This is a genomic window from Idiomarina sp. 29L (genome assembly GCF_004123135.1).
Lineage (GTDB): Bacteria > Pseudomonadota > Gammaproteobacteria > Enterobacterales > Alteromonadaceae > Idiomarina.
Window position 1 is genome coordinate 1 of record NZ_SDJS01000005.1, and the last position, 115,343, is coordinate 115,343.

At 48.7% G+C, this 115,343-nt stretch carries 104 protein-coding genes and 1 pseudogene (1 of these 105 running past the window's edge); 55 read left to right on the forward strand and 50 right to left on the reverse strand.

Going from position 1 to position 115,343, the window contains the following annotated elements; all coding sequences use genetic code 11:
- Nucleotides 1-374 precede the first annotated feature (374 nt).
- Together EST55_RS10710 and EST55_RS10715 are read left to right on the forward strand one after the other, a co-directional pair.
- Nucleotides 375-923, forward strand: coding sequence for a cytochrome b (locus EST55_RS10710; protein WP_129497455.1), 549 nt, complete (start codon nt 375-377; stop codon nt 921-923).
- Between the two features lie 2 nt (nt 924-925).
- Nucleotides 926-1,507: a YceI family protein gene (locus EST55_RS10715; protein ID WP_129497456.1), complete on the forward strand. Its 582-nt coding sequence runs from the start codon at nt 926-928 to the stop codon at nt 1,505-1,507.
- A 16-nt stretch (nt 1,508-1,523) separates the two neighbouring features.
- Here the strand turns inward: EST55_RS10715 and EST55_RS10720 are convergent, their stop codons facing one another.
- From EST55_RS10720 to hemC, 3 genes are read right to left on the reverse strand one after another with little or no spacing between them, the layout of a single operon-like run.
- Nucleotides 1,524-2,687: a heme biosynthesis HemY N-terminal domain-containing protein gene (locus EST55_RS10720; RefSeq protein WP_129497457.1), complete on the reverse strand. Its 1,164-nt coding sequence runs from the start codon at nt 2,685-2,687 to the stop codon at nt 1,524-1,526.
- On the reverse strand, nt 2,684-4,582 hold the full coding sequence (locus EST55_RS10725; protein ID WP_129497458.1) for a uroporphyrinogen-III C-methyltransferase: 1,899 nt from the start codon (nt 4,580-4,582) through the stop codon (nt 2,684-2,686). The genes EST55_RS10720 and EST55_RS10725 overlap by 4 nt, the downstream gene beginning before the upstream one ends.
- Nucleotides 4,560-5,498 (reverse strand): hydroxymethylbilane synthase, encoded by a 939-nt coding sequence (gene hemC, locus EST55_RS10730; RefSeq protein WP_129497459.1) that lies wholly within the window; start codon nt 5,496-5,498, stop codon nt 4,560-4,562. The genes EST55_RS10725 and hemC overlap by 23 nt, the downstream gene beginning before the upstream one ends.
- 138 nt (nt 5,499-5,636) lie before the next feature.
- On the opposite strand from hemC, the gene EST55_RS12375 reads away from it, so the two are divergent.
- The 8 genes from EST55_RS12375 (at nt 5,637) to EST55_RS10765 (ending at nt 12,893) form a co-directional block, all read left to right on the forward strand.
- Nucleotides 5,637-5,735 (forward strand): lipoprotein, encoded by a 99-nt coding sequence (locus EST55_RS12375; protein ID WP_232709868.1) that lies wholly within the window; start codon nt 5,637-5,639, stop codon nt 5,733-5,735.
- Nucleotides 5,732-6,994, forward strand: coding sequence for a diaminopimelate decarboxylase (gene lysA, locus EST55_RS10735; RefSeq protein WP_129497460.1), 1,263 nt, complete (start codon nt 5,732-5,734; stop codon nt 6,992-6,994). Before EST55_RS12375 ends, lysA begins: the two co-directional genes overlap by 4 nt.
- A 2-nt stretch (nt 6,995-6,996) precedes the next feature.
- Entirely contained in the window at nt 6,997-7,824 is an 828-nt protein-coding gene (gene dapF / locus EST55_RS10740) for a diaminopimelate epimerase (protein WP_100691167.1), read from the forward strand.
- On the forward strand, nt 7,821-8,516 hold the full coding sequence (locus tag EST55_RS10745; protein ID WP_053953471.1) for a DUF484 family protein: 696 nt from the start codon (nt 7,821-7,823) through the stop codon (nt 8,514-8,516). The genes dapF and EST55_RS10745 overlap by 4 nt, the downstream gene beginning before the upstream one ends.
- Complete coding sequence (locus tag EST55_RS10750) at nt 8,503-9,399, forward strand: tyrosine recombinase XerC (protein ID WP_129497461.1); 897 nt, start codon at nt 8,503-8,505, stop codon at nt 9,397-9,399. Before EST55_RS10745 ends, EST55_RS10750 begins: the two co-directional genes overlap by 14 nt.
- Nucleotides 9,400-9,420: 21 nt before the next feature.
- Nucleotides 9,421-10,131 carry an HAD-IA family hydrolase gene (locus tag EST55_RS10755; RefSeq protein ID WP_129497462.1) on the forward strand — a complete coding sequence of 237 codons (711 nt, stop codon included), beginning with the start codon at nt 9,421-9,423 and terminating at the stop codon, nt 10,129-10,131.
- A 93-nt stretch (nt 10,132-10,224) separates the two neighbouring features.
- Nucleotides 10,225-12,396, forward strand: a complete 2,172-nt coding sequence (uvrD, locus tag EST55_RS10760; RefSeq protein WP_129497463.1) for a DNA helicase II — start codon at nt 10,225-10,227, stop codon at nt 12,394-12,396.
- Between the two features lie 74 nt (nt 12,397-12,470).
- A complete protein-coding gene (locus EST55_RS10765; protein WP_129497464.1) occupies nt 12,471-12,893 on the forward strand; it encodes an OsmC family protein in 423 nt (140 codons plus the stop codon).
- Here EST55_RS10765 and rarD read toward each other — a convergent pair.
- Nucleotides 12,870-13,802, reverse strand: coding sequence for an EamA family transporter RarD (rarD, locus tag EST55_RS10770; RefSeq protein WP_129497465.1), 933 nt, complete (start codon nt 13,800-13,802; stop codon nt 12,870-12,872). The two genes, EST55_RS10765 and rarD, sit on opposite strands and share 24 nt — an antisense overlap.
- Before the next feature lie 22 nt (nt 13,803-13,824).
- Nucleotides 13,825-14,280 (reverse strand): thioesterase family protein, encoded by a 456-nt coding sequence (locus EST55_RS10775; protein WP_176764954.1) that lies wholly within the window; start codon nt 14,278-14,280, stop codon nt 13,825-13,827.
- Nucleotides 14,281-14,357: 77 nt separating this feature from the next.
- On the opposite strand from EST55_RS10775, the gene recQ reads away from it, so the two are divergent.
- From recQ to EST55_RS10790, 3 genes are read left to right on the forward strand one after another with little or no spacing between them, the layout of a single operon-like run.
- The gene (gene recQ, locus EST55_RS10780; protein ID WP_129497466.1) at nt 14,358-16,211 is read left to right on the forward strand and encodes a DNA helicase RecQ; all 1,854 of its coding nucleotides are present in this window, start codon (nt 14,358-14,360) and stop codon (nt 16,209-16,211) included.
- The gene (locus EST55_RS10785; RefSeq protein ID WP_240665301.1) at nt 16,186-16,476 is read left to right on the forward strand and encodes a DUF3630 family protein; all 291 of its coding nucleotides are present in this window, start codon (nt 16,186-16,188) and stop codon (nt 16,474-16,476) included. Before recQ ends, EST55_RS10785 begins: the two co-directional genes overlap by 26 nt.
- A complete protein-coding gene (locus EST55_RS10790) occupies nt 16,460-19,240 on the forward strand; it encodes an EAL domain-containing protein (protein ID WP_129497467.1) in 2,781 nt (926 codons plus the stop codon). Before EST55_RS10785 ends, EST55_RS10790 begins: the two co-directional genes overlap by 17 nt.
- 41 nt (nt 19,241-19,281) lie before the next feature.
- Here EST55_RS10790 and EST55_RS10795 read toward each other — a convergent pair whose 3' ends face one another.
- Nucleotides 19,282-19,755, reverse strand: coding sequence for an Hsp20 family protein (locus EST55_RS10795; protein ID WP_129497468.1), 474 nt, complete (start codon nt 19,753-19,755; stop codon nt 19,282-19,284).
- A 227-nt stretch (nt 19,756-19,982) separates the two neighbouring features.
- Between EST55_RS10795 and EST55_RS10800 the strand changes: the two genes are divergently transcribed.
- Both EST55_RS10800 and EST55_RS10805 read left to right on the forward strand, forming a co-directional pair.
- Nucleotides 19,983-20,990, forward strand: coding sequence for a hypothetical protein (locus EST55_RS10800; protein ID WP_129497469.1), 1,008 nt, complete (start codon nt 19,983-19,985; stop codon nt 20,988-20,990).
- Nucleotides 20,991-21,001: 11 nt separating this feature from the next.
- Complete coding sequence (locus EST55_RS10805) at nt 21,002-21,826, forward strand: mechanosensitive ion channel domain-containing protein (RefSeq protein WP_100691178.1); 825 nt, start codon at nt 21,002-21,004, stop codon at nt 21,824-21,826.
- A gap of 11 nt (nt 21,827-21,837) precedes the next feature.
- Here EST55_RS10805 and EST55_RS10810 read toward each other — a convergent pair whose 3' ends face one another.
- Nucleotides 21,838-22,908 carry a transporter substrate-binding domain-containing protein gene (locus EST55_RS10810; RefSeq protein WP_129497470.1) on the reverse strand — a complete coding sequence of 357 codons (1,071 nt, stop codon included), beginning with the start codon at nt 22,906-22,908 and terminating at the stop codon, nt 21,838-21,840.
- Nucleotides 22,909-23,026: 118 nt separating this feature from the next.
- Here EST55_RS10810 and EST55_RS10815 point away from each other — a divergent pair, with 118 nt between their 5' ends.
- The gene (locus tag EST55_RS10815; protein WP_240665302.1) at nt 23,027-23,476 is read left to right on the forward strand and encodes a DUF6746 family protein; all 450 of its coding nucleotides are present in this window, start codon (nt 23,027-23,029) and stop codon (nt 23,474-23,476) included.
- A 3-nt stretch (nt 23,477-23,479) separates the two neighbouring features.
- Here the strand turns inward: EST55_RS10815 and EST55_RS10820 are convergent, their stop codons facing one another.
- Both EST55_RS10820 and EST55_RS10825 read right to left on the reverse strand, forming a co-directional pair.
- Nucleotides 23,480-24,586, reverse strand: coding sequence for a beta-eliminating lyase-related protein (locus EST55_RS10820; protein ID WP_129497471.1), 1,107 nt, complete (start codon nt 24,584-24,586; stop codon nt 23,480-23,482).
- Between the two features lie 6 nt (nt 24,587-24,592).
- Complete coding sequence (locus tag EST55_RS10825; protein WP_053953456.1) at nt 24,593-24,844, reverse strand: hypothetical protein; 252 nt, start codon at nt 24,842-24,844, stop codon at nt 24,593-24,595.
- Between the two features lie 95 nt (nt 24,845-24,939).
- On the opposite strand from EST55_RS10825, the gene EST55_RS10830 reads away from it, so the two are divergent.
- Entirely contained in the window at nt 24,940-26,811 is a 1,872-nt protein-coding gene (locus EST55_RS10830) for a DUF885 domain-containing protein (protein WP_129497472.1), read from the forward strand.
- Nucleotide 26,812: 1 nt separating this feature from the next.
- On the opposite strand, the gene EST55_RS10835 is transcribed toward EST55_RS10830, so the two are convergent.
- Both EST55_RS10835 and EST55_RS10840 read right to left on the reverse strand, forming a co-directional pair.
- A complete protein-coding gene (locus EST55_RS10835; protein ID WP_129497473.1) occupies nt 26,813-27,463 on the reverse strand; it encodes a response regulator transcription factor in 651 nt (216 codons plus the stop codon).
- A complete protein-coding gene (locus EST55_RS10840) occupies nt 27,460-28,605 on the reverse strand; it encodes a histidine kinase (protein ID WP_100691183.1) in 1,146 nt (381 codons plus the stop codon). The genes EST55_RS10835 and EST55_RS10840 overlap by 4 nt, the downstream gene beginning before the upstream one ends.
- 124 nt (nt 28,606-28,729) lie before the next feature.
- Here EST55_RS10840 and EST55_RS10845 point away from each other — a divergent pair, with 124 nt between their 5' ends.
- Complete coding sequence (locus EST55_RS10845) at nt 28,730-29,476, forward strand: hypothetical protein (protein ID WP_100691184.1); 747 nt, start codon at nt 28,730-28,732, stop codon at nt 29,474-29,476.
- On the forward strand, nt 29,473-30,339 hold the full coding sequence (locus EST55_RS10850) for a hypothetical protein (protein ID WP_129497474.1): 867 nt from the start codon (nt 29,473-29,475) through the stop codon (nt 30,337-30,339). Before EST55_RS10845 ends, EST55_RS10850 begins: the two co-directional genes overlap by 4 nt.
- Here EST55_RS10850 and EST55_RS10855 read toward each other — a convergent pair.
- Both EST55_RS10855 and EST55_RS10860 read right to left on the reverse strand, forming a co-directional pair.
- Entirely contained in the window at nt 30,336-31,445 is a 1,110-nt protein-coding gene (locus tag EST55_RS10855) for a sensor domain-containing diguanylate cyclase (protein WP_129497475.1), read from the reverse strand. The genes EST55_RS10850 and EST55_RS10855 overlap by 4 nt on opposite strands.
- Nucleotides 31,446-31,529: 84 nt before the next feature.
- Nucleotides 31,530-32,144, reverse strand: a complete 615-nt coding sequence (locus EST55_RS10860) for a LysE family translocator (RefSeq protein WP_129497476.1) — start codon at nt 32,142-32,144, stop codon at nt 31,530-31,532.
- A gap of 108 nt (nt 32,145-32,252) precedes the next feature.
- On the opposite strand from EST55_RS10860, the gene recC reads away from it, so the two are divergent.
- The 5 genes from recC (at nt 32,253) to EST55_RS10885 (ending at nt 45,696) form a co-directional block, all read left to right on the forward strand.
- Nucleotides 32,253-35,708: an exodeoxyribonuclease V subunit gamma gene (gene recC, locus EST55_RS10865; protein ID WP_129497477.1), complete on the forward strand. Its 3,456-nt coding sequence runs from the start codon at nt 32,253-32,255 to the stop codon at nt 35,706-35,708.
- Nucleotides 35,705-39,394, forward strand: coding sequence for an exodeoxyribonuclease V subunit beta (gene recB, locus EST55_RS10870; protein ID WP_129497478.1), 3,690 nt, complete (start codon nt 35,705-35,707; stop codon nt 39,392-39,394). Before recC ends, recB begins: the two co-directional genes overlap by 4 nt.
- Nucleotides 39,391-41,325 (forward strand): exodeoxyribonuclease V subunit alpha, encoded by a 1,935-nt coding sequence (gene recD / locus EST55_RS10875; protein ID WP_129497479.1) that lies wholly within the window; start codon nt 39,391-39,393, stop codon nt 41,323-41,325. The genes recB and recD overlap by 4 nt, the downstream gene beginning before the upstream one ends.
- Nucleotides 41,318-44,476 carry a DUF3427 domain-containing protein gene (locus EST55_RS10880; RefSeq protein ID WP_129497480.1) on the forward strand — a complete coding sequence of 1,053 codons (3,159 nt, stop codon included), beginning with the start codon at nt 41,318-41,320 and terminating at the stop codon, nt 44,474-44,476. The genes recD and EST55_RS10880 overlap by 8 nt, the downstream gene beginning before the upstream one ends.
- Nucleotides 44,477-44,562: 86 nt before the next feature.
- The gene (locus EST55_RS10885; RefSeq protein WP_129497481.1) at nt 44,563-45,696 is read left to right on the forward strand and encodes an alpha/beta hydrolase-fold protein; all 1,134 of its coding nucleotides are present in this window, start codon (nt 44,563-44,565) and stop codon (nt 45,694-45,696) included.
- Nucleotides 45,697-45,718: 22 nt separating this feature from the next.
- On the opposite strand, the gene EST55_RS10890 is transcribed toward EST55_RS10885, so the two are convergent.
- The 3 genes from EST55_RS10890 to EST55_RS10900 form a co-directional block, all read right to left on the reverse strand.
- Nucleotides 45,719-46,042: a HigA family addiction module antitoxin gene (locus tag EST55_RS10890; RefSeq protein ID WP_129497482.1), complete on the reverse strand. Its 324-nt coding sequence runs from the start codon at nt 46,040-46,042 to the stop codon at nt 45,719-45,721.
- 15 nt (nt 46,043-46,057) lie between these two features.
- Nucleotides 46,058-46,351: a type II toxin-antitoxin system RelE/ParE family toxin gene (locus EST55_RS10895; protein ID WP_129497483.1), complete on the reverse strand. Its 294-nt coding sequence runs from the start codon at nt 46,349-46,351 to the stop codon at nt 46,058-46,060.
- Nucleotides 46,352-46,452: 101 nt separating this feature from the next.
- On the reverse strand, nt 46,453-46,848 hold the full coding sequence (locus tag EST55_RS10900) for a hypothetical protein (protein ID WP_129497484.1): 396 nt from the start codon (nt 46,846-46,848) through the stop codon (nt 46,453-46,455).
- A 175-nt stretch (nt 46,849-47,023) separates the two neighbouring features.
- Between EST55_RS10900 and EST55_RS10905 the strand changes: the two genes are divergently transcribed.
- Entirely contained in the window at nt 47,024-48,304 is a 1,281-nt protein-coding gene (locus EST55_RS10905) for an anti-phage deoxyguanosine triphosphatase (protein ID WP_240665303.1), read from the forward strand.
- On the forward strand, nt 48,301-49,008 hold the full coding sequence (locus EST55_RS10910; RefSeq protein WP_129497485.1) for a ZIP family metal transporter: 708 nt from the start codon (nt 48,301-48,303) through the stop codon (nt 49,006-49,008). The genes EST55_RS10905 and EST55_RS10910 overlap by 4 nt, the downstream gene beginning before the upstream one ends.
- A gap of 62 nt (nt 49,009-49,070) precedes the next feature.
- Here the strand turns inward: EST55_RS10910 and EST55_RS10915 are convergent, their stop codons facing one another.
- The 3 genes from EST55_RS10915 to vapB all read right to left on the reverse strand — a co-directional run bounded on the left by EST55_RS10915 (nt 49,071) and on the right by vapB (nt 51,905).
- The gene (locus EST55_RS10915) at nt 49,071-51,023 is read right to left on the reverse strand and encodes a S8 family serine peptidase (protein WP_129497486.1); all 1,953 of its coding nucleotides are present in this window, start codon (nt 51,021-51,023) and stop codon (nt 49,071-49,073) included.
- A 205-nt stretch (nt 51,024-51,228) separates the two neighbouring features.
- The gene (locus EST55_RS10920) at nt 51,229-51,678 is read right to left on the reverse strand and encodes a type II toxin-antitoxin system VapC family toxin (protein ID WP_129497487.1); all 450 of its coding nucleotides are present in this window, start codon (nt 51,676-51,678) and stop codon (nt 51,229-51,231) included.
- Nucleotides 51,675-51,905 carry a type II toxin-antitoxin system VapB family antitoxin gene (gene vapB, locus EST55_RS10925; RefSeq protein ID WP_129497488.1) on the reverse strand — a complete coding sequence of 77 codons (231 nt, stop codon included), beginning with the start codon at nt 51,903-51,905 and terminating at the stop codon, nt 51,675-51,677. The genes EST55_RS10920 and vapB overlap by 4 nt, the downstream gene beginning before the upstream one ends.
- A 140-nt stretch (nt 51,906-52,045) precedes the next feature.
- On the opposite strand from vapB, the gene EST55_RS10930 reads away from it, so the two are divergent.
- Entirely contained in the window at nt 52,046-52,702 is a 657-nt protein-coding gene (locus tag EST55_RS10930) for an epoxyqueuosine reductase QueH (RefSeq protein WP_088767182.1), read from the forward strand.
- A 64-nt stretch (nt 52,703-52,766) separates the two neighbouring features.
- Here EST55_RS10930 and EST55_RS10935 read toward each other — a convergent pair whose 3' ends face one another.
- From EST55_RS10935 to EST55_RS10945, 3 genes are all read right to left on the reverse strand, one after another.
- On the reverse strand, nt 52,767-54,893 hold the full coding sequence (locus tag EST55_RS10935; RefSeq protein WP_129497489.1) for a TonB-dependent siderophore receptor: 2,127 nt from the start codon (nt 54,891-54,893) through the stop codon (nt 52,767-52,769).
- 70 nt (nt 54,894-54,963) lie between these two features.
- On the reverse strand, nt 54,964-55,434 hold the full coding sequence (locus tag EST55_RS10940; RefSeq protein WP_100691218.1) for a hypothetical protein: 471 nt from the start codon (nt 55,432-55,434) through the stop codon (nt 54,964-54,966).
- Nucleotides 55,434-56,579, reverse strand: a complete 1,146-nt coding sequence (locus tag EST55_RS10945) for a PepSY-associated TM helix domain-containing protein (RefSeq protein WP_129497490.1) — start codon at nt 56,577-56,579, stop codon at nt 55,434-55,436. The genes EST55_RS10940 and EST55_RS10945 overlap by 1 nt, the downstream gene beginning before the upstream one ends.
- 147 nt (nt 56,580-56,726) lie before the next feature.
- Here EST55_RS10945 and EST55_RS10950 point away from each other — a divergent pair, with 147 nt between their 5' ends.
- The 5 genes from EST55_RS10950 to EST55_RS10970 all read left to right on the forward strand — a co-directional run bounded on the left by EST55_RS10950 (nt 56,727) and on the right by EST55_RS10970 (nt 60,463).
- Nucleotides 56,727-57,632, forward strand: coding sequence for an arginine deiminase-related protein (locus tag EST55_RS10950; RefSeq protein WP_129497491.1), 906 nt, complete (start codon nt 56,727-56,729; stop codon nt 57,630-57,632).
- A gap of 239 nt (nt 57,633-57,871) precedes the next feature.
- Nucleotides 57,872-58,081, forward strand: a complete 210-nt coding sequence (locus tag EST55_RS10955) for a cold-shock protein (protein ID WP_100691222.1) — start codon at nt 57,872-57,874, stop codon at nt 58,079-58,081.
- A gap of 126 nt (nt 58,082-58,207) precedes the next feature.
- Entirely contained in the window at nt 58,208-59,038 is an 831-nt protein-coding gene (locus EST55_RS10960) for a putative RNA methyltransferase (RefSeq protein WP_129497492.1), read from the forward strand.
- A 48-nt stretch (nt 59,039-59,086) separates the two neighbouring features.
- Nucleotides 59,087-59,326 (forward strand): DUF2442 domain-containing protein, encoded by a 240-nt coding sequence (locus EST55_RS10965; protein WP_129497493.1) that lies wholly within the window; start codon nt 59,087-59,089, stop codon nt 59,324-59,326.
- A 3-nt stretch (nt 59,327-59,329) separates the two neighbouring features.
- A complete protein-coding gene (locus tag EST55_RS10970) occupies nt 59,330-60,463 on the forward strand; it encodes a GNAT family N-acetyltransferase (RefSeq protein WP_129497494.1) in 1,134 nt (377 codons plus the stop codon).
- On the opposite strand, the gene EST55_RS10975 is transcribed toward EST55_RS10970, so the two are convergent.
- Nucleotides 60,460-62,235, reverse strand: a complete 1,776-nt coding sequence (locus tag EST55_RS10975; protein WP_129497495.1) for an SLC13 family permease — start codon at nt 62,233-62,235, stop codon at nt 60,460-60,462. The genes EST55_RS10970 and EST55_RS10975 overlap by 4 nt on opposite strands.
- 169 nt (nt 62,236-62,404) lie before the next feature.
- Here EST55_RS10975 and EST55_RS10980 point away from each other — a divergent pair, with 169 nt between their 5' ends.
- Nucleotides 62,405-63,430, forward strand: a complete 1,026-nt coding sequence (locus EST55_RS10980; RefSeq protein ID WP_129497496.1) for a lyase — start codon at nt 62,405-62,407, stop codon at nt 63,428-63,430.
- On the opposite strand, the gene EST55_RS10985 is transcribed toward EST55_RS10980, so the two are convergent.
- Nucleotides 63,431-64,261 carry a DUF4198 domain-containing protein gene (locus EST55_RS10985; RefSeq protein WP_129497497.1) on the reverse strand — a complete coding sequence of 277 codons (831 nt, stop codon included), beginning with the start codon at nt 64,259-64,261 and terminating at the stop codon, nt 63,431-63,433.
- A 2-nt stretch (nt 64,262-64,263) separates the two neighbouring features.
- A complete protein-coding gene (locus tag EST55_RS10990; protein WP_129497498.1) occupies nt 64,264-65,334 on the reverse strand; it encodes a PepSY-associated TM helix domain-containing protein in 1,071 nt (356 codons plus the stop codon).
- Between the two features lie 175 nt (nt 65,335-65,509).
- On the opposite strand from EST55_RS10990, the gene EST55_RS10995 reads away from it, so the two are divergent.
- Together EST55_RS10995 and EST55_RS11000 are read left to right on the forward strand one after the other, a co-directional pair.
- Entirely contained in the window at nt 65,510-66,292 is a 783-nt protein-coding gene (locus EST55_RS10995; RefSeq protein WP_129497499.1) for a ferredoxin--NADP reductase, read from the forward strand.
- Between the two features lie 14 nt (nt 66,293-66,306).
- Complete coding sequence (locus EST55_RS11000; protein ID WP_129497500.1) at nt 66,307-66,888, forward strand: uracil-DNA glycosylase family protein; 582 nt, start codon at nt 66,307-66,309, stop codon at nt 66,886-66,888.
- Here EST55_RS11000 and EST55_RS11005 read toward each other — a convergent pair whose 3' ends face one another.
- Nucleotides 66,889-67,350 (reverse strand): isoprenylcysteine carboxylmethyltransferase family protein, encoded by a 462-nt coding sequence (locus EST55_RS11005; protein WP_129497501.1) that lies wholly within the window; start codon nt 67,348-67,350, stop codon nt 66,889-66,891.
- A 30-nt stretch (nt 67,351-67,380) separates the two neighbouring features.
- On the opposite strand from EST55_RS11005, the gene EST55_RS11010 reads away from it, so the two are divergent.
- The 3 genes and pseudogenes from EST55_RS11010 to EST55_RS12385 form a co-directional block, all read left to right on the forward strand.
- The gene (locus EST55_RS11010) at nt 67,381-67,920 is read left to right on the forward strand and encodes a DUF1415 domain-containing protein (RefSeq protein WP_129497502.1); all 540 of its coding nucleotides are present in this window, start codon (nt 67,381-67,383) and stop codon (nt 67,918-67,920) included.
- Between the two features lie 60 nt (nt 67,921-67,980).
- Nucleotides 67,981-68,874 (forward strand): PAS domain-containing protein, encoded by an 894-nt coding sequence (locus EST55_RS12380; protein WP_240665304.1) that lies wholly within the window; start codon nt 67,981-67,983, stop codon nt 68,872-68,874.
- 12 nt (nt 68,875-68,886) lie between these two features.
- Nucleotides 68,887-69,369 (forward strand): annotated as a pseudogene (locus tag EST55_RS12385) (GGDEF domain-containing protein); the annotation flags it as partial.
- A gap of 13 nt (nt 69,370-69,382) precedes the next feature.
- Here EST55_RS12385 and EST55_RS11020 read toward each other — a convergent pair.
- Together EST55_RS11020 and EST55_RS11025 are read right to left on the reverse strand one after the other, a co-directional pair.
- The gene (locus tag EST55_RS11020; protein ID WP_129497503.1) at nt 69,383-69,715 is read right to left on the reverse strand and encodes a helix-turn-helix transcriptional regulator; all 333 of its coding nucleotides are present in this window, start codon (nt 69,713-69,715) and stop codon (nt 69,383-69,385) included.
- 3 nt (nt 69,716-69,718) lie between these two features.
- Nucleotides 69,719-70,114, reverse strand: coding sequence for a hypothetical protein (locus tag EST55_RS11025; protein WP_129497504.1), 396 nt, complete (start codon nt 70,112-70,114; stop codon nt 69,719-69,721).
- 222 nt (nt 70,115-70,336) lie between these two features.
- On the opposite strand from EST55_RS11025, the gene EST55_RS11030 reads away from it, so the two are divergent.
- The gene (locus tag EST55_RS11030; protein ID WP_129497505.1) at nt 70,337-70,993 is read left to right on the forward strand and encodes an SDR family oxidoreductase; all 657 of its coding nucleotides are present in this window, start codon (nt 70,337-70,339) and stop codon (nt 70,991-70,993) included.
- Here the strand turns inward: EST55_RS11030 and EST55_RS11035 are convergent.
- A complete protein-coding gene (locus EST55_RS11035) occupies nt 70,967-71,824 on the reverse strand; it encodes a LysR family transcriptional regulator (RefSeq protein ID WP_129497506.1) in 858 nt (285 codons plus the stop codon). The genes EST55_RS11030 and EST55_RS11035 overlap by 27 nt on opposite strands.
- Before the next feature lie 93 nt (nt 71,825-71,917).
- On the opposite strand from EST55_RS11035, the gene EST55_RS11040 reads away from it, so the two are divergent.
- Nucleotides 71,918-73,948 carry a ligand-gated channel protein gene (locus EST55_RS11040; RefSeq protein ID WP_164976540.1) on the forward strand — a complete coding sequence of 677 codons (2,031 nt, stop codon included), beginning with the start codon at nt 71,918-71,920 and terminating at the stop codon, nt 73,946-73,948.
- A 3-nt stretch (nt 73,949-73,951) separates the two neighbouring features.
- Here EST55_RS11040 and EST55_RS11045 read toward each other — a convergent pair whose 3' ends face one another.
- Complete coding sequence (locus EST55_RS11045; protein ID WP_129497508.1) at nt 73,952-74,983, reverse strand: phospholipase A; 1,032 nt, start codon at nt 74,981-74,983, stop codon at nt 73,952-73,954.
- 234 nt (nt 74,984-75,217) lie between these two features.
- Here EST55_RS11045 and EST55_RS11050 point away from each other — a divergent pair, with 234 nt between their 5' ends.
- Nucleotides 75,218-77,836 carry an EAL domain-containing protein gene (locus EST55_RS11050; RefSeq protein ID WP_129497509.1) on the forward strand — a complete coding sequence of 873 codons (2,619 nt, stop codon included), beginning with the start codon at nt 75,218-75,220 and terminating at the stop codon, nt 77,834-77,836.
- A 72-nt stretch (nt 77,837-77,908) separates the two neighbouring features.
- Here EST55_RS11050 and EST55_RS11055 read toward each other — a convergent pair whose 3' ends face one another.
- Together EST55_RS11055 and EST55_RS11060 are read right to left on the reverse strand one after the other, a co-directional pair.
- Nucleotides 77,909-78,220 (reverse strand): hypothetical protein, encoded by a 312-nt coding sequence (locus EST55_RS11055; protein WP_129497510.1) that lies wholly within the window; start codon nt 78,218-78,220, stop codon nt 77,909-77,911.
- The gene (locus tag EST55_RS11060; protein ID WP_129497688.1) at nt 78,217-78,954 is read right to left on the reverse strand and encodes an alpha/beta hydrolase; all 738 of its coding nucleotides are present in this window, start codon (nt 78,952-78,954) and stop codon (nt 78,217-78,219) included. The genes EST55_RS11055 and EST55_RS11060 overlap by 4 nt, the downstream gene beginning before the upstream one ends.
- 425 nt (nt 78,955-79,379) lie before the next feature.
- On the opposite strand from EST55_RS11060, the gene EST55_RS11065 reads away from it, so the two are divergent.
- Both EST55_RS11065 and EST55_RS11070 read left to right on the forward strand, forming a co-directional pair.
- On the forward strand, nt 79,380-79,814 hold the full coding sequence (locus EST55_RS11065; protein ID WP_129497511.1) for a hypothetical protein: 435 nt from the start codon (nt 79,380-79,382) through the stop codon (nt 79,812-79,814).
- 15 nt (nt 79,815-79,829) lie between these two features.
- Nucleotides 79,830-80,717: a hypothetical protein gene (locus EST55_RS11070; protein ID WP_129497512.1), complete on the forward strand. Its 888-nt coding sequence runs from the start codon at nt 79,830-79,832 to the stop codon at nt 80,715-80,717.
- A 560-nt stretch (nt 80,718-81,277) separates the two neighbouring features.
- Here the strand turns inward: EST55_RS11070 and EST55_RS11075 are convergent.
- From EST55_RS11075 to EST55_RS11130, 12 genes are all read right to left on the reverse strand, one after another.
- Complete coding sequence (locus tag EST55_RS11075; protein ID WP_129497513.1) at nt 81,278-82,459, reverse strand: NAD(P)/FAD-dependent oxidoreductase; 1,182 nt, start codon at nt 82,457-82,459, stop codon at nt 81,278-81,280.
- Entirely contained in the window at nt 82,459-82,950 is a 492-nt protein-coding gene (locus tag EST55_RS11080) for a peroxiredoxin (RefSeq protein WP_129497514.1), read from the reverse strand. Before EST55_RS11080 ends, EST55_RS11075 begins: the two co-directional genes overlap by 1 nt.
- A complete protein-coding gene (locus tag EST55_RS11085) occupies nt 82,934-83,725 on the reverse strand; it encodes a class I SAM-dependent methyltransferase (protein ID WP_129497515.1) in 792 nt (263 codons plus the stop codon). The genes EST55_RS11080 and EST55_RS11085 overlap by 17 nt, the downstream gene beginning before the upstream one ends.
- Complete coding sequence (locus EST55_RS11090; protein ID WP_129497516.1) at nt 83,722-84,174, reverse strand: GNAT family N-acetyltransferase; 453 nt, start codon at nt 84,172-84,174, stop codon at nt 83,722-83,724. The genes EST55_RS11085 and EST55_RS11090 overlap by 4 nt, the downstream gene beginning before the upstream one ends.
- The gene (locus tag EST55_RS11095) at nt 84,171-85,043 is read right to left on the reverse strand and encodes a Dam family site-specific DNA-(adenine-N6)-methyltransferase (RefSeq protein ID WP_100691252.1); all 873 of its coding nucleotides are present in this window, start codon (nt 85,041-85,043) and stop codon (nt 84,171-84,173) included. Before EST55_RS11095 ends, EST55_RS11090 begins: the two co-directional genes overlap by 4 nt.
- Nucleotides 85,044-85,112: 69 nt before the next feature.
- Nucleotides 85,113-86,702, reverse strand: a complete 1,590-nt coding sequence (locus EST55_RS11100; RefSeq protein ID WP_129497517.1) for an AAA family ATPase — start codon at nt 86,700-86,702, stop codon at nt 85,113-85,115.
- Between the two features lie 46 nt (nt 86,703-86,748).
- Nucleotides 86,749-87,822 (reverse strand): 3-dehydroquinate synthase, encoded by a 1,074-nt coding sequence (gene aroB, locus EST55_RS11105; RefSeq protein ID WP_129497518.1) that lies wholly within the window; start codon nt 87,820-87,822, stop codon nt 86,749-86,751.
- An 18-nt stretch (nt 87,823-87,840) separates the two neighbouring features.
- Nucleotides 87,841-88,374 (reverse strand): shikimate kinase AroK, encoded by a 534-nt coding sequence (gene aroK, locus EST55_RS11110; RefSeq protein ID WP_088767221.1) that lies wholly within the window; start codon nt 88,372-88,374, stop codon nt 87,841-87,843.
- A gap of 136 nt (nt 88,375-88,510) precedes the next feature.
- Nucleotides 88,511-89,782 carry a type IV pilus secretin PilQ gene (gene pilQ, locus EST55_RS11115; RefSeq protein WP_129497519.1) on the reverse strand — a complete coding sequence of 424 codons (1,272 nt, stop codon included), beginning with the start codon at nt 89,780-89,782 and terminating at the stop codon, nt 88,511-88,513.
- Nucleotides 89,779-90,633, reverse strand: coding sequence for a hypothetical protein (locus EST55_RS11120; RefSeq protein WP_129497520.1), 855 nt, complete (start codon nt 90,631-90,633; stop codon nt 89,779-89,781). Before EST55_RS11120 ends, pilQ begins: the two co-directional genes overlap by 4 nt.
- The gene (locus EST55_RS11125; RefSeq protein ID WP_129497521.1) at nt 90,630-91,148 is read right to left on the reverse strand and encodes a hypothetical protein; all 519 of its coding nucleotides are present in this window, start codon (nt 91,146-91,148) and stop codon (nt 90,630-90,632) included. Before EST55_RS11125 ends, EST55_RS11120 begins: the two co-directional genes overlap by 4 nt.
- Nucleotides 91,136-91,948, reverse strand: a complete 813-nt coding sequence (locus EST55_RS11130; protein ID WP_129497522.1) for a hypothetical protein — start codon at nt 91,946-91,948, stop codon at nt 91,136-91,138. Before EST55_RS11130 ends, EST55_RS11125 begins: the two co-directional genes overlap by 13 nt.
- A 154-nt stretch (nt 91,949-92,102) precedes the next feature.
- Here EST55_RS11130 and EST55_RS11135 point away from each other — a divergent pair, with 154 nt between their 5' ends.
- Nucleotides 92,103-94,553, forward strand: a complete 2,451-nt coding sequence (locus EST55_RS11135; RefSeq protein ID WP_088767226.1) for a PBP1A family penicillin-binding protein — start codon at nt 92,103-92,105, stop codon at nt 94,551-94,553.
- A gap of 25 nt (nt 94,554-94,578) precedes the next feature.
- Here EST55_RS11135 and EST55_RS11140 read toward each other — a convergent pair whose 3' ends face one another.
- Nucleotides 94,579-97,020 (reverse strand): bifunctional aspartate kinase/homoserine dehydrogenase II, encoded by a 2,442-nt coding sequence (locus EST55_RS11140; protein WP_129497523.1) that lies wholly within the window; start codon nt 97,018-97,020, stop codon nt 94,579-94,581.
- A gap of 186 nt (nt 97,021-97,206) precedes the next feature.
- Between EST55_RS11140 and metJ the strand changes: the two genes are divergently transcribed.
- A complete protein-coding gene (gene metJ / locus EST55_RS11145) occupies nt 97,207-97,530 on the forward strand; it encodes a met regulon transcriptional regulator MetJ (protein ID WP_088767228.1) in 324 nt (107 codons plus the stop codon).
- Here the strand turns inward: metJ and EST55_RS11150 are convergent.
- Nucleotides 97,527-98,771 carry a malic enzyme-like NAD(P)-binding protein gene (locus EST55_RS11150; protein WP_129497524.1) on the reverse strand — a complete coding sequence of 415 codons (1,245 nt, stop codon included), beginning with the start codon at nt 98,769-98,771 and terminating at the stop codon, nt 97,527-97,529. The two genes, metJ and EST55_RS11150, sit on opposite strands and share 4 nt — an antisense overlap.
- A gap of 242 nt (nt 98,772-99,013) precedes the next feature.
- The gene (gene rpmE / locus EST55_RS11155) at nt 99,014-99,226 is read right to left on the reverse strand and encodes a 50S ribosomal protein L31 (RefSeq protein WP_088767230.1); all 213 of its coding nucleotides are present in this window, start codon (nt 99,224-99,226) and stop codon (nt 99,014-99,016) included.
- A 167-nt stretch (nt 99,227-99,393) separates the two neighbouring features.
- Here rpmE and priA point away from each other — a divergent pair, with 167 nt between their 5' ends.
- The 5 genes from priA (at nt 99,394) to hslU (ending at nt 106,033) form a co-directional block, all read left to right on the forward strand.
- On the forward strand, nt 99,394-101,604 hold the full coding sequence (priA, locus tag EST55_RS11160) for a primosomal protein N' (protein WP_129497525.1): 2,211 nt from the start codon (nt 99,394-99,396) through the stop codon (nt 101,602-101,604).
- 107 nt (nt 101,605-101,711) lie between these two features.
- Complete coding sequence (gene argS / locus EST55_RS11165) at nt 101,712-103,454, forward strand: arginine--tRNA ligase (protein WP_129497526.1); 1,743 nt, start codon at nt 101,712-101,714, stop codon at nt 103,452-103,454.
- A gap of 6 nt (nt 103,455-103,460) precedes the next feature.
- Complete coding sequence (locus EST55_RS11170; protein WP_129497527.1) at nt 103,461-104,030, forward strand: SPOR domain-containing protein; 570 nt, start codon at nt 103,461-103,463, stop codon at nt 104,028-104,030.
- 91 nt (nt 104,031-104,121) lie between these two features.
- On the forward strand, nt 104,122-104,679 hold the full coding sequence (gene hslV / locus EST55_RS11175) for an ATP-dependent protease subunit HslV (protein ID WP_129497528.1): 558 nt from the start codon (nt 104,122-104,124) through the stop codon (nt 104,677-104,679).
- Between the two features lies 1 nt (nt 104,680).
- Nucleotides 104,681-106,033, forward strand: coding sequence for an ATP-dependent protease ATPase subunit HslU (hslU, locus tag EST55_RS11180; RefSeq protein ID WP_088767235.1), 1,353 nt, complete (start codon nt 104,681-104,683; stop codon nt 106,031-106,033).
- A gap of 15 nt (nt 106,034-106,048) precedes the next feature.
- Here hslU and EST55_RS11185 read toward each other — a convergent pair whose 3' ends face one another.
- On the reverse strand, nt 106,049-108,118 hold the full coding sequence (locus tag EST55_RS11185) for a bifunctional diguanylate cyclase/phosphodiesterase (protein WP_129497529.1): 2,070 nt from the start codon (nt 108,116-108,118) through the stop codon (nt 106,049-106,051).
- A 160-nt stretch (nt 108,119-108,278) separates the two neighbouring features.
- Between EST55_RS11185 and rraA the strand changes: the two genes are divergently transcribed.
- A complete protein-coding gene (gene rraA, locus EST55_RS11190; RefSeq protein WP_100691267.1) occupies nt 108,279-108,764 on the forward strand; it encodes a ribonuclease E activity regulator RraA in 486 nt (161 codons plus the stop codon).
- Complete coding sequence (locus EST55_RS11195) at nt 108,764-109,810, forward strand: formimidoylglutamase (protein ID WP_129497530.1); 1,047 nt, start codon at nt 108,764-108,766, stop codon at nt 109,808-109,810. Before rraA ends, EST55_RS11195 begins: the two co-directional genes overlap by 1 nt.
- Here EST55_RS11195 and hutI read toward each other — a convergent pair.
- Nucleotides 109,761-110,987 (reverse strand): imidazolonepropionase, encoded by a 1,227-nt coding sequence (gene hutI / locus EST55_RS11200; protein WP_129497531.1) that lies wholly within the window; start codon nt 110,985-110,987, stop codon nt 109,761-109,763. The two genes, EST55_RS11195 and hutI, sit on opposite strands and share 50 nt — an antisense overlap.
- A gap of 113 nt (nt 110,988-111,100) precedes the next feature.
- Here hutI and hutC point away from each other — a divergent pair, with 113 nt between their 5' ends.
- The 3 genes from hutC to hutH are packed head-to-tail and all read left to right on the forward strand — an operon-like array spanning nt 111,101 to nt 115,021.
- Nucleotides 111,101-111,802 carry a histidine utilization repressor gene (hutC, locus tag EST55_RS11205; protein ID WP_129497532.1) on the forward strand — a complete coding sequence of 234 codons (702 nt, stop codon included), beginning with the start codon at nt 111,101-111,103 and terminating at the stop codon, nt 111,800-111,802.
- Between the two features lie 3 nt (nt 111,803-111,805).
- Nucleotides 111,806-113,482 (forward strand): urocanate hydratase, encoded by a 1,677-nt coding sequence (hutU, locus tag EST55_RS11210; protein WP_129497533.1) that lies wholly within the window; start codon nt 111,806-111,808, stop codon nt 113,480-113,482.
- A gap of 9 nt (nt 113,483-113,491) precedes the next feature.
- Complete coding sequence (gene hutH / locus EST55_RS11215) at nt 113,492-115,021, forward strand: histidine ammonia-lyase (protein ID WP_129497534.1); 1,530 nt, start codon at nt 113,492-113,494, stop codon at nt 115,019-115,021.
- A 16-nt stretch (nt 115,022-115,037) separates the two neighbouring features.
- Here the strand turns inward: hutH and EST55_RS11220 are convergent, their stop codons facing one another.
- Nucleotides 115,038-115,343, reverse strand: the final stretch of a protein-coding gene (locus EST55_RS11220; protein ID WP_088767243.1) for a bifunctional GNAT family N-acetyltransferase/hotdog fold thioesterase. It continues 597 nt past the right edge of the window; only the last 306 of its 903 coding nucleotides appear in the window; its start codon lies off the right edge, out of view; it ends in the stop codon at nt 115,038-115,040.

Below are 115,343 nucleotides of genomic sequence, written 5' to 3' on the forward strand. Positions count from 1 at the left end.
ATTTCTGGTGGTGGCCTACTGAGAGTAGGGAGAAGCGGGTCCCCGGTAAAGCCAACCATTTGGCTTTATCCCGCTGAACAGGTTGAGCTCTGCGAAACCTTGGCCAGACTTCAAATCGAAGAAGCCCTCAGCTGACGCTGGGGGCTTTTTTTATGCCTGCTCCACTGCCTCTCGATAGCCTGAGGCGACCACCTCAGCTGCAATGCTAAGCCAGCCCAATGGCTTGCTCATGCTAAAAATCTTAACCACCTCAATTAATGTAATAGCATAACGCTACTATATTCTATTAAATCGAAGATCCCATCCCATTTATAATTAATTTCTAAAGTGAAATATTGAACTAAACTGTATGCATATCGATAAGGAAGGTTCTAATGCTTCAAAACTCGCAACAACGATATGGATTAGTAAGTGTCATTATACACTGGCTATCCGCTGTCATAGTGTTTGGTTTGTTTGCCCTGGGTTGGTGGATGCTCACGTTAACCTATTACGATCAATGGTATCGATTAGGTCCCTGGTGGCATAAATCATTTGGTATTTGTTTACTGATTATTACCATTCTCCGAGTGTTATGGGTAATAACCAATACAAAGCCTGCACCACAAGGAACAAAGATTGAAGTCGTCGGTGCAAAAATTGGACACGGACTGCTGTATCTCTTGTTGTTCACCGTGATGATAAGTGGTTATTTGATATCAACGGCTGACGGTAGCTCTATATCGGTTTTTGATCTGTTTTCAGTCCCGGCAACGTTAAGTGATATACCCGGTCAAGAAGACATTGCAGGCGAAGTGCATTGGTATTCGGCATTAGCACTGGTGATTTTAGCGGGTGGTCACGGTTTGGCCGCATTAAAGCACCACTTTATAAATCGAGATACGACTCTGATTCGTATGTTTGGAAAATCAAAGAGGAAATAATTATGAAAAAGACATTACTAGTAGCGGCTATCGCGAGCACCGCTATGTTCAGTACATCCACATTAGCTGAAGACTATAAAATCGATATTGAAGGGCAGCATGCTTTTATCGAGTTTAAGATTAGTCACCTTGGCTATAGCTGGTTATATGGTCGCTTCAACGACTTTGAAGGGAACTTTAGCTATGATGAAAACGCTCCTGAAAATGCGTCAGTGAACGTGACTATAGATACTGCCAGCGTTGATACAAACCACGCTGAGCGTGATAAGCACTTACGTAGCGAAGACTTTTTAAATGTTTCTGAATTCCCTCAGGCAACCTTTAAGAGCACCAAGTACGTGCCTGATGAGAATGATAAAGGCGAAGGTACACTTTATGGTGACTTTACTTTAAATGGCGTTACCAAAGAAATTGCTATTGAAGTTGAGCACGTTGGTGCTGGTGAAGATCCTTGGGGTGGTTTTCGCCGCGGTTTCCACGGCGAAGTTGACTTAACCTTGGCTGACTACAATATCGACTACAACCTTGGCCCAGCCGCTAAAGAAGTCGAACTGGAGCTTTCAATTGAAGGCGTTCGTCAATAAAACACGCCTGTTAAACTTAGTCTGCTAACGCTTGTTTATAAGCGTTAGCAGCTAATTGGCTATCCCCTAGCGCATAGTACGCGTCACCAAGTAAGCGATAAGTCTTAGCACTAGGCTCTATATCTACCAGTTTTTTAAGAGCCCGTTGGGCTAATGAATAATCTTGATTATCCATTGCGATTAAAGCAAACGCATACAAATAATCTTTATCATCCGGATTCTGCTTCAGCTTTTCTTGAACGAATTCAACCAGTTTTGCGTACTTGCCGTTAAATAGCTTCAGTGTATTAACACCTGACGGATGGATGTCTTCCCTTTTAAGACCCTTCAATATCACTTTCGCAGACAGCTCCTGCTCGCCTAAATGCTTTAACGCAGCCGCGTAAGCCAGACGAGTCGTTGCGTCTCCGCGTTGTTTGCTTGAAAGGCTTTGCCACGCGTCTTTTAGTGCATCGTTGCCATTCCGGCCAATCGATACGAAGTAATCTAAATAAACGTCATACTCCAGTCGTTCAAACTCCGCGGGGCTCAACTCGGAGTGCTGTTTTAGTTTAGGGAGCAGGTCTTTAAGGGCTTTATAATTACCCGATGCTTTATAGGTTGTTTTCGCCAGGAAGGCGACATGCGCAGAATTCGGATGTTTATCCAGTAGCTCTTGAACCGCTGTATCGGCACCGTGGGGATCGTTATTCACTTGTTGAGAGACTTTTAAAATGCTCAGTAACGTGTCCGAGCCTTTGGTAAAGCGCCCTGCCTCCTCATGCCAGTACTGCGCCTTTCCAGTGTCTTTCGCTAAACAGGATGCCAAGGCTGCCATTGCCGCTGTTTCTTGTGTCGGTCGCTTTTTATAGGACGATGCAAAGCGTAATGAGGCTTCTTCTGCAGAATCATCTAGCAATAACCGAATACCCTCATCGTAAAGCTGTTTGGCCTTTCTGTCTGAGCGATTCGAAAACCATGCGGCGCCCTTTTGAGTTTTACTGAGCAGCCTGCGCAAAATGGATATGACAACGGTCGCAATTAAAGCAACAGCAACAACGACAACAATAAGCCCGACAACGGTCGCTTCAATAGACCAACCAGCGAACTGAATGAGGACATAACCAGCGTTTCCAGACGCAGTAGGGCCTAATATAGCTCCAATAATCAATAAAACAACGAGCGCAATTAACCACTTCATAGCGCATCCCCTTGTTCAATTGCCCGGCTGATAAAGTCCAGCGACTCCAGGCTCTCGACGGTCGACTGTGTCTTAGGCGTCTTCTCAAGGCTTTCAAGTCGAGTGATCACATCACGGGTTGCCGCACTGTCGCCTTTTACCAGGCTAATGAGTGTCGGTAATTGGCTGATATATCGTTTAAAGAGCTCATCATTACCCTTTAGAGCCGCGTCTTGTGCCAGTGTGAATGTCAGCGAAATACGAGCATTAATTGCGGCTCTGTGTGCTTTGTTTAACAGCGGCTCCGGGTCGGATTCGACAGGCTGAATACGGATAAAGTTATCCAGAAAGTCGTTCCAGTTCAACTCTAAATTGGCTTGCCAATTGTCCCCGGAAGCGGTGTTTTCATTATTATCCGCTTCAATACGGTATTCGTTGTTAATCGTGTCAGGCAAACTGTCCACGCGATCTTGCAAGCCGATTAAGGTCATGACCAAGTCGGTGTTATTGGTTGAAGACAGTGCAGCCACTTTTTCGATGTCCTTGGCCAGTAACTCACGAGTACGAAGTGCTTCGCGGCTGTCCATGCCTGAGAGTTGGTCGTCAGCTAAGCGAAGCAGCTTATTGGCCAATGCATAATCTTCCTGTACCCACAGCAGACGAGCTGCCGTTGCGAGCATTTGTTTTATTTCAAGTAAACGCCAATGAGCAGCGCGGTCGGCCGGGCTCTGACGCACTTCATCACGCAGATTGTCTAAACCAGAGCGGAGCTCTAAGTAGTCTTCGCGCAATTGCTGTGCTGAATGAGATAGTTTATTCAGATCTTGAGAATTAGGCGTCTCCTGTAACTGACGTTCAAAGTTAGAGAGAGATTGCTCCAACTGTTGAAGTCGATTCTCCAGTGGATCCATTTCTTTTGGGGGGTGCTCAGCAAGCTGCTGCTCTGATGAGGCAACTTGATGACTATCGCTCGCTGAGAAAAGACTCGGGAAACGCGTATACCCATAATAGGCGGCAGCGACTATCGCAATCAAAATCATAAGCCATAGCAATCGCTTGAAAAAACGCCGGCTGCTTTTCTTGGCCGTCACGGTTTCGTCTTTCTCTGTCTCTACTGGTGACTCTACATGCTGTTCGTTTGTCGTATCTTCGCTGTTCATGTGTGCGTTTCCGTTTGCTACAAGCGCATCTAAAATAATAGCATCTGATGCACTTTCTGTGACTTCGATACTGGCTGATTGTTTAATGGGAATCAAACTTTTCAGACGTTCACTGGGGACCACCCAGTGGCAGCTTTCCAGCCATTGGCTTGCCGATTCCGGTAGCTCTGACAAAAAATAATTCAGTTGCTCGGCGCTAGTGACCACAATGGTGTCGACCGATGACATCCATTTATCCACAACTGAAGCATCCGAGAGCGGAACCGGTCGTCGCTCATAAACTTCCCAGTAACTGACATCAGCGCCGTGCATTTTCAGGTGCTCTGAAAGTACCTCACGCCCACCAATGCCTCTTATAATTAACCACTTCTGACCACTAACATCGTTGAGTTCAGGTAGTGCCAGCAACCCTTCTGATCGATGCGCAAAGGCCGGACTTGTAACGGGTACCTTAAGTTTATCCGCTGCGTACCTTGCGGTGCTGGATCCCACCGCAAAGTATCGGCTTTGTTTAACGTTAAAGCCACTTTCCAACGCATAATCAACGGCCGTTTTGCTGACTAGAATAATACCGTCCCAGGCGGTTCTATTAACGCGCTGAACGTCACTTTTATCCACTGCAACGGGTGCTACCCGAATAAAACTGTGAATAAAATGGCGGATGCCTGCCTGAGTTAGCCCGTCAGAGATATGCTGTGAGCGTTCTTCAGGGCGTAGTAGTAAAACCGCTTTTTTATTGTTCAGCATCGCTGTCATATACCGCCGACAAAATATCCCCTGCGCCCTTCGCCAGTAAGCGCTCGGCCAACTCTTTACCCAGAGCTTCCGCTTCTGCTGCCGGACCTTCTATTTCGTCTCGTAAAACTTGTTTTCCATCCGGGTCGCCGACTAGCCCTCTCAAATAGATGTGATCGTCGCTGAGTTCAGCGTAAGCGCCAATAGGCACCTGGCAGCCGCCCTCAAGACGACGGTTCATAGCTCGTTCAGCCAGCACTCGTATACGGGTTTCCTCACATTGGAGAGGCTGAAGAAGTTGCTTCATGGCTTCATCGTCGCTGCGACATTCAATACCTAGTGCGCCCTGCCCATTCGCTGGCAATGACTGCTCGACGGGAATGAACGATGTAATACGGTCACCGAGGTCCAGACGAATAAGCCCTGATGCAGCTAAAATAATGGCATCAAACTCACCGTCATCAAGTTTGCGCAAACGCGTTTGTACGTTACCGCGTAAGTCTTTAATCGCTAAGTGCGGAAACTGTTCCATGACCTGACAGCGGCGGCGCAAACTACAAGTACCGACAACCGCCCCCTCCGGCATTTCGTCTAAGTTGTTGTACTTACCTGAAACAAAGGCGTCGCGCGGATCTTCACGTTCGCAAATAGTATGCAGCTCTAAACCGTCAGGAAACTCAACGGGTAAGTCTTTCATGCTGTGTACCGCAATATCGGCTCGACCCTCAAGCATGGCAACTTCCAGCTCTTTGACAAACAAGCCCTTGCCGCCAATTTTGGCTAATGGCGTATCGAGAATTACGTCGCCTTTTGTGGACATTGGTAAAAGCTCTACCGTGAGCCCCGGGTGTAGCTCTTCAAGACGCTGCTGAATGTGCTCAGCCTGCCATAACGCCAGCTTACTTTTACGTGTTGCAATTCTTACAGTTTGAGTCATGGTTTTCCTTACAACGCTTAATGACTTTTTCGGGCTCGGGTGCGATGATAGACACTATAGAACCCTTAAGAGAATAGTCATAGTTTAGCGATGTTTAGTCGAATTGTAATCAAGACGCTGGTATTAACCACGGTTTTTATGATTGTGGTCGGTTGTGGTCAAAAAGGGCCGCTTGAGCCAGCGCCAATGCCTGAAAAAAATGATATGGAAACGGCACCAACGGATACTGACAAATGAGTGAGTCCATTTCTTATAAAAATAATCAACTTCATGTTGAGGATATCAGTTGTCAACGTTTGGTGGAGCGGTTTGGTTCGCCACTGTATGTGTATTCAAAAGCTCAGTTGGTATCGAACTGGCAACAGTTTCAGCAGCACTGGCCGAATCCACACAAGCTATGCTACGCCGTAAAAGCCAATAGCAACCTCGCGGTTTTGCAGGTGCTGGCTCATCAGGGCGCGGGTTTTGATATCGTTTCCGGCGGTGAGTTACTGCGTGTGCTTGCGGCTGGCGGCAAGCCAGAAAGCATTGTTTTCTCCGGCGTTGCCAAGTCAAAAGATGAAATTATTTTAGCGCTGGAAACCGGTATCGGCTGTTTTAATGTGGAATCGGAAGCCGAGCTTGAGCGTATTCAGGATATTGCCGCCGCCATGAATAAGCAGGCGCCGGTGTCGCTCAGAGTGAACCCGGATGTTGATGCAAAAACACATCCGTACATTTCAACCGGAATGAAAGCCAATAAATTCGGAATCGGTATGAAACAATCCCGAGCCGTATTTAAGAAGGCCGCGGAGTTACCTAATATTCGGCTGATTGGAGCTGATTGTCATATTGGCTCACAAATTATGACGCCCGAGCCGTTTTTAGATGCCGCCAAGCTAATGTTTGAGTTAGTGCTGGATCTGAAAAAAGAGGGCATTGAGCTAACCCACCTTGATTTAGGCGGTGGTTTTGGTGTGTCGTACCAAAACGAAGCACCTTTGGATAAATCGCGCTACCTGAACCAACTGGTTGAGATGGCAAAGGATTTTCCGGATGTGACGATGATGCTTGAGCCTGGACGGGCGATAGCCGCAAACGCGGGTGTATTACTGACGTCGGTGGAATACATTAAAGCATCAGAGGAAAAGCGGTTTGTGTTAGTCGATGCGGGCATGAACGATATGTTGAGACCCTCGTTGTACCAAGCCTGGCATGACATCGTTCCCGTTAAAGAGAAAAACGACGAAGCACCGCAAATTAGCGATATTGTCGGGCCTGTTTGCGAAACCGGTGACTTTCTTGGGCATGCGCGGCATTTGAATGTCGTTCAGGATGATATTCTTGCGGTAAAACACGCCGGCGCTTATGGTTTCACAATGGCGTCAAACTATAATTCGCGCGGGCGACCGGCAGAAGTCATGGTGTCCGGAAGTGATGCACGTTTGGTCAGAGAACGTGAAAACTTTGACGATCTTATTCGTGGCGAGCATTTGCTAGATAAGGATTACATCTAATTATGTTATTGCACTTTTCTAAAATGCACGGACTCGGCAATGACTTTATGGTCGTCGATAATGTCACACAAAACTTATATGTGAACCCTGATCAAATCCGTCAGTGGGCCAATCGGCATACCGGTATCGGTTTTGATCAACTGCTGTTAGTCGAGCCTCCTTATGACCCTGACTTAGACTTTCATTACCGCATATTTAATGCCGATGGTAGCGAGGTTTCCCAGTGTGGAAACGGTGCTCGCTGTTTTGCAAAGTTTGTTAAAGCCAAAGGTCTGAGCAACAAAAATCATCTGAAAGTCAGTACTAAAGCGGGCAAAATGGTTCTGCATTTGGAAAAAGATGGCCAGGTCACGGTAGATATGGGAGAGCCCTTGTTTGAGCCCGCCCAAGTGCCCTTCAAAGCTCAAAAAGCGGAGCAAACTTACGTTCTGCGAGTGAATGATGAAACGGTGATGTGTGGTGTTGTTGGCTTGGGTAATCCACACTGTGTTATCGCCGTTGATAGCGTTGATACAGCACCGGTGGATACGTTAGGCGCAGCTGTGGCAGCGCATGAGCGCTTCCCTGAAAGTGTGAACGTTGGTTTTATGCAGCAGCTTTCCGCCGATGAAATCAAGCTTCGTGTCTTTGAACGTGGTGTTGGGGAAACTCAGGCTTGTGGTAGTGGTGCTTGTGCCGCAGCAGTTGCAGGCATACAGCAAGGCTTATTAAACGAACGGGTAAAAGTGTCTTTACCCGGCGGTGACTTACTGATTCGCTGGCAACAAGGGCAGCCTGTTAAAATGACGGGTCCGGCAGAGCTGATTTACGATGGACAGATGGTGTTATGAGTAACGAATTAAACTCGATGTTAAACGAGAAAATTGACGACAGCCTGATACGCGAGTATTTGCAGGAAAACCCTGATTTTTTCACGCGCAATGAAGACCTGTTGGCGCAACTGCAATTCCGCCACAGTGAAAAAGGCGCGGTGTCGTTAATTGAAAGACAGCAACAAAAACTCAGACAACGAGTTCAGCAGCTGGAAGAAGAAATTACCGAGTTGATGATTAACGCTCGTCGTAACGAAGCCATTTTTAACGCCTACAGTAACCTTTATGTTCAGCTTTTGCGTTGTGACAGCTTGAGCGACGTGCTCTCGCAATTGAAAAACACGTTTGAAAATGAACTCGATATGCCGGTGTTGACGCTCAAGTTCTTTGAAAGCCCGGTAGAGCTCGATGAACAATACACTTTTGCGTCTGATACTCATAAGCAACTACTGAGTAAGCGCTTTAGTGACGAGTCCATCTACTTAGGACGGCTAACCGAGCAAGAGCATAAGCTTTTGTTTAACGATGAGAGTATTCAGTCTGTGGCTCTGTTGTTGCTCGGTGAAAACGGTGAACTCGGTATGTTAGCGGTAGGCAGCAGCAGCGCAGGACACTTTGAGCCTGCAATGGATAAACTGCTGATTAAGCAGCTGCAGGCATTGTTGGGCGCTGTTTTGCCGGAGCTTATTAAACGCCATGACGCTGCTTGAGTGGCAACAAAAGTGGTTACAACAGTTACGCGGCGAGCGTGGCCTCGCCGAATTAACGCTTAAAAATTACGACAGGCTCATCACCGCCGACCTTAGCGAGCTTGAGCAGCAGACAATTACGGATCCGAAGCAACTGAGAGTGCCTGTCATCGAGCGCTTACTGGTTGGCTGGAGGCGCTCAGGACTTGGTGAGCGCAGTATCGCGTTAAAGCTGTCTGCGTGGCGAACTTTCTGTCAGTTTTTAGTTGAGTCGGATGCGTTAGATGATAATCCCGCGACATCAGTTTCTGCGCCTAAAATTCCTAAAAGGCTACCGAAAAACCTTGATGTCGATAGCATCTCCCATTTACTAGACTTGCCCCATGACGACGAAATCGCGATTCGCGATGCGGCTATGATGGAGTTGCTATACGCCAGCGGCATTCGGTTGGCTGAGTTGGTCAGTCTGAACCGGGATGATATCGACCATCGTATGATGCAGCTAAGAGTGACCGGTAAAGGCAGTAAAACGCGCATAGTACCATTTGGCCGGTGTGCTGAAAAAGCGTTAAAGCAGTGGTTGAAAGTAAGACAGGCATGGCTTGTGGATAAGCCCGAGTTAGCGTTGTTTATTAGTAAGCGGTTACAACGCATTAGCCCAAGAACGGTTCAACAGCGGTTGAATCACTGGGGACAACAGCAAGGTGTCGTCGGTGACTTACACCCGCACAAATTAAGACATTCGTTTGCATCGCACATGCTGGAAGCAAGCGGTGATTTACGCGCTGTGCAGGAAATGCTGGGGCACGCCAATTTATCCACAACGCAGGTTTATACGCACTTAGACTTTCAGCGACTGGCTAGCGTATACGACAATGCTCACCCCAGAGCTCGCAAAAAATAAAGGCATCGGGAGTTTTCTTTTATGCAGTTTTTTCGTCGGTGGCAGCCGCCTAAAGTCATTAGTTTCGACCTTGATGACACGCTGTACGACAATGTGCCGGTGATGCAAACTGCTGAGCGTTCTGTTCAGCAGTACATTGTCGACAAATTTCCGGAAACCTCGCAATGGGACGTGAATCACTGGCGGCAATTAAGAGACAAAGTCAGTCAGAGTGATCCGGCGCTTGCCAGTGATATGACAGAATTGCGTATTCGGACATTACAGCAGGGGTTAGAGCAATTTGGTATTGTGAATGCGACGGCGCATGCGCACGATATTATGGATCATTTTTTACTGCACAGAAGTAACTTCGAGCCGCCAAAAGAAAGCCTTGAGCTATTGCAACAATTAGCCGAGCGATATGAGCTTATTGCGTTGAGTAATGGCAATGTGGATACTCGAAAAATAGGCTTGTCCGACTATTTCAGTTTAATCGTGCAGCCGGGAAATGGCGTTCGAGGTAAGCCATTGCCAGACATGTTTTTAAAGGCGCAGCAACACTTCCCGGCGATTAAGCCAGAGGAGTTTCTCCATGTGGGTGACCACCCCTATTCCGATGTGCTTGGTGCGCAGCGGCATGGCTGGCAGTCGGTATGGCTGACCTCTGGTTTGGGACGACCACAACATCTGTCGATATTACCGACCGTCAAAATAGATGACTTAGCCCAGCTTACGTCGTTACTGCTTTCGTAAAAGGCCCTGACACGACACTACTGGTTGCTTATACAGTGATTCGTTATTACACTGGCGGCAGATCTTTGAATTGAATACATCAGGTGAACGTTAATGAGTACACACCCTCTTCTGGCAGAACTGAATGAAAGGCAGCAGCAAGCTGTATCGGCACCCGACGGGCATATGTTGGTGCTGGCTGGCGCCGGAAGTGGTAAAACAAGGGTGTTAGTACACCGTATTGCCTGGCTCATTCAACAGCAAAACTATTCTCCGTTCAGTATCTTAGCGGTCACTTTTACCAACAAAGCGGCGGCGGAAATGCGTGGCCGTGTTGAGCAGCTGGTGGGCAGCTCCGTGCGAGGCATGTGGATTGGTACCTTCCATGGTTTAGCGCATAGATTGTTACGAGCGCATTATATGGATGTCGGGCTGCCTCAGAATTTTCAAATACTCGACAGTGATGACCAGCAGCGACTGATTAAACGCCTGATAAAAAGCCTCAACTTAGACGACAAGCGCTGGCCGGCAAAACAAGCTCAGTGGTACATCAACGGCAAAAAAGACGAAGGGTTACGGGCCGAGCATATAGAAACTTACGACCCAACCGAGCAGACATTGAAAGAAATTTACCAGCTGTACCAGGAAAGCTGTGATCGCGCTGGTTTGGTCGATTTTGCCGAACTGTTGCTAAGGGCGCATGAGCTGCTGAGAAATAACCGAATCGTTCGGGAGCATTATCAAAACCGCTTTCGTCATATTTTGGTGGACGAGTTTCAGGACACCAACTCCATCCAGTATGCCTGGGTGAGGTTGTTAGCTGGGGCGCAGAACAGCGTGACCATTGTCGGTGATGACGACCAATCTATTTATGGCTGGCGTGGCGCCAAAGTTGAGAACATTCATCAGTTCTTAGAAGACTTTGCCGGCGCACAAACCATTCGTCTGGAACAGAACTACCGTTCAACCAGTACTATTTTGAAAGCGGCAAACTCCGTCATTTCTAATAACTCCGGCCGTTTGGGTAAAGACTTATGGACTGAGGGGAATGAAGGCGAGCCCATCAGCCTGTATGCAGGCTTTAATGAAATGGATGAGGCGCGTTACATCGTTTCACAAATTGAAGGCTGGCGAGATAAAGGTAATTCGCTGCAAGATGTCGCCATTTTGTACCGAAGTAATGCACAATCGCGCATCTTAGAAGAGGCTTTGCTGCATGCAAGGCTGCCGTATCGTATTTATGGTGGTTTGCGCTTCTTCGAGCGTCAGGAAATTAAGGACGCGCTGGCTTACTTGAGAATTTTAGGTAACCGGGACGATGATGCAGCGCTTGAACGTGTCATTAATACCCCTGCCCGTGGCATTGGCGGGCGCACCATGGACATTATTCGTCAGGCGTCACGGGAGCGCGCTGAGTCATTGTGGAATGCGGCTAAGTACATGGTGAACGAAAAGCAGTTGGCCGGACGTGCGCGAAACGCAGTAGGCAGCTTCCTCGACTTTATTGAAGAGCTGGATGATGAAACCGAAGAATTCAGCTTAGGCCGCTTAAGTGACGAAGTTATAAAGAAAAGCGGCTTAATGGCCATGTACGAGGCAGAAAAAGGCGAAAAAGCAGAAACACGAGTAGAAAACTTGAAAGAGCTGGTTACTGCGTGTGAAAACTTCACGCTCGATGACGCTGAAGAGGAAATGACGCCACTTAACGCGTTTCTGGCACATGCAGCCTTAGAAGCGGGTGAAGAGCAAGCGGATGAGTATCAGGATGCGGTCCAGCTAATGACCTTACACAGCGCCAAAGGTCTGGAATTTTCTTTGGTGTTCATGACGGGCGTTGAGGAAGGTATGTTCCCGTCGCAGCAGTCGATGGATGAGCCAGGCAGGCTCGAAGAAGAGCGTCGTCTTTGTTACGTCGGCATGACTCGAGCAATGCAAAAGTTAGTGCTTACTTACGCAGAGCAGCGCCGTATTTATGGACAGGAGTTGTTTCACAGAATCAGCCGGTTTATTGCGGAAATCCCACCCGATACGCTACACGAAGTTCGTGCGCAAACCAGTGTTGAAAAGCCCTCGAGCTATAGCCGTTTTAATAACGCGGCCAGCCATGAAGCTTTTGATCAGACCGGCTACACACTGGGTCAGCGCGTTCGCCACCCGAAATTTGGGGAAGGCACCGTGCTCAATTATGAAGGTACTGGCCCGCAGTCACGTGTTCAAATTAACTTCGACAATGTGGGCAGCAAGTGGTTAGTTGTTGCTTACGCTCGGTTGGATCCTGTGTTCTAAGTGTAAAGTAGTGATCAAAAAGTGCATTCTTCAACTATGTTTATAGTACATACATGAAAATTTGGAGGTGCTTTATGAAACGCACTGCAAATGCACAGTGGAAAGGCAGTATTAAAGAAGGTTCAGGTGTCGTATCAACACAAAGCGGCATATTGGACAAAACCCAGTACTCGTTTAAAAGTCGCTTTGAAGACGGCAAAGGCACCAACCCTGAAGAGCTTATAGGTGCCGCTCATGCGGGCTGTTACGCCATGGCGTTTTCCTTAATGCTGGGAGAAGCGGGTTATGAGCCGGACAATATTGATGCAAAAGCAGAGGTCTCTCTGGTAGAGCAAGACGGCGGCTTTGCGATTGATAAAATTCATCTGACGGTAAAAGCCAGTATTCCGGATATTAGCGAGGACAAGTTTCAGGAGTTGGCAAACAACGCGAAAGAAGGTTGTCCGGTCAGCAAGGTGCTAAACGCTGACATCTCAATGGATGCCAGCCTCAGCTGAAGCTAATTTCTTCGCTTTTCTATCTCGCTGGCGCTGTATAATAGAGTCAAAGCTATACAGTGCCAGTGCACTCCAGATAATAATAAATGTGACCAGCTTACTCTCATCCAGAGGCTCGCCGTAAATAGCGACCGCTAGTATGAACATAAGCGTTGGTGCAATGTACTGAAAAAAGCCTAAGGTTGCATAACGGAGCCGTTGCGCGGCTGCGGTAAAGCACAGTAGCGGAATGGTCGTGACAAGCCCGGCTGCCACCAGCAATAAGTTGAGTGTCCATGGGTTGGTCGTTAAGTCACTCGTTGCTGAGCTTGCAAACCCGAACAGATAAATCAGCATAACTGGCAGCAGTATCGCGGTTTCCAGCCACAACCCACTAATGGAGTCGACAGGCAAACGCTTACGGATCGCTCCATAGGTAGCGAAGCTGGAGGCCAGTGCCAAAGCCACCCACGGTACTGAACCAAAGGTAATGACCTGAATAGCCACACCAACCACGGCTAAACCGATAGCGACCAGTTGCAGGCGGCGCATACGTTCAGAGAAAAAGATCATGCCAATGGCGACATTCAGCAAGGGGTTAATGTAATAACCAAGGCTGGCATCCAGCATGTGGTTGCTGTTAACTGCCCAGATGAACAAAAACCAGTTACCACCAAGCAGACAAGTGGCCAGTGTGAGTCGAATGACTAACTTACGGCTTTTTAGAATGGGGCGAATTCGGTCCAGCCGCTTCATCGCAACAATTAACACAAAGACCATTAAAAACGCCCAAATAATACGGTGAGCGAGTATTTCAAAAGCCGGAACTTGCTTTACGAGTTTGAAATAAACAGGCGCAACGCCCCAGAATGTGTAGGCGGCAAGTGCGAAGAAAACGCCTTGCCGGGCCCGAACAGCGTCATCGGACATACTGGCTTTCCTTAATCAGAGCTTAACCGACGAGGTAGGTGCCGGTTCCAAAAGCGATGTGTGTGCCTTCTTCGTTATGCAGTTCCATTCGGGCAACCGCCACTTTATTGCCCGAGCGAATAATCGTGGCGCTGGCGATAAAAGTTTTACCCCGGCCTGGGCGAAGAAAATCAACACGAAGGTCAATTGTACCACAACGACTCAGGCGCTCCATTAGGTAACTTTCACTGGGGTCTTCTAAACGGTCAACCATACCCGCTATAGCCACCAAACCACCTGCCGTATCTAACGCCGTTGCGGTGACACCACCGTGCAAAATGCGTTGTGGGACATTGCCTAATAACTCGTCTTTCCATTGGAACTTTAGCTCACCACGTGCCGGGTTAAATTCCGTAATTTCAAAGCCAAGTAACTGTTGAAACGGTACCCGCGTGTTCATAAAGTCGGAAACTTTTGTCAGTATTGTTTGTGTATCCATTTTGGGCATGGTTATTAATGAACAGGACGCTTACAATAAGAGGATGTTACTTCATAAGTCAATAAACGATGCCGACCATGAGTAGTACCGCTGTCAGCACTGCAGAACAATTGGCGCACGATCCGCTTCAGTCGAAGCTTGAATCTGTCTTTGGTTACCATGAGTTTCGTGAGGGCCAAAGAGACATTATGGACGCGGCTCTGGACGGACGCGATTCACTGGTGCTCATGCCGACGGGCGGTGGTAAGTCATTATGTTACCAGCTGCCGGCAATATGCAGCGACGGTGTGGCCGTGGTTATTTCGCCGCTGTTGTCGCTCATGCAAGATCAAGTGGAAGCACTGAATGCGCTTGATATAAACGCCGCGACCTTGCACTCAGGTGTATCAGCAGAACAGTCAATGAACACGTTGCAGGCATTACAGCGCGGCGACATTAAACTGCTGTACGTTAGCCCTGAGCGTATTTTGCAGCCGAGTTTTATTGAACGCTTACAAACGCTGAATCTGTCGTTTATCGCTGTTGATGAAGCGCATTGTATTAGCCAGTGGGGGCATGACTTCAGACCAGAGTATGGTCAGCTGGGTGTGTTGCGCAGCTATTTGCCGAACACACCTTTTATGGCCTTAACGGCCACCGCGGACTCAGCCACCCAGCATGACATTATTGAACGGCTGCATTTGAGTGCGCCATTAGTGCACCGCAGCTCATTTGACCGCCCCAATATTCGTTACGTGGTTCAGGAAAAGTATAAACCGCTAAAGCAGGTTAAAGACTACGTCAAAAAACAAAAAGGCGTGGCCGGTATCATTTATTGTGGTAGCCGCAAGAAAACCGAAGAACTGGCGGAAAGTTTGCAGCAGTCGGGCGTTCGGGCGGCGCCTTATCATGCGGGGCTGGAGCATACGCTCAAGGAAACGACCCTGCGGCAGTTTCTGCGTGACGATATTGATGTTGTGGTGGCCACGGTGGCGTTTGGTATGGGTATCAACAAGCCGAACATTCGTTTTGTTGTGCATTTTGATATTCCGCGTAGCGTCGAGTCGTACTATCAGGAAACCGGGCGAGCCGGACGGGACGGTCTGCCAGCGGAAGCGATGATGCTTTACGATCCGCGAGATGCGCAGTGGATACGCCGGATGATAGACGAGCACGATAATGAGCAGCGTCGGGCCGTGGAAGCGCAGAAGTTCTCAGCCATGCAGGCCATGGCCGAAGCTCAGACCTGTCGCCGCCTTGTCGTATTGAACTACTTTAATGAGTATTCCGATAAAGAGTGCGGAAACTGTGATTTGTGTTTGGATCCGCCTACTCGTTACGACGCTCTGGAAGACGCCCAAAAAGCGCTTAGTTGTGTTTACCGTGTGGGGCAACAGTTTGGTATTAACCATGTGGTTGAAGTATTGCGAGGCTCCAAAGCTCAGCGAGTCCTTGAGCTTGGTCATGACACATTGACCACCTACGGGCTCGGTAAGGCAAAACCACAGGAGCATTGGTTTTCGGTATTGCGCCAACTGATTCACCGGGGGCTGATTATTCAGGATATTCGTCGGTTTGCGGCCTTACAGCTGACCGAGGCGGCGCGCCCGGTGTTAAAAGGTGAAGTGCCGTTAGAGTTAGCCAAACCAAGGCTCGAGCTTACTGCAACTAAAACCCGAATTACCGACCGTGGCGACTATAATAAAATACTCTTCCGGCGTTTGCGGAAACTTCGTAAAGACATTGCGGACAAAGAACAAGTGGCACCTTTTGTGGTGTTCAGTGACGCGGCATTGGTGGAAATGTGTGTTCATTATCCGACAACCGCCGCCGACATGTTGGATATCAATGGTGTTGGTGAAGTGAAACTGGCTCGTTATGGTCAGGAATTTATGAGCGCTATTGAAGCGTTTTTAGCCGGAGCAAGTGAGCGACAGTTATTTAATGGTTGAATCTCAAGAGAACTCAGTTGTTACCTTGAAAAACACACCGGCCGAGCACGAGCTTGACAGCTGGGTGGCGACCTTATGCGATGTGATTAACGCTGACATTCGGGAAAAAGAGGTGGCGGCTGATCAGTTTTGCTGGCGCCTGACTATTAATAACCAGCATTGGCTATTATTTTATTCAGAAATCTGTGACGCAGTCTGGTTACAAGCACTAGAAGGTATGAGTGACGAGGTTATAAAGAACTTACGACATGCAGACTATCTTTAAACACGCACTATGGTTGTTACTGTTGCTTCCGCTGCTGGCGGGTGCAGAAGTTCGCACGCCCGTTTCCGTGTCTGCGCAAACCTCGAAAGTCACTCTGAATCAGCACTTTAAATACCGCGTCGTCGATGCGTCAGTTCCGGTTGACAGGCTTGCCGTTAATGAACCGTCGCGCTGGTTAAGCTCAGAAGAGCTCAGCCAGCATAATTACGCCGGTACAAAACCGAACATTTGGAGTAGTGTTCCGCTTTACAACCGAAGTAACCGCTCACAAACTTTCTATGTGAAGTTCAGCGACCCGTTTTTACAGTCGGTCAGTGTTTTTGTGCTCGATACCAACGGCACAATGCTGAGTCAGCGGTCCAACAGCTTTTCAACCCCTCTCATGCAGCGTCCTCATTTATCTCATGAGCAGGTGCTGCCGGTGACTTTACCGGCGAACAAAACTGTTTGGCTAGTGACTGCGGTTCAGCAGTGGCCGGAGCAAATGCCGACCATCAGTTTGTGGCAGTCGACCGAACTAGAGCTTCGTCAACAGCAACAACAAACCGCCTTGGGTGTAAACGCCGGTATTCTTATTTTATTGGCGCTGGCTGCTTTTGTCTCGGCGCAGCTTTTCAAAAGTCGGTTATTGTTGACGTTTGGTTGTGTGAGTGCTGCATTTACCTTGTCTCTGCTATTGCACAGTGGGGTCTGGATTACTTATTTCTCACCTTACTCCCCTGATATCGCAGCATCATTAAAAACTTATGTGAGTCAGCTGCTTATATTAACCATGGCCTGGTTCATTTGGGAGTGGGGGCGGTTTCGCTTCCGGTTGTCCCGGTTCAATCGAATTGGGTATGTGGTTTTGGCAGCCGTATTAGGTTTTACCATTGGGTTGCCCTGGCTGGATGACCGTTGGCAGAGTGCACTGGTTATCGCTCAAGTTAACGGCTTACTAATATGGACTGCCGTGGTCGTATTGAGAAGTATCCAGAAGCAGCCGATTTCTGGCTTTCGCTGGCAAACGTTTTTACTGGCGATAACCGTTATTGTCGCTTGGCTGCTGATATCGCCCCGATATAACCCTATCTGGGAAGGGATATCTGGCCTGTTACTTTACAGCGCAATGACAGTAACCGTCATGATGTTCTTGTTGGCGCTGGAAAGGCATCGCCTTAACCGGTTGATGCGCCGTATTGCCGGGCTCAAAAAGAACAGAAAAACCTTAAGGCGGCGACTGTGGCAGTTGTTACAGCGTACCGGGGAGGGTTGGTTCCGTCTGAACGATGACGGCTCGTTTAAACAGGTTAACCAGCAAATGCTAAACATTCTCGCCGCTCACTCGCTTGACCAAATCAAAGCGCATTGGCCCAAGGGGTTTGTTATTGAAGGAAAACGGCAGCTAACTTCTGTGGACCGGATCGATGGCCGCAATATCTGGTTAGATGTTGAGTATTTCGGTGACAAGACAGGCCGTATTACCGACGTTACTAAACGTATGGAAGCCGAAATTCACCTGGACTTTTTAGCGCATCATGACGCTGTCACAGGCCTGTTAAATGTGCGTGAATTCAGGCGCTTGCTACAGTCCCGGCTTGACGCCAATAAAGCCGTTTGCATAACAATTATAAAACTATCGGGCTTGGATATTATTGCGGATCAAGCGGGCACCGATGCCCGAGACCAGGCAATTTTGCAGTTGGCAATCAATCTGAAGCGAAAAGCTCCGAAATATTCGCGTATCGCAAGAATCAGTGAGCATGAAATTGCACTGTTGAATACCGAAGACGAACAGTCCGTTTTCGCTCAGGCGCATCGCTTAGTGCAATATTGTAAAGAGTTCCGGTTCAATAGTGATAAACGTATTTATCAGCTCACTGCCCATGCCGGTATTGCTTATTCGGACTCATCGGAAGTGTCTGCCAGTACCTTACTAAGACAAGGTCGTGAGGCTTTAAAACTCGCTATGCAGCAAGGTGACTATCGAGTGCACTCATACAGTGAGGCCGATCAAAGGCGCCTATTAGGCGAGGCGGAATTAGAGTGGGAGCAAAAACTCAAAAAGGCGTTGCGGGAAGAAAACTGGGCATTGTTTGCGCAGCCAATCATAAGCGCTGCCCGTAATGCCGACAAACATTGTATTGAACTTCTGCTGCGCTTACCCGACTCAACGACAGATGAACCTGTTGCGCCCCAACAGTTTTTGCGAGCAGCGCTGAGAGCCGGAGTTATGGGCAAAGCTGACCGGTGGTTAGTGCGAGAGGCCGTTGAGCACTTCAATGAGAATCCATTTGAAGCGACCCGAACCTGGCGTTGCCACATTAATTTGTCGACGCAAAGCCTCGAAGATGAAAGCTTTATTCAATTCATTGAAGCGGCTTTGAAAAACTCGGTTATTCAGCCTAATCAGTTAGTATTTGAAGTGTCTGAACCCGATGCTTTTAAGCACTTCGACCAAACGTATCAGCTGTTTAAAAATTTAACAGAGTTGGGTATTGGAACGGCGGTGGATCAGTTTGGCAGCAGCTATAATTCATTTCAGTTATTACGACAGCTGCCGCTGACGCAAATAAAGGTGAATCGTTTCTGGGTTCAGAATATGCTTATTGACCTTGTTGACGCCGAGCTTGTCGCCAGCTGTGTTCGTTTAGCCAAAGCGGCGAACGTGGAGGTTTGTGCGGTTGGCGTAGAAAGTGACGAGATTCGCATTAAACTCACTCAGCTGGGCGTAGACTATATCCAGGGCTTTGTCTGTGGGCACCCAGTCGAGTGGCAACGTTAAAAAGAGGCGGTTATTCACCGCCCCTCATCCAGTGCATGAATTTACGCAGCACCTTCTTCGCTTTTAGAACGGTTCTCAAGCAGCTCTTTTGTTGAGCTACCAATGCTAATACGTTTTGGCTTCATGGCTTCAGGAATGTTCTTCACTAAGCCAATAGTCAGCAGACCGTTTTTCAAAGCCGCCCCGGTGACTTCAATGTGTTCAGCTAAGCTGAACTTACGTTCGAAGGCACGGTTGGCAATGCCGCGATGCAGAAATTCACGTTTTTCGTTTTCTTCGGCTTTTTTACCGGTTACACGAAGAACGCCATTTTCTACTTCAATTTCTAAGTCATTATCCTCGAAACCTGCAACCGCCAGCGTAATGGCGTATTGGTTTTCGGCCACCAATTCAATGTTGTAGGGAGGATACCCAGTTGCACCAGTATCTGAGCGTAGTGCCGAGTCCAGCAAGGATGCCATACGGTCAAAACCTACACTGCTACGATATAGAGGGCTTAAGTCGATAGTTGCCATAGTCATTCTCCTTAGAAGCAATAACTGTTAAATGGTTAATAAAGTGACACAGCGTGTGTCGTTTAAGGCGGCTCTCTTTGAGACACCGGCCTTAACTCCTATATGTGTACTGCTCAAATAGCTTTCAAGAGGTCTTTTTAATATTTTTTCATTGGACTCATTTGAAAGGCGCTCTATTATCGACGGATAGGAAGTTATTTTCTGGCGAACAGAACAGGGAAAAAGCGATGGCAGAAGCGCCCAAAAAAGCCTGGCAGTGGGTAACGGTTAATGAGTTTGAACGGCCTGCGGTGCCGACCGTTATTACTGTTAAAAAATGGTGGCAAAATTTTACTCACTGGTTGTCTCCAGAGCATGAAAGTGACGAGCAAAACGAGCATGACAATGCGTATGAATTAAAGCTGGATACGGCGATAAAAGAACTGGATAGCGCTTTTTCAAGCTGGCTGAAGGACAAAGACGACAACAGTTTGCGTTGGGTTATTGCGCCGCCTCATTCGGGCGTTTTGGAAGCTGCGCAACAATGGGCGAAGCAAAGCGGTATGTCGACAATGAAGCTGCCGGATCGAGACACCCTCTGCCAGTCGAATGACCTTCCTTCCCCGAAATTCACCAAAACCAAAGTGTGGCTCATGCCGCAATTGGCGCACACTTTTTTAAGACAAACTAATGGTTTGCGCTGGACTCGGGAATTTCTTGCAAAGGCCTTGTCCGGCGATGCGGGCAAGGGACTTATTGTGTGTGACAGCTGGGCATGGGCGTTTTTAGAAAAAGTTTGGCCAGTTCCGGTTTCCGAATTATGGACTCTACAAGGGCTCGATGATCTGGCGCTGGAACAAATCGGGCTGGCCCGTGGTGAAGGCCGACTAAGGGCATTAGCAGCGCTTAGTCGCGGCAACCCGGGTATCGCTGCGGCTTACTCCGATCGTTATCACCGTAACAGCGATAAAGCTTTTGAGACGCCGCAGCTTCCTCATGAAGCGAGTGACGCAACAGCCTTTGTCTGTTATGCCCTGTTAGTTCATAAAGGGCTTACAACGGAGCAGCTTGCCCAGACTTTGCCAATTGTTTCTGTGAGTCAGCTTCAGGTTCAGCTGCAGCTTTTGCAACAGCAGTCGCTTATAACAAAGCATGACGATAAAGCGCTTGGCCAGAGCTGGTATGTCACCGCCAGAGGCTACCCGGTTGTCCGTGACTTTTTAGCGTCTCGCGGCTTTTGGCTCGATAAATTTTAAGGGGCTCAGTAATGGAAACGGAATCTCTGAAAGACGTTGCCGGTATATTTAAGTCACTCGACGCGTTTGCCATCTTTGAAATCGCCGTCATTATTGCTTTTGCGGTAGCTTTCGTCTGGCTTACACAAAAAGTACTGCCATGGGTAGCCTCACAGCTGCACGGCAAACGCCGACTGTATACGCTGGCGCTGGTACCCATGCTACGCATTGTCATTTTAGTGCTGGCGCTGGTGATGATAGTGCCGCGTATTATCGAGCCCACACTGCAGAACATGGTTGCAACCCTGGGCGCGGCTGGTTTAGCCATAGGCTTTGCGTTGAAAGACTACGTGAGTAGCTTAATTGCAGGCGTCGTGGCTATTCATGAAATGCCCTATCGGCCGGGAGACTGGATAGAGGTTGACGGGACATACGGCGAAGTGACTCATATCGGCATGCGTACGGTCGAATTGGTGACCAATGATGACACGGTTATCTGGGTGCCACACCTTAAGCTGTGGGATAACTTAATACATAACGCGAATAATGGTGGCCCCAGCTTAATGTGTATTGCCGAGTTTTATACCCAGCCGGAAGCGGATGCCTTTCAAATTCGCGATGCGCTGGAAGAAGTTGCCTTGACCAGCCCATACCTGCAGCTTGGTAAGCCCATAACTGTAACCGCAGCCGAGCAACCGTGGGGCACTAAATATCGCTTAAAAGCCTATCCAATTGACCCCCGGCAGCAGTTCCAGTTTATTACCGATATGACCGCAAGAGGAAAGCGCCGTTTACTTGAGCTTGGCGTTAAGTTTGCGAAAGTAGAATCAGACGAAGCGTTAGAGCTCTCCTCTTAGTAAGAGCAGCGCTACTGACCCAGGTAGCGCTGTAACTCACTTCGCCATTGTGCTGACTGTACGGTGTCTAATAGTGCCCTATTTAACGGCTCCCGTAGCTCGCTCCCTTGCGGTAAGGCGAAACCATAATCCTGGGGCAGGACACGTTCAGGCAAGAGTCTGATATTGTTAAGCGCATTGGTACGCATTGAATAACGTAAAATGGGTTCGTCATAGACAACGGCATCAAGCTGCCCGGCATTGAGCTTTTTAAGCGCCGCATTCAAATCGGTAAAACTTTCATAGCCAATATTCTGTTGTTCTAACCACGCCGCCGTTGCTGAATTGCCTAATGTCGCCACACGAGCATTGGGGAGATCGCTTGCGCTGCTAACTTTCGATTGAAACTGCGACACGGTGAGCGATGAAGCAATCGATGCGGTAAAGCTTGAAATGATGATGACACAGGTAAACATCCAAATAAGACTGACCACTCGCCCGCCAAGACTACGTGGAGATTTATCGCCATAACCAACGGTAGTCATTGTCACCGCCGCCCACCAAAAGCCCGAGCCTAAGCCATTTATCGGCTGCTCGGAAAATTCTTCAGGGTTTTCTTTACGCTCAAAGAACCAGACTAAAGCACCTGCCACAAAAAGGACGCCACTTAGCACCAAGATGACTTTTAAAAACTCGAAGGATACGAAACGCTTAGTGACCGCCCACCAGGTTGATGTGTTATTGCTTGGCACGGCAACGGCGAGGCCGGCATTGTGAAAGGGCTGGCTAAAATCGATGACGGACTCTCGTTGCGACGTGATGGTCAAAGCGCCAATACCAATATCGTATTTCCCGGCTTCAACTCCCGTCAGTAGATTATTTAAAGAAACGGGGTGTAATTCGTATGGCCGCTCGAGCTGAGTGGCTACGTTTTCCCACAAAGTTACGGCTAGCCCTTGGTAGTCGCCATTTTTTTCAATAACAAATGGTGCATTAACCCTGACCGCCACCTTTAACGGTTCTTCAGGTTGTGCATGTGCATTAAGCGTAAAAGTTGACGATAACGTCATTAACAGAAGAGCTAAGCCAAAACGGAGCGACATACGTATCCCTATTGTGGATTGATGAGTATCAAAGGAATACTATCAGGTAACGAACGAATTGTTGACTAACCTTTGCTCATGCAAGAGAATGAGAATTATTGTTATTTTAGGAGGTTTTATGAAGCTATTTTACACCATCGTAGCGGCTTTCGTTTTAGCCACGTCAATGCCAAGTTTTGCCCAAGAAGAACAGCAGTACCAGCATTTTAAGCCAGAGCCATCTGACAATTTGCATCAGGCCATTATGAACCTGAACAAATATAATGCAGAATTGCAGAAAATCATCGAAGGCGATATGCCACCGAAAGATATGGCGAAAGTGCATGAACTGACCTACACACTAGAGGTGGCACTTGCCCGTTTGAGCAAGGAGTTGGATGTTGCTGCTAACTCGCTGGAAGAGGTACACCTGGGCTCGGAGGCAATGAATAAACAACGTGTTGAAGGCTTCGGTAAAAGCTACCTTGAAACGTTGAATCATGTGCTGGGTAAACATAATCAACATCATAATGGAAACCATAAAGAGCACATGAAGCACAATGAGCACAGTGGTCATAGTAACCACTAAGCGTCACAGTGTCTCTAAAAATGCTTTAAAGTGTCGTAGCCAGAAGCTTTGTGGCTGCGACATTGCATTCCTTCCAATGGGTATCTCGCAAATCGATTCGTCATTTATCTCCGCTCTGGGCAGAGGCAGAATCGTCACGCCACTATTGCTGACGTACGCAGCGATTTTTTCACTCAAGGTCTCTGGGTTCATCGCGAAGTGCAGGTGAAACATGGCTGTTTGTGGTTTTTGTGGGTTAACCCGAATTCCATCCAGTTCATTCAGCGCATCGCCTAACGCTTTGGAATAATTCACAGCGTCTTCCATAAGTGGCAGGTTCTCACGCAAACTCCGGCGAGCTGAAATCACTTGTGGGTATTGGGTAATGACATTACCACCGGCTCGACGAGTCCAGACTTTGGCTTGCTCAATAAACGCCTCTGAGCCAGCCAGGATAGCACCGGAAATAGCGCCTAAGTCTTTGTAAAAACTGACGTAAACCGAATCAAAAAGCTCACAGACTTCGGCGAGCGAACAACCATAAGCTGCCGGTACCTGCCAAAGTCTTGCACCGTCTAAATGCATAGCGATATCGTTGGCTCTCGCCCATTCAGATTGAGAAACCAAATCATCCCAGTGTGGCAGTTGACCGCCTATTTCCCGCATTGGTAGCTCCAGCAAAATACTACTGAGATCGCCGGTCTGCACACCTTTTAAATCGTCCAGGGCTATTGGCTTATCAGCGGTACCTGTGGTTGTGCCGTTCAGCCCCCACAGCGCTTCAAACCCCATTTGCTCGTGCAGCATTAAATGCGAGGTCGGGTGTAAAGCAACGCCATTGCGCTGGCGTTGGTCAGCGTGAATACGTAACGCCAGTGGCTGAGCTAAGGTTCCAGTTGGCAAAAATAGCGCCGCAGGTTTGCCGAGCAGCTTCGCCACCTCATCTTCAAAATCATTAATAAGCGCGCCACTGCCGTAGACATCGCGTTTTTCGTTTTGCTTGACCTCATCGGCTAATAAGTGCAGCTCATCCGCCATACTCCGCTGTGGCTGACGCAGCAGAGAAGAGTTTGCCTGCTCGGCCGCTCGAGAATACGCCTGTTTGGATTTTTCCGGAATAGAGAGCGTCATAGTTACCTACTTTGAGTGCACCTTGCCGCCAATAATCTTATAGGCGGGCGTACCGCGAATCATTGTCTCGCGCGCAAATTCCTGCCCACAACCGGGGCAATGGCATGGTTTGGTGGTGTGATCTTCAACAATGCGCTCAATAAAACACTTTACCAGCGCGCCTTTACCACCCTTTCTGTATTTAAATATGGGCGTTTTGCACTGCAGACAAGAAATCTGCACGGTGCGAACCGGCCCCTTCTTGTTCGGTTTCGCCATAAAACAGTCGGTTACAATTTAAGCATTTCCTTTAGTGTAACAAGCGCGCTATAGTTTTTCTTCCTAATCAAAAAGAAGAATTCAAGGACACCCCTATGCGTTATTCCATCGTCACCCTGGCTGTTTTGGGCTTATTAACGGCTTGCGGACAACCGCAAGAAAGCAATTCTGGCCAAAGTTCTCAAATGGCTGCTGAACAACAAAAGCAGACGGAGCAAACATCACAATCTGAAACGGAACGCCTGAATCAGTGGTTTGAAAACAAATACGAAGAGCAACTGCAGCAAAGTCCCATTCAAATGACTTTCCTGGGTCGCAAAGACCGCTACGGTGACATAGATGACATGACCGTGGCCGCTGAAAAGAAGCAGCTTCAGTGGCTTGAGAATAGCGTTGAAGAGTTAAAAGCCAATTTCGACTACGACAAGCTAGGCCAGGAAGCGCAAACGTCGTACGATGTCTGGGTTTATCAATACGAGCAAGCCAAGCGTAACGCTGAGTTCCGTGGCATGGGTTATGTATTTGACCAAATGCGTGGTGCACATACTTTCCTTCCTCAGTTTTTAATTAACTTCCACCGGGTTGATGATGCAGAAGATATGGAAGCTTATATTTCTCGCATTAACGGTGGTGCAACAGCCATCGAACAGTTATTACAGCGTGCGAAGCAGCAGGTTGAAAACGGCGTTCGTGCGCCGCGTTTTGCTTACGAACAAGTCATAAAAGAAGCGAAGGGGCTTATTTCAGGCGCGCCGTTCGATGAAGAAGGTGACTCGAGTTTACTGAATGATGCTAAGAATAAACTGAGCGCTCTTCAGGAAAATGACGAGATCTCCGCCGAACAAGCCGACAAATACGAGAAAGAAGTACGCAAAGCGCTATTAGAACGCTTTCGCCCAAGTTACGAAGCACTCATCAGCTTTCTTGAAAGCGACATCGAAAATACCGACGAAGTCGCCACTGGCGTACATCGCCTGGAAAACGGTAAAGCCTACTACAACGCCTTACTGAAAAATTATACGACTACCGACCTGACCGCAGACGAGATTCACCAAATAGGTTTAAATGAAGTGGAGCGGCTGACTCAGGAAATGATAGCGATTAAAGATAAAGTGGGCTTTGAAGGTGATCTGCAGGAGTTTTTCACCTTTATTCGCACTGACGAGCAATTTTTCTATCCGAACAACGACGAAGGCGCTGAAATGTATCTGGAAGATTCTCGGGAATATCTGGCGTATATAAATGAAAAGTTGCCAGAGTATTTCGGGATTTTGCCAAAAGCAGACTTGATCGTGAAACGCGTTGAGCCTTTCCGAGAGCAGGACGGCGCAGCTCAGCATTACTATCCAGGCTCGCCGGACGGTGAGCGCCCGGGCATTTACTATGCGCATTTATCGGACATGAGCTCTATGCCGAAAAATGAGATGGAAGCTATTGCTTATCATGAAGGTAACCCGGGTCACCATATGCAAATTTCCATTGCACAGGAGCTGGAGTCCGTACCGGAGTTTCGTACTCAGGCTGGTTTTACGGTCTACAGTGAAGGCTGGGGCTTGTACGCAGAGCAGCTGGCCAAAGAGATGGGCGCTTATGAAAATCCTTACTCGGACTTTGGCCGCTTAACCACGGAAATTTGGCGAGCGGTGCGTTTAGTTGTGGATACTGGCATGCACGCGAAAGGCTGGACAGAAGAGGAAGCGGTGAAGTACTTCCAGGAGCATACCCCAATCGCAGAAGGGGCGGTGCGCTCAGAAGTGCGTCGCTATCTCGTGATGCCGGGTCAGGCAACCGCGTACAAAATTGGCATGATCCGCATTCTGGAACTGCGTGAAGAAGCCAAAGAAGCGTTAGGCGATAAGTTTGATATTCGCGGCTTCCACGACACCATTTTGGGTGGTGGTGCTTTACCACTGCACATTCTGGAGCGTCGTGTTGACCAGTGGGTTGAGAAGCAGAAACAAGCCTAGTTTACAGTAAGCCAATATCAATGGCTTTAAGCACAGCTCGGGTGCGGTCACGCACCCCGAGCTTTGCCATTAGTGAGGACACTTGATTCTTGACTGTCCCGGTTGATTTAAACAAGCTTTCCGCAATTTCGTGATTACTCAACCCCGCTGCAATCAGTCTCAAAACGGCGATTTCTTTATCTGTCAGGGGTTCTACAAGCGTTTTGTCGTCAATGCTCTCTGTGCTCTTGTTATTTTTTAAGCCAGTTAGAATGCGCTCCGTAATGGCCGGTTGAAGCCATGTTTTTCCCTGAGATAGCGCGGCAATTGCGTCAACCAGCATCTCCAGAGAGACATCTTTTAATAAGTACCCTTCTGCACCCGCTTGAATGGCTCTCATAATAGACTCGTGGTCATCAAACGTCGTGAGCATTAACACGGGAGTCTGGCAGCCGTTACTTCTTAATGTTTCTACCGCCTCTATACCATCCATGTCGGGCATTCGAATATCCATCAGGATAACGTCAATGGAGTGTTGGGCATTTTTCTCAAGAGCCTCCTTGCCAGAGCTTGCTTGCGCAACAACGGTCACATTGTCCGATAGTGATAAAAGTGAGCTAAGACCTTCCCGAACTAATGTTTGGTCGTCAACTAACAGAACGTTAATGCTCATACATTATCCTCAAACGTTAGTTGAAGATTAAAGCCTCTGCCTTTTGCTTCTACGATGAGTTCTGCGCCAACGTCATTGGCACGCTCTTGCATACCCGTCAGTCCATTTCCTTCCTTAAAATGTTGAACAGACCCGTTATCTTCAATAAAAAGACAAAGCGTATTACCTTGACGAGATAACGAAATACTTTGTCGGTTGCCATTGGAGTGTTTCAGGAAGTTTGTCACGGCCTCTTGCGATATCCTCAAAACTGCCTCGGCAATATCAATGGCTTGAATGCCGAGGTTTTTCTGACACGTCACCTCAACTTGTTTATCTGTCGAGCGGTAAGCCAGCGACTGTAATGCTTTTTCTATATCCAGAACGGCCGAGTCACGTAAGTCGGAAACCGCTTCACGAACATCTGAAAGCAATAATTTGGTAATACTCTGGCTCTTTTCTAACGTCGGCTTTAAATCATCGCCCGCTTTTCGGGAAGCCACCTGTAAGTTAATGGAAAGAGCCGTTAGGTGGTGGCCTATTAAATCGTGAATATTGCGAGCTATTCGTGTCCGTTCGTTCTGTTTACTGGCTTCTTCCAGCAGCATTTGTGTTGCCCGAAGCTCCCGGTTTATTGCCAGCTCGCGCTCGAGTGCTTCTGTCTCTCTCAGACGGGTGCCCATGGTCACTATAGCGAACAAATTAAATGCCCAGAACAGAATGGCGGATATCCAGGCATAGCTGTCGCCCCAGCCAAACTGGTAAATCAACCATAATGGCACCGATAGCGGAATAGAGATAAGCACAGAGTTTCGAATACTGGTGTAATAAGGCAGCTGCGCCACGCAAATCGTCATCAATATGGCGACAACACTATAGGGTATTAAGTAATACAAACTGAAAATAGCGACCAATTGAACAAAGACAAGACTGAGACGTAACCAGGGCTCGTTTTTGTAGGGCTGTTCTCGGGTCGCTATTGTGAAACAAACCATGAAAACCACAAAGAATACTGCGGAAAGGATCCAGTGCGAGCTAAAAAACGGTGTTTGCTCTCTTTGACCTAATAAGTAAAGACAAAACGAGGACAACAGCGCCCAGGACAGCACCGCAACCCACTGCTCTTGATCGATGTATTTGGATGTAACTGATTTTATATTCATGCGTTAAGTATGCCTGCAGCCCAGCGTTTGACAATAGGCCAAAAGTCACGTTTGAGAAAGTGACTTCTTGCACTCACTGACACCAAGTAATAGCCCTAATCTGTAAAAAACAGGAGGGGTTATTATGTTGACACTACACAGCGTTTTACTTTATTTGCACATCGTTTTTGGGGCCATAGCCATGGCGCTATTTTGGATACCGGTGATAACCAAAAAAGGTGCCTTGAATCATCGCCGGTTTGGTAAGGCGTATGTCTGGACCATGAATACGGTAGCGATTTCAGCCATCGTCATGTCAGTCATGGTATTAGTGGCGCCGGGTTATTTTAAAGCGGATATCATTGCCAATAGCCAAAGACCTGAGGTCGTTATCGAGGGTATTCGGTTCTTTTGGACCTTGCTGTTGTTCCTTTCCGTGTTTACTTTTGCGTCGGTTCGGAACGCAACTGTTGTTTTGCGGTCGAAACGAAGTCGCGATAACTTGCGTACATTCAGCTATCTATCGATGATTGGGTGTCTGGCGGTGATGTCTCTGGTACTGCTATGGCAGAGCATGAATACGCCTGCTATTCAGTTTGTCAGCCCTTGGTTACACATTATTTTTGGCATTTTAGGGTTAGTAAACGTGTATCAAATGTTGCGTTTTGCATTTTCGCCCTCAGTTAAGAAGAATGCCTGGTTGATAGAGCATTTAAGTTCAATGTGTGGTTCAGGTATAGCCGTTTATACAGCGTTTTTTGCTTTTGGCGCACGGCATGTGCTGGCTCATTTAGGGCATTGGCAATTGTTATTCTGGGTAGTGCCGGGTGTTGTAGGTACGGTGCTTATATTTTTATGGTCACAAAAATACGAACAAGGAGAACTCTCGTGAGGTGGCTTTTATTCTTACTTACAACATTAATTTTTGCGCCCGGTGTTTATGCCGAGGTGGAAACGAAACAGGTCATTCAACAGCAGTTGGCTGATGGTTCACTTGATAGCGCTGAAGACAGCGTTGAAGAATGGGTGAAAAAAGAACCGGAAAATGCGGAAGCCTGGCATACCCGTGGGGTGGTGATGGCGCAACAGGCGCAGAATGCCTTTTTCAGTGCGATGAGCTACGCCGGTAAGTCAGTGGACTCCTTTGAGAAAGCAGTTGAGCTGGCGCCTGACAGTATTAAATACCGCAGAGCCCTAATGCAGTTTTATTTAATGGCGCCCTCTATTGCCGGCGGTGATGATGAAAAAGCATTGGCTCAAATTGAGAAAATGATGGCGTTAGACCCGGCACAAGGGGCACTCGCCAAAGTTGGGTATTTGCGTAAGCATGAAAAAATGACGGAAGCTGAGTCTTTGCTGGAAGAAACCATAACAGCACATCCTGATAATGCCGATGTTTTGCTTTATGCCGGTCTACAGAAACAGCGTGCGGAAGAATTTGACGCCGCTTTCAAGTTGTTTGAAAAAGCCAAAGCAGGTGTGTCTGATGACGGTTCGGCAGTCAGTATGGCGTTGTACCAGATTGGAAAAACCGCCGTTTTAGCCGAGAGTCATATTGATGCAGGCATTGCCGCGCTCAATAATTACCTGGAGAAAGCGTCGTTAGAGAACCTACCTGAGCCGCACTGGGCTCAGTTCAGAAAAGCACAGTTGCTGGCGTTAAAAGGTGATACAGAAACGTCAGAGCAACTGCTGGCAGAACTTAAAGGTGTTGACGATAAAGAACTGCAAGAACAGTTGGCGCAACAAGGTTAGTCGTCTAAATACCCTCTGTTTCGGCCGTCAGACTTGGCGCGATACAGCGCCGAGTCTGCTTTGGCTATCATTTTCTCGGCAAGCGCATCGATGTCTTCGTCGGTTTCGGGGCTATGAATATAGCCTCCGACGCTAACGGTCAAATAGGGGGCTATACCTGAGGTCTCGTGATGTATTTGTAACGCTCTAACGGACTCAAGCAAATGGTTAACGCTGTCTTCGGTCTTCTTCCTGTCCGTCGCTGAAATTACAGCAACAAACTCTTCCCCACCGTAACGAGCCACAAAGTCGGTATTACGCTGAAATAAATCAAAGAGGGCATTGGCGACCCCTTTAAGAGCCTGATCTCCCTGTAAGTGTCCGTAATGGTCGTTATAGTGTTTAAAATGGTCAATATCAATAATCAGTAGAGACAGCGCTGACTGCTCTCGCATCGAACGCTGAATTTCATTGTGGATACGCTCGTCAAAAGCACGGCGATTAGCAATGCCGGTTAAGCCATCCTGTGAGACTTGGGCATGAAGAAGACGGTTGGCTTTTTCCAGCTCACGCTGAGTATGAATAAGCTCTGCGTAGGTTCGTTGTCGCTCTAGCGTATTGGCAATAATATTGGCGACCAATTTTAAACAGCGGATTTCTTCTGGAGTCCAACGGTGTTTTTCCTGAACTCGATCACAGCCGACAAAACCAAGCAATTGGTGCTTGGCTACTATACCCACACAGATAACGGACTTAATGTGTTCGCGTCGGAATTCTTGCTTTTCGGCATCAGCTTCGGGTGGAAGTAATTCCACATCGTTAACAATGAAGAGTTGATGTGTCTTTATTTCATTGAAAAACCAAGGGAGGTCATCGATACCGACAGACTGCAAATCGTCAATGTGCGCTTCAAACCCATCCCGCACCCATTCGTGAGTGTTGGTCATATTGACAACAGCATCATCAAACTCGAATACATAACATCTATCAGCACCGGCATAGCTGCCAAATGCCTCTATAACTTCCTCAATGCATTCGTAGGTCTCTGCAGGCTCGCTGTTAATCAAACGAGACGAAAGCTCAGATATTAATTGGTTAAAAGTAACTTGAGTATTTATGGCGTCCATGAATCCTTCCGACCGTTTACACTGTCAGTTAAGCACAGACACAATACAAGGTAAATGTTATTTTTGTGTTATTTTAAGAGTTGTTCAGTCTGTGTAAAACGTCCAAATATCAAATACGACCGGTAACACGGAAAAGACCAACAGGAGAGCCATTGAAACATTGAAAATGCGCTGTGCCGTATGGTTGGTCAGTAATTGACGCAGGCCAGCACCGGCAACAAGCCAAACACCAACACAAGGAAAGGCCACCGCTAAAAACGCTGCGGTTATTTCCATGACTTCAGACCAGAGTGTACCCGCTACGGTGGTAAATGCGGCGACTGCGCTGGTCGCCATGACCCAGGCTTTACCATTCACCCACTGAAAGAGAACCGCCTGCCAAAACGTCAGTGGTTTACGGTCACCCTTCTCTATGGCTTTGGGTGTTTGCGAACCAATCACCCAGGCGAGCCACAGCAAATAGAGCGTGCCGGCAATTTTTATCATTTGGTGCAGCAACGGGAATTGTTCCAACACCGAGCCAAAGCCCATACCGACCACCAACACCATCGCCGGAAACCCCAAACAGATACCGAGGAAATGCGGCAAACTGGATTTTACCCCGTAGTTCACACCAGAAGACATGATCATTATATTGTTGGGACCCGGCGTAATGGTGGTCGAAAACGCAAAGAAAAATACCGCGATAAAAATTTCCATAGCCTTCCTTATTACGACATAAAGTGACGCATTGAGTCTTATACTGGTGTCTTTAAAAATATACGATACCATGGCATTTCATGGAACCGGTTTTAAGGAGAGCAGCGAGTGAGTGAATTAACCCCCGGCTTTATTGTCGCGCACGGACACCGTTTGGAAGACTTAACGGATGTGGCCGTCAAATTCACTCAGAACTATCCGCTGGCGCCACTGGAGCAGGAAACCGTGCTGGTGCAGAGCAATGGTATTGCACAGTGGCTGAAAATTAACTTAGCGCAAGCCAGTGGCATTGCTGCTATGGTCGATGTCACGCTCCCCGCACGCTTTCAGTGGCAGGCTTATCGCGCCATTTTAGGTGGAGACATTCCCAAAACCTCGCCGTTTGATAAAGACCGCCTGACCTGGCGGTTAATGCGTTTATTACCTGATCTTATTGCCGAGAACCCGCACTTTGCTCCGTTGAAGCACTACACTTCTGATGATCACGATGGTCGCAAGCTTTACCAGTTAAGCGGGCGGTTAGCCGATTTGTTTGACCAGTACGCAGTGTATCGTGCCGACTGGCTCGACAACTGGGTTAAAGGTCATGACGTTTTGGAAAACAATGAGCCGCTTGAAGCCGAGCAATTGTGGCAGCCGGAACTGTGGCGTGCGGTGAGCAATGATATTGGCATTGATGATTACTGGAACAACCGTGCCGAGTTACATCAGCGTTTTATTGATACCGCAAAAAGCTTGTCGCAACGTCCTTCCGGTATGCCCCCTCGCGTGGTTGTTTTTGGCATCTCGTCACTGCCGCAACAAATGCTGCAAGTGCTGGATGCGATAAAAGGCTACACCCAGATTTTGCTGTGTGTGCACAACCCCTCGCAATTTCACTGGGCCGATATTGTTGACGGCAAAGAAGCTCTGCGCGAGGCCGTTAAAACCGCTTCCCGTTTAAAACACAAACCGGAATTGCCGGATGAGCCGGATGATGATGAACTTCATCAGCTGGCGCATCCGCTGCTGGCCTCGTGGGGCAAGCAAGGGCGAGATTATATTCGCTTGCTCGATTTATACGACGAGACGCTCGCGAAGCAGGAAGCCTTTAACACTGTAAAACTTGAGCTGTTTGAGCCTCACGAAACGCACCATCTGTTAAGCCAGTTACAGGATGATATTTTAAACCTGCGCCCGGTTCAGGAAACGCGTGAATGTTGGCCAACTCCGCCAGAAACGGACAAGTCGTTGCAGTTTCATGTCTGTCATAGTCCGCAACGCGAGCTGGAAGTGTTGCACGATCAGTTATTGGATGCGTTCGCTCGCGATCCGGAATTAAAACCGCGCGATGTGATGGTCATGCTGCCCGATGTGAACACTTATACGCCCTATATCGACGCCGTATTTGGTCGCTATCATCAACGCCCGGGCGAACGTGATCCGCGCGCCATTCCTTATACCATCGCAGACCAGGGGGAGCGTCATCAGCGACCGTTAATGATAGCGCTGGAATTGTTGTTGCAGGCGGATCAGCTGCGCTTTACCCAAACGGATTTGTTCAATTTATTGTCGGTGCCGGCAGTTCAGCAGCGCTTCGATATTCATGACGACGATTTGCCGCAGTTGAAACGCTGGGTCAGAGAGGCTGGTGCACGTTGGGGTCTGAACAGTCAGCAGCGTGAACAGTTTTATATGCCGCCGGCGGAGGAAAGAAACAGCTGGTGGTTTGCGCTTAAACGCATGATTGCAGGCTATGCTATTGGTGAGCTTGAAGCAGACCATTCATCCCCCTGGGCTGAGGTTGAGCCCTATCCGGAAGTATCGGGTCTGAGTGCTGCTCTCGTTGGTTGTCTGGCCGATGTTGTGCGCGCGCTCGAGTCATGGTGGCAGCGTACCCAAACTGCGCAGCCATTGACTGACTGGGTGCTGCATGGCGAGTGGCTGTTGCAGCAATTCTTCGAGACCGACGACGATAGTGATCACTTACTGTTAGCCAAGCTTAGTGATGAGCTGTATCAGTTACGGGATATTGGTGTTGAAGCCGACAATGAGTCGCTGTTGCGGTTACCGATATTTAAAGACGCTTGGCTCGAGCGTGTTGACCAGCAAAACCTTAACCAGCGGTTTTTAGCCGGTGCAGTGAACTTCGCCACGCTCATGCCCATGCGTGCCATTCCTTTTAAATACGTCTGTGTGTTGGGAATGAACGAAAGTGACTACCCGCGCTCGGTACCTAGGGTGGACTTTGACTTAATGACAGACCGGTACCGTCCGGGTGATCGCTCCCGCCGCGACGATGACCGTTATCTGTTTTTGGAAGCGATGCTGTCGGCGCGGGACTGCTTTTATCTGAGTTGGGTGGGTTACAGTGCCAAAGATAACAGCGAGCGCACTCCGTCGGTATTAGTCGCACAGTTGCGCGACCATATTCAGCAAGGCTGGGGTGTTGACGTTAACAACCTGACCGTAGAACATAAGCTGCAACCCTTTAACACGTCTTACTTTAGCCAGGAGCAGCCGGGGTATTTCACTTACGCCAGTGAGTGGGCTCTGGCGCATGGTGGTGCTAAAAACAACGACTCAACAGCGTCTCAGCATACAGCGGAAAGTGTCGAACGCATCCTCAGCATTAACGACATAAAACGCTTTATCGAAGAGCCCGCGCGGCTTTATTTTAACTGGCATCTTGATACTTATTTCGGCAGCGACAGCGAAGACCTGGACGACAGCGAAGCCTTCGTGATGGATAACCTGCAAAGCTGGACGCTCATTACGCGTTTGGTGGACTGTGGTAAGCGTGCCTTGTTGCAAGGCGGGGGCACGGAAGCGGCCTTGTTAAAAGAGCTGAATCGAATCAACCGCGAGGGCGCGCTAGGTATAGGCGCTATTGCCGAGCAAAATGGTCTGGCACTGCTTGAACAAGCCGACAAAATACTGGGCTCTTATCAGCAGGGTATTACCGGCTACAGTCAGTTTAACGAGTTCCCCATTGAGGTAGGCTTCGAGCATAACGGCCTGATTATCGACGACACCATTACCGGCTTACACACCAATGAACAGGGCGAGCGGCTGTGGGTAGTGACCTCTGCGAGTAAAATAGCAAAAAATACTAAAAAAGGCGGTGTCGAAGACGGAGGCTGGAAACATATCAGTGCGTATTACATCGGCTTAATGCTGCTGAATTTGCAGCAACCCACTCGTTTACTCATTGTTTCCAAAGGCGGTTGTCAGTTGCCGGTCGCGGCGATACCAGCAGAGCTGGCGCTGCAACAACTTGAGCAACTGCTTGAACTGGTGGCATTGTCGGTGCAGCAACCACAACCCATGCATTTGGATATTGCCCTAAGCTGGCTGAACGCCTTGGATAAAAAAGACAACGACGAAGCGCTTGCGCATGAGGCAGCCCAGCAGAAATACGAAGAAGGCGGCTTTAATGCACCGGCGATAGTGACAAAAAGTGATTACTGCGGCCGGGTTGCCGACACTTACGAGGCCATTATGACGTCGCCCCATTTCCGCCGGTTTTTGAATGAACTCTACGACCCGCTGCGTTTAACCATGGTGCCGGAGGAGAAGTCATGAGCCAATCGACGACGCATGTTCTGGAGAACCCGCTCGACTTTCCGCTGAACAGCAGCCGCTTGATTGAAGCGAGCGCCGGTACCGGTAAAACCTACACCATTGCAGCACTTTATGTGCGTTTGGTCATTGGTCACGGCACGCCGGACACCGCCTTTGAGCGCGAGCTTGTACCCAAGAATATTCTGGTCATGACCTTTACCAAAGCCGCGACAGAAGAGCTGAGTGACCGCATTCGCGCACGCTTAGCCGAAGCCGCAGCTTATTTTCGTGACCCGGACTCGGTCGACAGTGACCCGTTCTTAGCCAGTTTGCGCGAAGACTGCGTAGCGAAAGAGCAGAACTTAAAACACTTAGCGCGATTACTGGATTTAGCGTCCCAGTCGATGGACGAAGCCGCGGTTAAAACCATTCATGGTTGGTGTCAGTCTATGCTAAAAGAGCACGCTTTTGCCAGCGGCAGCTTATTCAGTCAGGACGTCGAGACCGATAATGAGGAGCTGCGTTTGCAGGCAGCTGAGGACTATTTCCGCCGCTTTATCTACCCGGCCGATACCGAGTTGAGTGAAAAATTGCTGGCAGACTTTACCTCGCCTGAAGCCTTGTTAGGCTTGACCTACAGCTTAAGCAAAAGCGGGCAGGCACCGGTTGAGGGTGACTTGCAAAGCTTATTAAGCGATGCAGAAAGCGGGCATAAGCAACGAATAGCGGCGATAAAGCAAGAAGTTGCGCCTATTTTGAAAGACTTGATAGAGAAAACATCAAAGGCGAAGTCGGTAAAGCGCCATCTTGATCACTTTCAAGTATTTGCTGACTGGTGTGACGACCCTGAAGCGATTGAATTAAAACCCAGTGCTGCAAATTTGAAAAGTATTACTGCAGGTGAACTAGAAAAGCTTGCTAACGCCAAGCTTGGCGGTATGGATGAGCGTTGGTATGAATTAACGAACCTTGAAGAGCGCATTACGCGTAGCAAAGTCCAGCAAACGCAAGAACTGGCTAAGATAAAACAACACGCCGCATTTTGGGTGAACAAACGTTTTGCTGAATTGCAAAATCAGCGTGCAGAAATGGGGCATGACGACATGCTCACACGCTTACGCGATGCGTTAAAAGGTCCCAGTGGCGAAGCGTTGGCGGCCGCTATTCGTAAGCAATACCCCATAGCCATGGTGGATGAGTTTCAGGACACCGACCCTGTGCAGTATGAGATATTCAACCGCATTTATAATCTGGCAGAGCCGCACACCGGCACCGGCATTTTCCTGATTGGCGACCCGAAGCAGGCGATATACAGCTTCCGAAATGCCGATATTTATACCTATTTAAAAGCCCGGCGAGACACCGAAGGGCGGCACTATAACCTGGCGAAAAACTTCCGCTCGTCGCAGGCAATGGTGGACAGCGTAAATGCACTGTTTGAGCGTGCAGAGGAGCTACCGCGCGGCGCTTTTTTGTTCAAAACCGAAGACGACAACCAACTGCCCTTTAACCGCGTGGCTGCCAATGGACTGAAGCGTACGTTCAAACACTGCTTATTATCCAGCAATGTAAAAACCGCTCCGGCGCTTCTGTGGTCGGTATCGAGTGAAGAAAAACGCAATAAAGATACCGTATTCAGGGCAGCGGCGAATCACCATGCCAACCTAATAGCGTCGTTACTGAATGATCCGCAAGCGGGCTATTACAATGAAGACGACGTGCTGGAGCAGCGTGTTAAAACCAGCGACATTGCTGTGCTGGTGAATAACTTCAGCGAAGCCAATGCTATAAAGAAAGCACTGAGTGACCGTGGCCTCAAAAGCGTTTATTTGTCAGACCGAGAGTCGGTATTTGCGCAGCGTGTAGCTAAAGACTTGCTGGCACTGGTCAGCGCTTGTGCGGAACCACGTGACCCGTCGCTTATTCGCAGTGCCCTTGCAACGAGGCTGTTAGGGCTGCCGTTTGCTGAACTGGAACATATTCACAGTAACGAACAAGCCTGGGAAGCGCGCGTAGAGCAGTTTTTAAGTTATCACGACCAATGGTTGCGCCAGGGCGTATTGGCTATGCTGCACAATGTGTTGCACGACCATCAGGTACCAGCGACGTTGCTGGAAGACCGCATTCATGGCGAACGACAGCTGTCAGACGTGCTTCATATTGCCGAATTACTGCAACAACAAAGTCTGGTTTTAGACGGTATTCCGGCGTTAGTGAACCATTTTGCCGAGCAGGTGAATGAACGCCACGGCTTTGGTAGCAACAGCCGCACGCAAAGTGACGAGCAGCAGCTACGCCTGGAAAGTGACGATGAACTGATAAAAATTATCACCATCCATAAGTCCAAAGGTTTGCAGTACCCGCTGGTATTTATGCCCTTTGTGGCTTACACCCAGTCGGAGACCCACCGCATAAAGCCACCAGCGGTTTATCACGATGGAAATGGCGAGCTGCAAGTGCTCTGGTCCAAAGACGACGACAACAAACAGCGTTTAAGCGACGAGATTCTCGCAGAAGATTTACGCAAAATGTACGTCGCAGTGACCCGGGCTCAGTACGCTACCTTCATTGCGCTGGAGGCTATGAGCGAGCATCGTAATAATCCGCTGTTTTACTTGTTGAACGGCGGTGAGGCTTTGTCTGACGAGCTTTACAATGTCGTTAATGAGCGCTGGCAGCAGAGCGCGCATACGCAGGTGACACGACTGGAAGAGGATGAACCTTTAGTTCGAGCGCTTGAGCAGGAGCAGCAAGCGCCTAAGTTGACGCCTAAAACGATGCTGGCTGGCCGAAAACTTGAACGTTGGTGGGTGGCTAGTTACAGCGCGCTTAAGTATGAGGGCGCGGTCACGAAAAGTGCACAGGCACCGCAGTCGCCCGACGAAATGAACCTGCTGGATGAGCGAGAAGACGAGGACGAGCAAGTCGCCAGTGTCGCAGAGCCGAGTGCGGACAGCATTCACCATTTACCCAAAGGCGCCGGACCGGGCACCTTTTTGCATAACTTACTGGAAGAGTCGGCGAATCGGGGCTTTGAGGTAATCGCTCATGGTACTACCGAGCGCACTGAGCTGGTACAGCGCTTTTGTGTCAGCCCTTTGTGGCAGGAGCATGAGCAGAGTATTGAGCGTTGGTTAAATGCCTACTTGCAGACAGAGTTTGTGATTAATGCGGACGGCGAGACTGTCAGTCTGGGTCAGTTGCAGCAATACAAAGCTGAGCCCGAGTTTTGGTTTGGTGCCAGTGTCGTTAACGCACAAACGCTCGATAACCTAGTGCAACAACACACATTACCGGGTTACGGGCGCCCCTCGCTAGAGACTAACTTGCTGAACGGCATGCTAAAAGGTTTTATCGACTTGGTCTTTGAGCATAACGGTAAATATTATGTGGCCGACTACAAGTCGAACTGGCTGGGTGAAGACGACCACGCCTACAGCGAGGAGGCCATGCGCGAGAAAATACTGCACAGCCGTTATGACCTTCAATACGTGATTTATACGCTGGCACTGCACCGCTTGCTAAAAGCACGGCTTGGCGATGAATACGATTACGACACCCACATTGGCGGCGCAGTTTATCTCTTTTTACGCGGCCACAGAGCCGAAACCGCAGGCGCCTTTTGTGATCGGCCACCCCGTGAATTGATAGAGCAGCTGGACGCGTTATTTGCCGGAGAAAGTGCCACAGACAAGGAGTCAGTATGAGCAACTTAACCACTCAAAGCGTGTTCGATGCCCTGAGTCAGTGGCGAGATGCCGGCTGGATACGCTCTATTGATTTAGCCTTTGTCGAGTTTTTGCAGCAAGCGGGCGAGCGCAGTGACGCTGTGTTACTCGCTGCCTGTTGCGCTTCTCATCAAGCGGGTCGTGGACACACACAAGTTGACCTAACGGCGTTGATGGATGCCCCGGAGACGTTGCTTAACCTGCCACCAGAGAACCGACATGCTGCGGATTGCGCCTTGCCAAGTGAGCTTTTTAAGCTTTACGGATTAGACCTGACGGATGCACTGGCAACCAGCCAATGCGTCGACGTGAACGGTCACGGAACCGAGCCTTTAGTACTTAACGAAAACACCTTGTACCTGCGCCGCTATTGGCAGTACGAAACCTTTATAGAACAAAGCGTTCAGGCGCGCATGCAGGACCGGCCAGTCATTAACGACGAGCTGCTAAAAAGTACGCTGGCTAAACTGTTTGCGCCGACTGAAAACGGCGATATTAACTGGCAACGAGTGGCCTGTGCTAATACCGTACGGAATCGGTTTAGTGTTATTACTGGCGGGCCTGGTACCGGTAAAACCTATACCGTAGTGCGCTTGTTGACCGCATTACAGCATCAAGCGCTGACGCTGGGTTTGCCACCGTTGCGGGTATCACTGGCGGCACCGACCGGTAAAGCGGCAGCGCGCCTGACTGAGTCTATTGAAAATGAGTTGGAGCAGTTGGTTCAGAATGACAAACTCTCCGGCCTGAAAGACGCATTACTGTCGATTCAGCCGGAAGGTAAAACCCTGCATCGGTTACTCGGTGTGAAGCCTAACTCCCGCGCCTTTAAACACAATGCGGAAAACCCATTGCGAACGGACGTAGTGATTGTTGATGAAGCCTCAATGATCGACATAGAAATGATGACCGCATTGCTGAAAGCTGCGCCGAAGCACGCTCGGCTGGTACTCATTGGCGACAAAGATCAGCTCGCTTCAGTAGAAGCCGGAGCCGTGCTCGGTAACTTATGTGCCGGTGCCGACGAGGGGCATTACCATAGCGCCACCGCTAAGTGGCTGCAAGACATTGCTGATACCCCGGCATTTCCGTCAGAGCTTATCGATGACAAGGGTGCGCAGCGCCTGCAACACGTAGTCAAATTCCGAAAAAGCTATCGCTTTAAAGGACCCATTGCTGACCTGGCCAACGCTATTAATCGTCAGGATGATGCCGCCACACAACAGGAAATAGAAAAAGCCAAAGCCGCCGAAGGTGAGCACCCGGTCAGTGTTTACGAAGTCGACAGTTTAGACGACTCAAGCTTCGAGGCCTTAATTCGCCGCAACCTGACAACACCGGGTAGCCTGACGTTACACGTCAGGAACAATGCCGCCGCCAACGAAAATGCTACTACAAATATCGACGCTGGTTCCGCCGACAAACTCGCCCTGGAAGCCCTGCAGAACCTAAGCAACTTCCAAATCCTCACCGCCCTGCGCGAAGGCCCTTGGGGCATGAAAGCCGTTAACCAAAAAGTGGGCGACATACTCGGCGTAAACGCCAACAGCTGGTACGAAGGCCGCCCCGTTATGGTCACTAAAAACGATTACGGATTGAAGCTCAACAACGGCGATATTGGCATTGCCCTAAAAGATCCTGAATACGGCCATTTGCGCGTTGCCTTCCCGGACCAAGAGCACGGCGTACGCTGGATACTGCCCAGCCGCCTCACTCACATAGAAACCGTCTACGCCATGACCGTACACAAATCACAGGGCTCGGAGTTCAAACACACCGTCATGGTATTACCCGACCACGACAGCCCGGTGATGAGTAAAGAGCTGTTGTACACAGGTATTACGCGGGCTAAAGAGCGGTTGAGTTTGGTGGGGAATAAACTTTTCAATCAGGGAGGCAAGCGTGGCTGACTTGTACCGAGGCCTCTATGATTTGCTGCAAACCTCAGCAGTTCAACAAGAGCTTTCAACACATGATGAAAGCCTTGTTGCTGATCTAGAAAACCTAAATGTTGAAAGTAGTCATGAACGATTAGTGGACGCTTTAACCGAGCAATTATCTCAGTTACTAGCAGCCGTCGGTGAGGGTGAGCGGCTTTCAGATAACGATAAGCTTTTAGCTCAAGTCGACTTATTGAATAATCTGCTTAAACATGCGCGACAGCAGCTAAAAGAGAATACAGCAGAAGCACTTATCGACGAAATCGCTTCACCACCACAAGTGTTACGTTCGATTTATCGTCATGGCGAACAACCCGAGTTGCCCCAAATTAGCCTATCGCAGCCGTGGTTATTTACTGCAGGGAAAGACTCGCCAGCGTTACTCAACGAATTGATTTCAGAGCTCTCTAGCTGTGATCACGTCGATATTTTAGTGAGCTTTATCACGGTTTCTGGTGTTCGGAAAATTTACGACATACTGAAGCAAATTACCGCAGCCGATGCTGAAGGCCATAGTAAAACATCTATTCGAGTGCTGACGACAACCTACATTGGCGCAACAGAGAAAAATGCGTTGGATATGCTAGCCCGACTCCCGAATTGTGAGGTGCGCGTATCGTTAGATGGGCGTCGAACGCGACTGCACGCGAAAGCTTGGATGTTTGAGCGAAAAACCGGGTTCGGCAGTGCTTATGTTGGTAGTGCGAATTTATCGGGCGCCGCTTTAATGGGAGGCTTAGAGTGGACGGTTAAGTTCACTGAACACGGGCAACAAAACCTGTATGCACGTGCCAAAGCACATTTTGAAACGCTGTGGGAAGATGGTGAGTTCCAGCCGTATGATCCGAACGACAGTCAACATGTCGCGGCATTGAGAGATGCGCTAAGCCGGGAATCTGGCGGGAAAGCTTTACCTGAGCATGTCACCACAACCTTCTTCGATATTACACCCAAACCGTTCCAGGCGGACATTCTTGAGCAGCTAGATAATGAGCGTGCCCACGGACGTTTTAAAAATTTATTGGTAGCAGCAACGGGCACCGGGAAAACCGTTATGGCAGCCTTTGACTACCGACGTATTTGTGAGCGGGAAAAAGGACAGCCGCGACTACTTTTTATCGCACACCGCGAGGAAATTTTAAGTCAGTCGCTCAACACATATCGACAGATTCTAAAAGACGCAAATTTTGGCGACTTGCTGACCGGGCGCCACGAACCTAAGCAATATGATCATGTGTTTGCAACGGTGCAAAGTGTTCGTTCACAAAAGCTGTTAGAGCGTTACCCGGTAAATCATTGGCAAGTTTTGGTGGTTGATGAGTGTCACCACATAGCAGCGCAAAGTTTTGATGAGGTTGTTTCACGCGCAGAGCCCAAATATTTACTGGGTCTGACCGCCACACCGGAACGAGCCGATAATAAACATATTCTAGCCTATTTTGATGCTCGTCCCGATGGTTCGCCATCGGTACAAATGCGTTTATGGAATGCGCTTGATCAGCAACTGCTTGCGCCATTCGAATACTATGCGTGTGACGACGGCCAGGATTACCGGAAAGTTAATTGGAAAAATGGCGATGGCCGTAGCGATCTTCACGACATTCTCTCTGCGAATGATGCTCGTGCACGTAATGTGGTGAGGGCTTGGGATGAGGTTGTTAACAATATAAAAGAATCTCGCGCTTTGGCTTTCTGTGTCGACGTTGAACACGCACGTTTTATGACCAAAAAGTTTAACGAAGCGAATATCCCAGCGGCATTGATTTACGGAGAAAGCTCACGTGAGGAACGAGTTTCTCTGCCGAGAAAGTTAGCGAATAAAGAAATCAACGTGCTAGTTACGGTCGACCTATACAACGAAGGTGTTGACTTGCCTTTTGTCGACACACTGTTGCTATTAAGGCCAACGCAAAGCGTTACGCTGTTTCAGCAACAAATTGGTCGAGGGCTTCGCCTCCATCCAGAAAAAGAAAGTTGTTTAGTACTCGATTTTATTGGCCAGCATCGAGCAGGTTTTCGTTTTGATGTACTGTACAGTGCAATCACAGGATTGACCCGTAAAGAAGTGTATGACGGTGTAAATAATGGTTTTGGCAAGTTACCGAGTGGTTGCTACTTGCAGCTTCAAAAGGAAGCGCGTGAATCGATATTGGGAAGTCTGCGTCACGCGCTCAATCAGCGTTGGGATCAACTGCGCAATGAGTTGAATCACTTCGCTCGAATAAAAGGTAACAATAACGTCTCGTTGTCAGAGTTTATTAGTGAGCAGCAGCTTGAACTGACGGATGTTTACCGTGGAAATGGTAATAACACCGGCTGGACCAATTTAAAGCGTGCGGCTCAGTTGATTGCTGGTGATGCGACGGAGCAGGAAACCTACCTAAGCAAGCGCTTTATGAGCCTATTGCATATCGATGATTCTGATTATCTGCAACTCATTCAAAAAGCAACAAGTGGAGATTTAAGCGACGCTTGGTCGAGTGTCGATAAGCAATATGCGCAAATGTTGGCTTATCAAATTGACCATCAGAACGAGCGCGTGGGTAGCGGCGTTGAATTTATTAAAGCTTTGAAGCAGGAACCTGAAGCACTCACTGAGCTCAATGAACTTGCGCGTTTACTAGATGCTAAAACAAACTATGTTTTCGAGCCTTTGCCTGGGCTCGAAGGTACACCCTTGAAACTTCATGCGTCTTATCAAATACGCGAGATTTTGACTGCAGTTGGTTTTTTGAATGAGCAGGAACGTCGAGTATTTCGAGAGGGCGTACTCCGTTTTCAAGATAAGAAGCTTGAGTTATTGTTCGTGACGTTGGATAAAGCTGACGCAGTACACGAAGGTGTTGCCTACAATGACTACGCGATCAGTCGAGAGAAGTTCCATTGGCAATCACAGAATACGGCTTCTCCAAATACGCCTACCGGACGTCGCTATATCGAGAGCAACACTAACGGTTGGCAGTTCCAGCTTTTTGTTAGAGAAAACAAGCAATCAGCTTATAAAGCCTGCGGGCCCGTAGCGTTTATTAGCAGCCATGGCGAACGGCCTATGAATGTGACTTGGAAACTGGAGAACAAATTGCCAACTAGGCTTTATCAGTCGTTTAATATTTTGCGATAAGCTTTAGTGAAACAAGATCAGAGGGTTAGCTTTAGTATTTAAAATGGTGCTAAAATTCCCAAAATACTTCATAACTCTCTGATCTAATGCCTATTTACCTAAAAGCCCTCAGCTTCTTATGTGTCTTTTTATCCTTCGCCTCAACTCAAGCCGCAGAAATCTTCCGGATCGATTCAAAACTTATTAACGAAACCGTCACTGCACGTGTTGCACTCCCGGAAAGCTATCACCACTCCAGCAGCTTTGAGTATCCGGTGCTGCTGGTCATGGATGGCTCGACGCAGTTTGAGCACATTGCGGGTAACGTCAATTTTCTGAGCACGTTTTCAATAGTGCCGGAAATGATTGTGGTTGGGGTGAGTGCAAAGAATCGCATAAAACACTTCACGCACACCGAGTTAGCGGGTTACGAGGGGCGTTCGGGTGGTGCTCAGCGTTACACTCAATTCTTACAAAACGAGCTATTGCCTGAGCTAAAAAAGCAGTACCGCGCTTCATCCTATACGCTGGTTACCGGGCACTCGCTGTCGGGGCTTTATACCAGTTACCTGGCAACTCACCATGCGCATTTTATCAACGCGTCGATATCGGTGAGCCCAAGCTTATGGTGGGATGACTTTGCGCTTATCAACGATATTAAGGCGGCAAAACAACAAGCAGAAAAGTCGCCGGTGCGTTGGTTTGTCAGCATGGCGAATGAGCCTAATGAAATGGCTGAGGGCTATAATCGTTTAATGAACGTGCTAGGGGAAAAGTCCGAACGTGTTTTTGATTGGGAGTCCCAGCAGTTTCCTGAGGAAACCCACGACAGCACACCATTGATTGCTAACGTCGAAGGGCTTAAATCAATTTTTCGCGGGTTTAATGCGGTGCCGAATATCGAAATTAAGTCGCTGGAGCAGTTGCAGGCGTATTATGGCAATTACGCAAAGAAGATCGGCTACAACTTCCCCATGTCGGTGCACCAGTACAATGTTTATGGTTTGAAAGCCGCCTACGAAGGCGAGTTGGAATGGGGCATCCAGATACTTGAAAAAGGTGTCGATGTGTTCGGTCAATCCGAAATCATCTGGGACAGCTTGGCGACGGTGTATTCAATGAATGACGACTCGGAAAGTGCTCTTCAGTCATCGAATAAGGCGTTAAAGCTGGCACGCCAGCATCAGTCAAAATACCTCAGTGAAATTGAAGCGCAGAATGTTGGGCTGACCACGGACTAACGCGAGAGCAATGGCTTTTAACTTAGGCCTTTTGATAAGAGCTATCATGAGGTTTCAGGCGTTTAACGTTTTTAGCCTCTTGTTCATAGGCTTTGTGGCGAACATCCCATAGCTCAACGGCATGCTGAATATTTAACCAAAACTCCGGTGTGTTTCCGAAAGCGGCGGCTAGTTTAATGGCCATCGGTGCTGTCAGAACCCCTTTGTCATGAGCTATCCGACTCAGCGTGTTACGGTGAACGCCCATTGCTTCTGCCAGTTCGCGAATACTAACGTTCATTGGCTCGAGGAATTCTGTGACGAGCATTTGCCCAACCGTTATTGGGCGGCGTTGTGTCGTTCTCATTGTTGCTACCTCTTTTTAGCCCCTGTAAACATGTGGGTCCAGATATGTACTTTTGGCGATATTTTCTTCCCAACAAAAAATGAGCCGATATTGCTTGTTAACTCTTACAGAGCTCCATCCATGAAGCTTTCCAATTAAGCGTTCATAGCGGTTACCTGGAGGGGCCTTTAAATCTGACTCTTTATTTGCGGCATCGAGTATTTGAATTTTCCTAAAGAGAGCAGTTTCGATATTTTTCGGAGTTTTCCTGTGGGTAGTATCATTTTCATAAAATTGCCCGAGCCATGAATCCCTGAATTTAACCGCCATAGTAGCCTAACTACCAGATAGTTTATGCACAACATGGTTGTGCGTCAAGTGAGTGAATCTAATATATAGTTAGGCTCAAAGTGGGTCTATCAGTTAGGTATTTATAAAAGCGTAAGATATTTACTGATATTGGATTCAAGCCCGCCGCTGCTAACTGAAGGCAGACTTGAATTGCCTTCCTCAGCCTGACGGCGCATGGCTTCCTCAAACAATTGATCACGGGCTTTAATCAGGCTTTCAAGCTTATCTTTTTCATCTTTTGTCAGGCTAGACTTACTCTCAAGCTCTTCAATTTTCTGCTCTATTTCTTCAAGTTGTTCGGTGTCCACACCCATGCGGTTAAGCACCAAGCTGCGGTAGGCTTTATCGATAAAGGTTTCATCATTGCCTGGTGTGGCTTGTTTCGACTTCGCTGCTGGCGGCGGCTCGGCCTGACGGTTCTGTTGTGAGGAGCTTGCCTGATTAGCTGCTGTGTTTAGTAATGTACTGACGTTCATTTTCCCTCCTAGTCCTTTAGCGGCAAAAAACGGCAATGACTTGCCGAGGTTACTGGATATGGAATACATACGTGTTAACAGAGCAAGGGATGTGCCAGTTTGTTAGATCTTTCACTGGGCAAACGGCTGAAAATTTGTTTTGCTGTGGGTTAGTTACTAGCAACTGACTGCCAACATGAATAAAACCATGCTTCAACGACGCTCAGGAAAGACCACGCCGTTTAATGCCGCAACGCCGGACAGTGATGCGCAGCGCGACCGTGCGCGAATCATCCACTCTTCGGCGTTCCGCAGGTTGCAGTCGAAAACCCAGGTACTGGGTGTGGGCGACAATGATTTCTATCGTACGCGGCTGACCCACTCGATGGAGGTTGCTCAGATTGGCTCAGGTATTTGTGAGCATTTAAAGCAAATTTACGCTAATAATGACGCTATTTCGCAGCAAATTCCGTCATTTTTCCAAATAGAGGCGACCTGTCTGGCGCATGATTTAGGGCATCCGCCGTTCGGCCATGGCGGCGAGGTCGCGCTTAACTATCATATGCTGGGTCATGGTGGCTTTGAAGGAAACGGGCAAACGCTACGTATTTTAAGCAAACTGGGCGAATACTCTGAAAAGCACGGCCTGGATTTGACGCGGCGCACTCTGTTGGGGGTATTAAAGTATCCGGTGCTGCACAGCGAGGTACAACCGACGGGTTTAACCTCAAACTCTCCGCTAAACGCCTTTAAGCCACCTAAATCGATTCATGACGATGAAAAAGACGTCCTGGAATGGGTTTTAGAAGAGTTTTCGCCCCACGATCGCGACAAGTTCCGCACAAAAATGGAAAGAGATGGCAAGCGCCGCTCGCAATTCAAAGCCTTTGATACCTCGATAATGGAGTTGGCAGACGACATTTCTTACGGCGTGCATGATTTAGAGGATGCGCTGGCGCTGGGCTTGGTTACAGAAAGACAGTGGTGCGAGGATGTGTTGCAATTGGCGCAGGAAAACAGCCCTTTCATAGAGGAAGCTTCCTTTTACAACGACAAGCTCTTCTCGCCGGACAGCCGCGACCGTAAACACGCTATTAGCAAGCTCATTGGTTATTTAGTGCCGCAAATTTCCGTTCAACGGCAGCAACAATTCGAGCACCCACAACTGGATTTACAGGCAACACTACCTGCAGAAGCGGAGCATACGCTGGAATTACTCAAGCGTTTCGTTTTCAAGCACGTCATTCGGAGTGCAGAGGTAAAAGCCATGGAGTTTAAAGGTCAGCGCATCATTATGGCGTTGTTCGAAGCGTTGAATGATGCGCCAGAGCAGCTCCTGCAGCCGTCTACATTGAAAAAATACCAGCAGGCGACGAACCCCAAACGTGTCATCTGTGACTATATTTCCGGAATGACAGACCACTATGCTCGTAAGCAATACAGCCAACTGTTTAGTAACGGGAGTGAGCAAGCATGACAATCTATTGGATGCTACTTCTCGCTTGGGGGGCGGGTCTGATGGCCTTCCTGGGTGGGGCCATCGCTTACCTTGAGGGCTCTGCAAACACCGTTACTAAGCGCGAGATCGTACATGGAATAACGGCTTTTGGTGGCGGTATTCTGATGGCCGCAGTTGCTTTCGCGCTGGTTCCCGAAGGTATGAAAGAATTGAATGCCTGGCAGTTAGCGCTTTTGTTCGCGCTCGGTGGGGTTAGCTTTGCGATTGTTGATGCCTGGCTAGCCAAACATGGCGGCAATGTCGCTCAGTTTATGGCGATGTTGCTCGACTTTCTGCCGGAGGCCATCTCTCTGGGGGCGCTCTTTGCGGTCAGCCCAAACACCGCTATTTTACTCGCTGTATTTATCGCGGCTCAAAATTTACCGGAAGGCTTTAATGCGTATCGCGAACTGCGGTCCGCGCAATTAAGCACCAAAACCGCATTGGCAGGCTTACTTGGCGTGTCGTTATTTGGGCCGGTTGCCGCCTTGATGGGCTACTGGTGGCTGCGCGATGCACCGGAAATTACGGCCATGATCATGAGCTTTGCGGCAGGTGGCATTCTCTATTTGGTGTTTCAGGATATCGCACCCCAAGCGCGTATGCGCCGACATTGGACACCATCGCTTGGCGCTGTCTTCGGATTTATCGTTGGAATGCTGAGTAAACAGTTGTTGGGATAATAAAAAGGGCGCCAAAGCGGCGCCCTTTTCGTTCAAGGAGTTGTTTTAAATCGAGAAGAAACTTATTCCCATTCTACGAATAAGTCGACGCCAGAATAGGCTCTGTAGCCGCGAATGCTGATGTACCAGCGGTCTTCAGCCGGGCTGTCAATGCTACAAGACTCGTCATTACCTGAGCGGTATGGACGGCACTCGTAGTTTGATTCAGTTGGTTGAGAGCCTTGGCGAACGTATAGATCCGCGTCGCCAGTACCACCTGACATAGTCGCGTTCAGAACTGACATACCGGCTGGAACGTCAACGTAGTAATGCGACCATTCACCGCTAGCACCTGATAAGTCAGTTGCTGAAGCCGAACCGCCATCACCGCCACCAGTGCTTGGCTCTGTGAAAGAACCGGTCAGGTTAACACCAGAGAAGCTTGAGTAAGCGTTCAGCATAACGTGGTAAGTACCGGCTTGTACGTTCGAAATAGTACAAGTTTCAGTGTTACCGCTTTGATACGGACGGCAGTCATAGCTTGACTGGGTTGGCTGAGAGCCAAAACGAACGTATAAATCAGCGTCGCCTGAGCCACCATTAATGTTGAAGCTTAGGTCTGTCGCGCCTGCCGGAACATTCAATGTGTAGTACAGAGAATCGCCGGTAGTTGCAGACAAGTTACTGACCGTTTGACCATTGCTCAGTTCGTTGTCTGTTGGTGGCTCTGGATCTCCACCGCCACCGCCTGAGCCGTCACAGCCGTTTGCGTCAATGTAATCAATAGCGTCTTTAGACTGCGCTAAGCCGTAACCAAATTTAACGTCACGACCGGCAGCACCTAAGTCTTGTGCTGTATTGTTGAGCACACTACGAATTTCCTGCGCGCTACAGGTTGGGTGGTGTGACCAAACCAACGCCGCAACACCCGCAACGTGAGGTGATGCCATAGAGGTACCGCTCATGGTGCCGTAGTTGCCTTGCTGACCAGTGCCTTCAGGGTAGGTTGAAAGAACGTCAACACCCGGGCCGGCAATTTCAACTTGGCTGTTCTTCTGAGAGAAAGACGCCAGGTTTTTGCTGCTATCGACAGCCGCAACGGACATAACCGCGTTGTAAGACGCAGGGTAAGACATTGGGTCAGTTGAGCTGTAAGCAGAACCGTCGTTACCCGCTGCCGCAACCAATAAAACACCTTGGTTATACAGGTTTTGCATCGCGTTGGCTTCAGTCTGGCTTGAGCCACCACCGCCAAGACTCATGTTAACAACGTCAGCACCATTGTCGGCACAAGTTTCAATAGCAGAAACCAATGAAGACGAATAACCCCAACCACTGGAATTGAATACTTTGACAATATGCAGGTTAGGATCGCTACCAATAACGCCACGAACGCCAAAACCGTTATCTAGCGCAGCAATAGTACCGGCAACGTGCGTTCCGTGAGGACCGCCATTGTCGTACCAGTTGCCTGTGCCGCTATCATTCGTGCCGTTAATAGTACCGCCTAAAGTACCCATGTCTTCGTGTGGTAGCTCTAAGCCTGAATCGATAACACAGACTTTTTTACCACCTGCGGCCGCAGAAGCAACGCTGTCATCGACCTGATCAGCCTGTACCTGGCTAATGCCGTAAGGCACGTCTTGCGCCATAAAACGACGGATACGGTCAACTTCGACGTATTCAATGTTTGGGTTCTTCTCAAGACGCTTTCTCTGCTTTTCAGTCAGCTCGGCGGCAACCGCCAAGTTGTGGCGCATGCTAAGTTTTACCTTACCGCCAGCTTTTCTGACCACGTTGTTTGCTCGGGAAATGGCCAATTCAGAACGTCCTCTGTTGCCCATTTTGTTGACCGCGTTACCATTATTTTTAAATTTAATGATGTAACGCTGAGGTGCTGAGCTGTCCACTTGCGCTTGAATTTGAGCCTGCTCTTTTACCAGCGGCTGCGCTTGTGAATGGTCAGGAGGTTTAGCAAAAGCTGATGAAACTGATACTGCCAGGGCAGTCAGTGTAAGATATTGGATTTTTCTCATACCAGATTAGTCTCTTTTTGTTTTTATTTGTGGCTGTAAGAAGCCATGAATGAAAGCAGCAGGGGATACGACGTTTGGCTGCCTGAAAATGACGTCGTTTGACATCATTTGCAACATTTAATAACAAAAAATGAACAATTTAAAGGGTGAGAACGTAAAGATTGTTTAAATTTTTAACAAAAATGACACAGAAGTTAACCAGAGGTTAGCGGTAGGCGGGGCTCGGTTCATTCACAGAACTTTGCGGCGGCTGCTGTAACCAATTCTCTGAAATTAAGCCAGGGACGCGTTCAAACTCGCCTGTATTGTTAGTTACAACGGTTAGGCCATGGCATCTGGCGTGTCCTGCTATCATTTGATCATAAGGGCCAATGGGCGTGCCTTTCTTTTTTAAATGATGTCGGATAAGAGCCGTATGATAGGCCGCATCGGCATCGTAGTTGAGGATGTCTAAGCGAGCTAAAAAGCTGTCGAGTTTGTCGGCATTAGTAACGCGTTGTTGAGAGTTTTCGACACCGTATTGAAGCTCCATGACCGTCACTGAGCTTACACAGAGTTCGCGAGAGTGCTCATCAAAAATGGGTGCTAAATAGGCGGGCCGGTTCTTCATAATGTAAATACAGATATTGGTATCCAGCATATATCGCAAATTCATAGCTGCTCGCGCTCCTGCTCTTGAGGCTGCTCACGCTCAACCATAAAGTCGTCAGTGGCAGGTTCACCACTAAACCAAGAAGCCCAACTGGTTTTCGCTGGAGTAATAATTCGGCTTTCGCCAACGACTAACACTTCAACTTCTTTTACGTCTTCAGAAAAAGCGACGTCTTTTGGCAACCGAACCGCTTGCGTTTTATTGCTTTTGAAAAGGGTTGTTTTGGCCATAAAAAACTCCGTATATCCAATTTGAATATACATATTTTAGTTGAGCTATATGAGCTGTCAAATGCGTCATTTAGGTTTGTGGTTTTTGCGTTAACCCGTTTCAGCTATACTCTGCTTAAATTCAGTAGTGCAGAAAAGTTATGTCCAAGAAAAAACAAGAGTCGATTGTACTCGAAACGCCAACAGGCTCCGACCACGTTTTATTACACTCCTGCTGTGCGCCGTGCTCTGGGGAAGTTATGGAACGTATGGCAGAAGCAGGCATCAAGTTTACGATTTTCTTCTATAACCCGAATATTCATCCGGAAAAAGAGTACTTGCTGCGTAAAGAAGAGAATATCCGCTTCGCTGAGAAGCTTGGCGTGGACTTTATTGACTGTGACTACGACACTAAGAACTGGTTCGAAAGAGTAAAAGGTCTGGAATGGGAACCGGAGCGAGGTGAGCGTTGCACAGTTTGTTTTGATATGCGTTTTGAGCGCACAGCCTTATACGCACATGAAAACGGCTTTGACACTATTACCAGTTGCCTGGGCATTTCACGCTGGAAAAATATGCAGCAAATAAATGACTGTGGTCAGCGTGCGGTTGCACGTTATCCCGGACTGCATTACTGGACGTTTAACTGGCGTAAAAAAGGTGGCTCTGCCCGTATGGTGGAAATTGCCAAGCGTGAACGTTTTTATCAGCAGGAGTATTGTGGTTGTGTTTATTCGCTTCGCGATACCAACCGCTGGCGCCTGCAGAACGGGCGCGACCGCATTAAAATTGGTGTGGAGTATTATACTGCCGATTAAAAAAAGCCCCAGACGCTGGGAAGAGAGACGTCCGGGGCCACACGTGAAAGCGTTAATTTATGCTTTAGAAGTTGTAACGGAAATTCGCCATAATTGTGCGCTGTTGACCGTAAAAGCAGTCACCGCGAGCGAGACATGACGTTAAGACCGTTTTGTCGGTTAGGTTATCAACATCGAGACTGAAACTATAATTATCCCACTCGTAGCCAATCATGGCGTCGAATAAGGTATAGCTCGGTGTTTCTAAAAAGATGTTCTCGCCGTTATAGTTTACGTAGCCGTCAGACGTATTGCCTACGTAACGAACACCTGCACCGACTTTAAAACCACCCCAACTTTCCGGGCGATAGGTAGCCCAAACCGAAGCTTGTTGGTCTGGAGTTGCTGATAGTGTTTTACCGACTTCCGACGGGTTATTGCTCTTACTAATTACAGCATCCGTGTAGGCATAGCTTGCGTAAACATCCATAGACTCCCAGGCTAGCTGAGCTTCAAGTTCTACCCCTTCAATTTCGACTTCGCCAACTTGGATTTGGCCGTTAGGGTTAGGCGCGTCGGGGTCGTTAACTTGTGTCGTGCGGTTTTCCTCAGTGATTTGGTAAGCCGATAAGGTAATTAAATGCTCGGTTCCTTGTGGCTGGTATTTTACCCCCGCTTCCCATTGTTTACCCTCTAACGGGACATAAGCGTTATCGTAAGCATCACGGCCAATTAGCGGTGAGAAGGACTCACTATAACTAAAGTATGGCGATACTCCGCCGTCCATTAAGTACATAGCGCCGAGACGGCCGGTCGTTGCATATTGATCGGTAGCCGATCCTCCTTCAGGGTTCGTTGTAGCGCGATCCCTGCGTAGCGCAGCGGAGACTAACCATTTATCCGCGATACGCATATTATCTTGTGCATAAAAGCCAAGTTGATAGGTCGTTGTCGAAGGAAGGTCTGTAACGTCAGCTTCGGTTGGAAGACCAGTGGCCTGACCGTACTCTGGAGCATACAAATCAAGGGGATTCATTGCACCGTAAGCATAGTCGTTATCGGTGTAAGCATCCTGAAAGTCTAAACCGAAGACCAAGTCATGCTCTACTGCACCTGTAATTACAGAACCATGTAACTGAACGTCCGTTGTCCAAGCGTTTGCGTCGGCACGAGATAAGTAAGACACACGGCTAACGGTGCGGTTGTCTTCGGCAAAAACAGGCGGCCAACCGTACATTGTATTGTAGTCAGCGTGACTGTCACTGTATCTGCTGGCAAAACGAAGGTGCCAATTCAGATTGATGTCGTGTTCAACAATAGCCGTTAACGCATCCTGCTCAGTATCGTACTTATCGAACCCAGGCTCTGACACAAATGTTGAGCTGTCGATTTGACCAAACTCGTTAGGGAACAAGGTTCCTTGCCACGGAAAAAACTGGGTGCTGGAACCCGATTCATTTCTCTGGATGTTTCCGATTAATGTGATTTTTGTATCTTCTGACGCATGCAAGCTAATAGAGGGATTCAAAACCAAGCTGTTATCGGGGACGTAATCAGTTTGCGTATCACTGTCCCTGTATAAACCGATAAAGCGGCCCGTTAGGGAGGCGTCTTGGTTTAAAGCTCCGGTTATATCGCCCGCAACTTGTTTGCGGGAGTAATTACCAAGCTGAGCCCAAAACTCACCCTGAGTTTCGGCCTGAGGACGCTTGCTGACTAAATTAATGATACCGCCAGTTGAGCCTTGACCGTACAAGACAGAACTTGGTCCTTTAAGAATTTCAATTTGGCCAAGAGAATAAGGATTCACGCGTACGTTATTGTAGTAACCAAACAACGACTTCAGACCGTCTAAGTATTGGACTGGAGCGACACCTCTGATTTGAGCCCAGTCGCCACGAGTATCGACGCCGTATGGACCGTTGTACAGACCGGCAACATAACCAATGGCATCTTGAACCGTTACCGCACCTAAATCTTCGATACGTGCTTCTGTTAATACGGACACGGATAGAGGTGTTTCAATTATGGGGGTGTCAGACTTTGAGCCGGTCGCACTGACGTATGAAATCAAACCACGAGAGCTGACCTCGATGGTTTCCATCATTTCTTCTTTTTCTTTTTTTGTCTGCTGCGGCTCTTCAGCTAAAGCTACTGTACTGGTTAGAGCGGCCAAAACGCTGACCGCTAATAGAGACTTCTGGATTTTCATAACTCCCCTCAAAATCACAAGCGTTTATGTTGAGATGGATCCTAAATGAAAACGATTCGTATTTAAAGTTTTATTTTAACCAATTCTCGGGAAGTTCCCATGAGGCCTTGTGAACACTGCCGTCCCAGGTCTGCAAAGTTACCCAAACGCGATGTTCCGGTTCATATTTTTGCGGTGCGATAGCGTGTACATGCTGCAGTAATTCGCTGCCATGCAAAATGCCGACGTCATCACTTTCAAGTGTGTTGAGTGGCAGTGGTTTTTCACCAATACTTACGTAGCCCTGCCGAATATCACTGACGTTGCCTTCGTTTACATAAGCGGAAAAGTCTTTGACCCAGTCTTCATGGTGAGCATATGGAGCCTCGTTATTTAACGGCTGTATTGCAACCTCGAAAGGTCCTACCGATTTTTCTTCCCAGACTTCCGGGAATTCGGGCGGTTGGAGTTGCTCGTACAAAAAGTAAAAAGGCAGAATGAGAATTAAGCCACTTAACTTAAATTTATTACGGTTCCAAAATGTATTTTTACGGCGCGCCATTAGTTCGCTCCCTCACTTTGCAGAGACTCACGCAGTGGTGTCTTCTTTTCCTTTGCGGCTTTTACGGTTCGCGAGCCCCAAATCAAGAAACCGGTAATGGACATGGCGGACAGGATCAGCCCGAAAATAAACCAAATAGCTTTTGTCCAAATACCACCAATAGTGCCGTAGTGGAGTGGGTCGACAATGTGCTGAATGGTTTGTAATGCACCCATGGTCTCGGGTATGGTTTCGCTGGCTATTTCTCCGGTCCATGGGTTTATATTGACACGGTAAGAGTAGTCGTCGAAGAACACCGTGTCGCCGCCACCCATAATTTTGAACATGTCGCGATTATGCTCCGGCATCATAATGTAGCTGGGGCGGAACTCCGGAAAACGCTTTTCGGTTGTTTTCATCGCGTCAGCAAAAGTCACTGGTGGCTCCGCTTTTTCGCCAAGAGGTATGTCTGAAGCTTCCACTAATGGCGGATGGGCTTCAATGTCTATATCCGCATGCCACATAACCTGCTGAGTGAAGTACCAAAGACCAGTCAGACTCATGACAATAAGAAACCAGATTGACCATGCTCCGCCGTGTTTGTGCAAGTCGGTAAGCAATGTCTTTTTGCCCTGTTTCGCACGAACTTTGGGTTGGGTGTAGGCGCGCCAAAAGCGCTTATAAATAACAAGCCCAGTAACCAAAGCACCAATCATTACAAATGACATGGCGGAAACCAGGTAATAACCCACGCTGTAGCTGCTTTGCCATGGGAATAACAGCCAACCGTGCAGTGAACGCATGAAGTTAATAAAGGTAATGCCTTGGTTAACTTCCTGAATTTCGCCGGTGTATTGGTTTACATAAGCAATGCCCGAAGGAATGGTTTCGGTCGAGAAAATGACGGCATTAATTAAATAAGGCTCGAAGGTCATGACCGTTGTAATATTGGCCGATGGGTAAGCGCTTTGCACCGCTGTAACCAATTCAGAAATGGGTTTGGCGGGTAAATCATTAGGGTTAACCGCGCGCGCATTTTCGTTAAATAACCAGGTTAATTCGTGGCTGAATACCGCTATGGTTCCTGTAATGCAGATAAAACAAAACAGGATCCAAATAGGTAATGAGCACCATCCGTGCAGTTTGAACCATTGCCGTTGAGTCATTCTTTTCTACTCTCTAAAAAACTTTCCGCAAATGATATTGCTAATGGGAACGATTATCAAATGCATTTTTATTTGAGTATTTAATGGTTTGCTAAGGCACCGCTAACTTGCTATAAATGCGCGCAAATTTTCTATGAACCCAGCTATATGAGTCAGTCTTCGAATATCGTTGTTATGGTGCGCCCGCATCACTTTGCATCGAACCCGGAAACCATGGGCGATAATGCTTTTCAGTCGCTGGCGAAAGACGGCGTTAACGTTGCTAAAACGGCTTACAACGAAGTGACCGAAGCGGTCAGTAAGCTGCGTGAGTATGGTGTTCAGGTGCACTTATTCGAGGATGAAACCACAGAAACACCTGACTCGGTATTTCCCAACAACTGGTTCAGCACTCATGCCTCTGGCGAGCTGGTTTTATACCCTATGTATTGTGAAAACCGCCGCAAAGAGCGTCGTCCGGACATTATTGAATTTCTTCGTAATGAATATGGCTATCAACAGCTTATTGATTTAAGCGCGCAGGAAAATGACGGTGTGTTTCTGGAAGGCACAGGGTCTATTGTGTTCGACCATGAGCATAAGCTTGCTTACGCTGCTCGCTCTAAGCGTATGCACGAAAGCGCATTGAAAGCGCTTTGCCAAAAACTGGGTTACGAACCTGTGGCCTTTGATGCCACCAGCCGAGACGGCAAGCCGGTGTATCATACCAATGTGCTTATGTCCGTTGGCAGTGACTTTGTCATGGCATCCGCTGAGATGATTCGCGATGACCACGAACAGCGCCGTTTTATGGATACGGTTGCAGCAAGTGGCAAAGAGCTGGTTCAGCTGACGGAAAATCAAATAGAGCACTTTTCTGGTAATACTCTGGAGTTAGAGGTAGATAGGTGCAAATTACTGGCTATTTCTGCAACCGCTTATAACGCTTTAAGTGCAAGTCAAATAAAGACATTGGAGCAATGGGTGACACTCGTGCCCATTAACGTGCCAACCATTGAGCTGGGCGGCGGTTCTATTCGATGCATGCTGGCGCAGATTTTTAGCCTAGTTTGACTATAAATCACTTTTATAAAATAAATTGAAAATATTCTTTGACATTATAATAAATGAGCGTACAGTGGGCGGCGTTGGATAAGAAACAGATAGTTAAACACTCCTCTACGTCACATTATTAGAAGTAATCGTCTCGTCCTGTAGTTTTAAGTTTCACATTTTTTACCCCGCACGATCATCGGCGTCGAGATTGTCTCGGTGCGGTACTTTTATAGTTTTAAAAATTTCAGGATATGATTATGTCTAATACAGTAAATGGTGTTGTTAAGTGGTTTAACGAAGCAAAAGGTTTTGGTTTTATCGAGCAGCAAGGTGGCGCAGACGTATTTGCTCACTTCAGCGCGATTGTCGGCGACGGTTTCAAAACCTTAGCTGAAGGCCAACGCGTTTCTTTCTCAGTGACCCAAGGCCCGAAAGGCCCTCAAGCTGAGAACATTCAAGCGCTGTAAGCGTCTGAATTTGCGTTAAGCGCAACACAAATTATGAAGAGCAGCCTACGGGCTGCTTTTTTTGTGCCTGAATTTTGTCGTGAAACCCCGTAAACTTAAGTTTTAAAGTGAATAAGAGTTTCTGCCGTGATACAACCGTTTGACCAACTCATTTGCCCCCTCGACAAGCAGCCTTTGCAGCTGAATGAACGCACCTGGTGCTGCGAAAATGGGCATAGCTATGACGTGGCAAAGCAGGGTTACGTCAACTTGTTGCCGGTACAGAATAAACGCTCGAAAGACCCGGGTGACAGCAAAGCGATGGTGCAGGCTCGGCGTAAGTATCTGGAGGAGGGGCATTACCTACCTCTAGCCCGGGCTTTGGCTGATATCGTGTTGGAGCAAGGTGACCAAACTCTGCTCGATGCAGGTTGCGGTGAAGGCTATTACTTGCGCTATCTCGTTGAACAGGCTGAGCAAAAAGGGACAGAGTTAAGTGTGGCTGCGCTGGATATTTCGAAATGGGCGGTACAGGCTGCAGCAAAGCAGGATAAACGTCTGAGCTGGATAGTCGCATCGAATAACGCGATTCCGCTGGCAGACAATAGTGTTGATACCATTTTGTGTGTATTTGGCTTTCCGGTTGAGGCAGAGTTTAAACGAGTTTTAAAACCTGGTGGCCGATTGATTATGGTTGATCCAGCGGTAAACCACCTAACGGAGCTAAAAAGCATAATCTACTCTGAGCTAAAGAGTAAAAGTGAAACGTTGCCTATAACCGGCTCAGATTATGAACTGACTTCTGAACAGCGTGTGAACTTTCAGGTTGAACTGAATAATAACGAATCCATTAAAAACCTGCTGACCATGACACCACACCTCTACCGCTCCAGTAAAGAAGGCAGAGAGAAGGCAGAAAAGCTACAAAATCTGACTATAACAGTTGACGCCTGGATACGTGTTTTTAGCCTTAAATAGTTTGCTAAGATAAACCTCAACATAAAAAAGAGCTTCTGGAGGCTTGGGATGAATACTTTAGAAATTGATCGCCACCCTGTTGCAGTGAATGTATCTGTTACCGAAGCTGCGCTCGAAGTTGAACTGGCTGACGGACGTAAAATTTCGGCTCCCATTGTTTGGTTTCCTCGCTTGGAAGCTGCCACGGAAGAAGAATGTAATGATTGGCAATTATTAGGCAACGGCCAGGGCATCCATTGGCCACGTTTGGACGAAGATATCAGTGTGCTTGGGCTTTTAAGCACCTAACCCATGCGCGCTGTTGTTCATTCAACAATAACGTCAATACCTAAGGCGGACTGGAACGGGTTGTTCAACAGTGACTATCCGTTTACGCAATATGATTTCCTGTTGGCGCTTGAGCAGGGTGGTAGTCTTGGGCCTCAACGTGGCTGGTTGCCCCAGTATGTTGCGGTACATGATAACAGCGACAAACTGATTGCCATTATGCCGTGGTTTAAAAAGACCCATTCCTATGGCGAGTATTTGTTCGACTGGGCGTTTGCTGAAGCCTACGAGCGTTATGGTTTTCAGTATTACCCAAAACTTATCAACGCCATACCTTTTACCCCGTGTCAGGGACCTCGTTTGGCTACTGCCGAGAGCGTTAATGCTGCTGATGTTCTACCGGTTATTGAATCGGCGTTGATGCAGGAGCACGATGTCAGCAACTTGCAATGTCTGTACGTTGAATCGAATGTAAGCGAGGCACTGGCAGATGAAGGCTGGTGGCAGCGCTTTGATATTCAATTTCTCTGGCAGAACCGGGGTTATAGTTCCTTTGACGACTTTCTCGGGGCTTTAGTGTCACGCAAGCGCAAGTCCATACGCAAAGAGCGGCAGAAAGTGTCGGAGCAAAATGTCGAAATGCGAACTTTGCATGGCAACGAATTAACTGCAGATTTCTGGCACCAATTCATTGTCTTTTACCAGCGAACTTACTTAAAACGCTCAGGCCATGGCGGCTATTTAACGCCAGCGACATTTGAGCTTTGGGGTAAGTTATTGGCGGAACATATTGTCGTGTTTGCGGCTTACCGAAATGACGAAATGCTCGCAGCGTCACTGTGCTTCAAAAGTGAAAACACACTTTATGGACGCTACTGGGGCTGTCAGGAAGAGCTTGAATTTCTGCATTTTGAGGCTTGTTATTATCAGGGAATTGATTACTGCATTAACCATAACCTTAGCTACTTTGACGCTGGTGCGCAGGGCGAACATAAGCTGCATCGAGGCTTTGAGCCGGTGCTTCGTGAAGGCTTTTACCGGTTTATGCCGTCCCCTCTTAACGACGCTATTGAACAGTACTGCCGGAATGAAAGCACCGCGTTACGCGAACATCTAAAAACATTACGAACCTATTTGCCTTATAAAGACCGCGGTTAATACAGCGGCCACACCAGCAATATCATGACCAGAGCCACGGCGGCGACAATCAACGACAAGGGAAGGCCAAGCCGCCAGTAGTCACTAAAGTTATAGCCGCCCGGTCCCATTACTAAAATGTTCGATTGGTGGCCTATTGGCGTTAAGAATGGCACTGCAGCGCCTATAGCGACGGCCATTAAAAAGGGATCCATACTGGCGCCGAAGCTGTTCGCCATACTGATGCCGATAGGTGCCATAAGTACGGCGGCGGCAGCGTTATTAACGATATTCGACAGCAGCATAGTAACAACCAACAGCAAACCAACGGCCACAAAATCAGGCGCACCGGCGCTGATATAGAGCACACCGTTAGCAATGGTATCGGCGGCACCACTGCGTTCCAATGCCGAGCCCAGGGGGATGGTCGCACCCAGCAACACAATAATAGGCCAGTCGATCGCGTCGTATAGTTCGCGCAGGGGCAGAATATTTGTGACCACCATAAGCCCCGCCGCTAGTGTGAAGGCAACGGGTACAGAGAGTAGCCCAAGAGCTGCCGATAAAATCGTTGCAGCAAAAATGCCCAGTGGCAAAGCCAGCTTTTTGGACGATCCGATACGCAAGCTGCGTTGCGCAAGCGGAAAACACCCGAAGCGCTGAAATACATCGGTCAGCGTCTCAGCGTCGCCCTGCAATAACAGAACGTCGCCTGGCTTGAAGCGAATATTACCTAAAGCCGTACCGAGTTTTTGACCTTCCCGCGCTACCCCAAGCACATTGATGCCGTAGCGGCTGCGCAGTTTAATATCCGCAGCAGAGCGACCAATAAGCCGTGAGTCGTGACCAACGATACCTTCAATAACGGTAATATCGTCTGATTTCAAAAAGCGTTCATCAATTTTTTCTTCGGCGTTGAGTTCTAAACCGGTTCCGTCAATCACCTGTTGAATGGTTTCAGCGTTGGCTTCGACAATTAACACGTCTTCGGCTCTGAGTCTTAAATACCGAGCCGGTGCCGACCATCGCTTTTCACCGCGCTGCAATGCCACAATAACAAAGTCGTCTTCGGTGCGGTTCTCCAACTCGTAGAGCGTTTCGCCGATAAAGTCAGACTCTTTTGGGACATACAATTCGGTGAGGTAACTGCTGACATCATAAAGCGATGCCGATTTGGATTTCCCGCTTTTCTCTGGAACCAGCCAATGGCTTAGAAACCACATAAACAATAGGCCGGCAACGGCAATACTCAAGCCCACAGGGGTAAACTCGAAAATGCCAAAGGACTCGCCCATGGCTTCGCGTCGAATGTCCGCAATAATGATATTGGGCGGTGTACCGACCATGGTTATGGTCCCGCCGAGTAGCGAGCCAAACGCCATTGGCATAAGTAGTTTAGAGGGGTTATTGCCGCTGGAGCGGGCCAGTTGCAGTGCGACGGGAATCATTATCGCCATGGTGCCGGTATTACTGATAAACGCTGAACAGACGGTCGTGACAGATGTGAGCGCTATCATTTGAATCCAGCGTTTGTCGCCAACTTTTTTCATGCCGGCCGCAAGAGCATCGACAACACCGGAGCGCCATAGCGCATGACTGATAATAAGAACGGCGGCGACGGTAATAACGGCGGCATTGCCGAAACCGCTGAAAACCTCAGCCGCTGGAACTAACCCCAGAACGGCGGCCGAAAGCAGAGCCATCATGGCAACCAGGTCATAACGCCATTTATCAATGACAAATAAAGCCAGCATTGCCAGCAAGATAATACCAATAAGCCATTGATCCAGCATACAAAGCCCGTCGTTTACTATTTATACAGTGAACATTGCATAAGATACGATCGGGTGCAATATTTAGATGATACGGTGGTAGCCTGATGCTATTGCATCAGGTGAGAGCTACCTTTTAAAGTGGCACCTGACGCAATAGCGGCAGGCTACACGAGATGGAGGCATAACGATGAAGTACCTTAGTTTAGCAAGTGCAGTAGTCGTTGGCCTGGCGGGATTAAGCAGTGCGCCGGCAAACAGTGATGATCATAAAGAAACGGGATTGGCGAACGCTGAAATCCAGGAATGGCAGGTGCCGTGGGAGGACTCTCGGCCCCGAGACCCTTGGGTACACGACGGTATTGTCTGGTTTGTCGGCCAGGGGAGTCATTACGCGGCAACTTTTAATCCGGAAACAGAAGAGTTCAAACGCTACGACTTGCCTGATGGCGCGGGGCCCCACACGGTTATCGTCGATGACCGGGGCGCCTGGTATGCGGGCAACTTGAAAGAGCATATTGGCCTTATTGACCCGGGTACCGGTGATATTAAGCAATTTGAATTACCCGGTAGTGGACCAAAAGACAGTCATACCATGGACTTTACAGCGGCAGGTGATATTTGGTTTACCGTTCAGGGCGGTAATCAAATCGGCTTTTTAGAGACCACTGGCGGCGAAATCATGCTGTGGGAGGTACCGACAGACTCGGCAAGACCTTATGGCCTCATTGTTGAAAATGACCGGCCCTGGGCGACGTTATTTGGGACGAATAAGCTGGCCACCATTGAAAATGGCAATTTAAAAGAGTTTGAATTGAAGCGGGAAAAATCGCGTCCTCGTCGTTTAGGTATGACCGATGACGGCACTATTTGGTATGTCGATTATAACCAGGGATACGTCGGTAGCTATGATCCGGTAACTGGCGACAACAAAGACTGGCGTGCACCCGCAGCAGGGAACTCGCGCCCTTATGGTATGGCTGTCGACAAGCGCAATGACGTTTGGTTTGTTGAAACGGGTGTGCAACCGAATCGTTTAGTGGGCTTTGACACAGCAACACACGAGCTTTCTGAGCCTATCGAATTAGAGAGTGGCGGCGGTACCGTTCGTCATATGTTTTATGACGAAAACACCGACTCCATTTGGTTCGGCACCGACGCCAATACACTGGGCGTGGTCCGCCTAAGCGAACCACCCGTTGTCACCGCCGATTAATTACATCGGCAACACTTCTAAAACGGCGACGTAAGAGCCCTGGCGTTTGGTCGCCGGGGCTTTTCCATTATTGTCTGAGTATTCAGCTTCCAGCCAATACATGCCGGCTTCATCAACAGAAAACGTCACTTCGCCTTCTTCATTAGTAGTCAACTTGGTCGGCTCAGAGCGATCGCGATACCGTTCACCGCCCTTCACCAAGACCAGCTCAGTACCTGCAGCAGCTGCACCGTCTATCGTGAATTTGAACGTAATATTTTCACCAGTGTATAAGTCATTAGGATGGGTTACTGGGTTGAGCTCTAAACCGTTGCCTGTAGGTCCTAAAGTGTCATAAGTCGGGGCGCCTGATGTCACAAATGTTTCAACCCGGTGTGAGCGTTCACTGACCTCTAAGTCTTTGGCATCTTGCGGAACTTCTTTGTAAAAGTCGTCATTCGTTTTCCGGGAGCCACGCGGCGGCCAGTATTGTCGTTCGCCATTATCGTCTACCCAGCGGGCAGATAGCCCAGAGCTTGCTGAGTAAACGGTGTAAGTGCCTTCCTTTTCCAACTCAACATCAAACACTGAACGTAGTTTACCTTTGTACCCGTTCTCTAACGTTACCGCAGAGCCGTCTGGCGCCATCGCTTCCACTCGGTCTAAGCTCAATGGGTAGTGGTCGGGATAAAAAATGCCATTTGCAATAGCCGCGTCAAAGGTGACCCATTCAGAGTCGCCGGAGACAACGGTAGCACTTGGCTTAATCCATACACGGTGTGCTTCACTGCTGGCGCTGGCGAACAGTGTCAGTACCGCAAGACTTGTCGTTATTACAGAAGATAATTTCATGCTTAAGGCTCCAGTTTTAGGGACACACGGCCGAGTTCGTGCTCGCCGCTGTCTGTTATGGATATTGGGTGGTTAAGAGGTAAAGACAATGGCAGTCGCAACATTTCACGGCCGCCAAGCTCACGAGCTGCTTCTACGTATAGGTAGTATTTGCCTTCACTTAGCTCAGGTAATTGATTCAGCATGGGGGTTAAGTCGACCCGTTGAATGCCGGGACGGCGAGTTGCGCCGGACACACCATCTATGGGCATATCGGTCATGCGTCCGCTGCGGCGCCACCATTGACGCATGTCTTTTAGCCACTTTTCCCCTTCGTTATTTTCAAGGTTTACGTCATACCACACCGCAATATCGACAACACGCTGATGACGCTCGTTGGCTAACCAAACGGCAACATAAGGTACGTGATATTCGGCAACAGACAAGCGCGGAATTTCCACTGTGAGTTCATTTTCAGCCGCGTGAGCCGAGCCAATAACGGCGAAAAGTGGAATGATGAATCCGGCCAGGACCAGTGGCCAGGTTGATTTGCGGCCCTTACTGTATTTTTTCAAAAGCAATAACCCCGTAATAGTGAAAACAATGCTCGCGATAGCAAACACATCAATAAACAAACTCCATAAGAATCCGGTGTTCCGGGCCTTGTGCAGATCATTAAAGTAAGCGATCCAGCCGCGATCAGTGTTTTCAGAATAAAAAGCACCGCTGGCTAAATCGACACTGAACCAGCTGTCCCCGCCAGGTCGGGGCATGGCGACGTACACTTCGTAATCACTCCACTCTATTTGGGCATTTGAACTGATGCTGTTATGTGTCTTTGCTTCGTACCAGCGGTGAAGGGAAGTTGGCAGAACGTCATTCCCTGACGCATTCACCAACCGTTCCAAGTCCTTTTGAGGGAGAGACCCTTCGTAACTTTCGATGCTCGGTGCAGACTCTATCCACCCCGCATGATTCAACGTAATTCCCGTGACAGAGAACAGCAGCATGCCAATAAGGCACACTGCTGAGCTTATCCAGTGCCAGTCTTTGAGTGACCAACCTCGCTTTTTTGATCTGTTTCCGCGCGCCATAATCCACTGCTGTTAAAATTGGCTGAAGCCAACGTTTTTATTTGATGTTTTATGAATATGGCGTTAGTCTATATGAAAATCATTCTTATTCGCAATTTAGAAATAGTGAACTGATTTTTCAGTTTTTAAGCGCATAGCGTTACTTTTGCCGTAATCTGCAGGAGCAGGAGTTTTCATGAGAAGTACTATTGCCGAGACCGTGACTCAGGTACGTCACTGGAATGACACTTTATTCAGTTTTAGAACCACCCGTAAGCCAAGTTTCACGTTTGAAAACGGCCAGTTTGTGATGATGGGCCTGCAATTGGAGGACAAACCACTGCTGCGAGCTTACTCAATTGCCAGCGCGAATTATGAAGAAGAACTTGAGTTCTTCAGCATAAAAGTGCCTGATGGCGCACTAACGTCTCGCTTGCAGCATATTCAGGTGGGCGATGAAGTGGTGCTGTCGACGCGCCCTACCGGCACCCTTGTTCCGGGACATTTGTTACCGGGTAAGAACCTGTACTTGCTGAGTACAGGAACCGGGCTGGCGCCGTTCATGAGTGTCATTAAAGATCCCGATATTTACGAGCAATACGACAAGGTGATTCTTGTTCACGGGGTGCGCTATGTCTCCGAGTTGGCTTACCAAAAAGAAATAGGTGAAGACTTACCTGGTAACGAGTTTTTTGGTGACTGGGTAAAAGAAAAGCTGATTTATTATCCAACGGTAACTCGGGAACCTTTCAGGGATGAAGCGCATCAGCAGCGTATTACTGATTTGCTGACTTCTGGCACGTTGACGCGCACCATAGGCATGCCCGATTTGAACCCGGAGCATGACCGTTTTATGCTGTGTGGTAATGACGCTATGCTGCAGGACTTAATGGCTATATTGAACGAGCGTGGCTTTACAAAGGCAACGTCGCGTAAGCAAGGCGATTACGTTATTGAGCAGGCATTTATTGAGAAATAACCAATGAGGTAACCATGAGCTCCTGGCAAAACTTGCTGACCGAGGTTCGTCAATGCACGCTATGCGAACCGGAATTGCCAATGGGAGCTCGACCGGTTGTTCAGCTACATCCTGACGCCAAAGTTTTAGTCGCAGGTCAGGCGCCTGGCAGACGTGTTCATGCCTCCGGTAAACCGTTCGATGACCCAAGTGGTGACCGTCTTCGTCAGTGGATGGGCATTGATAAGTCGACGTTTTATGACGCTGAAAAGCTCGCTATTATTCCTATGGGGTTGTGTTACCCGGGCACCGGCAAGTCCGGCGATTTACCGCCACGACCCGAATGTGCTCCGGCGTGGCGGCACAAGCTCCTTGAGCAGTTACCGAATTTGGAACTGACGTTAGCCATTGGGCAATACGCCCAAAGCTGGCATATCGACGAACCAAAGCAGACGCTTACTGAGCGAGTAAAAAACTGGAAACATTATTGGCCAGAGGTTTTGCCGTTGCCGCACCCCAGCCCACGTAATAATTTGTGGTTAAAGCGTAACCCGTGGTTTGAAGACGCCGTTATTCCGACGTTGCAGAAGCGCATTGCCGAATTAGTCAACGCCTGATTACCACCAGCGACCGGTCTCCCGGCAATAGCTTTTGTACGCTTCGCCAAAGGCATTGGTAAGAGCGCGCTCTTCGGGCTGGATTTGGAACTTCGTCATATACGCAACATAAAGCACCAAGCCCCATAGCGAAAACACGCTGCCTAAAAATACACCCCAAGCCATAAGCACAAAGAAAAAGCCAAGGTACATTGGGTTTCGGGTGCGCTGATAAATCCCCGTTGTGACAAGTTCGGTACTTTTGTTCGGGTCTCGCGGGTCGACCGTGGTCTTTGCCCGGCGAAAGCTTATAACGCCCAGTAAAGGCAGTAAGACACCTAACACTAATAAGAAAATTGCCGCAGCACGCTGGCCAACATAGAAAGCATTAAACTCTGCGGTATAATGCGCCGTTAACCACATCAACCCTGCCACAATGGCGACAACAATGACGGGCGGAACTTTGAGTTCTAAAAACTTCATAGAAAGAAGCGTCCTTTTGGTGATACGAAAATGACGACCGAAACTTCTACAATTATTGAGCAAACCGAGCGCTGGGTGCAACAGCTCATTGTGAAATACAATATTTGCCCGTTTGCGCGCCGCGAAGTTGAACGCAAACGTGTTCGCTACGTTGTTGCGGAACAACAGGACATGGCTTCGGTGTTACAACAATTACTGGACGAGGCGAAACATCTGGACGAAACCCCTGAAACCGAGACCACACTTTTTATAATCCCTCAGGGCTTTGAAGGCTTCTATGGCTTTTTAGACTTGGTCGGCATGGCTGACACATTGCTTATTGAAGAAGGCTATGAAGGCATTTATCAATTAGCGCATTTTCACCCGGATTACTGTTTTGATGGTGAGCCTCAGGATGACCCGGCAAACTACACGAATCGTTCACCGTTCCCAACGCTTCACTTGCTAAGGGAAGCGAGTTTAGAGAAAGCAATTGAGCAACATGACGATCCGGAATCCATCCCTGAGCGCAATATCGAGTTTTGTCGTCGTAAAGGTGCTGAGTTTTTTGTAAAGATTTTAAACGGTTAGCTTGGGCTGACGAATTGAATGGCGTAGGCTATGCTTTAGTTATAAACAAAGGTGATTGTCATGCCAGAGCGTCAGCTGTCGAATAAAATTCTGGAAAAGTTACCCACTATGGTCGCGTTCATCGATGAAAAGCGGCGCTATCGTTATATCAACAAAGCCTATTGCCAGTTCCTTAACCTGAAAAAAGCCGACATTCTGGGTCGGTTCGTTTCCGATGTTCTTGATGATGAGCTTTACGCGAGGGTGAAGCTTCGGCATGACAAAGTATTTGAAAGCGGCAAGGTCAGTTCCTTTTCGGAAGCGGTTACATTTAGGGATGGCCGTAAGTGCTTTTTGGATATCCGCTACATTCCTGAGCTGGATGAAAGCAAAAAAATGGTCGGTCTGTATGCTGTGATGGAAGACGTGACCGAGTACTATGCTTCGGTCGATTTAATGCGCACCATTCATGACATTATTCATAAGCGCGGCCGGCGTATTGATCCTGTATCAATTGATGAGCTCCTGAAGTTTGGCGTTGAGTATTTGGACGTGGATATTGGAACCGCAAGTTCAATCATTGACGGCGTATACACCATTGAGTGGATACAAACGGCAAAATTAGAGTTCGATGCCGGTACTCAACTTCCTCTGGGTACTACCTATTGCTCTGTTGTTTTAAAGGAAAATGAATTAGTACATACCAATGAAGCCGACAAAGACGCGCGATTTAAAAATCATAAATCGTTTCTGACGTATGGGCTTCAGTCTTATATCGGTACACCGCTTGTTATTAACGATGTTGTTTGGGGCGTGTTAGGGTTTGCGCGTAAAACCGCTCGCCGGGAAGCTTTCAGCGAACTGGAAATAGAAATGGTGCGTATGATGGGCACCGCTGTCGAGACGGTTATTGCGGAGCAGGCCGTGCGTCATGATCTGATACGACAACGTGACGATATGGCAGCCATCGCATAAACGGACTCGCTCACCGGATTAAAAAACCGCTCGGCAGGCATGCAAATGCTTGAGCAAGGGCTGGCAACCCATTACCAGGATAGTTGCTGCGTGGTCGCGGTTATCGACTTTGACCATTTTAAGTCCATTAATGACACCTACGGCCACGACGTTGGAGATCAGGTGCTCATCGCTGGCGCTAACGCCATGAACGACAGTTTAAGAGGGAGTGACACGGTGATTCGGGTCGGCGGTGAAGAGTTTATGATTATTTTGCCTCACACCGATAAAGAGAATGCCTCAGCCGTACTTGAGCGCGTTCGAGAAGCCGTGGAGACAACGGTCCTCACGCTGGAGTCAGGCGACGTCATTAACCCCACTGTCAGCATTGGCGCTACCGCCAGTGAAACGAATGACGACGTGTCGAGTATTTACCGCCGCGCTGACCAAGCGCTCTATAAAGCTAAGCATGTGGGGAGAAACTGCATTGTTTGGTCAGACAATGCAGAGAGTTAAGCCAAACGGTTCTCTATCGGTTGGTTAGCCATAGCGTTAACCCAATGCCGATAGCCATACCAAGTAATAACGTAATCAGCATTGGCAATGCATCGATCCAGCTTGGAGCCCGCTTGGGAGCGTCTTGGGACAGTCGCTTTTGCTCGGCACGAAAGCTTGACTCAATGGTCTTACGTTCCACCTCTAAAACGCTGCATAAAGCCAGTACGGTTTCTGATGAAGCCATACCTTCTTTCTCAACTCGTTGTATTGTGCGAAGGCTCACGGCGCACGCATCGGCAAGGTGCTGCTGAGTCCAACCTTTGTCATTTCGAAGCTCGACAATTTTAGTTGCATCAATACGCATAGCCTACCCCAAAAACGTTAATGCGGCGGTGGCAGCGAGGTAGCCGAATATCAGCCCAACAAAGAAGAAAATAACTAAGTTCCTGACAAAGGCTCTCTTGTTATCGAAGGCAGAGCGCGTTTCCGTGCTGACGGTTTCACCATTTACTATCAGCCGACATTCCACGCGGCAAAAGAGAAAGCCTGTCACATTAAAATGAAGTTCATAGTCAGTACCGTCGACGTGAAACTTATGGCAGCTTGATAACCCAAGGTTACGCTTCTTTGACACAGAAGCTCCGTCAACAAGTACTTCCTCTTTGCCTGTGAGACTTGATGCATTTGCCATTATCGTGTGTCCATTGTCGTTAAACTTAAAACGATAGGCGAGGTTCAGTTTTTCCAGTAAAGATTGTTTCATGAGTTTGTCCTTTTTATTTAGTGTAAAGAGTACAGCGTTATTTCGATGAATAAAGCTATCAGTACCAGAAAAATATCGTGACGCCAGTTTTGAGTCTGTCATATGACACACTGCTGTCATATCGGCTGCAGCCCTTATCTTCCCTTTAATTTACAGTGGGGTAGCGATCTAATCCGCCACTTCAGTGCGTATGATCAGATATAGAAATCATGGAGGTGGATTATGAATGTTGTTGTTATTGGTGCTAATGGAAAAATTGGTCAACATCTTGTCGAACAATTGCAAAACGACGACAAACACAAGGTTGTTGCTGTAGTACGGAAGCAGGAACAAAAACAATCGTGGGAAGAGAAAGGTGTTGAAGCCAGGTTAGCCGACTTAGAAGGCTCCGTTGACGACTTGCAGACTGCTCTTAACGGCGCAGATGCCGTGGTATTCACAGCAGGCTCCGGGGCTAACACGGGTGATGACAAAACGCTTTTAGTGGATCTAGACGGCGCCGTGAAAACCGTTGAAGCTGCTGAGAATACTGGCGCGAAACGTTTTATTATGGTCAGCGCATGGCAAGCGAATAACCGCGAGAATTGGGCGGAACAGCTACTGCCTTACTATGCGGCGAAGCATTACGCCGATAAAGAGTTAATGCGCAGCAACCTTAATTGGACGATAGTGCGTCCCGGCGCATTAACGGATGATCCTGCCAGCGGTAAGGTGGTTGTTGGAGAGTCATTGGCTCCGGGCTCAGTGCCTCGTGAGGATGTCGCGAACGTGTTACATCGCTGCCTCGACGAATCAGGAACGGAACGCAAAGCCTTTGATTTGATGTCGGGCGAGAGTGACGTTCAGCAGTCCCTACAAGCGATGAAAGAACTCGCTTAGTACCTCAACAGTCCGTTCAGTTTTTGCGGGAATATTGTCTTTAACCGGCAATACTGCGTGAACACTGTACGGACTGCCTTTCCACTCAGGCAGCAACCGAAGTAGGTGACCACTTTCAATGTGGTGCTTGACTTCAGGCTCTGGCAGTAACGCGTAACCCACCCCATCTAGTGTCAGTTGCACCACAGTTTGCATGTTGTTGAGCATGATTTTCGGTTGCGGGAATTCAAGCTCTGAAGAGTTCGACATATGCCCAATAAAGCAGTCTTCGGGAAGGTCGTTAAAACGACTGATGGACTTCTGCGCAGCCGGGTGCGAAGCAGCAATACAAGGAATCATGTTCCAATCTACTAAGTGCCTTGCATAAAGCGATGAGTCGGCAAGAGGGCCAATCCGAATGGCCAAGTCGGCGCCGGCGGTAATTAAATCAATGGGCTCGTCCGTCATGTGCAGCTGAAAATGGACATTTTTAAACTCTTGTTGCAGCTTTTTTAATGGCTCGCTGAGCAAGCCACCACCAAAACCGACCGGGGCTATCAGTTTAATTTGCCCTTGCGGCGTTTTGGTCAACGCCTCCCATTGCTCTTGGTTACGCGAAGCAATATTGAGCATGTCTAAGCATGATTGGTAAAACACTTTTCCGGCTTCGGTCAACGTCAGCGTCCGCGTGTTCCTATGAAACAGCGCAATACCGTTGTCTTTCTCCAGGCGCTGTAACTGTTGGCTAACCGCAGACACTGTCATGTGCAGTTCCTTTGCTGCCCCACTCATACTGTCCAGCTCAACCGTTCGGGTAAAAGCCTTCATTGACCGAATCATTTTTGGGTTCATGTTTTAGTCCTGCTTAAAACCTATTTCAGAATTTCGACGTTGATGAATTTATCTTAACACTTATGATCGCCAATGAAAATTATTCTCATTTAAATGAAGGGGCGATTTGTGAACGTTTTTAAGAATGGCTTGAAACTGGGTGTACTTTCAATGGCTATTTTTTCTGCCTTGGGTACCGCTTATGCACAGGATGGTGCAAACGACGATCGTGAAAAGCGACGTCATAAACACAAAGACATGGAAGTGATGGTGGTGACGGCCTCTGGTGTCGCACAGCATATCAAGAAGGCGCCGGCTTCTATTTCCGTTATCGATAAAGACGAGTTGTCACAGCGCTTCTACAAAGACTTAACCGACGCCATGACGGATGCGCCAGGGGTTGTAGTCACCGGCGGTGGTGACCGTCAGGATATCAGTCTGCGGGGGATGGGAGCCGACTACACCTTAATTTTGGTGGACGGTCAGCGTCAGAGCTCCAGAGAAACCCGTCCAAACAGCGACGGTCCGGGTGTGGAAGGCGCCTGGACGCCACCTCTGGCTGCCATCGATCGCATTGAAATTATTCGTGGACCGATGTCGTCTCTTTACGGCTCGGACGCAATAGGTGGTGTGATTAACATCATTACGCGAAAAACACCGGACGAATGGCGCTCTGAAATTCGCGTTGACGGCACATTGCAGGAACGATCGGAGTCCGGTAACAGCTATCAAACGAACTTTTATACGGCAGGTTCACTCATTAAAGATACTTTGGGACTTCAGTTGTCGGCCGGCTACACACGGCGCCTTGAAGATGACATTGTCGATGGCTTTCGTGATAAAACGGCGCAAGATGCGGACATGAAACTGGCTTATACGCCAAACCGGGACCATGAAATTCTGTTTGAGGTAGGTACCGCTAAACAGACAATAGATGCGTCTTTGGGAAAAACGGTTGAGCCGCTGGCGCCGGGTGAAGAATGTGGTCGCCGCGGGTGTCCTGAGTCTTCAAGTACTGTCTATGATAGTCACTCCGTATCTATCGCTCATAACGGGCAATGGGGCTTAGTGGGTGCACGCAGCTACCTAAAACGCGACGAGTATGAAAACGAAGCTCGTTTAATGACCATTACCAATACCGACTTTCAAAGCCACTGGAATTTACCACTATTTGATGACAATTCAGTCAATACCGGCGTTTCCTACTTTAAGGAAGAGCTGGAAGATTTAACCAGTAACCAAATCAGTGACCGTACCCGAGTTGAAGGCTCCCAATGGTCGGTATTTGCAGAAACGGCCTGGCCATTGTTTAAAGGGTTCGACTTAACTACCGGCGTTCGTTATGACGACGATGATATTTTCGGCGGTCATTGGAGCCCTCGCGTTTACGGTGTTTATACATTAAGCCGGGCAACAACGATCAAAGGTGGTGTTTCAACCGGTTTCCGAGCGCCGGGCTTGCGCGAAACGACCCCTGACTGGGGTCAGGTCAGCCGAGGTGGCGATGTTTACGGTAACCCAAATTTAGAAGCAGAAACGTCAACAAACTATGAGTTGGGTTTGTATACCGACTGGAGCCGCCATACCTCAACCTCTGCTACTGTTTTTTACAACCAATTTGACGATAAAATTACTCGCGTTGCCTGCCCGGCAACGGTGTGTGATGCCGGACCGAATCAGTTTGGCTCCATGCCAACGACTCGTGTGAATATTGATGAAGCGGTGACCCGAGGGGTTGAGTTGACATTCAATTCACGCCTTAGCCGCCATTGGTCAGTTAAAGGGAACTATACGTACACCGACTCTGAACAGAAATCGGGTGAGTATGCTGGTGAGCCTCTAAATCAATTGCCTAAGCACTTAATACAAACGTCGTTAAACTGGAAGCCGAATAAGCGCTGGAACAGTTGGCTACGTGTGCATTATCGCGGTGAGGAGAGCCAGCCAACGACAGGGCCGTCACAGAATGCCTTGGTTGCGCCGTCGTACACACTGGCAGACTTCGGTGTGAATTATTATGTCACCCGTGAATTAAAGTTAGCGGCAGGTATCTATAATCTATTGGACAAAGAGATTGGCGTGGGAGAGTACGGCTATGTTGAAGACGGCCGACGTCTTTGGCTATCGGCCGCCTACAGCTTTTAGCACTTAAAGCACATTGTTTAACGCAATACCGATACCAAAGCGAGTTTGCTTGTGGTTGTAATCAATCAGGCTCTCTCCGTAGCCGGTAAATATCGAGGTGTATCCAATAAACTTACCGCCGAGTGGAAATGTCCAGTTAAGCTCGGCGGAGCCTCTGCCGGTGTCTATGGCGTGGTTAAGCTTTAAAATGTACTCGAAGTCGCCGTCGCTGTATGCGGTAGTGAATTCGTAGTTGCCAACATAGTCCGTAATATTTGGGTTGTCGTCACCGCTGGACTGAAGCGGGTCGGTTTTCGCGTCTTCTTGTAAACGAACCCACGGCTTAAGCGAAAACACAAAACGGCCTTTTTCAACGACAAACTGGGCATAGAAGCGATTCCAACTGCGCGACAGTGGTTGGCTGCGACCATTCGACAAATGTTCAGCCCCAAACACTAAGGCCGTATTGGTACCAAAAGGATGCCATCCGGTTGGCGTCGCGTAGAAAAACTCAGGCATGTAGTTCGTTTCACGGAACGGCTTAGAAATATTGTCCGAATAAACTTGCCACCACGACTGCACAGTGAAGCCAAAGAAAAACTGGTCGTCCTCGAACAACAAGCTTTCTTTATTGAGCGGTACTTTAAAGCTTAGTTGAAACTTTGACTCGTATTCTTCCAGGTTTTGCTCATAACCTTCGATATCCGCGTATTGTATACGGTTTATATTGTTTGTGGTCAGCACAGGCAGCATGTAATTTCGGCGGTGTGGAGTCAGCACATAAGGGTCAAACTGGGTGACCTTTTCACTTTTCATCCGGTTGGTGAGCACACCCGGCTCTTCCACGGCGTCGACTTCAACCACTTCCTCGTCTTCGGCACTGCGTAACTGCTCTTCACACTGACTGCGTACATCCGCAATTGTGGTTTGTTCCGCTTTGGTCGTATTCATTTTATCGAGTAGGCATTGCTGCATTTCAGACAGCTGCTGTGCGTGAGCCACTGTAAAAAGAAATAGACAAGAGGCTGTTACACTAAGACGAATCCATGTTTTCATAAAGGTACGACTCCAAACGGTAAGCTTCTGTGTACTATAGCGGAATTAACAATTTTAGATCACTCATTCAGGTTTATTTTGTTATACACTTACAAAAAGTAGGTGTATAACGCTTATCGAGATGAGCAAAGGAGAACACGTATTTCATACCGCGCGCTCGAATTATTCGACAAACTGCCACTTTCTTACCGTTTTGCAGCGGCGTTGCTATTACCCGTTATCGCAATTATTTGGATGTCTGGGTCTAATATTATAGAGCTGCGGCAGTCGGTTAATCGGCTGGATGCGCTGAATGATAATATCACGCTGGTCACCGCGGCCGGTCAGCTCGTCGGCACATTACAACGTGAGCGTGGCTTGAGTGTGCTCATTACAGATACCGGCACTGAGCGCTTACGGTCGCGGTTATTGCAAAGCCGTGAGAGAACGAACCAGCAGCTGATAAACCTAAAGCAAAAGCTGGGTTCAGTAGATATTACGTCGGAAACCAAAGCGCTTCACCAGGGCTTAAAGTTAGCGACTGATGCACTGGGGCAGCTACCGGTTATGCGTGAACGTGTCGACAATAAACAAGCGACCCCTGATGAAATACTTCAGTTTTATACTGCGATTATTCGGCAAACCAATAGCCAGTTGAATGAGTTAGCACGTGACTTATCGATAGTAAGCCTCTCACGCGAAGTAAATGCTTACTTTATTTTAAATCGACTGCGAGAATTACTCGGACAAGAGCGTGTCATTGTTGGTAAAGCGCTGTTAAACGGCAAAATGAGCCACGAAGACATTCGTCAGTTGGCTTATAACGCTGGTCGACAACGCAGCTTGCTGATTGGCTTTGAAAGTCAGACCTCGGTGGAGCCGGACGGTGATTTGTCCGCGTTAACAACGGAGTTTCGGCAAAAGCTACTCGCAACACGAACGCCTAATGAGTTACTTCAGGGCATGGACGCTGACGTGTGGATAGCTCAGCAGACACAGCTTATTGCGACCGTTCAAGACGTTGAGCAACGGTTAATCACGAGCATTAAAGAAACGGCGACGAGCTCTTATGAATCGTCCCTCAACGAGCTTTGGCGTTACGTCATTATCTCACCATTGGTGTTGCTGACGGCACTGTTCCTAAGCTGGCTCATTCTGCGCTATGTGCGTCGCCAAATAATGTTGGCAGACTCCGTTTTTCAATATACGCAAGACCGCATTACTATCACGGATGCCGATGGCCGAATTCTGGACGTAAACCCGGCCTTTACGCGCATTACCGGCTATAAAAAACGTGAAGTGCTGGGCAAAAATCCCCGGTTCCTGAAGTCAGGACGTCAGGGCAAGTCATTTTATCGCTCTATGTTCCAGCAACTGATAAAAGACGGCTTCTGGCAGGGAGAGCTGTGGAACCGCCGTAAAAATGGCGAGTTTTATGCGGAACTGGCGTCCATGAGCGCTATTAAGAATAAGCGCGGCGAAGTACAAAACTTTGTCGGCATTAGTTCGGACGTAACAGAACGAGCGTTTGCCCATAAGGAGGAATTAGAATTCAGAACCTACCACGACGCTCTGACCGGGCTTCCTAATATCTTACTTGTACGAGACCGCCTGGAACACGCATTGAGCATTGCTGGTCGTAAAGGCGACATGGTCGTGGTCGCGTCTATCGACGTCGATAATTTCAAAAATATCAACGCTCAGTTTGGCCATGCGGTGGGTGATAAAGTCATAGAACAGCTTGCCCGGCGGCTCAACGCCACCATACGCGATGGCGATACGGTCGGAAGGCTCAGCGGCGATGAATTTTTATTGGTCATTGAAGGTGGAGAGAGTGAACTGCAGGTGAATGAGGTTCTCGAGCGAATAAAGTCCGAGCTCTCCGAAACCATCACCGTTGGCTCTTACACCATGGATATTACCGTCAGTATGGGCGTTACTGCGTATCCGCAGGACAACAACGATGCCGATACCCTCATTCGCCACTCCAGCCAGTCACTGCATCAGTCTAAGCGCAACGGCCGTGACCGCATAACGTGGTTTGATACGCATCGCGAGCAAGAGCAGGCGAAGTTGACCGAGCTTATTAAGCGTATGGAACAGGCTATTAGTCATGATGAGCTGGAGCTTTTTTATCAACCCAAAGTGAATATGGAAACCTGTGAGGTCATAGGCGTTGAAGCCCTACTGCGCTGGCGCGATCCTGAGCGCGGGTTGGTACCACCGGGTGACTTTTTGCCATTTATAGAAGAACATCCGTTCTCTATTACGATTGGTAATTGGGTCATAGATAGTGCACTGAAGCAAGCCGATAAATGGCGAGCGAAAGGCATTAACTTACCCATTAGCGTCAACATTAACGCACTACAGCTCTTAAACGATGACTTCTTAGACGAATTAAATGCCCATTTAAGGCGCTACCCGCAAGTACCGACCGAGTCTCTTGAAATAGAAGTGCTGGAAAGCGCCGCCATTGGCAAAATTAATGTAGCCGCCGAGGTGTTGGCTAAATGCAAAAAAATGGGCATTGCCGTGTCATTGGATGACTTCGGTACTGGGTTTGCAGCACTCGACTACTTGAAACGCTTACCGGCGCAGACGCTCAAAATAGACCAAAGCTTTGTTCGTGACATGCTGACAGACGAAGGTGATTTGGCCATTGTGAAAGGCATTATTGGTTTGGCCGATGCCTTTGACTTCAACATTATTGCCGAAGGCGTTGAAACCGAGCTGCAGGGTAAAACATTGGTTGAGCTAGGCTGCGTTCTTGGCCAAGGGTACGGCATTGCGAAACCGATGCCGGCAGGCGACGTACTGCCATGGCTTAAAAACTGGAAGTGCCCAGAGGGTTGGGATGGGTATGAGAGTTTGTGAGGTGAGGGTGTGGTTTGTTTATGGCAAGTTAATGCTGAGCGGGCATTTTTAGCATTTGGGGGCCCTTCATGTTTACCGTTTCTGGGTGATGCGAAATAGGTTCTTAGCAAGACCAACGCACAGCATCGTCATGGTCGTAACAACAAAAAACTGTCCGAACATTTGGAGCGCAAACTTAGGCCAGAAGTTAATTTCTTCGGTGAAGAGCGGATGCCAAACATATATTAACGTTAAGCTCCCCGGGAACAGTAGTACCTTGGTGCCGGGCATGGGACCGCCAAGAACGTCGTATAAATTCCAGCTCAACGCAAATACTGCTGCACCAATAATGACAGAGATTAAACCCGCGTATACTGCAATAGTTATCGTTTTAGTCTTTATCATGAATTAACTCGACAGCCCGTGCCGTTTAGAAAATTATCTATAACGTTAGTAATTTCATCTTTAAGCCATTTGGGGCCGTAATCAGTCATGTCGTTGTGACGGGATTTTGGTATTTCGGTAACGCACATACTGTACTCTTTTGCTTCTTTCTTTGAAGGCAATACTCCGTCGTCAGCAGGGTAATCACTACCTCTAATCGATAGGACATTAACATCCTTTCGCCTGGGAAGCGGAACGCGACGATGGTCAAGTGTAATAAGAGTATCAATGTAATCCTTGCCCTCATTCGCAAGCCAGGAGGAAATATCCCCACCATTTGAATGACCAATGAGTAGCAAGTCGTTGAAGTTATAGTTTGGGTTATTAGATGCCAGCCTACGTTTAATAAAGTTGAGTGTTTCGGCGCCTCTCTTCCAGTTTTCACTTCGAGTTTCATACAAATTACCCGATACCGAAAGCGGAGGATCGTTCTCTAACTCGTGCCCAATAGCTACAACCATGTAACCCAGTTGGTTTAACTGCTCGGACAAAAAAGTGTATTTAGTATGTGATACGCCGTAACCCGCGCTAAGTAATGCCACTGGGCACTTCTGGATCTCGTTGCAATGTTCCTTTTCAATAGGATGAGAAACTTCTATCGGAATATGCCTATCTCTGGATTCATCGTAAATCTCGTCGCTTGCGAAGCTAAGAGTGCTGAAAAGTAAACTTGCGAATAATGTGAGGAGTTTCAAATTATAGTCCTTTACGATTTGATTATGTTTTTCCAACATTACTAACATTTCTAATAAATGTCCGCTGATCGCTCGGAGCAGACATGGAAATCGGACATAAAGTGTCTAGCAAAGCCTGAGAAGTTCACTTTGCAGTTGGTTAAAGCATTTAAGGATAGGTGCGTGTGTGCAGAGCCGCTTAAAACGGCAGGTGACTCAAATGCTTTGGAATTTATCAAAAAAACAATTCTCAATCTGACAGCGTATTTAACTGCTTGCCATAGGTGCTTCCCCAAAGGTACTCAACCAATTCTGCATTGGGCTATCCAGCTCCTTTGAAGTTAACAAAGGTTACTCATTTAGTTACGTTGCAGAATGCTATGTTAAATTTATGTATTTCTTGGTAAGTTATTTGTGAATAAAATAACTAAATCAAGGAAACAAATATGAAGCTCAAATTAATCTCATTCGTTGCTCTGTTTTTCGCTTTTAGCAGTTTTGCGGCACAAAAAGCCGACGTTGTTTCAGTTACATCAGCGCCGTCAGCTCTAGTTTCACTAGAGCAATCTAAATCAACCGTTTTTCATGTCACAATGCCGTCTAATAGTACGCTAGTTGCTACCGTTTATGGTGGAGATAAAATAAGTAGCGCTCATGAGAATAGCACGCAAATCAAAGAATACATTGATGGGAATAATGTAAATTTTCATGTTAGCGGTGCTGGACAATACTCAGTTTCAGCGGTGACAGAGTGTGGTTTAAGTTTCTCAATAGTAATAAACGCCATAGAAGGTGGTAAGAAGCCCGTAGATATTAAAAAGTTTTTGCCTAAAGTTGCGATACAAGGCGCTTCCTGCGAAGCCGTGTCGACAAAAGGGTAAGTTAAGGGTTTCTTTATGAACAATAATAATGACGAAGATACTTCAAATGTAACGCTGGATAATAGGCAATCAGTTGACCCTTGGGCAGGCCCAGTCAAGGAAACTAAACTGCTAAACGTTTTTATCGTTATTGCAATCGGGCTTTTTGCGGCGGGCCACTTCTTTAATATTGTAGAAATACGAATGTGGGGACAAACAGAGGCTATGGTCATCGCAAATGAAATGTCCAGCGGTGAGCTTACCTTTTTTGTTTTTTGCTGCCTTATCGCCATCGCAAGTGCGCTGACCGGCGTTTTACCTGTTGCAGCAAAAGTCGTAGCAGTCTATTTCCTGATTACTTATGGGGATATTTTTTACGATATATCTGTTGAAGCTTCAGAGGCATCCGATACGTTAAGCATGATGGGCATAGATCTATCCAGGTCAAATGGTTGGGAGAAGCTGTTTGACTATTTAGGTGTTGGGGCCTATTTGCTTATTATTGGTTTTATTTTAATGTTTGTGAGCTTGTTTATCAGGCTTAAAACTCGGAATTTGCCAATGCGAAACTCCTTTTCCGAGGGAGCAGAAGTCCGCCCTAAAGCCGCGGCTGCTTCGAGCCGCTTAGGTGGGTTCGTCAGTAAATATATTGAGGTTGTTAACCTTCATATTGCTGACATAAAGCTAGCGTTAAAAGAGCGTGATAGCAGCGACTCTCTGAGTTCAATAAAACTCGGTACGGATAAAACAAAAAAGTCAGTGAATGATAAAGACTTTCGCGCGAGCGGCGTCGGGATTTATGAAGTTATAAAGGGTAGTTTGGCCTATGCTTTTGGATTCATAAAAACTGTATTTTCGGAAAACAACACGGGTAAGGTTCTAGTCGTGTTGACTGTAATCATGATTTACAACCTTATTTTTTGATAAAAACTCTTCGGGGTATCGGTTGTTACTTATAAGCATCTCTTTTGTGCCAATCTATGGCTACGAGATGTCTAGCAGATCAGTGGCGACTCAAACTTAGGTATACCAGGCTGAGCAATGCAAATATCAATGAGTGCAATGTTTAGATTCATTATTGGCTTTAGCACTCATATTTTGCTTGGCTGTCAGTTGTAGATTTTAACGGCTTGAAAGTATCGTGTAGTGAAATTTGTTTAAGTTTGATGATAGCGGACTTCCCAATATCATTATTTTATGAAATTACTTATATACCATTTGAGGTTAACACCCTGATATTAGGAAGTTTGTGGTGGGGAGTACTTGCTATTCTACTTCCTAAACTTTTTAACTACATAATTAATGCTTTTAAAAAAGAGCTCGGGATAAGGTAAACCTAACAAGGCATTTAAACGGACTAAAACAGTTGGTTAGATTTCGCTTCGCTACACATTATAATCAACAATTTTATTCCGCGTAATGCTGCGTTAACGTATGCTCTTGGCAATTAACAGCTATTAGTAGTAATAGCTTCTAATGCCAATTTACAACTCCGACCCACAAGCAAAACCACTGCTCCACGCCCATTGAAAATTAAAGCCTCCTAGCCAGCCTGTTACGTCCAGCACTTCGCCAATGAAGTACAGGCCGGGTTGTTTTTGGCTTTCCATGGTTTTGGAGCTGACTTCGTCGACGTTCACGCCGCCTAGGGTGACTTCAGCGGTGCGATACCCTTCGGTACCGTTAGGTTTGAGCTGCCAGCGGTTCAGGTTGTCGGCTATGGTCTGGAACTGTGCGTTCGAGGTATCGGCCAGTTTATTGTTTAACGGCCATTGGTGGTGTTCGGCTAATGCGGTCGCCACGCGTTTCGGGAAATGCGCTTGCAGCACCGTATTAAGTTGGGTTTTCGGTTGCTGGCGCTGCTGGTCTTTCAGCCATTCGTAAGCGTCTAAGTCGGGCAACAGGTTAATGGTCACGGCTTCGCCGGGTTGCCAGTAGGACGACACCTGTAAAATAGCGGGGCCGCTGACACCCCGGTGCGTAAACAGCATGGCTTCACGAAAGTAGCCGTCGTTAGCCTCTGCGGTTACTGGCACCGCAACGCCGGAAAGCTCTGCAAAGCGTTCTTTGTCGTCTTCTTGCAGGGTAAAAGGGACTAAGCCAGCGCGTACCGGCACAATCGAGTGTCCAAACCGCTCGGCAATTTGATAGCCCAGGGGGGTAGCGCCGAGCTTCGGCATGGAGAGCCCGCCACAAGCAACAACTAGCTTGTCGCTGCGGTATTCACCACGGCTGGTTTCTATGCAATAGCCGTCGTCAAAGTCCACCGACACAATATCCGTACGCAGCTGTACCCGCGCGCCGTAGCGGTCGCACTCGCTCATGAGCATACGCACAATGTCTTTGGCGGAGTCGTCGCAAAACAGCTGGCCTAAGGTTTTCTCATGGTAAGGAATGCCGTATTCAGCCACTAACCCAATGAAGTCCCACTGGGTGTAGCGGCTAAGTGCAGATTTACAAAAATGGGGGTTGAATGATAAAAAGTTATCGGGTCCGGCGTACATGTTGGTGAAATTACAGCGGCCGCCGCCCGATATCAGTATTTTCTTGCCCGCCTGCTTGGCGTGATCAAGCACTAATACCGACTTACCGCGTTTAGCGGCATGGGCAGCGCAGTGAAGCCCTGCTGCCCCGGCACCGATAACAATAACATCCCAGTTCGACATTATTGTTGCAACTGCTCCAGAATGTATTCGGCTTTGCTGACCTCAAAGGCTTTTTCGTCTTCAACGTATAAGCCTGTTACGGTGCCGTCGGTAATGATCATGGCGTAGCGTTTTGAGCGAATACCGCCAAAGTTGCCAGTGTCCATTGCCAGTCCCAGCATTTGGTTATAAGCACCGTTACCGTCAGACAATAACCGAACTTTTTCTCCGATCCCTAACGACTCGCCCCAGGCTTTCATCACAAAAGCGTCATTAACGGCTACGCAGTTAATGCTTAAAACACCGGCTTCTTCAAATGCTTCCGCGTGTTCGACATAACCGGGCAAGTGTTTTTCCGAACAGGTCGGAGTAAATGCGCCGGGTACGGAGAACAATATGTGGGTGCCTTTAGCAAATATCTCTGCCGGGTCGTAATTTTGAATGCCAAGCTCACCTTTGCTGGTCAGTGAACCGGATGGAATTTTATCGCCTTCTTTAATTTGCTGACTCATTGAAACCTCGTTTTATATAAACATCAAAGCGATGCTTTTTACTCTTAATTTGGCTGTTTGGTTCACGCTCTGCAAGAAACGGCGCGCTGTTTGGGCGCTTAACCACCACCCGGAACTTCGCATGAGCGAGAGCAGGCTCTAACAGCGAGTCAGCGTCGTTGTCACTGCCGACCAACTGCTGAAATATTTGCATGTCTTTTTTCACCTGGGCTTTTTGTTTGCCGGTTTTGGGGTACATTGGGTCCAAATACACCACGTCGGGCTCGTGGGTGAAGCCTTTGCCGGTGTATAAGTTGTCAGTGCCGATTAAATGCATTCTCTGACAGGCTTCGCCAATATCGTCAGCTTCTAGCTGAGCTCTGTATAAGCCGTTATCGAGCAGCGCAGCGACCACCGGATGACGTTCTATTAACTGCACGTTGCAGCCTAAACCGGCCAGTACAAAGGCGTCTCGGCCAAGGCCGGCAGTGCCATCAACCACTGATGGTTTAAACTGCCCGGTGACCCCCACCGCCTTAGCAATGGCTTCGTTTTTTAATTGCGTGTTTTGCGCACGGTAGGCCGTTTTTCCCTGATGAAAGTCGACCACTAACGGTGACATTTTCTGTGGGCTTTGCAGCCAGTGCAGGGCTAACACACCGTCATTCAGCCACAGCTGAAAAGCGTCATCGTCTCTGGCTTCCGACGGCAGCCCCCAACGTTCAGCAATCGTCTTTGCAGCGACGATGTCCGCGTCGCTGTTGGCAAGAACGGGAACCCGAGTGGTAACGGTCATTGGGCAGCCTTTCGTTGCATATCAATGTGTGGAATATCGTCTTCCAGATATTCTTCGCTAATGGGTTCAAAACCGAAGCTTTTGTAGAACGTTAGCAAATACACCTGCGCACCCACTTGAATGGGCGCTTGGGGCGCATATTTCTCAAGATAGTCGATGCTGCGTTGCATTAGCTCAATGCCGAGCTTTTGGCGGCGCACTTTCTCGTGTGTTATGACACGACCAATACGGGAATAACCGGTATCGGTAGTGGCGAGGTAAAGTCGGGCGTAGGCAACCATCTCTCCGGTGCTGTTGCGAGCGTATAAGTGTAAGGCTTGTTCGTCGGCACCGTCGGCGTCCAGATACGGACAGGTTTGTTCAACGACGAAAACCTCTTGCCTAAGTTTCAGTAAGTCGTAGAGATCGTGCAGCGAAAGGTCGTTAAATGCTTTTAAGTACCAGTTCATGTGCCTACTTTCTTCAATGTCTTATTAAGAGAAACGACGTTGCTGGTTGCCGGCTCGGTATTATAGAGGGCCAGCAGCTCTGTGACAGGTTTTCGACCGTCACCTTTTTGGCTGATACTGCGCGACACCGACAAGCTGCTAATATCCGCCTGTTTGTATAGTGCTCGTGTCAGTTCGGTGTCGTGGTTGCTAATGAGTACCGGAATATCGCGCTTTTTGGCTACCTGCGCTGCGCGGCGTGCGAGCTCGTGTTGGTCGGTAAGCCCAAAGCCACCGGTCGCGTAACTGGTGAAGTTAGAGGCCTGCACTAACGGCGCATACGGCGGGTCGCAATAAATAACGTCGCCCTGACGTGCGCGGCGGAATACTTGCTCGAACGGCCGACAAATAAATTTGGCTTTGCGGGCTTTTTCCGCAAAATGCTCGAGTTCTTTTTCCGGAAAATACGGTTTTCGATAGTCACCGAAAGGAACGTTGAAAATGCCTTTGCTGTTGTAGCGGCATAAGCCGTTATAACCGTGTCGGTTCATATACAAAAACAGCAAAGAACGATAATAGGGGTCACTACTGGCATTAAACGCGGCGCGCAGCGCGTAGTAAGCGTCGGGCTGGTTATTGCGCTCAACGAAAAGCTTGCGGGCGTCTTGAATAAAGGTTTTAGGGCGACGCTTCACAAACTGATACAGGGTAATTAGGTCCTGGTTAATGTCGTTCAGCAGGTAACTGTCATAGTCCGTGTTCAGAAACACGGAGCCGGCACCCACAAAGGGCTCAATGAGCTTTTTACCTTGCGGCAAGCGTGCTGATATTGGCTCGATAAGTGAGTACTTACCGCCTGCCCATTTTAAAAATGCCCGATTCTTCTTCATGCGCCGGCCGTTGGTTGATCCTCAACGGATTGTAACCCAAAGGCCGGGGGATGAAAATTGCTGTAAGTATTAACGTCCCTGAATATCGGCATGAACGCTGGCAAATGATTTAGCCCAGGGCTCCATTTGCTGAACAGCTTGAGGCAGTTCACTAGCGGCATTGCGAGCCTGTTCAATGCTATTGTGGCTACCAAAAATGATGACATAGCGGTTATCGGCGCGCTGATATACCTGGGTAGTGTCAGTCAGGGCGTAGTCCTGGCGAAAATCTGACAGCAACTGAGTGTCGCTGATAATACTAATTTGCAAGGTGTAACTGTCGGCCGGCTGATTCAGTGCCCATTCGGTGTTAAAAGGTAATTCCTGAGTGGATTTCGTTTGAGTTGCCGTCGGTTCAACTTGTTCGGGCTGAGTGGTTTCTGTTTCAGCTGCGGCCTCATTCGTGTTGCCGGACTCAGCAACCACGGTGCCTACCGGCTCTGCTTCTTTAGGTTGTTGCTCTTTAATGAAACCAACGCTGATATCACCCTCTGTGACTTCAGCGGCGGCTCGGTTGTTTAGTGTACCTAACGACGAGCGGTAAGACGATGCCAACTCTTCAGGAACAAGCTCTAAAGAACGTTCGTTAATCGGCTCAAAGGTGGGTAACTCGGTTGTTTGTGGCTCTTCTGCCTGAACCTGAGCAGGTTCACTCTGACTTTCGCCCTCGCTTGCTTGTGCGGATGCTGCGTCAGTTGTCTTTGGCGACGCTTCCTCTTGAGTCGTGTTGGCGGCTGAACTATTGAACTGCTCCCATAATGGTCGTAACTGGTCTTTGTTCAGGTAGCCGGCGACCGCTGTACTGATAAGTGCGGCAACTAAAATAAGAGGCCACAGCTTCATCTTTGATTGTGTCTTCTGGGTGTTTGATTCGGCAGCACTTGCTGGCGCGCTTTGCTCTTGCTCGGCTGGTGAGGTGTCGCGATAGCGTGCCGCCTGAGTCGCCAACGCCAGCTGTAACCGTTGCTGAATTTCGCCGGGGTAGCCGTTAATTGAGTTCAAAAACTGCTGAATGCGCTCTAAATTCCAGAAGCTGCGTTGTTTCTCAGGCAATAGTGCCTGAACGAAACGAATTTGTTCTTCGTGGCTGAATGGCTGAACTTCGACCAATGCAGGGCCTTGTACACGAAGATGCGGCGCTGGACGTTGTTGCTGTGCCCATCGCGAACTGCCGACCACAATAATGCTGGTGCGTTGACCAATGGCACTGAGTTGTGAAACGGTGGATATACATTCGGCGAGAAAACTTTCAGACAGGTATTCGCCGTTATCTATCACAATAATCGCGTGGTTGAGCGGACGCTGACGTTGTATTTGGCGGCTGAGCGACTCGTCACTAATGCTGATAGTACCAAACAGCTGATTCAGGATTTGTGCACGTAGACGGTCGTTGGTGGAGCGCTCGTTGGCTGAAATGAAAGCAACTTCGGCGTAGTCGGACGCTTGTTCCAGAAACAGCTCGGCAACGGTGGTTTTACCGCTTCCTTCGGCGCCGTGTAGCATAATTAAAGAAACACTTTGCTGGCATTGTTGATGAAGTTGATCAATCGCCTGCTGTTGGCTCGGCTTATTTTTTACCGGCGCGGCAACAATGTGCTGTGTGGTCGCAAGTGCTTGCATCGTTTTGTTCCTGTCTGTTTAACCGAATAGAGATAACGCAGGTGCGTTAGCAACATTCAGTGATCACAGCAGCAACGGTAGTGTGCTCTATATCTTTGACAACGTCTGCCTGACCAATGGCGGTAGGCAATACAAAATGCAGCTGGCCGTCTTTGACCTTCTTGTCTCGCTGCATGTACTCCAACCAAGATTCCCAAGGCATTTCTGGCGCTTTAGTCGGCAGTTCAAACGCTGTCAGCAGCTCTTTAATTCGTCGAAAATCTGACGCCGATAGCCGCTGAGTCACTTCTGATAGTTTCGATGCAATTATGATGCCAGCAGAAACTGCTTCGCCATGCGTCCATTCGCCATAGGTTGTGGCAGCCTCAATAGCATGTCCAAAGGTGTGACCGAGGTTCAAAAGCGCCCGTAAGCCTTTTTCGCGCTCATCTTTAGCCACGACGTCGGCTTTAATTTCGCAGCTGCGCTTTATGGCATAGGTTAAAGCGTCAGGATCTTGTTGTTTTAATTCCGCCGCGTGGTGCTCCAGCCAATGAAAAAACTCAGCGTCATAAATAACGCCGTACTTAACGATTTCTGCCAGGCCACTGCGAAAGTCTCGTTCGGTTAAGGTTTGCAGACAGTCGATATCGATAGTGACCGACTTAGGTTGGTAAAACGCACCAATAAGGTTTTTACCGTGAGGATGGTTGACGGCGGTTTTCCCGCCCACCGAAGAGTCCACTTGTGACAACAAGGTTGTCGGTATTTGATAAAAATCGACGCCACGTTGGAACGTTGCGGCGACAAATCCTGCTAAGTCACCAACCACACCGCCGCCTAAGGCAATAATCCCGCAATCGCGGTTGTAGCCTTTACTGATTAATCGGTCCATTATTTCAGCGTAACTGTCGAGGTTCTTAAACTGCTCGCCGTCGCGCATTTCAAAAAAGTCGACCTGGTGGTCGGTCAGCACGTTCAGTAATGGCTTCAGATAATACTGGCTCACCGTTGGGTTGGTGATAATGAACAGCTGCTTATTGAGTCTATAGGCGTTGTTTGTGCGAAAGTTGGCAAGTTGTTCGTTGCCAATATGGATAGTGTAGCTGCGTTCGCCTAATGAGACTTGAACCTCGGCCATGAACGCAGCTCCTTTGTTTTATCCCAGCCCGTTGATGGTATCGAGCTGATCAATAATGTCATTGACGACAAACTTTGCGCTTTGGTCGTCAGTTTGTACGGTAATGTCCGCAATTTCTTCGTAAAGCGGGCAACGTACTTCGGACAGCTCTTCTAATACCTGACGTGGGTCATCGGCTTCTGCAATAAGAGGACGACGTTTATCACGCTGAGTACGTGCTAACTGCTTCTCGATAGGGGTTTTCAGATACACCACGATACCCCGCGCAGACAGGCGGTTACGGCTTTCTTTACTCATTACCGAGCCGCCACCGGTCGCAAGCACTATGCCCATTTTCTCAGTGAGTTCTTCGATGACTTTTTCTTCACGTGCGCGGAAGCCTTCTTCGCCTTCCAGCTCAAACACCCAGCTGATATCCGCACCGGTACGGCGCTCTATCTCTGAGTCAGAGTCATAAAAGTCTAAATGCAATTGTCTGGCGATTTGACGGCCAATCGTACTTTTGCCAGCCCCCATGGGCCCAACAAGAAAAATATTACGTTTCTCAGCCATATTCCTGCTTACATCATTGGTTAAAAGTAGCTGTAACTCACGAATCCGGAGTGTCTGGAGAATCTCCCAACCCAACGAAAAGAAGCGGGATTATCTCAACTCGGAGTCACTTTAGCAATAGCCATTGGTAGCCGTGTTAGTTTTGCTGCAGAATCGTTGGTGTGACGAATATCATCAACTCACGTTTCTCTTTGCGCTGCTGCTCGTGAGAGAACAGACTGCCTAACACTGGAACAGACCCTAAGATGGGGACGCGACTGTCATCATTCAAGCTATGCTCCTGAAATATTCCGCCAAGTACAATCGTCTCGCCGTTTCGGGCGAGCACCCGGGTCGACATTTCCTGGGTATCGATAGCAACGGCCGGGCCGGTCGGCGTGGCAACCGTATCGCCGCGGGTGTTTTGAGTAATGGTTAAATCCATTAAAACGTGATTATTGGGTGTAATAAGTGGCGTCACGCTCAAGCCCATTACCGCCTTTTTAAATTGCACAGCGGTGGCACCATGCGCGGCGGTTTCGACATAAGGAATTTCCGTGCCTTGCTCAATATACGCAGGCTGCTGATTTGAGGTGAATATTTTCGGGCTGGTAATAATTTCGGCTTTATTTTCCTGCTCCAGTGCGGTGAGCTCTAAGTCTAGCAGAATGTCGTCGCTAAGCCGCGCCAAATTAGCGGAAAAAGTGCCGGCCGGGTTGGTAACAGGTAAATCGACGTGCATGCCTTTAATAAACCCGGCACCTTCTTCTGGGGCCGACAACCCATAGTTGGACGCGCCCCAGCGAACTCCAAGCGCTTTACTCACGTTGGCTTTCACCGTCACCATGCGCGCTTCAATGAGTACCTGTTGCACCGGAATATCCAATTTTTCAATGACGTGACGAACCGACTCGATTTGCTCGGGCGTGTCGCGAATAATCAATGTGTTGGTGCGTTCATCGACGCTGACCGCACCGTTTTCTGACAAGAAGCTTTGCTGGTCGTTTTTCAGTAACGTCGCTAAATCAGCTGCTTTGGCAAAGTTGATTCGCAATAATGTCGATGTGCGTTCGTCAGTAGTGGCTTCATCTTGGCGCTCTCTGGTCACCCAGAGTAAATCCCCCTGTCGTTTTAAATGCAGGTCGTGGGTATTGATCACGCTTTCAAAGGCGTTCTGCCAGGCAACCTCATTAAACTTTAACGTCGACTCGCCACTTATATCGCCACCGATAAGCACATTCAGTTGATGTTGGTCGGCCAGCAATTGCAGTAGCTGTCTAAGCGGCAGACTTTCTGTGGAAAGCGAGACCGGTTCGTTCAACTGTTGTGGTGATAACAACAGTGTCCAGTCAATATTGCGGGCGCATACCGAAGCGCTTTGCAAACAGAATAAAACGATAAAAAAACCAATAGTCATAAAATGCTTCATGTCGCGTCACTTTCCTTGTTGATGCGCAGTTGTTGAGAATGCTTTTGCCAGCAGTTGCCGGACTGTCTCCACTGAGACAGGTTTAAGCTATCCGTGTTGATGATGTCGATTTGAGTCCGCGACCCTAGCCAGTCTCCTTCACGTGTGGTTATCCACTGGTTATTTTTAGTTTTAAAAATGGCCTTGCGGGTCGGGTGGGTCTGTATGGCCGTGAGTACTACGCTGCCCTGTTCGTTGGTAATCTCTTCGCCAATAGTCTCCTGGCCAAAAGAAAGGGAGGGCCGGGCACCCTGAAAGGGTTTTTCATGGCACGACAAAGCGGGGACATGAACCGGCGTGAAGTGATTCGCGTGTATCGGCTTATTTAACGAGTCACTGGCTGCTTCTGCCTGCCAGCGAAACTGCCATTTCAGCACACCGTATGCATCTGCGTTTTCTGTCTCAATAGCATCCCAGGAAAGGCTGTCCGTCTCGGGAAAATGCGACTGCTTTTTATATTGAGCGCCCACAACCTCAGCCACAAAACGCATCGCTTGCTGCGGCTCTGCTTCAACGGTCACGAGCCAAATTGCGTCTGATGGGTTGGCGTGTTGATAATGAATTTTAATGGGGTAGCGCTGAACAACTGTCGACAACAATTCGTCTACCGGGGGCGACGGCAGCAGTGGACTAAGCGCCTCTGAAACGGTTGGCACAGGCGTCGCTAACTGCTGGGCATTTTCAGACAAAAGCTGCCGCAATTTTTGCGACTGGTGTGCGGTAAAAAAATAGGCTGCGGCAGCGCAAAGTGCACAAACGGCAACAAAGAGTATCGCCCAGAAACGGAGGGCTTTTGTGACGGAAGCTATCATAACGGCGACCTTTGCAGTGACAGCTGTACTTGTTGCTTTGGTAGCAGTTGTTTTTGCACTGAGGCCTTAATGTCTGAGTTCACCCAATGAGAATGAAGCCAGTTTTTCAGTGAGTCGGTTTGCGTAATACGGTGATAACCTCCGGTAATGTGTAGCTGGTCTTGACTCAGCTTTATCTCAGCGTTATCAAAATGGTGATGCACCCGGGTGAGCAGCGCCGCAAACGCATTAAGTGCTTCACGGTTTTGTTGCTGCCGCTGTATAAACGTACGGCGTTGGGATAACGCTTGTTGGTGACGCCTGTGAGCCTGTTGTGCCGACTTAAGTGACGCAAGCTGCTGCAATTGCTGCTGAACAATGCGGCGTTTGTTATCGAGCATGGGCTGATACCCGCTAATCAGTTGCAGGGTTAACGCAGTGACACAGATACAGGCGACCAAGCCAATCAGGTTGATAACAGGGTGTTTAAGGAAAGACGAGCGATTGCTTTTAGTCACTAAGTTTAACGATGCCACTGACTAAACCCTCGAAGTGCCAGCCCGACAAGGGCGATCTCGTTGTCTAACGCAGCCGCCGTCGGAGCCGGCTCGTCCTCGAAAAGAACGGCTGCCGATAAGCGAATGTGCTGAGTATAGGCGTGGGACTCGCAGGTGGTTTGCAGAGCCGACTGAGCGACTTTATCGCCAAAGCTGAACAACCAGTACTCGTCCATTTCGCTGATACGGGCAAGTAAGTCAGCGGTGGCTACCTTTTCAAACCGTTGAAAGCGGCCATGCTCACAGTAAATGAGCGTGGATACCTTTTGACGCAATTCTGCAATGATCCACTTCATGCGTGACGTAAAACGCGCTTCGTTCGGCCATAAGTACGGAAGTAATGCGTTGGTGGTGCGGATAATAGAGGAGTAAATTGGCTCGACAACCTTCACGGGTATATTCATCGGTTCCAGCTCTGACATTAAGTTATTCAGGGCTCGCTCTGAGCTGACGGCTGCCTCTATATTGCCGTTGTTGTGTTGAATGTAGTCGTAAGAAAAGCCGCTTTCGTTATCCAGTGATGACGGAAGCTGCTGCAAAATACTTTCTTCGACACTGGCAGTCGAACTCTGACAGGGTAATTGCTGGTAATGCACTGCCTGATAGTCGAGGGCAGATATCAAGCCAAAGCGTTTTAATCGCTGTTTGTTTATGTGAGCCGTTAATTCGTGTGCGAAATGTTGAACTTTAAAGCGTCCCTGGCTTCTTATGAGCTGCAAAACTTTGCAGTTTTCCTGTTGAATACAGACCGCAATGGGCGTTTGCTCGAGCAACGACATGAAACAATATCCTTATTGTGTAAAAGCCAGATGCAATCGTAGTGTTCTGAACAAAAATCCGCCATAATATGGGGGTAGGATTTAAGCGGTACGTAGTGTCGGAAAATGCTTATTTTGCCGATAGTTACATTTTAAGTGGTTATGGAGCAGGTCATTGAAGTGGTTTAAACGGCTACTCTACACAATGCTAATTTGTGTGGTTCTTGGTGGTGCAACAGTTGGTGGGCTTTATTTATACGTCAAACCGGAGTTACCCAGCGTCGAAACGCTGCGTGACGTTCGTTGGCAGACCCCAATGCAGGTGTTTACCGCCGACGGGCAGCTTATCTCACAATTTGGTGAGAAGCGCCGCATTCCTATTAAACTCGAAGATGTCCCACAGCCACTGATTGATGCCTTCCTGGCAACCGAAGACAGCCGCTTTTATCAGCATTTTGGTGTTGACCCTATTGGCGTTATGCGGGCGTTTAGCGTGCTCATAACAACCGGCGAAGTGCAGCAAGGGGCCAGTACCATCACCATGCAGCTGGCACGGAACTTCTTTTTGACGTTTGAGCGTGCGCTCATGCGTAAAATTAAAGAGTCTTTTATTGCGGTTCACATCGAACAGCAACTGAGTAAAGACGAAATTCTGGAGCTTTACTTAAACAAAATCACCTTTGGTCACCGGGCACATGGTATTGGCGCGGCCGCGCAAGTGTATTACGGCAAAGAGCTGCATGAATTAACGCTGGCACAAATGGCAACCTTAGCAGGCTTGCCAAAAGCACCGTCTAATTTAAACCCAATCTCTAATCCGCAAGCGTCAAAAGAGCGTCGCAGAGTCGTGCTGTTGCGCATGCTGGATGAAAACAAAATTACCCGTCAACAATTCGAGGAAGCCGCGAGTGCGCCGGTGACGGCACGTCGTCATGGTGCGGAAGTGACCGTAAGCGCTCCTTATCTTGCTGAGATGGTGCGTCAGGAAATGGTCGATCGCTACGGCGAAGAGGAAGCCTACACTGGCGGGTACAACGTTTATACAACGGTAAAAAGTGATGTTCAGTTGGCGGCTCGGCAGGCGGTGTGGGATAACCTGCACAGCTACGACGAGCGTCATGGTTATCGCGGGCCTATCAGTATTCTGTGGTCTGAAGAAGACGGGCGTAGTGCGTTATCCGCTGAGGAAATTGAGCAATATTTAGAGCAACTCAAGCGCATTGGCGATGTCACACCTGCTGTTGTGACTGGGGTCGAAGAAAAGACGGCAACGGTCATGGTAAAAGACAAGGGCGTTGTGACCCTGCCCTGGGAGTCGATGCACTGGGCGCGCGAATATTTGAATGAAGAGCGTCAGGGCGAGCCGCCGGAAAAGGCCTCTGACATTATGCAGCCGGGCCACGTTATTTGGCTGCGTACCGTTAATGAGCAGTGGCGTTTAGCGCAAATACCCGAGCCGAGTTCCGCCATTGCGTCGTTAAGGCCCGATGACGGTGCCGTGGCCGCTGTTGTCGGTGGTTACAGCTTTACTCTGAGTCAATACAACCGGGCCTTGCAGGCTGAGCGTCAGGTGGGTTCGAACATTAAACCACTGATTTATTCAGCCGCTTTTGATAAAGGACTGACGTTAGCGACGCTGGTGAATGATGCCCCCATTAACCAATGGAATCCGGGGTCGGGTATTGCTTGGCGCCCTAAAAACTCTCCGGAAGTTTACGAGGGGCCTATCCGTTTACGAAAAGGCCTGGCGAAGTCGAAAAACGTGGTATCAGTACGTTTGATTCGCGAGGTTGGCGTTGAGCAGGTGGCTGACCATATTGCCAAGTTCGGTTTAAGCAGAGACGCAATTCCTGAAAACGAGTCGTTGTCTCTGGGCTCGATGTCAATGACACCAATGGAAGTGGCGCGAGCTTACGCGGTGTTCGCCAACGGAGGCTTTTTGATCGAGCCTTACTTCATTTCAAAAATTGAAAATTTAGGCGGCGACGTCGTTTATGAAGCGGAGCCTGTAAGAGCGTGTTATGACTGTGAGAACCCGGCACCGCAAATTATCAGTGAGCAAAATGCCTTCTTGGTTGAGCAGGCAATGAACTCTGCCGTTTGGGGTGGTGGTAGCTGGCCAAATGGTACGGGTTGGAACGGCACGTCCTGGCGCATTCAGCGCTCAAAGCCAATCACTCAGGAAGTGGGCCGTAACATTGCCGGTAAAACCGGTACCACCAATGACGTGCGAGACACTTGGTTCTCGGGTTTCACGTCAGGCTTGGTGACGACTACCTGGGTTGGTTTTGATGACGTTTCAAGAAAGCTGGGTCGCACCAGCAAACACCCTGACGTGGACTCGAGCCAACAAGCGATAACCGGTGGTGAAGCGGGTGCAAAAACGGCTCTACCGGGCTGGATACTCTTTATGGAGAAGGCTATTCCTCAATACCCTGCGAGAGAATTCAGTATTCCACCAGGGGTGGTGAATGTTCGTATCGATTTGGAAACGGGCAAACTGTCACGTAAGAATGACTACACCTCGCGGTTCGAGTACTTTATTAAAGGTACGGAACCGACGGAGTATGTGCGGGGCAGTGACAAAAACGAGAATATTTTTGACGATGACGGCGGGCTGTTTTAGCGCCCGCCATCCGTCAATTGAGCTGTTAATGACCGACCGACAATTTGCCAAGCAGCTGGTTAAGGTCGGACTGCACACCGCCAGCGGTAACATGCTTACCGGCTCCGGGTCCGCTGATCACTAGCGGCATTTCTGAATACCAGTCGGTGTAAATCACGAAGATATTCTCGCCCGGAATGAGGTTGGCGAGCATATCGCCTTCCGGAATGTACTCAATGCCGATGCTGGCCGTGACTTTATTATCCTGATTGACCGAAAAACTGGCCAGTAAGCGAGGAACTTTGCCGTCTTTCGCTGCTTCCTCTAACATTTGATTCATTGGCTCATCCATTTCGGTGACGTTGCTCATGAAGTCAGCCGCTGAGATATCACGCAAGTGCTGTGGTACAAGTGACTGAACCTGTATGTCTTGCCAGTCCAGTTTTAAGCCAATTTCACGCGCCAGAATCAGCAGCTTTCGCACGAGATCCTGACAGGAGAGATCTTCGCGTGGGTCTGGCTCTGTATAACCACGAGTTTTCGCCTCTTTGACTAAGTCACTGAAGTTGACGCCTTTGGCGAAATTTTCGAACAGCCACGACATGGTGCCGGAAAATATCCCGGAAATACTGCGAATTTCGTCGCCTGAGTTGCGTAGATCATTAATGGCGTAGTTAAGTGGCAGCCCCGCGCCAACCGTGGTGTTGTAAAGCCACTCGCGTTTGTATTCGTGCTGAATGGTGCGTATTTCACGGTACAGAGCCTCGTCGGCAGAGCCGGCGCGTTTATTCGCACTAATGATGTGCATGCCGTTGGCAAACAAGCTTGGGTAGAGTTGTGCTACCTGTTTGGCGTCGGTCAAATCAATAACGACGAGTTCGTCATACGGCGCATTGGGTAACTCCCGGAGTAACTCGGTTAAGACGTAAGGACGAGCGAGGCGATCAAAATCGCTCGCCCACTCGCCCAGATCGACGCCGTTGTAGTCCAGCCAAAGCTGACGTGAGTTAGCGATACCAATGACTCGTACATCCATGACTTGGTTAATCCGGTCGCGTTGCTGTCTGAAAAGTTCCAACCAAGCGCTGCCTATATTGCCGCGGCCAATGACCAAGACGCCCAAACTGCGGCGATAGTTAAAGAGTTGGCTGTGTAAGCGGTTCAGTAAGCGGCTGTCGAGTGACTGTTCTAAAATAGCCACCGCCGAATCGCCTTTTTCACTTAAGACAAAGCGACGTACTTTCTGCTCCGATAATTGCAGTTTAAACGTCGAGAACTGATCGGTTTCCTGAATGCGATTACCCACAATGGCCAGCATCGAATAGCCGCGAATTTGTGTAATAGCGTCGTTGGCATCAGCGTCGTCCAGCCATTCGCTCAGGTAATCCGCATGGTTTTGGTGAAAGACCAAATATTGGGTGTGATTTTCCGGCTCGACCCAGCTGACCAAAGGCGTTAAATCCAGCTGGTCGAGTTTCTTGACCAGGGCTTTATCCTGCAGTTGAACTTTAAACAGCAACACCTCAGAAAGTGAGGTAAAGACTTTACCGCGAGGTTCGGTATCGTGAAATTGTCCAATACGGGTCTTTTGGTTTTCTACTTTTAAGCTGGAGCGAACAGAAATAACCATGCGGTCACGGTCGACTGGCTGAAAAGTTCGAGGGTGCAGAACCGGGCTGCCCAGACGAGCCAATTCTTCGGCTTCGGCCCAGTCGAGCGTTGGTAGGCTCACAACCCGTTCGACTTTGCGCGGATCGGCTGAGTAAACGCCGGCAACGTCTTTCCAAATCGTGACTTGCTTTACGTCGAGCAAACTGCCGACCAAGGTAGCGGAGTAGTCACTGCCGTTACGACCCAAGGTCAGGCTTTCGCCGTTTAATCCGCGTGCAATAAAGCCAGTGACAATAAAGCGGGTGCCTGAATGCGGCGCAACACGTTTGAGCAAATTCTCTCGCGATGTTTCCACCTGGATTACTGGCTCTGGAGCATCGGCAGCCAGTAAAAAGTCGCGCGCATCAATGTAGTCGGCGCGAGTTCCCTGCTTCTGTAGCAGAGCAGCTAATAAACGAGCAGACCAAAGTTCACCGTACGACAGAAGCTCTGCGTTGTGCGTTATCGTCTCTTCGCCTGCCAGCCATTGACGCCAGCGTTTAAAGTCGGTTTGCGACTGTTTCATCAGCCGCTCAGAGAGGTCGCCACTTAACAGCTCTTTAATAAGCCCCTGCTGAAACTGTTCGAGTTGGTCGAGTAAAATAGAGGCGGTATCACCCGGACTGTCTTTAGCATTAATAATGGCGAGTATGCGGTTGGTGGTATCGCCTGCTGCAGAGACAACGACGAGATCACTGGCGCCGGCGTATTCTGTTACAATACGCGCAACACGACGGTAGCAGAATGCATCGGCTAAACTACTGCCGCCAAATTTATGCACCTGCACGCTGTCAGCCACGTTTTGTTTTTCTGCGTCAGTGATTGGTACGTCTGTCATCCTTTTTCCTTAATAACTCTGCATTTGCGGTGGCTTTAGAAAGCGTTATTTCCCTAAGGCTAAAATATTGTGAGGCAAATGTCAGCAATTTTTAGCCATCTAGACGGATAAAAATTGACGGGGCCGCTCAGTTGGGTACAATTCAATATAACTTATGTGGTTTTGTTATAACGCAGGGCAAAAATAATGAAGTGGAACGGTGAATACATCTACCCATACGCTGAGCACGGCCTTAAGAGCCAACAGGTAAAAAAAGTGACGGTGTCTATTCCGACCCGTGTACTGAAAGTTCTTACGGATGAGCGAACCCGCCGTCAGGTCAACAATTTGCGCCATGCTACCAACAGTGAATTGCTCTGTGAGGCATTTTTACACGCTTTTACGGGGCAACCGCTACCCACCGATGATGACTTGAAAAAGACAAACTCGGAGAAAATACCAAAAGCGGTGCGAGATGAGCTGGAAAAACGTGGTTTGCCCATCCCCACCGACGACGAATTAGACGATTAATCCATCATGTAATTGTCCGGCATGTCGATTTTGGCAACGCCGGACTTCACTGCTGCCTCTGCCACCGCGCGGGCAACACGTTGGCACAAGCGCGGATCAATAGGCTTAGGAATAATGTAATCTCTGCCAAAGCTGAGTGATTTCTCGCCCGCACCTTTTAACACGGATTCTGGCACTTCTTCTTTGGCCAATTGACGAATGGCTTCTACCGCCGCCACTTTCATTTCGTCATTAATTGCCGTTGCGCGGACATCCAGCGCGCCACGGAACATGAACGGGAAGCAAAGCACGTTATTCACCTGGTTTGGATAGTCCGAGCGACCTGTCCCCATGATGAGATCATCCCGCGCCTCTTTCGCCACTTCAGGTTTAATTTCAGGGTCGGGGTTAGAGCAGGCAAATATGACCGGGTTTGGCGCCATGAGCTTTAGTTCTTCCGGGCTTAACAAGTCAGGGCCGGACACGCCAACAAAAATATCGGCACCGTCAATAACGTCTTTTAACGTGCGCTTGTCGGTGTTGTTTGCAAACAGTTGCTTGTACTCGTTCAAGTCGTCGCGGCGGGTGTGAATCACGCCTTTTGAGTCCAGCATATAAATGTGTTCGCGCTGCGCACCGCATTTAATCAACAACTCCATACAAGCGATAGCGGCAGCCCCGGCACCTAAGCAAACAATGCGTGAGTCAGCCAGTTTTTTACCCTGAATTTCCAATGCGTTGAGCATACCAGCAGCAGTTACAATAGCGGTACCGTGTTGGTCGTCATGAAAAACCGGGACGTTGCAGCGTTCAATCAGCGCCTGTTCAATCTCAAAGCACTCGGGTGCTTTAATGTCTTCTAAATTAATACCACCGAAGGTATCGGCAATATTGGCCACGGTATTGATAAAGTCCTGTGTGGTGCGGTGGCTGACTTCGATATCAATGGAGTCCAAACCTGCAAAACGTTTGAACAACAGTGCCTTCCCTTCCATAACCGGCTTCGAGGCGAGCGGACCTAAGTTACCTAAACCAAGAATGGCGGTGCCGTTAGATATAACGGCAACCATATTACCCTTTGCGGTATAACGATAGGCGTTGTCAGGGTCTTGAGCTATCTCGCGAACGGGCTCTGCGACGCCAGGGCTGTAGGCCAATGCTAAGTCTCTACTGGTTTCTGCAGGGGTTGTCAGTTCGACGGAAATTTTTCCGGGGGTTGGGTATTCGTGGTAGTCCAGTGCCTGTTGGCGAAAGTCAGTCATGAGGTACGTTGCCCAATTTGCTTTGCTGAGAATAATGACAGTCTATCGCTTCTCAGTGAAGAAACAAATCATACCTCCCGTTTGTGAGTGGACATTAAACTTTTCGGGTGGTTAAAAGTACACCGGTTAACTTTTCTTTAACAATAGGCTGTTCAGCGGAGCGGGTAATAAAAAAGGCGCTGTTTAGCGCCTTTTCTAATGAATCTACTATAAAGTAGCGTTTTTTACAGGTTTTCTTAGGCTTATTTCTTGCCCAGAGTACCGAAACGCTTCTTAAATTTGTCAACGCGACCGCCAGTGTCCATTACACGTTGCTTACCAGTGTAGAACGGGTGGCACTCTGAACATACGTCAACCAGCAAGTCTTCAGTGCGAGTTGAACGCGTTTCAAATTTATTGCCGCAAGAGCAAGTTACGTTAATTGCTTCGTACTTAGGATGAATACCTTGTTTCATGGGATTACCTCAGTTATGGGCCGCATCGCTATTCGATCCAAAGCCGAACACCATGCGCAAAAAAACATCAATGATTTAAGAGCCGCGCATTTTATGCGATCCGGGGCTTGTGATCAAGCATAATCTATTGCCTTGTATTATCCGTTCGGGCGTTTCAAAATAGGCGTATGACGCAAGCCAGTACCAGCGGTGAACGGCGCTATAAAATCGCGTTGCCGCTACCTCTTCGACAAACGTACGATTATCTGTGCAAAAGCCCCGACCCTTTGCAGCAGGGTATGCGCGTGCGTGTGCCCTTTGGTCAACGCCAACTTGTTGGTTATGTCGTGAATGAAGCCAATGACCCCGCACCTGAGTTTGAGCTGAAGTACGTAAAAGCAGTGCTTGATCAACAACGTATTTTTCCCGATGACGTGTGGCAGCTCGTGAATTGGGCAGCAGACTACTATCATCATTCTCTCGGTGACGCGGCGGCAAATAGCCTACCGGTGCTGTTACGTAAAGGCGATGCGCCGGAATATCTGACAGAAACCTTCTATGCGCTGACCGACTTAGGGTTGGCGCAGTCCATTAACGAATTAAAAGGCGCGACACGTCAGCAACAGGTATTGGCAGCATTAAAACATCAACCTTTAAGACGCAGCGATTTAAGCGATATTGGCGTAAGCTCAGCGGTGCTCAGAACGTTGCAGGACAAAGGCTGGATAACGGTTCAGGAGCGAGCACCTAAAAAACCAAAAGACTGGCGCAATCAAGAAACGGTATTGCGAGAAGACGGTCATGCGTTAAATACGGAGCAGGCGGTAGCGGTTTCAACCATCAACCAACAGAGTCAGCACAGTACGCTGTTGCTTGAAGGGGTAACAGGCAGTGGTAAAACAGAAGTGTATTTACAGGCCATGCAGCCGGTGTTGGAGCGTGGTGAGCAAGTGTTGGTATTGGTGCCGGAAATTGGCCTAACACCACAAACTCTGCAACGCTTTAAAGAGCGTTTTGATGTGCCTGTGGTGATGCTGCATTCCGCTATGAGCGATCGTGAGCGCTTGAATACCTGGCTGGATGCAAAGCGCGGTCATGCTGCTATTGTTATTGGGACCCGTTCGGCGGTGTTTACCCCCTGCCAGAAGCTGGGTCTCATTGTTGTGGATGAAGAGCATGACTTGTCTTACAAACAGCAGGACGGCTTCCGTTACCACGCTCGGGACTTAGCCACAAAGCGTGCGGCGCTTTTAGACATACCACTGGTATTGGGCAGTGCGACAGCTTCGTTAGAAACGCTGAATAATGCGGTGAGTAAGCGCTTCCACTGGCTTAAGCTGGGGCAACGTGCCGGCGGCGCGAAAATGGTTAAGCATGAGCTTATCGACCTAAAGCAGCAACCAATAAAAGCCGGTATTTCAAAAGCGTTGCAGGAGCAAATTCAAACCGAAATTGAGCGTGGCAACCAGGTATTATTGTTTTTAAACCGCCGAGGTTTTGCACCGGCGCTGATGTGTCATGAATGCGGTTGGTTGGCGCAGTGTCATCGTTGTGACGCTTATTATACGGTGCATAAGACACACCAGCAGTTACAGTGTCACCATTGTGGTAGCCAGCAGCGAATACCACGACAATGCGGTTCGTGTGGATCGCCGCAGCTTATCTCGCACGGTGTTGGAACCGAGCAACTGGAACATACGTTAAAAGACTTGTTCCCGGGGCGCGGAGTCTTGCGTATTGACCGGGACTCCACACGTCGCAAAGGTCAGCTTGACGAGTACCTGCAAAAAGCCACCAATAACGAATACCCGCTGTTGGTTGGTACGCAAATGCTGGCAAAAGGGCATCATTTTCCCAATGTCACCCTGGTCGCTTTGCTGGACGTTGATGGCGCGCTATACAGTGCCGACTTTCGGGCCGCAGAGCGACTGGGGCAACTGTATACGCAAGTCGCCGGACGCGCCGGACGAGAACATAAAGCGGGCAAGGTGGTGTTGCAGACTCACCATCCGGAGCACGAACTCATTCAGGACTTGCTTAATAACGGGTATTCGCACTTTGCGTTAACCGCCCTCGCAGAACGCCAGCAAAGCGAGCTTCCGCCCTTTTCGTATTTGGCATTATTTCGGGCAGAAGCGACCGATCGCGACGCGGTGATACAAGCAATGACACACATTCAGCAGCTCATGCCCGATGTTGAGGGTGCCTTCTTGTTGGGTCCAATGCCGGCACTGATGGAACGTAAAGCTGGTCGTTACCGGTATCAATTGCTGTTACATTGTTCTTCGCGAAAACTACGCTTTCAGCTTATTGAGCACTTGCTGCCGCAAATTAACGCGTTGCCATTATTGAAAAAAGTCCGCTGGTCGCTGGATATTGACCCACAAGACTTTAGCTGATTAACACTTAAGCGGTTTTTTTTATCGGGCGTAGCGATTAAACTATACGCTTTGAATTTGAGCGTCTTGAATTCCCTCGTCGATTTTTCATATAGGTAGTCGCATTAATGAAAGAACAACTGGAACAGTTACTGGCCGAAGCGATTGGTCAACTTAAAGCACAGGACACTTTGCCTGATGATCTCCCGGTAAATATTAAGTTGGACCGTCCACGAGACAAATCGCACGGTGATTTTGCGACGAACCTCGCACTGATGTTGGCGAAGCCTGCTAAGTCGAACCCGCGTCAGTTAGCCGAAGCCATTATTGAGGCGATTCCAGAAAATACGTTGCTGGCAAAAACCGATATTGCCGGACCGGGTTTTATTAATTTCACGATTTCACAAGACCAGTTGAAAGATCAGCTGAGCGCGATGTTCAGTAGCGACCGCCTGAACGTCGATGTTGCAGATAACAGCGAAACCATTGTTATTGATTATTCGTCGCCGAATTTGGCGAAAGAGATGCACGTTGGTCATTTACGTTCAGCCATTATCGGCGACGCAGTGTCTCGGGTCAGCGAGTTTTTAGGGCATAAAGTCATTCGTCAAAACCATGTCGGCGACTGGGGGACTCAGTTTGGTATGTTGCTGGCGTACATGGAAGCGCTGGACAACCAGTCAGCAGAGTACGAACTGAGCAACTTGGAAACCTTCTATAAAGCGGCGAAACAACGTTTCGATGAAAGTGAAGAATTTGCCGATCGCGCACGCCAGTTGGTGGTGAAGCTGCAGTCTGGCGACGAGTATTGCCTGAAGCTTTGGAACCAGTTTATTGATGTATCTCTCAGCCATTGTCAGGACGTTTATGACCGTTTAGGGGTTAAGTTAACGCGCGACGATGTCATGGCAGAAAGTGCTTACAACGATAAGCTGCCGGGTGTTATTGAACACCTGAAAGAAAAAGGACTGCTGACCGAGGATCAGGGCGCACAGTGTGTGTTCTTGGACGAGTTTAAAGGCAAAGAAGATGAGCCGCTGCCTATTATCGTGCAGAAAAAAGGCGGTGGTTATTTGTATGCCACTACGGACTTAGCGGCCATTGAATACCGCCAAAAAGTATTAGGCGGCGACCACCTGATGTACTTTGTCGACGCGCGTCAGTCGTTGCACTTTGACCAGATTTTTACGCTGGCTCGCAAAGCCGGTTTTGTCGAAGGCGATATTAAACTGGACCATTACGGTTTCGGAACCGTTATGGGCAAAGACGGTAAGCCATACAAAAGCCGTGACGGCGGTGTGACTAAGCTGGCCGACTTGCTGGACGAAGCCGAGCGCCGGGCACTGGAATTACTGCAACAAAAGACGACGGACTTAACCGAAGAAGAGCAAAAACGCGTTGCGGAAGTAGTCGGTATTAGCTCAGTGAAATACGCCGACTTATCGAAAAACCGCACCAGCGACTACATTTTCGACTGGGATCACATGCTGACATTCGAAGGCAATACGGCACCGTATTTGTTGTACGCCTTTACCCGTGTGAACAGTATTTTTTACCGTCTGGGTGAGACTGGTTTTGATGAAAGTGCCGACTTCATTTTAGACGACGAGCGTGAACTTGCGCTGGCAAACCAACTGGTGCGTTTCAACGAAGTGTTGGTGCAGGTTCAGAACAAAGCCATGCCGCACTTTTTATGCGGTTACCTGTTTGATCTTGCCGGTCGTTTCTCAAGTTTCTACGAAGCTTGCCCAATTTTGAATCAGGAAGATGAAGCACTTCGTAACAGTCGTTTGAAGTTAGCACGGTTAACGGCCAATGTGCTGAAGCAGGGCTTAGATTTACTGGGTATTCCAACGCTGGAGAAAATGTAGTTGAGTATGGACTACGCGAATCGTAAGCCGAAGCAAAATAAGCGCAAGCCGTCAAAGAAAAAGGGCAGTAGCAAGAAAACGCGACGTGGCGCCAAGCCGGTTAACGACAGACAGCCAGTGCCGTGGGCTATCGTGATTATTGCGATCGCAATTATTGCTGGCTTTGTCTATTTTCTGGTGTCGATTAGCGGCAAGTCTGAGGAGCAGACCAACCAGCCAGAAGTACAGGCACCACCGGCGGACTTGCTTCCGGAGAAGTCAGCTGAGCGCTGGCGCTATATTGAAGAGCTGGAAAGCAAAGAAGTCGAAGTGGACGTGCCTGAACGCGAAGTGGGACCGCCTAAGCTTATGCAGTGTGGCTCATTCCGTCAGCAGTCAGACGCTGAACGTTTGCGTGCCCAAATTGCGATGGCGGGGTTAGAGTCACAAGTTCGCGCCACCGAAGGCAGTAACGGCTTGTGGTATCGCGTTATTCTGGGTCCTTATGAAACCAAACGTGATGCGGAACGTGATCGCCATAAGTTGCAGCGTAATCAGGTATTTGGCTGCGCCATATGGAACTGGAACATCGATTAGTCCCAGCCCACCATTGAAAAATCCTCAAAGGACCCTCAGATACTGGTCATCGTTGTCATAAATTGACGCAAAGACAAAAGAGGGTCCAGATTTGACTACTATCGTATCGGTACGCCGCGGTGACAAAGTTGTCATTGGTGGTGATGGCCAGGTTTCACTTGGCAACACTGTAATGAAAGGCAATGCACGCAAAGTTCGTCGTCTCTACAACGACCAGGTTTTGGCTGGTTTTGCCGGCGGCACGGCGGATGCTTTTACCTTATTTGAACGTTTTGAAGCGAAGCTGGAACAGCACCAGGGCAACCTGATGCGTGCGGCTGTCGAGTTGGCGAAAGACTGGCGCACCGACAGAGCGCTGAGACGTCTGGAAGCGTTATTGGCCGTTGCCGACAAAGAGTCCTCATTGATCATTACCGGGAACGGCGATGTCGTGCAGCCAGAGAATGACCTTATTGCAATTGGCTCGGGTGGTCCGTTTGCCCAGTCTGCCGCCCGCGCTTTATTAGAAAATACTGAATTAAACGCTCGCGACATAGTGGAGAAGTCACTGACCATTGCGGGTGACATTTGTGTTTATACCAACGGCAATCAAACCATCGAAGAGCAAGAGTCGATTGTCGAAGACAAGACAGCTAAGGGGAAAAGTTAAGATGTCTGAGATGACCCCAAGAGAAATCGTTGATGAATTGAACCGCCATATTATTGGTCAGGACAATGCAAAAAAAGCGGTAGCAGTGGCGTTAAGAAATCGCTGGCGCCGCATGCAGCTCGATGATGACCTGCGTCAGGAAGTGACGCCTAAAAACATTTTGATGATTGGCCCAACGGGCGTGGGTAAAACTGAAATTGCCCGTCGCTTAGCGAAGTTGGCAAAGGCGCCTTTTATTAAAGTGGAAGCGACCAAATTCACGGAAGTGGGTTATGTCGGTAAAGAGATTGAGTCCATTATTAAAGACCTGACCGACGTAGCGGTGAAGCAAACGCGCGAAGAAATGATGCAGCGTGTGCGCTACCGTGCGGAAGAAGCGGCAGAAGAACGTATTCTGGATGTGCTGTTGCCGCCGGCTAAAACCGCGAATCAATCGGGTTGGGCGCAGCAGGAAGAAAAGACTGAAAGCGAAGAGCAGCGCGGTACGCGCCAGGTGTTCCGCAAGAAGCTACGCGAAGGCCAGTTGGACGACAAAGAAATTGAAATTGATTTAGCCATGCCGCAAATGGGTGTTGAAATTATGGCGCCACCGGGTATGGAAGAAATGACGTCGCAGCTACAAAACATGTTCCAGAACATGGGTAGCGAGAAGACCAAAGCGCGCAAAATGCGCATAAAAGACGCTTACAAACAGCTGGTTGAAGAAGAAGCGGCCAAGCTTTTGAACCCCGATGACGTGAAAGAAGCCGCTATTGAGTCGGTTGAGCAGAACGGCATTGTCTTCTTAGACGAGATTGACAAAATTTGTAAGCGTGGCGACACCAGTGGTCCGGATGTTTCCCGTGAAGGCGTACAGCGTGACCTGTTGCCGTTGGTTGAAGGTACGACGGTAAACACCAAGCACGGCATGATTAAAACCGACCATATTCTGTTTATTGCCTCTGGTGCGTTCCAGATGAGCAAGCCGTCGGATTTAATCCCTGAGTTACAGGGTCGCTTGCCTATTCGGGTAGAGCTTGAAGCATTAACCAGCGGTGACTTTGTTCGCATTCTGACTGAGCCAAGCGCCTCGCTAACAACGCAGTATCATGCGTTATTAAACACCGAGGGTGTTGAGGTGAACTTTACCGAAGACGGTATTCAACGCATTGCGGAAGTGGCTTTCCACGTGAACGAAACGACCGAAAACATCGGTGCACGTCGTTTACACACGGTGCTGGAGCGTTTAATGGAAGAAATTTCATTCAATGCAACCGACCATAGTGGCGAGAAGCTGACGGTCGATGCGGCCTACGTGGATGAACACGTTGGGCAGCTGTCACAAGATGAAGACTTGAGTCGCTTCATCCTGTAACGCCATTTAAGTGAATTAATAAGCCGCTACTGCCTCGGGCCGTAGCGGTTTTTTATTGCTTTGAATTTGGCGCTCAATAAATTGCTCGGCAAATTGTTGGCGCATCGGCGGCGAGTAGAAATAGCCCTGCATCATGTCACAGCCAAGCTTTTGCAAAATGTCCTGCTGCTCTTCCGTTTCAATGCCTTCAGCAATGACTCGCTTGCCCAAACCGTGAGCCAAACGAATCATGGCTTTTAAAATGGTTACATCGTTATTGCTTTGCTGAAGTTCACTGACAAAGCTGCGGTCAATTTTAATTTTATTGATAGGCAATGAGCGCAAGTAGGCCAATGAAGAATGCCCTGTCCCAAAGTCATCGATAGCAATACCATAGCCCATTTCACGCAGTCGCTGAACCACACTCATACCATTGTGTAAGTCAGACATAGCAACATTTTCAGTAATTTCGAGTTCCAGCCACTCGGGTTCAATACCGTATTCTTTTTGCAGGCGCTCCATTTTCTCTATGAGCTGGAAATGCTGGAATTGCGGTGCTGATAAGTTAACGGCAATGGGCCAACACATACCGAATAGACGTTTCCAGTGCATCAATATATTGGCGGCTTCATTTAACACCCAATCATCCAGCTCTGCTGAAAGTCCAAGCTGTTCAATGTACGGCAGAAACTCGACAGGGCTGAGCAGGCCGCGTTCAGGGTGCTGCCAACGAATGAGCGCTTCAAATCCGCACAGTTGTTGATGATCAAAGTCGAACTGGGGCTGAAGGTATAGTTGAAACTCGTTGTCGCTCATCGCTTTACGCAGCACCGGCTCCATATCCACTAAATGTGAATACATTTCGTCCATACCACGCTCGTAAAAGGTAGCTTTGGGTTGATGCGACTCTTTTGACTGCGTCAGTGCGATAGTGGCTTTATTGATCAGTAGTTCTGATCGGGTTCCATGTTGTGGGTAGCGGGAGATACCAACACCAGCGACAATATTGACGGTTTCATCATTGATTTCAATAGGCTCTGCAATGCGGTTTTGGATTTCAACCGCTAAGTCTTTAATGCGGTTGCGGCTTTTCAAATGGTCAAAAGCGACGGCGAAAACATCACCGCTGATGCGAGCGACGGTTAATGGTTGTTTATAAAAGTTCTGCAGACGTCTGGCGACTTCTTTCAACACTTGATCACCGCCACGAATACCGATGTTTTCATTCACGACTTTAAAGCGGCTAATACCGACCAGCATAACCGTTAAATGACGGTTGTTACTGCGGCAATACTCAATGAATAATGGAATTTTACTGACTAGCTGGTCGCGGTTAGACACGCCGGTCAGGGCGTCGTGCGTGTGTAAATATTCAGCCCGTTGAATGGCACGAACGGCGGTGTTGCGTTCCGATTCGAGCAACCAGATAATGAGGCCGATCATGACGGCAGCGATAATAATAACGGTCAGTAAAGCCTGAAAGCTGAGTAACCAATCCAGAGCGTTCCCGGTAATAGTGTACATTCCGTAAAGCACGAAGAAGTTTTTAATACCGATACTTAAAAAGCCTGCGGAAACTAATTTAGGCCCAACACCTGAGCCCAGACGGCGCCACATGAATACGCCGATAGCGAATAAAGCAAGACCGGTGACCAGGAACCGCATAAAGCCGGCATTAGCAGTGCTGGAGGTGTAGCTGATAGAAGGCTCTAGCCAGAAATACGAAATAATACCGCCGAACAACGAGGCGGCGTAGGCAACATAAAGCCAATATTGCTTCGGTTTGCTATTAAAGACGGCCGAGCAAGCGCCTAGTCCGATAAACGTAATAGCGAGGTACTGTAACGTCAGCGCTATACCCTGTAAGCCGCTGGACCAGCTGAGAGCTGACTCCGGATTGACCATAGCGCTGCTGGATAAAAGCGCCCGAATAAGCTCACTGGGACCAAATGCGAAGCCCGCAAATGACCATAAACGCAGGTAATCTCGACGGTAAAAGCTGTAGTAGTACAGCAGCAGCGCCGCGAAGCCCAGCAAAAACAATGCTTGTATCGCATGAGTAAAGGATTCTATGGCCAGACTGGTGATCAGATCGAGCTGAGGCATTAAGATTGATTCTGCTTTTATTATTCTTATAGTTACCTAGATTAAACGGGTTTTTATTCTATAATTCAAGAGGTTCGTGCGCTGCTATTGAATCCTTTAGTAATATGAGGATAGCAGGTATACTCCTAGCCCAAGCCAACAGTGACTTTAGGATACGCTCATGGAATACAATACTTCGGAACTTTGTGACCTTTATCCTGACATGGTGGATGTGGTCGAGCCCATGTTTGAATCCTACGGTGGACGCGCCTCTTTCGGCGGACGCTTAGTGATTGTTAAATGTCATGAAGACAAAGGCATTATTGAAGAAACGGTCGCGGAAGATGGCGGCGGAAAGGTGCTTTTGGTTGATGGCGGAGGCTCTTCACGCCGAGCGTTAATTGATGCCGCTATTGCTGAGCAGGCAATGGACAACGACTGGGAAGGTATCGTGTGCTATGGCTCCGTGCGTGATGTTGATGCGTTAGAAGAGCTGGATATTGGCATTTTAGGTGTCGCTTCAATTCCGGTTGCTGCAATGAGCGACGGTATTGGCGAGTTGAATGTGCCGGTGAATTTCGGCGGTGTTACCTTCCTGCCTGATGATCATTTATACGTCGATACCACCGGCGTTATCTTGTCACCTGAACCACTTGATATTGAGTAATGAGCGATATTTCATTTCTGGAACTGACGGACCCGGCAAAGTGGGTGAATGTCAGAGAGCATGAAACGAAAATAGGTCAGGCAATACGGGTGCTTTCAGAAGAAGGCACCTATGAAGAGAGCCTTCAGGAAGCCTGGAATGATGGTCAGCGCGTTGCCTTAGTGGGTATTCCGGAAAGTATCGGAGTACGCGGGAATTTAGGGCGCGGCGGCGCTGAAGATGGTTGGCAGGCGTTCTTAAAAAGCTTTTTGAACCTGCAAAAAACGGGTCTTTTGTCGACTCACGAACTGCTGTTAGTTGGCGCTGTAAATTGTGCTGACTTAATGGATAAAGCAGCAGGTTTAAACGCGAAAAAACCACACGACTTAGCGGAATTAAGAGAGCTGTGCGCTCAAGTCGATGCTCGTGTGCAGGCTGTGATTAAGCCTTTGTTTGAGCAAGGCTTTGAGGTTATCGTCATTGGTGGCGGTCACAACAATGCGTATCCCCTGCTGACAAGTTTGTCTGATACATCAAAAGAAGCCTGTGGTTCCGTCAATTTAGATCCTCATGCCGACTTCCGACCGCGAGAGGGTCGACATTCTGGCAATGGTTTCAGCTATGCCTACATGGAAGGCGCGCTGGAGTATTATCATGTTGTCGGTCTTCACCAGGGCAAAAACTCGGCGGACAGTTTGCGACAATTACAGGACGCTGGCATGCGCTATCACACCCTGCACCGATTGTATGAGCGTCCCTTTTATGAAGTGATGGACGAAGTCGTCGCTAAGGCAGACTCCTGGCAGCGGCCGTTAGGTATTGAAGTGGATGTCGACGCGTTAAATGCCGTGCCGGCAAGCGCCGTGAATTATGCAGGGCTTAGCCTGGCGCAAGGGTTTCAGTACGTGAAGCGCTTAGCTGAAGTGAATGAAGCTCGTTATTTGCATCTGGCAGAAGCGGCACCGTCGTTATGCAGCGCCGGCTTTGAAGAAGGCCTGAAAATATGTGGCCAGCTGCTTAGCGAGCTGACCACGGCTTACTTACACGGTCGTGAGCGACGCCGTTAAACCACAAGATTTGCAGCGGGTTAACGCCGGTTTGGTAAGTTAGCTCGGCTGCATCCTGGCATTTCCACAAGGCTAAATCGGCGTAGTTACCTTCCGCAATAACACCTCGTTGCGTTTCTCCCAGCGCTTTAGCCGCATTAACCGTCACACCGCGCAGGCATTCTTCAGGCGTTAAATGGAAGAAGGTTGCCGCCATTTGTAACATCAGTGGCAAATTATGAATGGGCGACGAGCCCGGGTTGGCATCTGTTGCTACCGCCATAGGCACTTTATACTTTCTTAATAGATCAATGGGTGGCTTTTGCGTATCCCGCAGGAAGTAAAATGCGCCGGGTAACAATACAGCCACCGTACCGTTCTCCGCCATCGCTTTAACGCTGTCTTCGTCAAGTTGCTCTAAGTGATCAGCCGACAAGGCTTTATATTCAGCCGCCAGTTTTGCACCTTGCTGGTTAGTTATCTGCTCGGCATGAAGTTTCACCGGCAACTCAAGCGCTTTTGCCTGCTCAAAGACGCGACGCGTTTGTTCAATACTAAAGCCGATGCTTTCACAAAAGGCATCGACCGCATCGACAAGCCCTTCCTGAGTGAGTGTTGGCAGAATATTGTTGACGATATCGTCAACATAGCCGTCGGCGTTGTCTTGATATTCAGGGGGGACAGCATGAGCGGCCAGCAACGTTGTTTTCACGTGCACCGGTAGTCTTTCGGCCAACTGACGTGCGACTTTTAATTGCTTTCGCTCATTTTCCAGGTCAAGACCGTACCCGGACTTCACTTCCAGCGTCGTGACGCCTTGCGACATGAGGGCTTCTGCTCGCTCTAAAGCCAGTGCCAGTAACTCTTCTTCGTCGGCTTCGCGGGTGGCCTTTACGGTGCTTTTGATACCGCCACCCTGCTCTGCAATTTCCTGATAACTCATGCCATGCAGGCGCTGAGCAAACTCATTAGCACGGGAACCAGCCCAAACCAGATGAGTGTGGCAGTCGATAAGCCCGGGGGTCAGTAACCCACCGTTACCATCGACAACGTCCGCTGTGGGTGTTGCCGGTGCGTCATACGCCGGACCCACAAACTCAATTTTACCGTCGTTAATAATCACTACGGCGTCTTTTATAAGCCCATAGCCGGTGTCATCGGACATGGTCGCGGCAGTAATATTTTCGATGCGCTGCATAATTATCCTTACTGATTACGATGCTAAAAAGAATAGCAAAACAAGCTTGTATATACAATTGTTCTCAACTAAACTTTCTCCTCACAACTGCCTGTTTAGCGGTGAGGGATGCAGTGAACAAATTTACCAAAATCAAAGAACATATTTACCACAAAATTGAGTCTGGTGAGTGGCCTGAGAATCATCCGGTTAGCTCGGAAAACGCGTTGTGTAAGCAGTTTTCGGTAAGCCGAATGACCGCTCGCAGAGCCTTGCAGGAATTGGCTGATGAAGGATTAGTCATACGCACTCAAGGCTCGGGTACTTATGTGGCACCGATTAAGTCACAAACATCGTTTATGGCTATTCGCAATATTGCTGACGAAGTGCGCTCGCGCGGGCATGACTACCGTGCCAAAGTACATTTACTGAAAGAGCAACCCGCCTCAGCACAAATTGCCGAAGCATTAGAGCTTGAAGAAGGTGCCCCTGTTTATCATTCGTTGATAACGCACTATGAGAATGACCAGCCGGTGCAACTGGAAGAGCGTTTTGTGAACCCAACACTGGTCTCTGATTACCTCAAACAGGACTACAGCAAAGTGACGCCGCATGAATACCTCTGTGTGGTGAGTCCACTGACTGAAGCTAGCCATCAAATTGAAGCCATTTTGCCGGTTCACTCGGTCTGCCAATACTTGAGCATTGACCGTCATGAGCCTTGTTTACGCATTTTTCGCCGCACCTGGAGCTCGGGCGGCGTGGTGACTTTTGCCACGCTGACGCATCCCGGCTCTCGTTTTAAGTTAGGCGGCCACTTAACGTTTAAGGAGTAACGTATGTCATTCACCCGTTTGGATAAAAATCGCAAAATCAGCGCACCTCATGGAACCGAGCTCACCACCTGTAACTGGCAGGTAGAGGCGGCCAAGCGCATGTTGATGAATAACCTGGACGACGAAGTTGCGGAGCACCCGCAAGCGTTAGTTGTTTATGGTGGTATTGGCCGCGCGGCACGCAGCTGGGAATGCTATGACAAAATTATAGAGACGTTAGAGCGCCTGAAACCTAATGAGTCGCTATTGATTCAGTCCGGTAAACCAGTGGGCGTCTTCCCGACACACGAAGATGCTCCGCGCGTACTGATTGCAAACTCCAACCTTGTGCCGGAGTGGGCCAATTGGGATCACTTTAACGAACTGGATAAAAAGGGTCTGATGATGTACGGCCAGATGACCGCCGGTTCGTGGATTTATATTGGCTCACAAGGCATTGTTCAGGGCACTTACGAAACCTTTGGTGCGGTGTCACGTCAGCATTTCAACGGTGATGCTAAAGGTAAGTGGGTACTGACAGGCGGTCTGGGTGGTATGGGCGGCGCTCAACCATTAGCGGCGACGATGGCTGGTTTTTGTATGCTGGCAGTTGAATGTGACGAGACCCGCATCGATTTCCGTCTGCGTACCCGTTATGTCGACCACAAGGCGACCAGCCTCGATGAAGCGTTGCAGCTGATTAACGACGCTAAAGATAAAGGCGAAGCCATTTCTGTTGGTTTGTTAGGTAACGCCGCTGATGTTTACGCAGAGCTTCAAAAACGTGGTGTAACGCCGGATGTGGTAACGGACCAAACGTCCGCACATGACCCTTTGCATGGTTACTTACCACAAGGCTGGACACTGGATGACTATAAAGCGAAGCAGGAAAGCGACCCAAGCGGCACCGTAGCCGCTGCGAAAGAGTCGATGGCGGTGCAGGTGCGCGCCATGCTGCACTTCCAAAAAGACGGTGCGGCGGTACTGGATTACGGCAACAACATCCGCCAAATGGCGAAAGACGTTGGCGTTGATAACGCCTTTGACTTCCCGGGTTTCGTACCGGCTTACATTCGTCCACTGTTCTGCGAAGGCATAGGTCCATTCCGTTGGGTGGCGCTTTCGGGCGACCCGGAAGACATTTACAAAACTGACCAAAAAGTGAAAGAACTGATTCCGGACAACGAGCACCTGCACAACTGGCTGGATATGGCTAAAGAACGTATTAGCTTCCAGGGCTTGCCGTCACGTATTTGCTGGATTGGCCTGAAAGATCGTGCCCGCATTGCTCGTGCGTTTAACGACATGGTTAAAAGCGGTGAGTTAAAAGCACCAATCGTGATTGGTCGGGATCACTTAGACTCAGGCTCGGTAGCCAGTCCTAACCGTGAAACAGAAGCCATGCAGGACGGTTCAGACGCCGTTTCTGACTGGCCGTTGTTGAATGCCCTGTTAAACACCGCAGGCGGTGCAACCTGGGTGAGTCTGCACCACGGAGGCGGTGTTGGCATGGGATATTCTCAGCACGCCGGTGTGGTGATTGTGGCTGATGGTACCGAAGCGGCTGACAAACGTTTAAGCCGAGTGCTCTGGAATGACCCGGGAACCGGTGTTATGCGTCATGCGGATGCTGGCTACGACATTGCTAAGAACTGTGCCCGCGAGGAAGGTCTTGATTTACCTATGCTGGATACGAAGTAAGGAGGTTGCATGAGTCATTTTGAATTACAACCAGGAAAGTTGACACTGAGCGATTTGCGCCGCTGGTTTTACGAGCATCAAACGTTGACGTTGTCTGATGAAGCGAACGACAACATTGCGACTTCCGCAAAAACCGTTGCCGATGTGCTTGAGCAGGGACGTGTGGTTTACGGTATTAATACGGGCTTTGGGCTGCTGGCGAATACGCGCATTCCGCCGGAGCGCCTGACTGATCTTCAGCGCCGCATTGTCTTGTCGCACGCTGCGGGTACCGGCGATTTAATGGAAGACGCGGTTGTGCGCTTAATGCTGCTGTTAAAAGTCAATTCACTGTCGCGCGGCTTTTCCGGTGTGCGGCCGGTTGTTATTGATGCGCTCATTAAGCTGTTGAACGCTGAAGTGTACCCATGTGTTCCAGAAAAAGGCTCGGTAGGCGCGTCGGGCGACTTGGCCCCATTGGCGCACATGGTGTTACCACTTCTGGGTGAAGGTACGGTTCGCTATAAAGGTGAAGTGTACGACGCTAAAGAAGGGATTAAACACGCCGGTTTGGAGCCGTTTGAGTTGGCGCCGAAAGAGGGTCTGGCTTTGTTAAATGGTACTCAGGCGTCCACTGCGTTAGCGTTAGCCGGACTGTTCCGCATTGAGCGCAATTATCACGCTGCCATTTTGGTAGGCGCAACATCTGTAGAAGCCGCCATGGGTTCCCGCTCACCGTTTGATGAGCGTGTGCATGCGGTACGTGGTCAGCCTGGGCAAATGAAAGCGGCGGAAATGTTCCGTCATGTACTGACCAAAACGTCTGAAATTGCCAAAGATCACGAAGATTGTGAAAAAGTGCAGGACCCTTATTCACTGCGCTGTCAGCCTCAGGTTATGGGTGCCGTGCTTGATCAAATGGAGCATGCGTCAGCCATTTTGGAGCGTGAAGCTAATGGGGTAACTGATAACCCGCTGGTGTTCAGTGAAGAGCAGGACATTATTTCAGGTGGTAACTTCCACGCTGAACCCGTTGCTATGGCGGCCGATGTTCTGGCGATTGCCGCGAGCGAAATTGGTGCTTTGTCAGAGCGCCGTAGTGCTTTGCTGATAGACAGCAACTTAAGCAAGCTTCCTGCATTCCTGGTGAATGACGGCGGCGTCAACTCGGGCTTTATGCTGGCGCAGGTGACTGCAGCGGCACTGGCCTCTGAGAATAAAACCTTGGCGCACCCGGCCTCTGTCGACAGCATGCCAACGTCTGCTAATCAGGAAGATCATGTGTCGATGGCCACCTTCGCGGCACGTCGCCTGACGGATATAGCAAACAATGTCAGCGACATTATTGCCATTGAGTGGTTAGAAGCGGCGCAAGGTCTGGACTTCCGTCGTCCGTTAAAAGCGTCTGCAGCGGTTGAAACGGCCTTTAACTGCTTGCGTGAGCAAGTCGCCTATTATGACCAGGATCGCTATTTTGCCCCGGACATTAAGGCGGCCAGTGACTTAATTAAAAATGGTGAGCTGGCGGCAGTGGTGAAACTACCGCATATTTTGTCTTAAGCTTTGGTTTTAAGCGCTAATCGCGTTTAGCCAGCACAACAAAGCGACCGGTGAATTCTGCCACCGGTCGCTCTTCATCCAGAATTTGTGCTTTCATCATTAAACGCGCATTTTTTCCCTCTTTAAGCGCTGAAAAATCTCCCGTGACATCGCTTAATCGAGCCACTGCCCGCGGCTCTTGCGTGACCGGTTTATGATAGTGAATATTGCCATCGCCCAGTACAACGGCGCCTTCCAATTCCCGTTCGAGCAGTTGTAAGTGCAATAGCCCCCAGCAGGTTAGCGTGCCCAGTGAATAGATACTGCCGGCGAACATGGTGCC

What these genes read in the sequence shown, in the direction of transcription:
- EST55_RS10710 (WP_129497455.1), top strand. Translation starts at nt 375, where the DNA reads ATGCTTCAAAACTCGCAACAACGATATGGATTAGTAAGTGTCATTATA.
- EST55_RS10715 (WP_129497456.1), top strand. Translation starts at nt 926, where the DNA reads ATGAAAAAGACATTACTAGTAGCGGCTATCGCGAGCACCGCTATGTTC.
- EST55_RS10720 (WP_129497457.1), bottom strand. Translation starts at nt 2,687, where the DNA reads ATGAAGTGGTTAATTGCGCTCGTTGTTTTATTGATTATTGGAGCTATA.
- EST55_RS10725 (WP_129497458.1), bottom strand. Translation starts at nt 4,582, where the DNA reads ATGACAGCGATGCTGAACAATAAAAAAGCGGTTTTACTACTACGCCCT.
- hemC (WP_129497459.1), bottom strand. Translation starts at nt 5,498, where the DNA reads ATGACTCAAACTGTAAGAATTGCAACACGTAAAAGTAAGCTGGCGTTA.
- EST55_RS12375 (WP_232709868.1), top strand. Translation starts at nt 5,637, where the DNA reads ATGATTGTGGTCGGTTGTGGTCAAAAAGGGCCGCTTGAGCCAGCGCCA.
- lysA (WP_129497460.1), top strand. Translation starts at nt 5,732, where the DNA reads ATGAGTGAGTCCATTTCTTATAAAAATAATCAACTTCATGTTGAGGAT.
- dapF (WP_100691167.1), top strand. Translation starts at nt 6,997, where the DNA reads ATGTTATTGCACTTTTCTAAAATGCACGGACTCGGCAATGACTTTATG.
- EST55_RS10745 (WP_053953471.1), top strand. Translation starts at nt 7,821, where the DNA reads ATGAGTAACGAATTAAACTCGATGTTAAACGAGAAAATTGACGACAGC.
- EST55_RS10750 (WP_129497461.1), top strand. Translation starts at nt 8,503, where the DNA reads ATGACGCTGCTTGAGTGGCAACAAAAGTGGTTACAACAGTTACGCGGC.
- EST55_RS10755 (WP_129497462.1), top strand. Translation starts at nt 9,421, where the DNA reads ATGCAGTTTTTTCGTCGGTGGCAGCCGCCTAAAGTCATTAGTTTCGAC.
- uvrD (WP_129497463.1), top strand. Translation starts at nt 10,225, where the DNA reads ATGAGTACACACCCTCTTCTGGCAGAACTGAATGAAAGGCAGCAGCAA.
- EST55_RS10765 (WP_129497464.1), top strand. Translation starts at nt 12,471, where the DNA reads ATGAAACGCACTGCAAATGCACAGTGGAAAGGCAGTATTAAAGAAGGT.
- rarD (WP_129497465.1), bottom strand. Translation starts at nt 13,802, where the DNA reads ATGTCCGATGACGCTGTTCGGGCCCGGCAAGGCGTTTTCTTCGCACTT.
- EST55_RS10775 (WP_176764954.1), bottom strand. Translation starts at nt 14,280, where the DNA reads ATGGATACACAAACAATACTGACAAAAGTTTCCGACTTTATGAACACG.
- recQ (WP_129497466.1), top strand. Translation starts at nt 14,358, where the DNA reads ATGAGTAGTACCGCTGTCAGCACTGCAGAACAATTGGCGCACGATCCG.
- EST55_RS10790 (WP_129497467.1), top strand. Translation starts at nt 16,460, where the DNA reads ATGCAGACTATCTTTAAACACGCACTATGGTTGTTACTGTTGCTTCCG.
- EST55_RS10795 (WP_129497468.1), bottom strand. Translation starts at nt 19,755, where the DNA reads ATGGCAACTATCGACTTAAGCCCTCTATATCGTAGCAGTGTAGGTTTT.
- EST55_RS10800 (WP_129497469.1), top strand. Translation starts at nt 19,983, where the DNA reads ATGGCAGAAGCGCCCAAAAAAGCCTGGCAGTGGGTAACGGTTAATGAG.
- EST55_RS10805 (WP_100691178.1), top strand. Translation starts at nt 21,002, where the DNA reads ATGGAAACGGAATCTCTGAAAGACGTTGCCGGTATATTTAAGTCACTC.
- EST55_RS10810 (WP_129497470.1), bottom strand. Translation starts at nt 22,908, where the DNA reads ATGTCGCTCCGTTTTGGCTTAGCTCTTCTGTTAATGACGTTATCGTCA.
- EST55_RS10815 (WP_240665302.1), top strand. Translation starts at nt 23,027, where the DNA reads ATGAAGCTATTTTACACCATCGTAGCGGCTTTCGTTTTAGCCACGTCA.
- EST55_RS10820 (WP_129497471.1), bottom strand. Translation starts at nt 24,586, where the DNA reads ATGACGCTCTCTATTCCGGAAAAATCCAAACAGGCGTATTCTCGAGCG.
- EST55_RS10825 (WP_053953456.1), bottom strand. Translation starts at nt 24,844, where the DNA reads ATGGCGAAACCGAACAAGAAGGGGCCGGTTCGCACCGTGCAGATTTCT.
- EST55_RS10830 (WP_129497472.1), top strand. Translation starts at nt 24,940, where the DNA reads ATGCGTTATTCCATCGTCACCCTGGCTGTTTTGGGCTTATTAACGGCT.
- EST55_RS10835 (WP_129497473.1), bottom strand. Translation starts at nt 27,463, where the DNA reads ATGAGCATTAACGTTCTGTTAGTTGACGACCAAACATTAGTTCGGGAA.
- EST55_RS10840 (WP_100691183.1), bottom strand. Translation starts at nt 28,605, where the DNA reads ATGAATATAAAATCAGTTACATCCAAATACATCGATCAAGAGCAGTGG.
- EST55_RS10845 (WP_100691184.1), top strand. Translation starts at nt 28,730, where the DNA reads ATGTTGACACTACACAGCGTTTTACTTTATTTGCACATCGTTTTTGGG.
- EST55_RS10855 (WP_129497475.1), bottom strand. Translation starts at nt 31,445, where the DNA reads ATGGACGCCATAAATACTCAAGTTACTTTTAACCAATTAATATCTGAG.
- EST55_RS10860 (WP_129497476.1), bottom strand. Translation starts at nt 32,144, where the DNA reads ATGGAAATTTTTATCGCGGTATTTTTCTTTGCGTTTTCGACCACCATT.
- recB (WP_129497478.1), top strand. Translation starts at nt 35,705, where the DNA reads ATGAGCCAATCGACGACGCATGTTCTGGAGAACCCGCTCGACTTTCCG.
- recD (WP_129497479.1), top strand. Translation starts at nt 39,391, where the DNA reads ATGAGCAACTTAACCACTCAAAGCGTGTTCGATGCCCTGAGTCAGTGG.
- EST55_RS10885 (WP_129497481.1), top strand. Translation starts at nt 44,563, where the DNA reads ATGCCTATTTACCTAAAAGCCCTCAGCTTCTTATGTGTCTTTTTATCC.
- EST55_RS10890 (WP_129497482.1), bottom strand. Translation starts at nt 46,042, where the DNA reads ATGAGAACGACACAACGCCGCCCAATAACGGTTGGGCAAATGCTCGTC.
- EST55_RS10895 (WP_129497483.1), bottom strand. Translation starts at nt 46,351, where the DNA reads ATGGCGGTTAAATTCAGGGATTCATGGCTCGGGCAATTTTATGAAAAT.
- EST55_RS10900 (WP_129497484.1), bottom strand. Translation starts at nt 46,848, where the DNA reads ATGAACGTCAGTACATTACTAAACACAGCAGCTAATCAGGCAAGCTCC.
- EST55_RS10905 (WP_240665303.1), top strand. Translation starts at nt 47,024, where the DNA reads ATGAATAAAACCATGCTTCAACGACGCTCAGGAAAGACCACGCCGTTT.
- EST55_RS10910 (WP_129497485.1), top strand. Translation starts at nt 48,301, where the DNA reads ATGACAATCTATTGGATGCTACTTCTCGCTTGGGGGGCGGGTCTGATG.
- EST55_RS10915 (WP_129497486.1), bottom strand. Translation starts at nt 51,023, where the DNA reads ATGAGAAAAATCCAATATCTTACACTGACTGCCCTGGCAGTATCAGTT.
- EST55_RS10920 (WP_129497487.1), bottom strand. Translation starts at nt 51,678, where the DNA reads ATGAATTTGCGATATATGCTGGATACCAATATCTGTATTTACATTATG.
- vapB (WP_129497488.1), bottom strand. Translation starts at nt 51,905, where the DNA reads ATGGCCAAAACAACCCTTTTCAAAAGCAATAAAACGCAAGCGGTTCGG.
- EST55_RS10930 (WP_088767182.1), top strand. Translation starts at nt 52,046, where the DNA reads ATGTCCAAGAAAAAACAAGAGTCGATTGTACTCGAAACGCCAACAGGC.
- EST55_RS10935 (WP_129497489.1), bottom strand. Translation starts at nt 54,893, where the DNA reads ATGAAAATCCAGAAGTCTCTATTAGCGGTCAGCGTTTTGGCCGCTCTA.
- EST55_RS10940 (WP_100691218.1), bottom strand. Translation starts at nt 55,434, where the DNA reads ATGGCGCGCCGTAAAAATACATTTTGGAACCGTAATAAATTTAAGTTA.
- EST55_RS10945 (WP_129497490.1), bottom strand. Translation starts at nt 56,579, where the DNA reads ATGACTCAACGGCAATGGTTCAAACTGCACGGATGGTGCTCATTACCT.
- EST55_RS10950 (WP_129497491.1), top strand. Translation starts at nt 56,727, where the DNA reads ATGAGTCAGTCTTCGAATATCGTTGTTATGGTGCGCCCGCATCACTTT.
- EST55_RS10955 (WP_100691222.1), top strand. Translation starts at nt 57,872, where the DNA reads ATGTCTAATACAGTAAATGGTGTTGTTAAGTGGTTTAACGAAGCAAAA.
- EST55_RS10965 (WP_129497493.1), top strand. Translation starts at nt 59,087, where the DNA reads ATGAATACTTTAGAAATTGATCGCCACCCTGTTGCAGTGAATGTATCT.
- EST55_RS10970 (WP_129497494.1), top strand. Translation starts at nt 59,330, where the DNA reads ATGCGCGCTGTTGTTCATTCAACAATAACGTCAATACCTAAGGCGGAC.
- EST55_RS10975 (WP_129497495.1), bottom strand. Translation starts at nt 62,235, where the DNA reads ATGCTGGATCAATGGCTTATTGGTATTATCTTGCTGGCAATGCTGGCT.
- EST55_RS10980 (WP_129497496.1), top strand. Translation starts at nt 62,405, where the DNA reads ATGAAGTACCTTAGTTTAGCAAGTGCAGTAGTCGTTGGCCTGGCGGGA.
- EST55_RS10985 (WP_129497497.1), bottom strand. Translation starts at nt 64,261, where the DNA reads ATGAAATTATCTTCTGTAATAACGACAAGTCTTGCGGTACTGACACTG.
- EST55_RS10990 (WP_129497498.1), bottom strand. Translation starts at nt 65,334, where the DNA reads ATGGCGCGCGGAAACAGATCAAAAAAGCGAGGTTGGTCACTCAAAGAC.
- EST55_RS10995 (WP_129497499.1), top strand. Translation starts at nt 65,510, where the DNA reads ATGAGAAGTACTATTGCCGAGACCGTGACTCAGGTACGTCACTGGAAT.
- EST55_RS11000 (WP_129497500.1), top strand. Translation starts at nt 66,307, where the DNA reads ATGAGCTCCTGGCAAAACTTGCTGACCGAGGTTCGTCAATGCACGCTA.
- EST55_RS11005 (WP_129497501.1), bottom strand. Translation starts at nt 67,350, where the DNA reads ATGAAGTTTTTAGAACTCAAAGTTCCGCCCGTCATTGTTGTCGCCATT.
- EST55_RS11010 (WP_129497502.1), top strand. Translation starts at nt 67,381, where the DNA reads ATGACGACCGAAACTTCTACAATTATTGAGCAAACCGAGCGCTGGGTG.
- EST55_RS12380 (WP_240665304.1), top strand. Translation starts at nt 67,981, where the DNA reads ATGCCAGAGCGTCAGCTGTCGAATAAAATTCTGGAAAAGTTACCCACT.
- EST55_RS11020 (WP_129497503.1), bottom strand. Translation starts at nt 69,715, where the DNA reads ATGCGTATTGATGCAACTAAAATTGTCGAGCTTCGAAATGACAAAGGT.
- EST55_RS11025 (WP_129497504.1), bottom strand. Translation starts at nt 70,114, where the DNA reads ATGAAACAATCTTTACTGGAAAAACTGAACCTCGCCTATCGTTTTAAG.
- EST55_RS11030 (WP_129497505.1), top strand. Translation starts at nt 70,337, where the DNA reads ATGAATGTTGTTGTTATTGGTGCTAATGGAAAAATTGGTCAACATCTT.
- EST55_RS11035 (WP_129497506.1), bottom strand. Translation starts at nt 71,824, where the DNA reads ATGAACCCAAAAATGATTCGGTCAATGAAGGCTTTTACCCGAACGGTT.
- EST55_RS11040 (WP_164976540.1), top strand. Translation starts at nt 71,918, where the DNA reads ATGAAGGGGCGATTTGTGAACGTTTTTAAGAATGGCTTGAAACTGGGT.
- EST55_RS11045 (WP_129497508.1), bottom strand. Translation starts at nt 74,983, where the DNA reads ATGAAAACATGGATTCGTCTTAGTGTAACAGCCTCTTGTCTATTTCTT.
- EST55_RS11050 (WP_129497509.1), top strand. Translation starts at nt 75,218, where the DNA reads ATGTCTGGGTCTAATATTATAGAGCTGCGGCAGTCGGTTAATCGGCTG.
- EST55_RS11055 (WP_129497510.1), bottom strand. Translation starts at nt 78,220, where the DNA reads ATGATAAAGACTAAAACGATAACTATTGCAGTATACGCGGGTTTAATC.
- EST55_RS11065 (WP_129497511.1), top strand. Translation starts at nt 79,380, where the DNA reads ATGAAGCTCAAATTAATCTCATTCGTTGCTCTGTTTTTCGCTTTTAGC.
- EST55_RS11070 (WP_129497512.1), top strand. Translation starts at nt 79,830, where the DNA reads ATGAACAATAATAATGACGAAGATACTTCAAATGTAACGCTGGATAAT.
- EST55_RS11075 (WP_129497513.1), bottom strand. Translation starts at nt 82,459, where the DNA reads ATGTCGAACTGGGATGTTATTGTTATCGGTGCCGGGGCAGCAGGGCTT.
- EST55_RS11080 (WP_129497514.1), bottom strand. Translation starts at nt 82,950, where the DNA reads ATGAGTCAGCAAATTAAAGAAGGCGATAAAATTCCATCCGGTTCACTG.
- EST55_RS11085 (WP_129497515.1), bottom strand. Translation starts at nt 83,725, where the DNA reads ATGACCGTTACCACTCGGGTTCCCGTTCTTGCCAACAGCGACGCGGAC.
- EST55_RS11090 (WP_129497516.1), bottom strand. Translation starts at nt 84,174, where the DNA reads ATGAACTGGTACTTAAAAGCATTTAACGACCTTTCGCTGCACGATCTC.
- EST55_RS11095 (WP_100691252.1), bottom strand. Translation starts at nt 85,043, where the DNA reads ATGAAGAAGAATCGGGCATTTTTAAAATGGGCAGGCGGTAAGTACTCA.
- EST55_RS11100 (WP_129497517.1), bottom strand. Translation starts at nt 86,702, where the DNA reads ATGCAAGCACTTGCGACCACACAGCACATTGTTGCCGCGCCGGTAAAA.
- aroB (WP_129497518.1), bottom strand. Translation starts at nt 87,822, where the DNA reads ATGGCCGAGGTTCAAGTCTCATTAGGCGAACGCAGCTACACTATCCAT.
- aroK (WP_088767221.1), bottom strand. Translation starts at nt 88,374, where the DNA reads ATGGCTGAGAAACGTAATATTTTTCTTGTTGGGCCCATGGGGGCTGGC.
- pilQ (WP_129497519.1), bottom strand. Translation starts at nt 89,782, where the DNA reads ATGAAGCATTTTATGACTATTGGTTTTTTTATCGTTTTATTCTGTTTG.
- EST55_RS11120 (WP_129497520.1), bottom strand. Translation starts at nt 90,633, where the DNA reads ATGATAGCTTCCGTCACAAAAGCCCTCCGTTTCTGGGCGATACTCTTT.
- EST55_RS11130 (WP_129497522.1), bottom strand. Translation starts at nt 91,948, where the DNA reads ATGTCGTTGCTCGAGCAAACGCCCATTGCGGTCTGTATTCAACAGGAA.
- EST55_RS11140 (WP_129497523.1), bottom strand. Translation starts at nt 97,020, where the DNA reads ATGACAGACGTACCAATCACTGACGCAGAAAAACAAAACGTGGCTGAC.
- metJ (WP_088767228.1), top strand. Translation starts at nt 97,207, where the DNA reads ATGAAGTGGAACGGTGAATACATCTACCCATACGCTGAGCACGGCCTT.
- EST55_RS11150 (WP_129497524.1), bottom strand. Translation starts at nt 98,771, where the DNA reads ATGACTGACTTTCGCCAACAGGCACTGGACTACCACGAATACCCAACC.
- rpmE (WP_088767230.1), bottom strand. Translation starts at nt 99,226, where the DNA reads ATGAAACAAGGTATTCATCCTAAGTACGAAGCAATTAACGTAACTTGC.
- priA (WP_129497525.1), top strand. Translation starts at nt 99,394, where the DNA reads ATGACGCAAGCCAGTACCAGCGGTGAACGGCGCTATAAAATCGCGTTG.
- argS (WP_129497526.1), top strand. Translation starts at nt 101,712, where the DNA reads ATGAAAGAACAACTGGAACAGTTACTGGCCGAAGCGATTGGTCAACTT.
- EST55_RS11170 (WP_129497527.1), top strand. Translation starts at nt 103,461, where the DNA reads ATGGACTACGCGAATCGTAAGCCGAAGCAAAATAAGCGCAAGCCGTCA.
- hslU (WP_088767235.1), top strand. Translation starts at nt 104,681, where the DNA reads ATGTCTGAGATGACCCCAAGAGAAATCGTTGATGAATTGAACCGCCAT.
- EST55_RS11185 (WP_129497529.1), bottom strand. Translation starts at nt 108,118, where the DNA reads ATGCCTCAGCTCGATCTGATCACCAGTCTGGCCATAGAATCCTTTACT.
- rraA (WP_100691267.1), top strand. Translation starts at nt 108,279, where the DNA reads ATGGAATACAATACTTCGGAACTTTGTGACCTTTATCCTGACATGGTG.
- EST55_RS11195 (WP_129497530.1), top strand. Translation starts at nt 108,764, where the DNA reads ATGAGCGATATTTCATTTCTGGAACTGACGGACCCGGCAAAGTGGGTG.
- hutI (WP_129497531.1), bottom strand. Translation starts at nt 110,987, where the DNA reads ATGCAGCGCATCGAAAATATTACTGCCGCGACCATGTCCGATGACACC.
- hutU (WP_129497533.1), top strand. Translation starts at nt 111,806, where the DNA reads ATGTCATTCACCCGTTTGGATAAAAATCGCAAAATCAGCGCACCTCAT.
- hutH (WP_129497534.1), top strand. Translation starts at nt 113,492, where the DNA reads ATGAGTCATTTTGAATTACAACCAGGAAAGTTGACACTGAGCGATTTG.